106 protein-coding genes, 7 tRNA genes, 3 rRNA genes and 1 other annotated feature (2 of these 117 cut by a window edge) are annotated in these 115,343 nt (G+C 40.6%); of the genes, 91 read left to right on the forward strand and 25 right to left on the reverse strand.

All coding sequences use genetic code 11. The features are described from left to right. Positions 1-555: the 5' portion of a 16S rRNA (guanine(527)-N(7))-methyltransferase RsmG gene (rsmG, locus tag NSQ79_RS01545; RefSeq protein ID WP_013990060.1), read on the reverse strand. Its footprint begins 159 nt before the window's first position; 555 of the gene's 714 nt are visible here — the first part of the coding sequence; the start codon lies at positions 553-555; the stop codon falls past the left edge of the window. Between the two features lie 298 nt (positions 556-853). On the opposite strand from rsmG, the gene NSQ79_RS01550 reads away from it, so the two are divergent. From NSQ79_RS01550 to NSQ79_RS01585, 8 genes are all read left to right on the forward strand, one after another. Further along, positions 854-1,390 carry a YceD family protein gene (locus tag NSQ79_RS01550; protein ID WP_070579518.1) on the forward strand — a complete coding sequence of 179 codons (537 nt, stop codon included), beginning with the start codon at positions 854-856 and terminating at the stop codon, positions 1,388-1,390. Between the two features lie 155 nt (positions 1,391-1,545). Then, positions 1,546-2,235 carry a response regulator transcription factor gene (locus tag NSQ79_RS01555; protein ID WP_339313746.1) on the forward strand — a complete coding sequence of 230 codons (690 nt, stop codon included), beginning with the start codon at positions 1,546-1,548 and terminating at the stop codon, positions 2,233-2,235. Next, a complete protein-coding gene (locus NSQ79_RS01560; protein ID WP_002886591.1) occupies positions 2,232-3,761 on the forward strand; it encodes a HAMP domain-containing histidine kinase in 1,530 nt (509 codons plus the stop codon). The genes NSQ79_RS01555 and NSQ79_RS01560 overlap by 4 nt, the downstream gene beginning before the upstream one ends. A 121-nt stretch (positions 3,762-3,882) precedes the next feature. Then, a complete protein-coding gene (nrdR, locus tag NSQ79_RS01565; protein ID WP_002886592.1) occupies positions 3,883-4,362 on the forward strand; it encodes a transcriptional regulator NrdR in 480 nt (159 codons plus the stop codon). Beyond that, positions 4,359-5,534 carry a DnaD domain protein gene (locus NSQ79_RS01570; protein WP_013990063.1) on the forward strand — a complete coding sequence of 392 codons (1,176 nt, stop codon included), beginning with the start codon at positions 4,359-4,361 and terminating at the stop codon, positions 5,532-5,534. Before nrdR ends, NSQ79_RS01570 begins: the two co-directional genes overlap by 4 nt. Positions 5,535-5,537: 3 nt before the next feature. Further along, positions 5,538-6,440, forward strand: coding sequence for a primosomal protein DnaI (dnaI, locus tag NSQ79_RS01575; protein WP_013990064.1), 903 nt, complete (start codon positions 5,538-5,540; stop codon positions 6,438-6,440). Between the two features lie 104 nt (positions 6,441-6,544). Continuing rightward, positions 6,545-7,855, forward strand: a complete 1,311-nt coding sequence (gene der, locus NSQ79_RS01580; protein ID WP_002886596.1) for a ribosome biogenesis GTPase Der — start codon at positions 6,545-6,547, stop codon at positions 7,853-7,855. Positions 7,856-7,918: 63 nt separating this feature from the next. Then, on the forward strand, positions 7,919-8,548 hold the full coding sequence (locus tag NSQ79_RS01585; RefSeq protein WP_073686617.1) for a ribonuclease P: 630 nt from the start codon (positions 7,919-7,921) through the stop codon (positions 8,546-8,548). A gap of 34 nt (positions 8,549-8,582) precedes the next feature. Here the strand turns inward: NSQ79_RS01585 and serS are convergent, their stop codons facing one another. The 9 genes from serS to NSQ79_RS01630 form a co-directional block, all read right to left on the reverse strand. Further along, positions 8,583-9,860 carry a serine--tRNA ligase gene (gene serS / locus NSQ79_RS01590; RefSeq protein WP_073686616.1) on the reverse strand — a complete coding sequence of 426 codons (1,278 nt, stop codon included), beginning with the start codon at positions 9,858-9,860 and terminating at the stop codon, positions 8,583-8,585. 209 nt (positions 9,861-10,069) lie between these two features. Next, positions 10,070-10,444: a DUF956 family protein gene (locus NSQ79_RS01595; RefSeq protein WP_002883765.1), complete on the reverse strand. Its 375-nt coding sequence runs from the start codon at positions 10,442-10,444 to the stop codon at positions 10,070-10,072. 78 nt (positions 10,445-10,522) lie between these two features. Next, a complete protein-coding gene (locus NSQ79_RS01600) occupies positions 10,523-11,434 on the reverse strand; it encodes a PTS system mannose/fructose/sorbose family transporter subunit IID (RefSeq protein WP_002883717.1) in 912 nt (303 codons plus the stop codon). Between the two features lie 14 nt (positions 11,435-11,448). Further along, positions 11,449-12,264 carry a PTS mannose/fructose/sorbose transporter subunit IIC gene (locus tag NSQ79_RS01605; protein WP_013990068.1) on the reverse strand — a complete coding sequence of 272 codons (816 nt, stop codon included), beginning with the start codon at positions 12,262-12,264 and terminating at the stop codon, positions 11,449-11,451. Between the two features lie 67 nt (positions 12,265-12,331). Continuing rightward, positions 12,332-13,324, reverse strand: a complete 993-nt coding sequence (locus NSQ79_RS01610) for a PTS sugar transporter subunit IIB (RefSeq protein WP_002883770.1) — start codon at positions 13,322-13,324, stop codon at positions 12,332-12,334. Between the two features lie 265 nt (positions 13,325-13,589). After that, positions 13,590-13,976 (reverse strand): DUF956 family protein, encoded by a 387-nt coding sequence (locus NSQ79_RS01615; RefSeq protein ID WP_013990069.1) that lies wholly within the window; start codon positions 13,974-13,976, stop codon positions 13,590-13,592. Positions 13,977-13,988: 12 nt separating this feature from the next. Then, a complete protein-coding gene (locus NSQ79_RS01620; RefSeq protein WP_002886605.1) occupies positions 13,989-14,903 on the reverse strand; it encodes a PTS system mannose/fructose/sorbose family transporter subunit IID in 915 nt (304 codons plus the stop codon). 15 nt (positions 14,904-14,918) lie between these two features. Beyond that, positions 14,919-15,719, reverse strand: coding sequence for a PTS mannose/fructose/sorbose transporter subunit IIC (locus NSQ79_RS01625; protein WP_002886606.1), 801 nt, complete (start codon positions 15,717-15,719; stop codon positions 14,919-14,921). Between the two features lie 17 nt (positions 15,720-15,736). After that, positions 15,737-16,744 (reverse strand): PTS sugar transporter subunit IIB, encoded by a 1,008-nt coding sequence (locus NSQ79_RS01630; protein WP_002886607.1) that lies wholly within the window; start codon positions 16,742-16,744, stop codon positions 15,737-15,739. 379 nt (positions 16,745-17,123) lie between these two features. Between NSQ79_RS01630 and NSQ79_RS01635 the strand changes: the two genes are divergently transcribed. After that, positions 17,124-17,855 carry a cyclase family protein gene (locus NSQ79_RS01635; RefSeq protein ID WP_045001939.1) on the forward strand — a complete coding sequence of 244 codons (732 nt, stop codon included), beginning with the start codon at positions 17,124-17,126 and terminating at the stop codon, positions 17,853-17,855. Positions 17,856-17,899: 44 nt separating this feature from the next. Here the strand turns inward: NSQ79_RS01635 and NSQ79_RS01640 are convergent, their stop codons facing one another. Further along, positions 17,900-18,712: a Cof-type HAD-IIB family hydrolase gene (locus NSQ79_RS01640; RefSeq protein WP_014633589.1), complete on the reverse strand. Its 813-nt coding sequence runs from the start codon at positions 18,710-18,712 to the stop codon at positions 17,900-17,902. Between the two features lie 208 nt (positions 18,713-18,920). Between NSQ79_RS01640 and NSQ79_RS01645 the strand changes: the two genes are divergently transcribed. From NSQ79_RS01645 to NSQ79_RS01695, 11 genes are all read left to right on the forward strand, one after another. Continuing rightward, complete coding sequence (locus tag NSQ79_RS01645) at positions 18,921-20,342, forward strand: NCS2 family permease (protein WP_002889988.1); 1,422 nt, start codon at positions 18,921-18,923, stop codon at positions 20,340-20,342. Positions 20,343-20,618: 276 nt separating this feature from the next. Next, positions 20,619-21,062, forward strand: a complete 444-nt coding sequence (gene tsaE, locus NSQ79_RS01650) for a tRNA (adenosine(37)-N6)-threonylcarbamoyltransferase complex ATPase subunit type 1 TsaE (RefSeq protein ID WP_164332308.1) — start codon at positions 20,619-20,621, stop codon at positions 21,060-21,062. Then, positions 21,055-21,576, forward strand: coding sequence for a GNAT family N-acetyltransferase (locus NSQ79_RS01655; protein WP_014633587.1), 522 nt, complete (start codon positions 21,055-21,057; stop codon positions 21,574-21,576). Before tsaE ends, NSQ79_RS01655 begins: the two co-directional genes overlap by 8 nt. An 8-nt stretch (positions 21,577-21,584) precedes the next feature. Further along, entirely contained in the window at positions 21,585-22,838 is a 1,254-nt protein-coding gene (locus NSQ79_RS01660) for an LCP family protein (protein ID WP_014633586.1), read from the forward strand. A 146-nt stretch (positions 22,839-22,984) separates the two neighbouring features. Further along, positions 22,985-23,458 (forward strand): ribosome maturation factor RimP, encoded by a 474-nt coding sequence (gene rimP / locus NSQ79_RS01665; protein WP_002883745.1) that lies wholly within the window; start codon positions 22,985-22,987, stop codon positions 23,456-23,458. Positions 23,459-23,523: 65 nt separating this feature from the next. Further along, complete coding sequence (nusA, locus tag NSQ79_RS01670) at positions 23,524-24,723, forward strand: transcription termination factor NusA (RefSeq protein WP_002886615.1); 1,200 nt, start codon at positions 23,524-23,526, stop codon at positions 24,721-24,723. Between the two features lie 20 nt (positions 24,724-24,743). Further along, on the forward strand, positions 24,744-25,040 hold the full coding sequence (locus NSQ79_RS01675) for a YlxR family protein (protein ID WP_014633585.1): 297 nt from the start codon (positions 24,744-24,746) through the stop codon (positions 25,038-25,040). Then, the gene (locus NSQ79_RS01680; RefSeq protein ID WP_002883776.1) at positions 25,033-25,335 is read left to right on the forward strand and encodes a YlxQ-related RNA-binding protein; all 303 of its coding nucleotides are present in this window, start codon (positions 25,033-25,035) and stop codon (positions 25,333-25,335) included. Before NSQ79_RS01675 ends, NSQ79_RS01680 begins: the two co-directional genes overlap by 8 nt. Positions 25,336-25,353: 18 nt before the next feature. Continuing rightward, the gene (infB, locus tag NSQ79_RS01685; RefSeq protein WP_014633584.1) at positions 25,354-28,188 is read left to right on the forward strand and encodes a translation initiation factor IF-2; all 2,835 of its coding nucleotides are present in this window, start codon (positions 25,354-25,356) and stop codon (positions 28,186-28,188) included. A 95-nt stretch (positions 28,189-28,283) separates the two neighbouring features. After that, a complete protein-coding gene (gene rbfA, locus NSQ79_RS01690) occupies positions 28,284-28,637 on the forward strand; it encodes a 30S ribosome-binding factor RbfA (protein ID WP_002883798.1) in 354 nt (117 codons plus the stop codon). A 64-nt stretch (positions 28,638-28,701) separates the two neighbouring features. Continuing rightward, entirely contained in the window at positions 28,702-29,265 is a 564-nt protein-coding gene (locus NSQ79_RS01695; protein ID WP_014633582.1) for a TIGR00730 family Rossman fold protein, read from the forward strand. A gap of 75 nt (positions 29,266-29,340) precedes the next feature. Here the strand turns inward: NSQ79_RS01695 and NSQ79_RS01700 are convergent, their stop codons facing one another. Beyond that, on the reverse strand, positions 29,341-30,786 hold the full coding sequence (locus tag NSQ79_RS01700) for a UDP-N-acetylmuramoyl-L-alanyl-D-glutamate--L-lysine ligase (protein ID WP_164332307.1): 1,446 nt from the start codon (positions 30,784-30,786) through the stop codon (positions 29,341-29,343). Positions 30,787-30,880: 94 nt separating this feature from the next. On the opposite strand from NSQ79_RS01700, the gene NSQ79_RS01705 reads away from it, so the two are divergent. The 4 genes from NSQ79_RS01705 to NSQ79_RS01720 all read left to right on the forward strand — a co-directional run bounded on the left by NSQ79_RS01705 (position 30,881) and on the right by NSQ79_RS01720 (position 37,971). Next, a complete protein-coding gene (locus NSQ79_RS01705) occupies positions 30,881-32,512 on the forward strand; it encodes a polysaccharide biosynthesis protein (RefSeq protein WP_156209453.1) in 1,632 nt (543 codons plus the stop codon). Between the two features lie 116 nt (positions 32,513-32,628). Beyond that, the gene (locus NSQ79_RS01710; protein ID WP_049529038.1) at positions 32,629-35,409 is read left to right on the forward strand and encodes a cation-transporting P-type ATPase; all 2,781 of its coding nucleotides are present in this window, start codon (positions 32,629-32,631) and stop codon (positions 35,407-35,409) included. Between the two features lie 293 nt (positions 35,410-35,702). Beyond that, positions 35,703-36,797, forward strand: coding sequence for a cystathionine gamma-synthase (locus NSQ79_RS01715; RefSeq protein WP_164332306.1), 1,095 nt, complete (start codon positions 35,703-35,705; stop codon positions 36,795-36,797). A 10-nt stretch (positions 36,798-36,807) separates the two neighbouring features. Then, complete coding sequence (locus tag NSQ79_RS01720; RefSeq protein ID WP_164332305.1) at positions 36,808-37,971, forward strand: MalY/PatB family protein; 1,164 nt, start codon at positions 36,808-36,810, stop codon at positions 37,969-37,971. Here NSQ79_RS01720 and NSQ79_RS01725 read toward each other — a convergent pair. Together NSQ79_RS01725 and NSQ79_RS01730 are read right to left on the reverse strand one after the other, a co-directional pair. Beyond that, entirely contained in the window at positions 37,852-39,438 is a 1,587-nt protein-coding gene (locus tag NSQ79_RS01725) for an IS1182 family transposase (protein ID WP_262407701.1), read from the reverse strand. The two genes, NSQ79_RS01720 and NSQ79_RS01725, sit on opposite strands and share 120 nt — an antisense overlap. Before the next feature lie 130 nt (positions 39,439-39,568). Beyond that, positions 39,569-41,173, reverse strand: a complete 1,605-nt coding sequence (locus NSQ79_RS01730; RefSeq protein WP_228382832.1) for a glycoside hydrolase family 32 protein — start codon at positions 41,171-41,173, stop codon at positions 39,569-39,571. 277 nt (positions 41,174-41,450) lie between these two features. Between NSQ79_RS01730 and NSQ79_RS01735 the strand changes: the two genes are divergently transcribed. The 11 genes from NSQ79_RS01735 to NSQ79_RS01785 all read left to right on the forward strand — a co-directional run bounded on the left by NSQ79_RS01735 (position 41,451) and on the right by NSQ79_RS01785 (position 52,135). Then, positions 41,451-44,360 carry a glycoside hydrolase family 68 protein gene (locus NSQ79_RS01735; protein WP_339313755.1) on the forward strand — a complete coding sequence of 970 codons (2,910 nt, stop codon included), beginning with the start codon at positions 41,451-41,453 and terminating at the stop codon, positions 44,358-44,360. Positions 44,361-44,449: 89 nt separating this feature from the next. Next, the gene (upp, locus tag NSQ79_RS01740; protein ID WP_002883819.1) at positions 44,450-45,079 is read left to right on the forward strand and encodes a uracil phosphoribosyltransferase; all 630 of its coding nucleotides are present in this window, start codon (positions 44,450-44,452) and stop codon (positions 45,077-45,079) included. Between the two features lie 173 nt (positions 45,080-45,252). Continuing rightward, positions 45,253-45,843 (forward strand): ATP-dependent Clp protease proteolytic subunit ClpP, encoded by a 591-nt coding sequence (gene clpP / locus NSQ79_RS01745; RefSeq protein WP_045768756.1) that lies wholly within the window; start codon positions 45,253-45,255, stop codon positions 45,841-45,843. Between the two features lie 85 nt (positions 45,844-45,928). Next, a complete protein-coding gene (locus NSQ79_RS01750; protein ID WP_049529424.1) occupies positions 45,929-46,378 on the forward strand; it encodes a YlbF family regulator in 450 nt (149 codons plus the stop codon). Then, on the forward strand, positions 46,371-46,652 hold the full coding sequence (locus tag NSQ79_RS01755) for a YlbG family protein (protein ID WP_002890011.1): 282 nt from the start codon (positions 46,371-46,373) through the stop codon (positions 46,650-46,652). The genes NSQ79_RS01750 and NSQ79_RS01755 overlap by 8 nt, the downstream gene beginning before the upstream one ends. Positions 46,653-46,806: 154 nt before the next feature. Then, positions 46,807-47,982, forward strand: a complete 1,176-nt coding sequence (locus NSQ79_RS01760) for an ABC transporter substrate-binding protein (RefSeq protein WP_048790259.1) — start codon at positions 46,807-46,809, stop codon at positions 47,980-47,982. A gap of 43 nt (positions 47,983-48,025) precedes the next feature. Next, positions 48,026-48,910 (forward strand): branched-chain amino acid ABC transporter permease, encoded by an 885-nt coding sequence (locus tag NSQ79_RS01765; protein WP_002883743.1) that lies wholly within the window; start codon positions 48,026-48,028, stop codon positions 48,908-48,910. A 3-nt stretch (positions 48,911-48,913) separates the two neighbouring features. Further along, positions 48,914-49,864 carry a branched-chain amino acid ABC transporter permease gene (locus tag NSQ79_RS01770; RefSeq protein WP_002883720.1) on the forward strand — a complete coding sequence of 317 codons (951 nt, stop codon included), beginning with the start codon at positions 48,914-48,916 and terminating at the stop codon, positions 49,862-49,864. A gap of 2 nt (positions 49,865-49,866) precedes the next feature. After that, entirely contained in the window at positions 49,867-50,631 is a 765-nt protein-coding gene (locus NSQ79_RS01775; RefSeq protein ID WP_045771733.1) for an ABC transporter ATP-binding protein, read from the forward strand. Beyond that, positions 50,631-51,341, forward strand: coding sequence for an ABC transporter ATP-binding protein (locus NSQ79_RS01780; RefSeq protein WP_014633927.1), 711 nt, complete (start codon positions 50,631-50,633; stop codon positions 51,339-51,341). The genes NSQ79_RS01775 and NSQ79_RS01780 overlap by 1 nt, the downstream gene beginning before the upstream one ends. Positions 51,342-51,475: 134 nt before the next feature. After that, entirely contained in the window at positions 51,476-52,135 is a 660-nt protein-coding gene (locus tag NSQ79_RS01785) for a CBS and ACT domain-containing protein (RefSeq protein WP_045771734.1), read from the forward strand. 178 nt (positions 52,136-52,313) lie between these two features. Here NSQ79_RS01785 and cysK read toward each other — a convergent pair whose 3' ends face one another. Continuing rightward, positions 52,314-53,240 carry a cysteine synthase A gene (gene cysK / locus NSQ79_RS01790; protein WP_002883742.1) on the reverse strand — a complete coding sequence of 309 codons (927 nt, stop codon included), beginning with the start codon at positions 53,238-53,240 and terminating at the stop codon, positions 52,314-52,316. 101 nt (positions 53,241-53,341) lie between these two features. Beyond that, entirely contained in the window at positions 53,342-53,968 is a 627-nt protein-coding gene (locus tag NSQ79_RS01795) for a YigZ family protein (protein WP_045771735.1), read from the reverse strand. A gap of 54 nt (positions 53,969-54,022) precedes the next feature. On the opposite strand from NSQ79_RS01795, the gene NSQ79_RS01800 reads away from it, so the two are divergent. The 15 genes from NSQ79_RS01800 (at position 54,023) to NSQ79_RS01870 (ending at position 64,182) form a co-directional block, all read left to right on the forward strand. Then, a complete protein-coding gene (locus NSQ79_RS01800) occupies positions 54,023-55,342 on the forward strand; it encodes a DEAD/DEAH box helicase (protein WP_164332344.1) in 1,320 nt (439 codons plus the stop codon). Next, the gene (locus tag NSQ79_RS01805; RefSeq protein ID WP_013990091.1) at positions 55,323-55,985 is read left to right on the forward strand and encodes a ComF family protein; all 663 of its coding nucleotides are present in this window, start codon (positions 55,323-55,325) and stop codon (positions 55,983-55,985) included. The genes NSQ79_RS01800 and NSQ79_RS01805 overlap by 20 nt, the downstream gene beginning before the upstream one ends. Before the next feature lie 78 nt (positions 55,986-56,063). Next, positions 56,064-56,612: a ribosome-associated translation inhibitor RaiA gene (gene raiA / locus NSQ79_RS01810; protein ID WP_002883786.1), complete on the forward strand. Its 549-nt coding sequence runs from the start codon at positions 56,064-56,066 to the stop codon at positions 56,610-56,612. 419 nt (positions 56,613-57,031) lie between these two features. Continuing rightward, a 16S ribosomal RNA gene (locus NSQ79_RS01815) occupies positions 57,032-58,579 on the forward strand. Positions 58,580-58,633: 54 nt separating this feature from the next. Beyond that, a tRNA-Ala gene (locus NSQ79_RS01820) sits at positions 58,634-58,706 on the forward strand. A 146-nt stretch (positions 58,707-58,852) separates the two neighbouring features. Further along, positions 58,853-61,752, forward strand: a 23S ribosomal RNA gene (locus tag NSQ79_RS01825). Positions 61,753-61,835: 83 nt separating this feature from the next. Next, positions 61,836-61,951 (forward strand): 5S ribosomal RNA (gene rrf / locus NSQ79_RS01830). The 16S, 23S and 5S rRNA genes sit together here with 7 tRNA genes alongside, the layout of an rRNA operon. A gap of 5 nt (positions 61,952-61,956) precedes the next feature. Beyond that, positions 61,957-62,029, forward strand: a tRNA-Val gene (locus NSQ79_RS01835). A gap of 2 nt (positions 62,030-62,031) precedes the next feature. Then, positions 62,032-62,104 (forward strand) — tRNA-Asp (locus NSQ79_RS01840). 19 nt (positions 62,105-62,123) lie between these two features. After that, positions 62,124-62,196, forward strand: a tRNA-Lys gene (locus tag NSQ79_RS01845). A 5-nt stretch (positions 62,197-62,201) separates the two neighbouring features. Continuing rightward, positions 62,202-62,283 (forward strand) — tRNA-Leu (locus NSQ79_RS01850). Positions 62,284-62,295: 12 nt separating this feature from the next. Next, a tRNA-Thr gene (locus NSQ79_RS01855) sits at positions 62,296-62,368 on the forward strand. A 7-nt stretch (positions 62,369-62,375) separates the two neighbouring features. Beyond that, positions 62,376-62,447 (forward strand) — tRNA-Glu (locus NSQ79_RS01860). Positions 62,448-62,535: 88 nt separating this feature from the next. Beyond that, entirely contained in the window at positions 62,536-63,468 is a 933-nt protein-coding gene (locus tag NSQ79_RS01865; protein ID WP_002886641.1) for a manganese-dependent inorganic pyrophosphatase, read from the forward strand. 54 nt (positions 63,469-63,522) lie between these two features. Then, positions 63,523-64,182, forward strand: a complete 660-nt coding sequence (locus NSQ79_RS01870; RefSeq protein WP_002886642.1) for a DUF1803 domain-containing protein — start codon at positions 63,523-63,525, stop codon at positions 64,180-64,182. A gap of 29 nt (positions 64,183-64,211) precedes the next feature. Here the strand turns inward: NSQ79_RS01870 and NSQ79_RS01875 are convergent, their stop codons facing one another. Beyond that, positions 64,212-64,745 carry a DUF402 domain-containing protein gene (locus NSQ79_RS01875; RefSeq protein ID WP_002886644.1) on the reverse strand — a complete coding sequence of 178 codons (534 nt, stop codon included), beginning with the start codon at positions 64,743-64,745 and terminating at the stop codon, positions 64,212-64,214. 70 nt (positions 64,746-64,815) lie between these two features. Then, the gene (gene recX / locus NSQ79_RS01880) at positions 64,816-65,592 is read right to left on the reverse strand and encodes a recombination regulator RecX (protein ID WP_002886645.1); all 777 of its coding nucleotides are present in this window, start codon (positions 65,590-65,592) and stop codon (positions 64,816-64,818) included. Positions 65,593-65,626: 34 nt separating this feature from the next. On the opposite strand from recX, the gene rlmD reads away from it, so the two are divergent. Together rlmD and asnA are read left to right on the forward strand one after the other, a co-directional pair. Next, entirely contained in the window at positions 65,627-66,982 is a 1,356-nt protein-coding gene (gene rlmD / locus NSQ79_RS01885; RefSeq protein ID WP_164332298.1) for a 23S rRNA (uracil(1939)-C(5))-methyltransferase RlmD, read from the forward strand. A gap of 109 nt (positions 66,983-67,091) precedes the next feature. Continuing rightward, the gene (asnA, locus tag NSQ79_RS01890) at positions 67,092-68,084 is read left to right on the forward strand and encodes an aspartate--ammonia ligase (RefSeq protein ID WP_013990097.1); all 993 of its coding nucleotides are present in this window, start codon (positions 67,092-67,094) and stop codon (positions 68,082-68,084) included. A 152-nt stretch (positions 68,085-68,236) separates the two neighbouring features. On the opposite strand, the gene NSQ79_RS01895 is transcribed toward asnA, so the two are convergent. Further along, positions 68,237-69,595 (reverse strand): aspartate kinase, encoded by a 1,359-nt coding sequence (locus NSQ79_RS01895; RefSeq protein ID WP_037601415.1) that lies wholly within the window; start codon positions 69,593-69,595, stop codon positions 68,237-68,239. A 129-nt stretch (positions 69,596-69,724) separates the two neighbouring features. Here NSQ79_RS01895 and NSQ79_RS01900 point away from each other — a divergent pair, with 129 nt between their 5' ends. The 14 genes from NSQ79_RS01900 to NSQ79_RS01965 all read left to right on the forward strand — a co-directional run bounded on the left by NSQ79_RS01900 (position 69,725) and on the right by NSQ79_RS01965 (position 81,258). Continuing rightward, entirely contained in the window at positions 69,725-70,363 is a 639-nt protein-coding gene (locus tag NSQ79_RS01900; RefSeq protein ID WP_013990099.1) for an HAD family phosphatase, read from the forward strand. A 211-nt stretch (positions 70,364-70,574) separates the two neighbouring features. Continuing rightward, on the forward strand, positions 70,575-71,366 hold the full coding sequence (locus NSQ79_RS01905; RefSeq protein ID WP_013990100.1) for an enoyl-CoA hydratase: 792 nt from the start codon (positions 70,575-70,577) through the stop codon (positions 71,364-71,366). A 104-nt stretch (positions 71,367-71,470) separates the two neighbouring features. Next, the gene (locus tag NSQ79_RS01910; protein ID WP_002885562.1) at positions 71,471-71,905 is read left to right on the forward strand and encodes a MarR family transcriptional regulator; all 435 of its coding nucleotides are present in this window, start codon (positions 71,471-71,473) and stop codon (positions 71,903-71,905) included. Continuing rightward, positions 71,905-72,867: a beta-ketoacyl-ACP synthase III gene (locus tag NSQ79_RS01915; RefSeq protein ID WP_037612035.1), complete on the forward strand. Its 963-nt coding sequence runs from the start codon at positions 71,905-71,907 to the stop codon at positions 72,865-72,867. The genes NSQ79_RS01910 and NSQ79_RS01915 overlap by 1 nt, the downstream gene beginning before the upstream one ends. A 63-nt stretch (positions 72,868-72,930) precedes the next feature. Beyond that, complete coding sequence (locus tag NSQ79_RS01920) at positions 72,931-73,155, forward strand: acyl carrier protein (RefSeq protein ID WP_002885495.1); 225 nt, start codon at positions 72,931-72,933, stop codon at positions 73,153-73,155. A gap of 105 nt (positions 73,156-73,260) precedes the next feature. Continuing rightward, complete coding sequence (gene fabK, locus NSQ79_RS01925; protein WP_164332299.1) at positions 73,261-74,226, forward strand: enoyl-[acyl-carrier-protein] reductase FabK; 966 nt, start codon at positions 73,261-73,263, stop codon at positions 74,224-74,226. A 22-nt stretch (positions 74,227-74,248) separates the two neighbouring features. Further along, the gene (gene fabD, locus NSQ79_RS01930) at positions 74,249-75,169 is read left to right on the forward strand and encodes an ACP S-malonyltransferase (RefSeq protein ID WP_045772153.1); all 921 of its coding nucleotides are present in this window, start codon (positions 74,249-74,251) and stop codon (positions 75,167-75,169) included. 12 nt (positions 75,170-75,181) lie between these two features. Further along, a complete protein-coding gene (gene fabG, locus NSQ79_RS01935; protein WP_002885572.1) occupies positions 75,182-75,916 on the forward strand; it encodes a 3-oxoacyl-[acyl-carrier-protein] reductase in 735 nt (244 codons plus the stop codon). Between the two features lie 61 nt (positions 75,917-75,977). Next, entirely contained in the window at positions 75,978-77,210 is a 1,233-nt protein-coding gene (gene fabF / locus NSQ79_RS01940) for a beta-ketoacyl-ACP synthase II (protein ID WP_002885574.1), read from the forward strand. Between the two features lie 3 nt (positions 77,211-77,213). Next, positions 77,214-77,708: an acetyl-CoA carboxylase biotin carboxyl carrier protein gene (accB, locus tag NSQ79_RS01945; protein ID WP_002885548.1), complete on the forward strand. Its 495-nt coding sequence runs from the start codon at positions 77,214-77,216 to the stop codon at positions 77,706-77,708. Beyond that, positions 77,705-78,130 (forward strand): 3-hydroxyacyl-ACP dehydratase FabZ, encoded by a 426-nt coding sequence (fabZ, locus tag NSQ79_RS01950; protein ID WP_002885470.1) that lies wholly within the window; start codon positions 77,705-77,707, stop codon positions 78,128-78,130. Before accB ends, fabZ begins: the two co-directional genes overlap by 4 nt. Positions 78,131-78,248: 118 nt before the next feature. After that, positions 78,249-79,619 carry an acetyl-CoA carboxylase biotin carboxylase subunit gene (locus tag NSQ79_RS01955; RefSeq protein WP_002885488.1) on the forward strand — a complete coding sequence of 457 codons (1,371 nt, stop codon included), beginning with the start codon at positions 78,249-78,251 and terminating at the stop codon, positions 79,617-79,619. A 5-nt stretch (positions 79,620-79,624) separates the two neighbouring features. After that, entirely contained in the window at positions 79,625-80,491 is an 867-nt protein-coding gene (gene accD / locus NSQ79_RS01960; protein WP_045769285.1) for an acetyl-CoA carboxylase, carboxyltransferase subunit beta, read from the forward strand. Further along, the gene (locus NSQ79_RS01965; RefSeq protein ID WP_002886662.1) at positions 80,488-81,258 is read left to right on the forward strand and encodes an acetyl-CoA carboxylase carboxyl transferase subunit alpha; all 771 of its coding nucleotides are present in this window, start codon (positions 80,488-80,490) and stop codon (positions 81,256-81,258) included. Before accD ends, NSQ79_RS01965 begins: the two co-directional genes overlap by 4 nt. A gap of 28 nt (positions 81,259-81,286) precedes the next feature. Here the strand turns inward: NSQ79_RS01965 and NSQ79_RS01970 are convergent, their stop codons facing one another. Next, positions 81,287-81,769 (reverse strand): S-ribosylhomocysteine lyase, encoded by a 483-nt coding sequence (locus tag NSQ79_RS01970; RefSeq protein ID WP_002885585.1) that lies wholly within the window; start codon positions 81,767-81,769, stop codon positions 81,287-81,289. A 143-nt stretch (positions 81,770-81,912) separates the two neighbouring features. Here NSQ79_RS01970 and NSQ79_RS01975 point away from each other — a divergent pair, with 143 nt between their 5' ends. The 5 genes from NSQ79_RS01975 to gorA all read left to right on the forward strand — a co-directional run bounded on the left by NSQ79_RS01975 (position 81,913) and on the right by gorA (position 88,859). Further along, positions 81,913-83,520 carry a ribonuclease Y gene (locus NSQ79_RS01975; protein ID WP_002885478.1) on the forward strand — a complete coding sequence of 536 codons (1,608 nt, stop codon included), beginning with the start codon at positions 81,913-81,915 and terminating at the stop codon, positions 83,518-83,520. A 212-nt stretch (positions 83,521-83,732) separates the two neighbouring features. After that, positions 83,733-84,479 carry a DeoR/GlpR family DNA-binding transcription regulator gene (locus NSQ79_RS01980; RefSeq protein WP_014633945.1) on the forward strand — a complete coding sequence of 249 codons (747 nt, stop codon included), beginning with the start codon at positions 83,733-83,735 and terminating at the stop codon, positions 84,477-84,479. After that, positions 84,476-85,387, forward strand: coding sequence for a 1-phosphofructokinase (gene pfkB / locus NSQ79_RS01985; protein ID WP_002885581.1), 912 nt, complete (start codon positions 84,476-84,478; stop codon positions 85,385-85,387). Before NSQ79_RS01980 ends, pfkB begins: the two co-directional genes overlap by 4 nt. Next, entirely contained in the window at positions 85,384-87,360 is a 1,977-nt protein-coding gene (locus NSQ79_RS01990; protein WP_013990107.1) for a fructose-specific PTS transporter subunit EIIC, read from the forward strand. Before pfkB ends, NSQ79_RS01990 begins: the two co-directional genes overlap by 4 nt. A 146-nt stretch (positions 87,361-87,506) precedes the next feature. After that, the gene (gorA, locus tag NSQ79_RS01995) at positions 87,507-88,859 is read left to right on the forward strand and encodes a glutathione-disulfide reductase (protein WP_013990108.1); all 1,353 of its coding nucleotides are present in this window, start codon (positions 87,507-87,509) and stop codon (positions 88,857-88,859) included. Between the two features lie 277 nt (positions 88,860-89,136). Here the strand turns inward: gorA and NSQ79_RS02000 are convergent, their stop codons facing one another. After that, positions 89,137-90,381, reverse strand: coding sequence for a folylpolyglutamate synthase/dihydrofolate synthase family protein (locus NSQ79_RS02000; RefSeq protein ID WP_014633558.1), 1,245 nt, complete (start codon positions 90,379-90,381; stop codon positions 89,137-89,139). A gap of 44 nt (positions 90,382-90,425) precedes the next feature. After that, positions 90,426-90,887, reverse strand: a complete 462-nt coding sequence (locus tag NSQ79_RS02005; protein ID WP_073686703.1) for a DUF6556 family protein — start codon at positions 90,885-90,887, stop codon at positions 90,426-90,428. A gap of 108 nt (positions 90,888-90,995) precedes the next feature. Between NSQ79_RS02005 and NSQ79_RS02010 the strand changes: the two genes are divergently transcribed. The 13 genes from NSQ79_RS02010 (at position 90,996) to NSQ79_RS02070 (ending at position 103,918) form a co-directional block, all read left to right on the forward strand. Then, a complete protein-coding gene (locus NSQ79_RS02010; RefSeq protein WP_013990112.1) occupies positions 90,996-92,141 on the forward strand; it encodes a cysteine desulfurase family protein in 1,146 nt (381 codons plus the stop codon). Between the two features lie 54 nt (positions 92,142-92,195). Next, positions 92,196-93,419, forward strand: coding sequence for a tRNA uracil 4-sulfurtransferase ThiI (thiI, locus tag NSQ79_RS02015; protein WP_045001918.1), 1,224 nt, complete (start codon positions 92,196-92,198; stop codon positions 93,417-93,419). Between the two features lie 105 nt (positions 93,420-93,524). After that, positions 93,525-95,036 (forward strand): accessory Sec system glycosyltransferase GtfA, encoded by a 1,512-nt coding sequence (gene gtfA / locus NSQ79_RS02020; RefSeq protein ID WP_045769278.1) that lies wholly within the window; start codon positions 93,525-93,527, stop codon positions 95,034-95,036. Beyond that, positions 95,029-96,348, forward strand: a complete 1,320-nt coding sequence (gene gtfB, locus NSQ79_RS02025; protein WP_049529167.1) for an accessory Sec system glycosylation chaperone GtfB — start codon at positions 95,029-95,031, stop codon at positions 96,346-96,348. The genes gtfA and gtfB overlap by 8 nt, the downstream gene beginning before the upstream one ends. Before the next feature lie 4 nt (positions 96,349-96,352). After that, on the forward strand, positions 96,353-96,889 hold the full coding sequence (locus NSQ79_RS02030) for a GNAT family N-acetyltransferase (RefSeq protein ID WP_014633553.1): 537 nt from the start codon (positions 96,353-96,355) through the stop codon (positions 96,887-96,889). 112 nt (positions 96,890-97,001) lie between these two features. Further along, positions 97,002-97,076, forward strand: a sequence feature (ribosomal protein L21 leader region). Between the two features lie 40 nt (positions 97,077-97,116). Then, the gene (gene rplU, locus NSQ79_RS02035) at positions 97,117-97,431 is read left to right on the forward strand and encodes a 50S ribosomal protein L21 (RefSeq protein ID WP_014633552.1); all 315 of its coding nucleotides are present in this window, start codon (positions 97,117-97,119) and stop codon (positions 97,429-97,431) included. A gap of 35 nt (positions 97,432-97,466) precedes the next feature. Continuing rightward, on the forward strand, positions 97,467-97,757 hold the full coding sequence (rpmA, locus tag NSQ79_RS02040) for a 50S ribosomal protein L27 (protein WP_002885483.1): 291 nt from the start codon (positions 97,467-97,469) through the stop codon (positions 97,755-97,757). Positions 97,758-97,814: 57 nt separating this feature from the next. Next, on the forward strand, positions 97,815-98,510 hold the full coding sequence (locus NSQ79_RS02045; protein ID WP_014633551.1) for a GNAT family protein: 696 nt from the start codon (positions 97,815-97,817) through the stop codon (positions 98,508-98,510). Between the two features lie 199 nt (positions 98,511-98,709). Next, complete coding sequence (locus NSQ79_RS02050) at positions 98,710-99,084, forward strand: DUF1149 family protein (protein ID WP_002885550.1); 375 nt, start codon at positions 98,710-98,712, stop codon at positions 99,082-99,084. Position 99,085: 1 nt separating this feature from the next. After that, a complete protein-coding gene (locus NSQ79_RS02055; RefSeq protein WP_014633550.1) occupies positions 99,086-99,928 on the forward strand; it encodes a DegV family protein in 843 nt (280 codons plus the stop codon). A gap of 59 nt (positions 99,929-99,987) precedes the next feature. After that, positions 99,988-100,755: a 4-hydroxy-tetrahydrodipicolinate reductase gene (dapB, locus tag NSQ79_RS02060; RefSeq protein ID WP_014633549.1), complete on the forward strand. Its 768-nt coding sequence runs from the start codon at positions 99,988-99,990 to the stop codon at positions 100,753-100,755. Then, complete coding sequence (locus NSQ79_RS02065) at positions 100,752-101,954, forward strand: CCA tRNA nucleotidyltransferase (protein WP_045001916.1); 1,203 nt, start codon at positions 100,752-100,754, stop codon at positions 101,952-101,954. Before dapB ends, NSQ79_RS02065 begins: the two co-directional genes overlap by 4 nt. A gap of 83 nt (positions 101,955-102,037) precedes the next feature. Then, entirely contained in the window at positions 102,038-103,918 is a 1,881-nt protein-coding gene (locus NSQ79_RS02070) for an ABC-F family ATP-binding cassette domain-containing protein (RefSeq protein WP_022496253.1), read from the forward strand. Positions 103,919-103,996: 78 nt separating this feature from the next. On the opposite strand, the gene NSQ79_RS02075 is transcribed toward NSQ79_RS02070, so the two are convergent. The 3 genes from NSQ79_RS02075 to NSQ79_RS02085 all read right to left on the reverse strand — a co-directional run bounded on the left by NSQ79_RS02075 (position 103,997) and on the right by NSQ79_RS02085 (position 106,516). After that, complete coding sequence (locus NSQ79_RS02075) at positions 103,997-104,500, reverse strand: DUF308 domain-containing protein (RefSeq protein WP_049529166.1); 504 nt, start codon at positions 104,498-104,500, stop codon at positions 103,997-103,999. 91 nt (positions 104,501-104,591) lie between these two features. Continuing rightward, on the reverse strand, positions 104,592-105,353 hold the full coding sequence (locus NSQ79_RS02080; RefSeq protein WP_049529165.1) for an NUDIX hydrolase: 762 nt from the start codon (positions 105,351-105,353) through the stop codon (positions 104,592-104,594). Positions 105,354-105,409: 56 nt separating this feature from the next. Further along, the gene (locus NSQ79_RS02085) at positions 105,410-106,516 is read right to left on the reverse strand and encodes an AAA family ATPase (RefSeq protein WP_049529164.1); all 1,107 of its coding nucleotides are present in this window, start codon (positions 106,514-106,516) and stop codon (positions 105,410-105,412) included. 357 nt (positions 106,517-106,873) lie between these two features. Here NSQ79_RS02085 and gdhA point away from each other — a divergent pair, with 357 nt between their 5' ends. The 7 genes from gdhA to NSQ79_RS02120 all read left to right on the forward strand — a co-directional run. Further along, a complete protein-coding gene (gdhA, locus tag NSQ79_RS02090; protein ID WP_002885547.1) occupies positions 106,874-108,226 on the forward strand; it encodes an NADP-specific glutamate dehydrogenase in 1,353 nt (450 codons plus the stop codon). Positions 108,227-108,404: 178 nt separating this feature from the next. Beyond that, on the forward strand, positions 108,405-110,048 hold the full coding sequence (locus tag NSQ79_RS02095) for a membrane protein (protein ID WP_049529163.1): 1,644 nt from the start codon (positions 108,405-108,407) through the stop codon (positions 110,046-110,048). Positions 110,049-110,206: 158 nt separating this feature from the next. Further along, the gene (locus NSQ79_RS02100; RefSeq protein WP_339313770.1) at positions 110,207-110,617 is read left to right on the forward strand and encodes a peptide deformylase; all 411 of its coding nucleotides are present in this window, start codon (positions 110,207-110,209) and stop codon (positions 110,615-110,617) included. Between the two features lie 187 nt (positions 110,618-110,804). Then, positions 110,805-111,248 (forward strand): MarR family transcriptional regulator, encoded by a 444-nt coding sequence (locus NSQ79_RS02105; protein ID WP_164332300.1) that lies wholly within the window; start codon positions 110,805-110,807, stop codon positions 111,246-111,248. Between the two features lie 3 nt (positions 111,249-111,251). Next, on the forward strand, positions 111,252-113,066 hold the full coding sequence (locus NSQ79_RS02110) for an ABC transporter ATP-binding protein (RefSeq protein WP_061652402.1): 1,815 nt from the start codon (positions 111,252-111,254) through the stop codon (positions 113,064-113,066). Beyond that, on the forward strand, positions 113,056-114,834 hold the full coding sequence (locus tag NSQ79_RS02115; RefSeq protein ID WP_339313772.1) for an ABC transporter ATP-binding protein: 1,779 nt from the start codon (positions 113,056-113,058) through the stop codon (positions 114,832-114,834). The genes NSQ79_RS02110 and NSQ79_RS02115 overlap by 11 nt, the downstream gene beginning before the upstream one ends. A 107-nt stretch (positions 114,835-114,941) precedes the next feature. Next, positions 114,942-115,343 carry the 5' portion of a GNAT family N-acetyltransferase gene (locus NSQ79_RS02120; protein WP_002886697.1) on the forward strand. The gene runs 222 nt beyond the window's last position, so the window shows 402 of its 624 coding nt (coding positions 1-402); it begins with the start codon at positions 114,942-114,944; the stop codon falls past the right edge of the window.

Genomic DNA, 115,343 nt, shown 5'->3' on the forward strand with positions numbered 1-115,343 from the left:
AGCATCGGCAAGCTCTTCGTCAGCTGCTGCAGCTTTAAGTGCAATAAGTTGTCCACCCACCTTTAAGAAAGGAATGGTCAATTCTGAGAGAACCTGCATGCGTGCAACAGCACGGGCAGTTACAATATCAAACTGAGCACGGAAGGCCTTGTCTTGTCCAAAATCTTCTGCCCGTCCATGATAGAAGTGAACACCGCTGAGCTCAAGTTCATCGGCCAAGAGATTAAGGAAATTGATGCGTTTATTAAGAGAGTCAATGATAGTCACATCAAGTTCAGGACAAAGGATTTTCATAGGGAGACTTGGAAATCCAGCTCCAGCTCCGATATCGAGAAGTCGAATAGTCTGATTTTTAATATGTCCTTGGAGAACAGGAGCTAGGGAATCGTAGAAATGTTTGAGGTAGACCTCGTCTCTTTCTGTGATTGCAGTAAGATTGATCTTTTCGTTCCATTCTACCAAGAGCTCAAAGTAGCGTTGGAATTGGTCTTTTTGTTTTTGGCTGAGATCGAACCCTAGTTCTTTCAAAGCCTTGTAAAAATCTTCAGGTGTCATTTTATATTCCTTTTATCTAGTTTCAATGCTCTTATTTTACCATAATTAAGAGCTTTCATCTAACGCTATAAGACAGATGGAAACTAGGTCTGAATAAGTTTCTCATTAGCTGTGAAAAAAGTTCTAAGTTTAAGAAATATGTAATATTAAAGGTGTTATTTTTTCTTAAAAATTTGATATAATACTAATTAAGTCTAAAATCATAATCATGCTCTCTAATGAAAAGTGAATGTGGGGGATTATGGTCTTGTGGATTGAAAATAGATCCCTATGGGGAAATTTAATTTGAGGATTAAAAATGATTTATCTTTCAGAAGTTAGAAAGTCTCCAGAAGGGCTCGCCTTTAACGAAGCACCTTCTTTGTTGGAGTCTATTAAAGAACGCTATGATCAAGTTTTAAATCTTGAACAGATTCAAGCAAGTGGGCATGTAGCCTATGACAATGGTTTGTACCTTTTGGATTATCAACTTAGCTATGATATTACCTTGCCATCTAGCCGTTCACTTGAACCTGTGACCCTTAGTTTTAACTATCCGGTTTCAGAAACCTTTATACAAGAGGCAGATGCTGCTCTGCAAAAAGAATTAGTCGAAGAAAATCTAGTTCTTATCTTGGATGGGGATACTATTAATCTTGATGAGAGTATTCTAGATAATATTCTTCTTAATATTCCTTTGAGAGTACTAACACCTGAGGAAGAATCAGGACAAATTTCGCTCTCTGGGAATGACTGGGAAGTCTTGTCAGAAGAGGATTTTGCCGCTCTTCAACAGGAGAAAAAAGAGGCAAGTAATCCCTTTGCCCAATTGAACGGTCTCTTTGATGAAAATTAATTCAAAAAAACAAACTAAAAATGTTTGACAATTTTAAAAATCTGTATTATTATATCATTAGAAGTTAATTTTCGGATTTATTCATTGGGTAAATCTACAGACTTTTTAAGGGAAATGGAAGTCAAAAAATTTTAAGAAAGTGGTAAATACTTATTATGAGCAAACGCATTTTGATTGTTGAAGATGAGAAAAACCTTGCTCGTTTTGTCTCTCTTGAACTTCAACACGAAGGATACGACGTTGTGACAGCAGACAACGGACGCGAAGGACTTGAAATGGCACTCGAGAAAGATTTTGATCTTATTCTCTTGGACCTTATGTTGCCTGAGATGGACGGTTTTGAAGTAACACGTCGTCTCCAACAAGAAAAAGATACTTATATTATGATGATGACAGCTCGCGATTCAATCATGGACATTGTTGCTGGTTTGGACCGCGGTGCTGATGACTATATTGTAAAACCATTTGCGATTGAAGAATTGTTGGCACGTATCCGTGCAAACTTCCGTCGCCAAGATATCGAATCTGCTAAGAATGCACCAGCAAAAGCATCAACTTATCGTGATTTGAAATTGGATGTTCAAAACCGTACAGTTGTTCGTGGTGATGAAGCAATTCCATTGACAAAACGTGAGTTTGATTTGTTGAACACACTTTTGAGCAATATGAACCAAGTGATGACCCGTGAGGAACTCTTGCTTCAAGTTTGGAAATATGATGACGCCATCGAAACAAACGTGGTAGATGTTTATATTCGTTATTTGCGTGGAAAAATCGACGTTCCAGGTAAGGAATCATATATTCAAACAGTACGAGGAATGGGTTACGTTATCCGTGAAAAATGAGTAAATTACAAGATAAATTATTTGGTAAAGTAACCATTAGAAAAAAGTTGACCATGACAACTGCTGTGGTCTTCTTTCTTGTATTGTCGTTGTTCACTCTGGTTGTTATTTTTTCAGCTAATACGCTTCTTTTGCAACGTGAACGTCAAAATGTAAACACTACAATCGCAAAAGTTGTTACTTACATCGAAAAGGATTGGGATTCGGATGAAGAATTAAGTCCAGAACCGCTCTTAGCGGCTCTTTATTCGCCTAAAAATATCTATGCATCAATTATTAATGGCGTACTTTCTGAAAAGCACTCTTTGGATGGTCAAGTTGCAATTTCTAATAAATTATATTCAAATCAGTCAGTTTTTGTGTATGACAAAAAAGGAACCTTTATCTTTACTTCTGAGGAGAATACAGATTCGCCTCCCGGTATGTCCGAGGTAAACAAACTGAAGTCAGTATCCTATAAAGGAAAGCGTGGTTTCTTACTACAAGTTCCAATTTACGGTAAGGATAAAAAGACCATCGTTGGCTATGCCCAGATTTTCCATGATTTGGAATTCTACTATGCTCTTAAAGAGCGTTTGGTTTTCTTGTTGATTTTCCTAGAAGTGGGGATGACTGTCCTAGTTATCGCAGCAACTGTAGTTGTCTTGACATCTATTCTTCGTCCGATGAGACAGTTGCACGAAACGATGGGAGTTATTACCGATTCGCCAAGTGATTTGGAACTTCGTTCTAAGATTGAAAGTCACGATGAAATTGGTGATTTGGCGGTTAACTTTAACCGCATGATGGATAAAATTCAAGAAAATAATCAGATGCAGATGCGTTTCTTGAGTGACGTCAGTCATGAATTGCGTACGCCGATTGCGGTTATCAAGGGGCATATGGACCTCTTGCAACGTTGGGGTAAAAATGACCCTGAGATTCTTGAAGAAAGTCTTGAGGCTGCAAGTCACGAGGCCAACCGTATGACGATTATGATTAATGATATGTTGGATTCTATCCGTGTCAAAGGATCATTTGAAAATCATAGAAACGATACTTGTGATTTGAATTCTTCAATCCGTACGGTTATTGGGAACTTCCGTGTCTTGCATGAAGATTATCAATTTTATCTCAATGATTTCGAAAGTTCAGAGCGTCTAGCACAGATTTATAGTCAGCACTTTGAACAGGCGATCACCATTTTGATTGATAATGCGGTCAAGTATTCGCCTGTCAATAAGGAAATACAGGTTACTATTAAAGCATTGGAAGATGAAATGTTGGTACAAGTGCAAGATAACGGTGAGGGAATTTCAAAAGAAGATATCAATCATATTTTTGAACGTTTCTATCGTTCAGATAAGGCACGTAACCGTACAACAACTCAATCTGGTGTTGGTATTGGTTTGTCAATCCTTTATCAAATTGTGGAAGCTTATCGCTGCCGAATTGATGTTAGTTCTGAACTTGGTGTTGGAACACGTTTCGACCTTTACATTCCATTTGCAGATCGAGAAACGACGACACCTCAACTTGAGCTTTAAATCAATTTATAAGAGACTTAGAGTGATTCTTGGTCATGAGCACGCCTCGTTTAGGGCGTGCTTTTTATGTGTTTTTATGGTAAAATAGAGTACCGAATTTCAAAGATTGGTGGTGAAGTGCATGCGTTGTCCAAAATGTCAACATAATAAATCTAGTGTTATCGATAGCCGTCAGGCAGAGGATGGGAATACTATTCGTCGTCGTCGTGAGTGTGATTCTTGTCATGCTCGTTTTACAACATTTGAGCGTGTGGAAGAGGTTCCACTTTTGGTTGTCAAAAAAGACGGTACTCGTGAACAATTCTCTCGCGACAAGATTTTCAATGGTATCTTGATGAGTGCTCAGAAGCGTCCGGTTTCTAGTGAGGATATCGAAAATGCCATCACCCGTATTGAGCAAAACATTCGCCGTAACCATGATGGAGAGGTTGAGAGTGATGTCATTGGGAATTTAGTGATGAAAGAACTCGCTGACCTTGATGAAATTACTTATGTACGTTTTGCCAGTGTCTACCGTTCTTTCAAAGATGTTGATGAGATTGAAGAGTTGCTTCAAGAAATCACCAAGACTGTACGTGCGAAAAAAGAGTCTAAAAAATGAGACCTATTGAAGAATTTGTTTATGTTGGCAATCAGGTTATCGTTCCCGATCAGGCAAGTCTGATGCGTTGCTACTATCCCATTATTGGGGGTGAGGGATACGCTCTCTACCAGTATTTCGTGGCTTTTTATGACAATGGGAATCACCGCCATAAGTTTGCGGCTATTCTGAACCACCTTAACTTTGGAATGCAGCCCCTTCAGGAAGCACTGGCGGTTCTGACAGCAGTAGATCTTTTGGCCCTTTACCAGTCCCCTCAAGGGTTTTATGTTATAGAGCTTAAGTCTCCCTTATCAATTGAGCAGTTTTTAAAACATGCCGTTTATAGTTCACTTCTCGAGCAAAAGATTAGTGAACCAGCAGTAGATGCTTTGAAACCGGCAGGTCTACAAGGCTTGCAAGATTTATCTAAACGTTTTTCGGATGTCTTTACCGATGAGCGTTTGGCTCAAAAGTCTGTGTCTGAAATCAAGCCCAAAAATTCATTTGATTTAAGCAGTTTCAGGAATCGTATGCAGGCTGATGGTCTTGTATTTACAGATGAAAAGACAGATGTGCCAGAAATCTATAAATTGTCTGAAACTCATGGCATGAACTGGTATGATACCTATCTCTTAGCGAAAAAGACAGCCGTGAACCACCAGATTATTGTCAAGCGTATGCAGGTGCAATTAGAGCAGGCTCAAGCTCAAACATTGGGTGGTGATTCTGCTTTGACGGAGACGGAGAAAAAGATTCTTAAAGCGGTTAGGTCCGAAAAGCCTATAGATTACTTGCAAAGTGCTAAAGGCCCAAGCGGGACGGTGACTAATTCTGAGAAGCAGATTCTCACGGATTTGGCACAAAGAGGCTTTATGGATGAGGTCATTAACCTCATGGTTGCCTACAGTTTGGGACGGACACGTTCGACGAATGTGAATCGAGAGTATATCTCTAAACTTGCCAACGATTTTGCCTTTAAGAATATCGTCACTGCTGAACAGGGGCTTTTAGCTTTGCGTAGTGGTTACGATAAGAAATCACAGCAAGCAAAAGCTGATTCTAAGAAGAAAACAAATGTGCCGAGCTGGAGTAATCCAGATTATGATAATCAAACTAGTCAGGCTGATCAGGCCAAGTTGGATGAAATTAGACGTCGAGCTTTGGCAAAACTAGAAAAAGGAAAGGAGTAGCCTATGGAAAGAGTTGGACAAACCCTAAACCGAGCAGGGCATCATGGGTCTGGCAATGCAACAGATTTAACGAAGCAAATTTTGGCAGATCCAAGAGTGGCTAGCTTTATTCAAGAGCATAGCCTAAGCCAGGATGAAATCAAGCGTAGTCTTCCTAAGTTTAATCAATTCCTGGTGGAATGCCGTAAGGTCAAAGAAGGTGATGCCTCGTATATTGCCAAAGGGTATGAGCCGATTCTGACCATGAATGAAGGCTACGCTGATGTCACCTATAAGGAGACGCGTCAGCTCAAAGAGCAACAAGAACAGCAGGCTATTGCTAAACGGATTAATTTGGTGAGTCTGCCTCAGTCTTATCGTAAGATTACCTTTGCGGACATTGCTCTAGATGATGTGGCTCGTGTTGATACCTTTGAGAGTCTCGTGGATTTTGTGGCGAATTACCCTAGTCCAGACCAGAAAGGCCTTTATATCTACGGAGACATGGGGGTTGGAAAATCCTTCATGTTGGCTGCTATGGCTCATGAACTTTCCGAAACCAAGAAGGTTGCGACGACCATTATTCATTACCCATCATTTACTATTGATGTTAAAAATGGAATCAAGGATGGTTCTGTCAAGGAACAAATTGATGCTGTCAAACAGGCGGAAGTCTTGGTTCTAGATGATATCGGTGCAGAACAATTCTCTTCTTGGATTAGGGATGATGTTTTGCAAGTTATCCTCCAGCATCGCATGATTGAGGAGCTTCCTACCTTCTTTACGTCTAACTATAGTTTTGCGGATTTAGAAGCGAAGCTATCCAATGGACGTCAAGGAGATGAGACTTGGCAGGCCAAACGTGTGATGGAGCGTATCCGTTTTCTAGCCAAAGAGGTTCACTTGAAGGGTGTTAATCGCCGTTAGGGTGATCCTAATAATGATAAAGAATAAGAGAGTTTGCTTTCCTTGGTGGAAGTGAGACTGCTAAATGAAGAAAGGAATCCCTATTTAATCAGGGACTTAAACATATGACATTACCTACAGTTGCTATCGTGGGTCGCCCAAACGTTGGGAAATCGACCCTATTTAACCGAATTGCGGGTGAACGTATCTCTATCGTCGAAGACGTTGAAGGGGTAACACGTGACCGTATTTATACCTCTGCTGAATGGCTTAACCGTCAGTTTAGCTTAATTGATACAGGTGGTATCGATGATGTCGATGCACCATTTATGGAACAAATTAAGCACCAAGCTGACATTGCCATGACTGAAGCTGACGTTATTGTCTTTGTCGTTTCAGGTAAGGAAGGCGTGACAGATGCGGACGAGTACGTTGCTCGTATTCTCTATAAGACCAACAAGCCAGTTATCTTGGCGGTAAATAAAGTGGATAATCCTGAGATGCGTGCAGATATCTATGATTTTTATTCTCTTGGACTTGGTGATCCTTATCCAGTTTCGTCTGTTCACGGTATCGGTACAGGGGATGTTCTTGATGCTATCGTTGAAAACCTTCCAACAGAAGTTGAAGAAGAAAATCCAGATATCATTCGTTTTAGTTTGATTGGACGTCCAAACGTCGGAAAATCAAGCTTGATTAACGCCATTTTGGGCGAGGACCGAGTGATTGCTAGTCCGATTGCTGGTACGACTCGAGATGCCATTGATACAAACTTTGTGGACAGTGAAGGTCAAGAGTATACCATGATTGACACCGCTGGTATGCGTAAATCTGGTAAGGTTTATGAAAATACGGAGAAATACTCTGTCATGCGTTCAATGCGTGCCATTGACCGTTCTGATATCGTCCTTATGGTTATCAATGCCGAAGAAGGTATCCGTGAGTATGATAAGCGTATTGCTGGTTTTGCCCATGAAGCTGGTAAAGGGATTATCATCGTAGTTAACAAATGGGATACGATTAAGAAAGACAATCATACCGTTGCTAACTGGGAAGCAGATATCCGTGATCAGTTCCAATTCTTGAGCTATGCACCAATTATCTTTGTATCGGCTGAGACGAAACAACGTCTTAACAAGTTGCCAGAGATGATTAAACGCATTAGTGAGAGTCAAAATCGTCGTATTTCATCAGCTGTTTTGAATGATGTTATCATGGATGCCATTGCCATCAACCCAACACCGACTGACAAAGGAAAACGCCTTAAGATTTTCTACGGCACACAAGTTTCGGTTAAACCACCAACATTTGTTATCTTTGTCAATGAAGAAGAGCTTATGCACTTCTCATACATGCGTTTCTTGGAAAATCAAATTCGTCAAGCCTTTGGTTTTGAGGGAACACCAATTCATTTGATTGCTCGTAAACGTAAATAAAAAAGAGACCAACCAGAATAGAATTTTTATGGGTTGGTCTTTTATCATTGTAAGGAGAAAACGATGTTAGAAAATGTTCAAGCTTATTTGTCAAAACAGGGAGTTAAGTATATCAAACCTGAAAAAGCCGGTCCACATCAGGAAGAGATGGAAGACCTCAAGGCACTTGGTCAAGCAGCTCGTAAGGAGATGCAGACTTTAGCAAAACTTCTAGAGGAGCGTTTGGCACCCTTTAAGATGGATCGTGTCAGTAATTGGGCCAATCAGGCACAAATATGTCGTCCACACTTTTGGTGCTATTACAGGGCCCCTGAGGATAGTTTAGACGATGTTGCCATGGCGATTCGGCTCTATGGTCAGCCTAAAGATTGGGGAGTCTCAGTTGAAGTTAGCTTTATCGAACGGAAAAAATCAGATACTACTCTAGCTAAACAACATAAGGTCCTAGACTTACCGATTGCACCCTCTCTATACTATTTTGCCCAGGAAAATGGTGTCAGTCATCGTGTGGAAGGAACTGAAGACAATCGTCAGATGCTTAAAGAAGCAGTTAGAGATAATCGTGTTCGTAAGGTATTGGTTAAATATGATGTTCCTGTGACTACTAGTGAAACAATAGAAGAGTTAGTAGAAAAACTTGCTGATGGATTTGATAAGTTGAAACCCTATTACGAGAAAGCTAATAAAAACTAAAAAATCTCCAGGTTCTTTCTGGAGATTTTCCTTGTTATTTTGGTGCAATCACTTCAGCACCGCCCATGTAAGGACGAAGAACTTCAGGGATAGTTACTGAACCATCTTCGTTTTGATAGTTTTCAAGGATAGCGGCTACTGTACGTCCAACAGCAAGTCCTGAGCCGTTAAGAGTGTGAAGAAGTTTTACTTTACCATCGGCTTCGTCACGGTAACGGATTTGTGCACGACGGGCTTGGAAATCTTCTGTGTTTGAACATGAAGAAATTTCGCGGTAAGTGTTTTGTGCTGGAATCCAAACTTCCAAGTCGTAAGTTTTCGCAGCTGAGAATCCCATATCGCCAGTACACAAAGTGATGACACGGTATGGCAAGTTAAGTTTTTGAAGGATGTTTTCAGCGTTAACTACCATTTTTTCCAACTCATCATATGAGTCCTCAGGTTTTGAGAATTTGACCATTTCAACCTTGTGGAATTGGTGAAGACGAATCAAACCACGTGTATCACGACCAGCTGAACCAGCTTCTGAACGGAATGAAGGGCTCATAGCTGTGAAGTAGATTGGCAATTCTTTACCGTCAAGGATTTCACCACGGTAGTAGTTTGTCAAAGGAACTTCGGCTGTTGGGATAAGGACATAGTCAGTACCGTCAAGCTCGAAAGTATCTTCTTTGAATTTTGGATATTGACCAGTACCGAACATTGAGTCGTGGTTAACCATGTAAGGTGTGATCATCTCAGTGTAACCTTCTTTAGCGTGCTCATCCAACATGAAGTTGTAGATCGCACGTTCCAATTTTGCCCCAAGTCCTTTGTAGAAAAGGAAGCGAGAACCAGTGACTTTGGCACCACGTTCCCAATCTAGGATACCAAGGTCTTCCCCAAGATCCCAGTGAGCTTTAACTTCAAAATCAAAGTCACGAGGTGTTCCCCAACGACGAACTTCTACGTTTTCATCTTCATCAGCACCTACAGGAACAGAGTCATTTGGTGTGTTTGGAAGTGTCACAACGATGGCATTAAGCTTTTCATCGATAGCAGCAAGTTCTGCATCAATTTCCTTAATTTCTGCAGAGACTTTTTGCATTGCTGCGATTTGTTCGGAAGCATCTTCTTTGTTACGCTTAGCTTGAGCGATACCATCTGAAGCAATGTTACGTTGAGCTTTGAGTTCTTCAGATTTGATAAGAAGTTCACGACGTTTAACATCAAGCTCCTTAAGTTCATTTAAAGTTTCAGCAGCGACACCACGTGTAGCCAATTTTTCGGCAAGGGCATCGAAGTCGTTACGAATACGTTTTACATCTAACATAAGTTCCTCCAAAAAGTAAAACACTCCAGTGAAAGTGTTGGAGTGACATAGGCCACGGTTCCATCCAACTTCACAGGAGTGCACTTGTTTATGTTTTTAATTATTAGAAACGGTAGAATTTCGTAGGTTAACCCTACCTGCTCGCAGCAACCGCAGGCTTTCTGTAAGGGTCTAGCTAGTACTTATCCGTCTGTTATATTATACAAAAATTATGATTTTTTGGCAAATAAACCTTTGAGTCGAGCGCCAATAGTTTGAATGAGAGTTGGTAGTTTGACGACTTTTTCATTGCCAAGGTGTTCCCTAGCAATCTTTAGAATTTTCCCAGAATCTTTAGAAGCAAAGAGGAATTTGCTCTTATCTGTCAACACTTCAAAGTGGCGGCTAATTCTCTTTCCTGAGACATTTGCACCGATTTGTGTGATGCTAGTCCATGGAATTTGAATGTATTGCTCGACATTGACATCTGGGTAGAATTCAAGAGCCACATCTCCGATTAGAAATTTACCGACTTTCCCTCCGATAGCCATGTAGGAAACGCCTGTTGTATGCAGTTCAACTGTTTTGTTTAGTGATTGTGCCATATCTATCTCGCTTTTTGATTGTAGTACCTTTATTATAGCATAAGAAAAGAGTTCAGCTTTGCTAAACTCTTACTCTTTTTACATGATTCCGAAGAAGCTTGCAACAATACCAACTACAAAGAGTCCGATGATGATTGTGATTGGTGAAACTTTCTTCTTAAGCAACCACATACATGCAAAAGTAAGGAGAAGTCCCATCAAACCTGGAATCAATGAATCCAATTGCTTTTGAAGGGTATCAACTTGAATCTTATCGAAGCTAAGTTTGTCATTAACTTGGCCGAGGATAGTCTTAAGTTGGTCACCGCTAACATTGCCTTTAGGCCATTCGATATAGGCACCTTTAGACAAAACTTTACCTGGAAGGTTTACAGTGAAGACGATAGATACCCAACGTTCAACAAGGACAGCCAAGATGAACATACCAAGGATTGATGCCCCTTTAGTAATATCTTTCAAGATACCACCAGACATGTCTTTAGTGATTTCTGAACCTGCTTTGTAACCAAGTTCTTGAGTGTACCACAAGAAGGCCATACGGATAAGGTTCCAACCGATGAAGAAGATAAGTGGACCAGCGATGTTACCAGCTTGTGCCAATGATGCACCAAGGGCACCAAGGATAGGACGAACTGTGAACCAGAAAACAGGGTCACCGATACCGGCAAGAGGTCCCATCATACCGATTTTAACCCCTTGGATAGCAGCATCTTCGATGTCAGTACCGTTAGCTTTTTCTTCTTCAAGAGCCAAGGTAACACCCATGATAGGAGCAGCTACGTAAGGGTGGGTATTGAAGAATTCCAAGTGACGTTTAAGAGCTGCGGCTTGGTCTTCTTTGTTAGTGTAGAGTTTTTTGATAGCAGGAATGAGTGAGTAAGCCCAACCCAAGTTTTGCATACGTTCATAGTTCCATGAACCTTGCAAGAATTGTGAGCGCCACCAAACCTTTTTACGATCCGCTTGAGATAATTGAATTTTTTCAGCCATGAGAGCACCCCTTCCTAGTAGTCTTCCAAGATATCGCCGATTGGGTCGCCAGAACCAGTTGAAGTTCCGCCACCATTTCCGCCACCTTGTTTAGAAAGGTTGAGGTAGATGAAGGCAATAGCGACACCGATAGCACCAAGAGCGATAAGTGTCAATTGGCTAATAGCAGCAAAAGCAAAACCGATGGCGAAGAATGGCCAAACTTCACGAGTTGCCATCATGTTGATAACCATGGCGTAACCAACGGCTACGACCATACCACCACCGACAACCATACCGTGGTTGAGCCAGCTAGGCATCAAACCAAGGGCATGTTGAACAGATTCTGCTGGGATAGCAAGAAGAAGGGCAGCTGGCACAGCGATACGCAACCCTTGAAGAAGGAGGGCGAGGTAGTGTGCACGTTCAACACCAGCGATGTTTCCGCTTTCTGCAGCTTTATCTGCGGCATGAACAAGGGCAACAGATGCTGTACGAACAAGCATAGTTAGGAAGAGACCGGCAACCGCAAGTGGGATAGCTGTTGCAGTCGCAACACCGATACCTTCAGTTGTGAAGTTACCACCTTTAACCAAAATAATGGCAGCAGCAACAGAGGCAAGGGCAGCGTCAGGAGCGACAGCGGCACCGATATTAGCCCAAGCAAGGGCGATCATTTGAAGAGAACCACCAAGCATGATACCTGCAGTGAGGTTACCTGTAGCAGCACCGATGAGGGTACATGCAACAAGTGGTTGGTGGAATTGGAATTGGTCAAGGATACCTTCAAGACCAGCAAGGAAGGCAACAACTACGACCAAAATTGCAGAAATAATTGACATATCTGACATGGTAATAATTCCTTTTCTATTGAGTTGTGATTAGCTGAGATGATCAGCTAATTTATCCGAATGAAGGTTATTGAACGTTAGCTTTTTTGATAAGGTCGAACAAATCTTTCTTAGAATCATTTGGTACCTTACGGACGTCGAATTCAACGCCAAGGTCACGCAATTTTTCGAAGCAAGCAACATCGTCTTTGTCCATAGACAAAACGTTGTTAACCATTGTTTTACCAGTTGAGTGAGCCATAGAACCAACGTTAAGTTCTTTGATTGGCACGCCACCTTCGATAGCACGAAGTGCGTCTTGAACCGTTTCGAACAAGATAAGTGCGTGTGTGTTACCAAAGCGAGGGTCCTTAGAAGCATCAATCAATTTTTGAATTGGAACAACGTTTGCTTTAACCCCATTTGGTGCTGCTTGTTTGATCAATTCTTTACGAAGCTCATCTTTAGCAACGTCATCTGAAGCAACAATGATACGGTCTGCTTTAGATGCAGGTGTCCAGTTAGTTGCTACCTGACCATGCAAGAGACGTGTGTCCAAACGTGCCAAGTTAATCTTGAGCTTACCATCTCCGATAACTGTCCCTTCTGGGATAGCTCCTTGAGGTGCTGCAGCTTCTACAGGAGCTGCTGTTGTTTCCTCAGCTGGATTAAGCTCCTCTGGAAGTGCTTTGATACCACCCTTAGCTTCCTTGATGATATTAGCAGCAACTTGCTCTGCAGTAGCGTTAGCATCCATCATACGTTCAGTGTATGCTTGGATAAGCATTGGCAAGTTAAGTCCTGTGATGATAGCAATCTTGCGATCTGGATTTTCTCCAGCAATTCGACTGGCTTGGTTAAATGGTGAACCAGACCAAAGGTCAGCCAAAACAAGAATTTCATCATCAGCATCGAATTGTGCAATGGCGTCGTTGAAGTGAGCGTACAAGTCATCAGGACCTTCACTTGGCATGAAAGTTACGACTTGAACTTTCTCTTGGTCTCCAAAAATCATAGAGCCTGATTGGTGGATTCCTTCAGCGAACTTACCATGGCTGGCAATAATAATACCGATACCCATTCGTGTTCTCCTCCTTATAAATTATTTTTTCCTAGGCTTAAAAAGACTATCTCCGATTTTTATCAAGACGCTAAAAAAAGCGTCTCTCAATCTTTTTAAACATAAGAAATCAAGAACAATTATATTCTAAAACGCTTTCAAGAAAATGTCAATAGCTAGTGAGATAAAATTTCAAAAGAAGTCAAACTCTTTCAAAAATGAGCAAAATATTATAAAAAGATTGCCCAACCATTAGACTGGGCAATCTTTTTATAATATTCGGAGGTTATTTCTTCTTGACAATGAGTCGGAAAAGATTTTTAAAGCCTTGTTTGAGGACAGCGATAAAGCTAGGTGCTTTTCTTAAACTTTCTCGAGGAATTCTTTTTTGAATTTCTTTCAAAGTTATTCGACTTTTTCGACTGGCAAAACGGAAACGTCCATTTTGCTTAGTTCGGATTTCAAAGCGTGGGATGAATTTACCACCGAAGTAGACATCGGCAATCACATAAGTGATTTCATCCCAAGGAATTTGAACGTAGTCTTGCAACTTTGTATCATTGTAAAATTCGAAGGCCTTATCTCCGACCATGATATTTCCGTAAATAGGCCCTTCACGAAACCAAGTTCCCTTAGTTGTGTGAGCCATTTCCGTATTGAGCGATTTAACCATACCTTGCTCCGATTAGAGTACACCAATAATGTGGAGAACAATAGCTAGAACAAAGATACCCAAAATGATAACGATTGGAGAAACTTTTCTCTTAAGAAGGTACATACAGAGGAAAGTCAAACCAAGGGCAGCAAGACCAGGAATCAATTGGTTCAAGTTATCTTGCAATGTTGTCACCTTGTTGGCTTCGAGTGATTTACCAGCAGCTTGTTCTAGGAAGGCTGCTTTAACACCGGCAATACCTTTTGGAAGTTTATCCCAATCGATATAAGCACCTTCTTGTTGTTTAACAACAGAGACAACTGGTGTGAAGGTAATGCTTACCCAACGTTGGATAAGAGAACCGATAACGAACATCCCCATCATTGATGCGCCACGAGTCACTTGTTGAAGAAGGTTACCTGACAAGTCATCTGTGATCGCAGTACCAGCACGGTAACCGAATTCTTGAGTATACCATTTAACGGCAGCTACCATGACGTTCCAGAGAACGAAGAAGACGATTGGGCCTAGGACGTTACCTGAAACAGCCAAACCTGCTCCTAGTGAAAGGAAGATTGGACGAAGGGTAAACCAGAAGAGAGGGTCACCGGCACCTGCAAGAGGTCCCATCATACCGACCTTAACCCCTGAGATAGCAGCATCATCAATCTCAGCACCGTTGGCACGTTCTTCTTCCAAGGCAAGAGTAACCCCAAAGATTGGGTTGGCCATGAAAGGTTGTGTATTAAAGAATTCCAAGTGACGCTTAAGCGCAGCAGCACGGTCTTCTTTAGTTTGATAAAGTTTTTTGATTGCAGGAATAAAGGTGTAAGCCACACCACCATTTTGCATACGTTCATAGTTGAATGAAGCTAAAAGGAAGTATGAGCGCAAGAAAGCTTTGAAACGATCTGCTTTTGTTAATTTAATTTTTGAATCAGCCATTTTCTTTCCTCCTAATTAAAAGTCTTCCAGAATTTCACCGAGGGGATCACCTGATCCTCCATCATTTGAAGAACCATTTGAACCACTAGCTTCAAGTGCAAGGTACATAACGGCAAGACAGAGGCCGATGATACCCAAGCTAATCAAGGTCAATTCTTTGAGGGCAGCCAAAGCAAAACCAAGGAAGAAGAATGGCCAAACTTCACGACTAGACATCATGTTGATAACCATGGCATAACCAACGGCTACAACCATACCACCACCGATTGTCATACCTGATTTTAACCATTCAGGCATAGCTTCAAGACCAGATTGTACGAGGTGTGCAGGAATCAAGAGCAAGAGGAGGGCAGGGATAGCAACACGGAGACCTTGAAGGGCCATACCGATAAAGTGCCATCTTTCAACACCAGCGATATCAGCAGCTTCTGCACGGCTATCCATAATATGAGCGATGAAGACAGTTGCTGTACGGACAACCATTGTCAAGGCAAGACCGGCAACAGCCAAAGGCACCGCAAGGGCGATGGCAGGACCAATTCCTTTAGTTCCTTGACCACCCAAGATAAGGATAATTGTAGAAGCAACAGCGGCAAGTGAGGCATCTGGTGCCATGGCAGCACCAACGTTAGCCCATCCCATAGTAATCAACTGTAAGCTACCACCCAACATTACGCCGAGTTCGAGATGACCAGTAACAAGACCGATAAGGGAACAAGCCACAACTGGCTGGTATGTTTCGATTTGGTCGTTAACTGAGCTACAACCGATGATGAAAGCAACAATTACGACTAAAATAATTTGTACTAAACTCATTTATGCATCCTCCAAAATTATTTCTTCTCTGCTAATTTAGTTTCAGCTGACTTAATCAAGGCATCAACGTTTGCTGGGCTATCACTTGGTACCCCACGAACGTCAAATTTGACACCCAATGATTGCAACTCTTTGATAGCATCCACATCTGTTTGGTCAAATGAAAGAGCTTTAGTAACGTTGACTTTTCCTTCTTTATAAGCTGAAGAACCAAGGTTGATTTCTTTAACATCAACACCTGCTTTAACAGCAGCAAGAGCATCTTCAACAGATTCAAAGAGAAGCATAGCACGTGTATCTCCAAAACGTGGGTCATTGTTTGCTTTAACCATGTTTTTAATTGGGATAACGTGAACTTGAACACCAGATGGAGCGGCTTGTTTAATCATGTTTGTACGAAGTTTATCATGACAAACAGTGTCTGAAACAACGATGATACGGTCTGGGTGAGTTGAGTGAGTCCAACCAGTCGCAACCTGACCGTGGAGAAGACGTGTGTCAACACGAGCCAAAACGTATTTGATTTTTCCATCACCAAGTACTGTTCCTTCAGGAATGGTACCTTTAGGAATAGAAGGTTTAGCGTCGGCTGGTTTAGTGTCTTCTTCAGGAATAAGGCCTTCTGGAAGGACTTTAACGCCTTCTTTTGTTTCCTTATAAATGTTAGCGACAATCTCTTCAACCCCAGCATCAGGAGCTACCATACGTTCCGTATATGCTTGGATAAGCATTGGCAAGTTGAGTCCTGTCACGATAACCATCTTGCGATTAGGATTTTCTTCCTTAATTCGGCTTGCCTGGTTAAATGGTGATCCAGACCAAAGGTCTGCAAGGACTAGAATTTCGTCGTCAGCGTCAAATTGAGCAATGGCATCTTTGAAGTGAGCGTACAAGTCGTCAGGACCTTCATTTGGCATGAAAGTAACCACTTGAACTTTCTCTTGTTCACCAAAAATCATAGAACCTGATTGGTGAATACCTTCAGCGAATTTACCATGGCTAGCAATAATAATACCGATACCCATTAGTGTTCTTCCTCCTTTTATATATTGTTTCTTAGGAATAGAAAAATGATTATTGGTATTAGCATCGATCAGTATGAAATGACAACAATATTTTTTTAGTCCCTCGAAAATTAGAACACTCTAATTATAGGACGTTATCATGAATTTGTCAATGGTTTTCGTAACAAAAGTGTCATATAATTGAAAAAAAACATCAAATTATTGCAAATATACTTTTTTTTCAGACAATAAGTGTTAAATATAGTTTTAAGCTATATCTAACTAGAAGAAATAGGATTAAGAAAAAATGAGATAAATGCTTGTAATAGCTGGTATTGGCTGCTATAACTTCTTCAATCAACTATTTAATGTTAAATCTATAAGAAAAGAGGGCCTCCTTATGTCAGATTTACTAAGTATTTATAAAGAATTGCAAGCAAAAAAATGGGTGGACTTGAGTCACCAAATCAATGCAGAAAGTCCACACTTCCCTGCCCTTCCTGCCTTGCAACAAGAAGACCTCTTCACATTGAAAGATGGATTCCATGTCCAAAAATTTACAGTAGTTGGTCAATACGGAACGCATATTGATGCACCGATTCACTTTGTAGAAGGTGGTCGTTGGTTGGATGAGATTGCTCTCAAAGATCTTCTTTTACCACTCTATGTTATCGACAAGTCTAAAGAAGTTGCTGCGAATCCAAACTTTATCTTGAGCAAACAAGATATCTTAGACTTTGAAGCAGAACATGGACAAATTACTGAAGGGGCCTTTGTCGCTTTTCGTAGTGATTGGTCGAAGCGTTGGCCAGATCAAGATGCTATGCGCAACCTTGATGAAAATGGGGTTCAACAAAGTCCAGGGTGGAGCCGTGAAGCTCTAGAATTCTTGATTCATGAACGCCATGTTAAGGCTGTGGGTCATGAGACTTTTGATACAGATGCTGGTATTCCAGCAGCAGAACATGGCTTGGTTAACGAATACTACCTCTTGGAACAAAACATTTATCAGGTAGAAGTCTTGAATCAATTGGATCAAGTTCCAGCTGTTGGTGCTTTGATTTCGATTGCATTTCCTCACTGGGACAAGGCGACAGGCTCCCCAGTGCGTGCAGTGGCTATTTTACCTTAATCATAAGAAAAAACACCGAAGAAATTTTCGGTGTCTTTTCTTGTTTATAAGAAGAGTTCCTGGAGTTTGCGAGCAACGCCATCCTCTTCATTAGTCCACTCAATTTGTTCGTTAGCGTGGGGGAGAAGAACAGAGCTAGCATTCTTCATGGCATAACCAGTTTTAGCAAGTTCCAACATCTCTGTGTCGTTGTGTTCGTCTCCAAAAGCAATCAGATCATCCGTTGATTTGCGCATGGCCTTAAGTAAGTAGTTTAGGGCGTAGGCCTTGTTTATGCCTTTAGGCGAAAATTCCAAGATATTAAGCGGGCCACCCCAAGAATCAACTTCAATTTCTTCCTTGAAGTCCTTCTTGATGTCATCGGCAAGTTGGTACTTATCCTCATGACGAGTTTGCATAAGGAGAGCGTTAGGGTTGCGCGTGATTTTAGTTGGTTCTAAACGCATAGCCTCAATAATTTTATCAACACCAAAGAGTTGTGGTTGAATACGCTCTGGGTGATTCATAGTGATATAGAAGTGTTTTCGATATTCACTAGCCAGAAAATCCATCTCTAATTCATCATGGCGTTGTAAGAGGCTAATCAGATATTTCTTATCTAATTTAACCGAATGCTCATAAGCCCAGTCTTGGTCTGGAAGATTGGTCAAAGAGCCGTTGAAGGTGATGAGTGGTGTTTCTAACCCTAGTGTTTTGTAATGGTCAATAGCCATACGATAAGGACGACCTGTAGCAATAACAACTTGGTGTCCTTTATTTTGTACATCTTTAATCGTTTTTTGTGTGAATTCTGAAATAGTTCCATCTGGGCGCAAGAGCGTTCCATCAAGATCTAGTGCAATCAATTTTTTTGTCATGTTCCTATTATAGCAAAAATCTGTCCTTTGTTGGTGATTGAGAAAGAGCTTTCTAAGAACGTTCGGTTTTTCATAAGAAAAGTCTCAGGAAATAAACCTTGCACCGTCAAATAATTTCATGTAGAATAGTAATGTTGCATTCTACATGAGAATGTTCCGAAATTATTCGGATTTTGACAATATTTTTTATTAAGGAGTCTAAACTTTCATGGAAAAGTTTTTCAAATTGAAAGAACATGGTACTGACGTCCGTACAGAAGTGACTGCCGGATTGACAACTTTCTTTGCCATGTCTTACATCCTCTTTGTTAACCCAGCGATGTTGGCTCAGACAGGAATGCCTGCACAAGGTGTTTTCTTAGCAACAATTATTGGTGCGGTTGCAGGGACGTTGATGATGGCATTTTATGCTAACCTACCATACGCCCAAGCGCCTGGTATGGGGCTTAATGCCTTCTTCACCTACACAGTGGTTTTTTCTTTGGGTTACACTTGGCAAGAGGCCTTAGCAATGGTCTTTCTATGTGGTGTTATTTCATTGATCATCACAGTAACTAAAGTACGTAAGATGATTATTGAGTCTATTCCAACAGCCCTCAAATCTGCGATTTCAGCAGGTATCGGTGTTTTCCTTGCATATGTGGGAATTAAAAATGCTGGTTTCTTGAAATTCTCAATTAATCCTCATACCTACACTGTAGCAGGTAAAGGTGCTGACATGGCCAAGGCGTCAATTACAGCTTCATCGTCAGCTACACCAGGTTTGGTTGCTTTCAATAACCCAACTGTAATTGTAGGTTTGATTGGTCTTGCGATTGCGATTTTCTTTATTGTTAAAGGTATTCGTGGTGGTGTTCTTCTTTCAATCCTTGTAACGACTATCATTGCTATTTTTGCTGGTGTTGTTGATCTTGGAAGCATTGACTGGCACGCAGCTAGCTTGACATCATCTATTAAAGACCTTGGTCAGGTCTTTGGTGCAGCGCTTGGATCAAAGGGATTGGGATCACTCTTTTCAGACGTTTCTCGTTTGCCTGGTGTCTTTATGGCTATTCTTGCCTTTTCATTGACTGATATCTTCGATACTATCGGTACCTTGATCGGTACTGGTGAGAAGGTTGGTATCATTGCTTCAACAGGTGATAACAACGAATCAAAAGCTCTTGACCGTGCCCTTTACTCTGACCTTGTTGGTACAAGTATTGGTGCCATTGCAGGGACTTCAAACGTTACAACTTACGTTGAATCTGCAGCAGGTATTGGTGCTGGTGGACGTACTGGTTTGACAGCTCTTGTGGTTGCTGTACTCTTTGCCATTTCTAGTTTCTTTAGTCCAGTGGTATCAATCGTTCCTAATGCTGCCACAGCGCCTATTCTTATTATTGTAGGTGTTATGATGCTCTCTAACCTTAAGAGTGTCGATTGGGAAGACTTGTCTGAAGCTATTCCTGCCTTCTTCACTTCTATTTTCATGGGATTCTCATATAGCATTACCTATGGTATCGCAGCTGGTTTCCTTACTTATACTTTGGTCAAAATCGTCAAAGGTCAAGCTAAGGATGTCCACTTTATTATGTGGATTTTGGATATCTTGTTTATCCTTAACTTCATCAGTATGGCTGTGTTCTAAAGCTTGAAAGTTAAAAGTCTGTATATTTGTCAGGCTTTTTCTTTTGCGATTTTTATCTGGAGGAATGTGAGAGAGTTACTATTGGTTAACTTTTGAAACTATAGTAAGTTTTACAAAAACATTTCTAATCTATGAGTGTTTAGCGTGCCCAAAATAAATTAAAAATTAAAATACACATCTTAATTTCTTACTTAAATGATTCAATATTTATAAGTTTCTACTGTATTTTTACAGTGGATTCTAGTCCATATTTTTATTTTTTGATATAATGAGAACATGATTTACAGTCAAAATGAAGAAGAATTGATTAGTATCGGTCAAAAGCTAGGTCGACTGCTCGATTCTGGAGATATAATTGTTCTCTCAGGTGATCTGGGAGCTGGCAAAACAACCTTAACCAAGGGAATTGCCAAAGGTTTGGATATTTCACAGATGATAAAGAGTCCAACCTATACTATTGTAAGGGAGTATGAGGGGCGAGTGCCACTCTATCATTTAGATGTCTACCGCATTGGTGATGATCCAGATTCTATTGATTTGGATGATTTTCTGTATGGTGAAGGTGTGACAATCATCGAGTGGGGTGAGCTCCTAGATGAGAGTCTGTTAGGTGATTATCTCCTAATTTCGATGTCTCATCATGGAGATGGACGTCAGTTGCTTTTTGAATCTTTCGGTCCTAGAAGTAAGGAGATTCAGGAGGCAATGGTAAATGGCTGAGCAAGAATTAGTCATTGAGGAAGCCCAAAGAGAGGATGCTGCCTCTCTAGCTCGTTTACTAGAGACTGTAGCCTTAGAATCGGATTTTCTAGCACAAGATGATAGAAGTTCTATACTGAGTGCTGAACAGTTAGCCACTTATATTGAAGGTCATCAACATAGGCTTAATGAGATTTGTTTGGTGGCGAAATTGGGTCATGAGGTCATAGGTGTTTGTAATGTTACCTCGGATCAAGATACTAAGACCAGTCATATTGGTGACGTATTTATTGCGGTTTCTAAACCCTACTGGGGGAATGGTGTTGGCCAGTTTCTTATGGAAACAATGATTGACTGGGCAGATCATACCCCAGCTATCCGTCGCTTAGAGTTGACGGTTCAAGCACGTAATGAGCGTGCGGTTCATCTCTATCAAAAATTTGGCTTTGACATTGAAGGCACTAAGAAACGTGGTGCAAGAACTAAAAATGGAGAATTTCTAGATGTTTACCTTATGGCTAAACTCATAGATTAGGAAAAAACATGAAACTTGGACGAAAAATTTTATTGATGTTGTTGGCGATTTTTGCAACGACAGTAGTAGCTGCTGGTATTTACCTAACGACAACTTATAATTACGCCACAGGCGAATTGTCAAAAACGTTTAGGACTTCTAAAGCAATTTCTGGGAATAGTAAGGCTATTCAACAGACTAAGCCTATAACTATTCTCTTGATGGGGGTAGATACAGGATCCAAAGAACGTAAGGAAACCTGGGAAGGAAACTCTGATACCATGATTTTGGTAACAGTGAATCCTAAGACTAAGAAAACAACCATGACCAGTTTGGAACGTGACCTTTTGACAGATATTGAGGGGTCAGGTGAAGCAAAACTAAATTCAGCATATGCTGAGGGTGGTGCTGACTTGGCTATTTCAACCATTCAAAAGGTTTTAGATATTGATATTGACTATTATGCACTGATTAATATGCAGGGTATGATTGATTTGGTAGATGCTGTTGGTGGTATTGAGGTAACGAATCATTTTGATTTTCCAATTTCGATTGCAGAAAATGAACCAGAATTTCAAGCAAAAGTTGAGCCTGGAACCCATAAAATCAACGGTGAGCAAGCTTTAGTCTATTCACGTATGCGTTACGATGACCCTGATGGTGACTATGGTCGCCAAAAACGTCAACGTGAGGTTATTCAAAAAGTTGTAGCTAAGCTCTTGAAGATGGACTCTATTGGTTCTTACAAGAAAATTTTATCGGCTGTAAGTTCTAATGTTCAGACAAGTATTGATCTTGGTGATACCAATACTTTGCGTAGCTTGATGGGTTATAGTGATGCCCTTAAAAATATTAAATCATACCAATTGGCCGGTTCGGATGCCATGATCAATGGGGGAAGCTATCAAGTAGCCTCTACTGAGGATATTCTTAAGGTGCAAAATCGTATCAAGAAGGAAGTTGGTAAGAAAAAAGTCTCTGAATCTAATCTTAAGACTAGTTTGGTTCTCTATGGTTCTGGTAGCTCTAACTATGGCTCAGATGATTTTGTTAATTCCAAAGGAAGTGCGGCTTCGAGTGAAGTATCTTCAAATTATGAGGCCTGGCCATCTGAGGCAGCAGGTGGTGGATCGGTAAGTACCTACAATGGAGGCACTACCTATAGCAATAACTATAGTGAAAACACAGGTAATTATGTTCAGGAACAAGGTACGACAACCCCTACATACAATAATAATGGATCGGGTGTGACTACTTACAGCACTGTTCCAGCGGCGCAATAAATAAGGTTGGGTGATTCCCAACCTTTTTGCTTTGAAATGATATGGTTATTCCTTGCAATGGCTTTTGAGCTATGCTATAATATAGGAAAATAACGAAAGAGAGGCGGAGTAGAAACTTCGTCTCTTGTGTGTGTAAGGAGGTCATAATGTCGCAAAAAATTATTGATCTCGTGACGGCAGTCGTAGCTCCAGCTATTCCTGAGCCATACGAACTGGTCGATATCGAGTACGAAAAGCTTGGCGGTGACTATGTCTTGTCAGTTTTGATTGATAAGCCAGGAGGTATTACTGTAGAAGATACTGCAGACTTGACTGAAATTATCAGTCCCCTCTTGGATACTATTCAGCCTGATCCTTTCCCGGATCAATACATGCTGGAAGTTTCTAGTCCAGGGTTAGAGCGTCCCTTAAAAACCAAAGAAGCTTTGACAAATGCTGTTGGTCAATATATCAATGTTAGTCTTTACAAGGCTATTGATAAGATCAAGATTTTCCAAGGTGACTTGGTGGCCTTTGATGGGGAAACCCTAACAATTGATTACCTTGATAAGACTCGCCATAAAACTGTTGAGATTCCCTATCAAACAGTTGCTAAAGCTCGTTTGGCAGTCAAACTCTAAAACTCTTAGTGTAAATAAAGAAAGGATGCCAGTTTTAGCCTTTAGAGGCTAAAACAACAAAGAATATGAGCAAAGAAATGCTAGAAGCCTTCCGTGTCTTGGAAGAAGAAAAACACATTAACAAGGAAGATATCATCGATGCTGTGGTTGAATCGCTTAAGTCAGCCTACAAGCGTCGTTATGGTCAGTCAGAATCAGCTGTAGTTGAATTCAATGAAAAAACAGGTGATTTTCAAGTTTATACTGTTCGTGAAGTTGTAGATGAAGTCTTTGATAGTCGTTTGGAAATTAGCTTGAAAGATGCCCTTGCTATCAGCTCTGCCTACGAGCTTGGTGACAAGATTCGTTTTGAAGAGTCAGTCGATGAATTTGGCCGTGTCGCAGCGCAATCTGCCAAACAAACCATTATGGAAAAGATGCGCAAGCAGATGCGTGAAATTACTTATAATGACTATAAGCAACATGAAGGTGAAATCATGCAAGGAACAGTTGAACGTTTTGACCAACGTTTCATTTATGTGAATCTTGGAACGCTCGAAGCTCAATTGTCACGCCAAGACCAAATTCCTGGGGAAAGCTTTAAGTCACACGACGTCATCGATGTTTATGTTTATAAAGTTGAAAACAACCCTAAAGGTGTTAACGTCTTTGTAAGCCGTAGCCATCCAGAATTCATCAAACGTATCATGGAACAAGAAATTCCTGAAGTATTTGATGGAACTGTAGAGATCATGAGCGTGTCTCGTGAAGCTGGTGATCGTACCAAAGTTGCTGTTCGCAGTCATAACCCTAACGTTGATGCTATTGGTACTATCGTTGGTCGTGGTGGAAGCAACATCAAGAAAGTTGTCAGCCGTTTCCACCCAACACGTTTGGATGCTAAGACGGGAATTGAAGTTCCTGTTGAGGAAAATATTGACGTTATTCAATGGGTTGAAGATCCAGCTGAATTTATCTACAATGCTATTGCACCGGCTGAAGTGGACTATGTTCTCTTTGACGAAGATGATAGCAAACGTGCGACAGTAGTTGTACCAGATAACAAATTATCTCTTGCAATTGGTCGTCGTGGACAAAACGTTCGTTTGGCAGCTCATTTGACTGGTTACCGTATTGACATCAAGTCAGCTTCTGAATATGAAGCACTCGAAGCTGAAAAAGCTGAGGCTGCTACTGAGGAAGTTGTTGACGAGATTGTTGCAGAAGATGCTACACCTGTTGAAGTCACAACAGAAGAAGTAACTGAAACAACAGAAGCAGAATAAGAAGAACATAGAGGTGTTTGATGGCTAAAACACGAAAAATACCTTTACGCAAATCAGTTGTCTCAGGAGAAATCATTGATAAACGTGATTTGCTCCGCATTGTAAAAACTAAAGATGGTGAGATTTTCATTGATCCAACAGGAAAGAAAAATGGCCGAGGTGCTTACATTAAATTAGATAATGAAGAAGCTCTCCAAGCTAAAAAGAAATGTGCTTTTAACCATAGTTTCTCCATGGATGTTCCTGAAAGTTTTTATGATGAACTCATTGCTTATGTGGATCACAAGGTCAAAAGAAGAGAGTTAGGTCTTGAATAACACAGAAAAATTGTCAAATATGTTGGGACTAGCACAAAGAGCTGGAAAGCTTATTTCTGGCGAAGAACTTGTCATCAAGGCAGTTCAATCAGGACAGGCGAGACTAGTTTTTCTTGCCAATGATGCTGGTAGTAACGTGACTAAAAAGACGACTGATAAATGTAACTACTATAATATAGAAGTCTCCACAGTGTTTAACGCACTGGAATTAAGCATGGCTATTGGTAAACCAAGAAAAACGGTTGCTGTAGTTGATGCTGGATTTTCAAAGAAAATGAGGACTCTTATGGACTAAAGAATAGGAGGACATCACGTGTCAAAGAAACGATTATATGAAATCGCAAAAGAGGTTGGTGTAGAAAGTAAGGTTGTTGTTGCGAAAGCTCAAGAACTTGGTCTTTCTGTGAAGAGCCATTCCTCATCAGTTGAAGAAGCTGATGCTAATCGTATCACTTCAAGTTTAAAAGGGGGAACAGCTAAGGCTGAAAGCAAGCCAGCTCCTAAAGCGACACCAACTCCTAAAGAGGAAAAGGTAGCGCCTAAGGTTGATAAGGTACCTGTTGCCAAATCAGCTCCAGCTAAAGAAACATCAAAGGCTGAAGTCAAAGAAGCCCCTGCGACTCCGAAAAAACCACAAAGCCGTAATTTTAAGGCAGAACGTGAAGCACGTGCCAAGGCAGAAGCAGAGCGTCGTCAAAATGGCGGAGGACGTGACAACCGTAATCGTAACCGAAATCAACAAGGAAACGATCAAGGTAAACGTCAGAATAATGATCGTCGCAACCAAAATGGAAATGGTCAAGGAAACCGTAACAATGGAAAGCGCGATAACAATAGTAATCGTGACCGTAATTTCCAAGGTAAACAGCGCAATGATCAAGGTCGAAATAAACGCAACGATGCTGCCCGCAACAATCAGGCAGGTCCACGTATTGACTTTAAAGCGCGTGCAGCAGCCTTGAAAGCAGAGCAAAATGCAGAATATTCACGTCAAAGTGAAACACGCTTCCGTGAAGAAAAAGCTGCAGAGCAACGCCGTGCGAAAGAGCAGGAAAAGGCAAGAAAAGAAAAACAACAGGCTGAAGTCGCTGCTCAAAAAGCAGTTGCTGAAGCTAAGCCAGCTCCCAAACCAGCACCGGCTGCTCAACCAGCTCCAGCTGCGCAAGCACAAGATACACGTCGTAAAAAGGCACGTCCAGATAAATCACGTGATAATCGTCGCGAGAATGAAGATGGACCTAAGCAAACAAGAAATAATAAGTGGAATAATCAAAACCAAGTGAGAAATCAACGAAATAGTAACTGGAATAAAAACAAAAATAAAAAAGGTAAAAATAACCGTGGTAATTCAGCTCCAAAACCAGTAACAGAGCGTAAATTCCATGAATTACCAAAAGAATTTGAATACACTGAAGGTATGACGGTTGCAGAAATCGCAAAACGTATTAAACGTGAGCCAGCTGAAATCGTTAAGAAACTCTTCATGATGGGTGTTATGGCAACTCAAAACCAATCTCTTGATGGAGATACTATTGAGTTGTTGATGGTTGATTATGGCATTGAAGCAACCAAGAAAGAAGAAGTCGATAATGCTGATATCGAACGTTTCTTTGTTGACGAAGACTACCTCAATAAAGATGCTATGGTAGAACGTGCACCAGTTGTTACTATCATGGGACACGTTGACCATGGTAAAACAACCCTTCTTGATACCCTTCGTAACTCACGTGTTGCGACTGGAGAAGCTGGTGGAATCACACAGCATATTGGTGCCTACCAAATTGAAGAGGGTGGTAAGAAAATCACCTTCCTTGATACTCCAGGACACGCAGCCTTTACATCTATGCGTGCCCGTGGTGCTTCTGTTACAGATATTACTATCTTGATTGTCGCTGCGGATGACGGTGTTATGCCACAAACTATTGAAGCCATCAACCACTCTAAGGCTGCTGGTGTTCCAATCATTGTTGCGATTAACAAGATTGATAAACCAGGTGCTAACCCAGAGCGTGTAATCGGTGAATTGGCAGAGCATGGCGTTATCTCAACTGCATGGGGTGGGGATAGCGAATTCGTTGAAATTTCAGCGAAGTTTGGTCAAAATATTGAAGAATTGCTTGAAACAGTTCTTCTTGTGGCTGAAGTGGAAGAACTTAAAGCTGACCCAACAGTTCGTGCCATCGGTACCGTTATTGAAGCGCGTTTGGATAAAGGTAAAGGTGCGGTTGCAACCCTCCTTGTTCAACAAGGTACTTTGCATGTTCAAGACCCAATCGTTGTTGGTAATACCTTCGGACGTGTCCGTGCTATGACCAATGACCTTGGTCGTCGTATTAAGACTGCAGCACCGTCAACACCAGTTTCAATTACTGGTTTGAACGAAGCGCCTATGGCGGGTGACCATTTTGCCGTTTATGAAGATGAAAAAGCAGCTCGTGCAGCCGGTGAAGAACGTGCCAAACGTGCCCTTATGAAACAACGTCAACAAACACATCGTGTTAGTCTTGATAACCTCTTTGATACCCTTAAAGCTGGTGAATTGAAGACTGTTAATGTTATCATCAAGGCCGACGTACAAGGTTCTGTTGAAGCCTTGGCAGCATCACTTCTTAAGATTGATGTTGAGGGTGTTCGTGTTAATGTTGTTCACTCAGCAGTAGGTGCTATCAACGAATCTGATATTACTCTTGCGGAAGCTTCAGATGCTGTTGTTATCGGATTTAACGTTCGTCCTACACCACAAGCACGTCAACAAGCGGAAACTGATGAAGTTGAAATTCGTCTTCACAGCATCATCTACAAGGTTATCGAAGAAATCGAAGATGCCATGAAAGGGATGCTTGATCCTGAATTTGAAGAAAAAGTCATTGGTGAAGCTATTATCCGTGAAACCTTCAAAGTTTCTAAAGTCGGAACAATCGGTGGGTTCATGGTTACTAGTGGTAAAATCACTCGTGATTCAAGTGCCCGTGTGATTCGTGATGGTGTCGTTATTTTTGATGGTAAATTGGCAAGCTTGAAACACTTTAAAGATGACGTTAAAGAAGTCGGAAACGCTCAAGAGGGTGGTTTGATGATTGAAAACTATAACGATATTAAAGTTGATGACGTTATCGAAGCTTACATTATGGAAGAAATTAAACGTTAATTTTGTTAGCTTTTAAGAAAGCTTACTTAGGAGACAAAGCTAGGTCATCTGGCCTGGCTTTTGTTCCATCATAATAAGAGAGAAAGGATAAGACTATGGGAAATTCATTTCGTGTAGACCGTGTTGGTATGGAAATCAAACGTGAGGTCAATGAAATTCTTCAAAAGAAAGTTCGTGACCCACGTGTGCAAGATGTCACTATCACAGATGTACAGATGCTTGGTGATTTGTCAGCTGCTAAGATTTTTTACACCATTCATTCAACCTTGGCCTCAGATAACCAAAAAGCACAAACTGGTCTTGAAAAGGCTACTGGGACAATCAAGCGTGAACTTGGTAAAAAATTGACCATGTATAAGATTCCAGATTTGACCTTCATTAAGGATGAGTCTATCGAATACGGTAATAAAATTGATGAAATGCTTCGTAATTTGGAGCGTAAAGACTAAGAAAAAATTCCTGTCAGTTATGGCAGGAATTTTGCGTTATAATAGAATAAAAAGGAGGACTTCAATGAAAGTAACGGTCTATTTGGGAGCTAATATGGGTGATAATCCTAGCTTTAAGAAAGCAACGATTGCCTTGGGTCAGTGGATTGCTAAAAATGGGCATACCCTAGTCTATGGTGGCAGTAAGATGGGACTTATGGGAGTTCTTGGTGATACGGTTTTGGAAAATGGTGGACAGGCTCATGGCATTATGCCACAATTCCTCAAAGATAGGGAGATAGCTTATGAGGGGTTAACCTCAATGACAATAGTAGAAACTATGGCAGAACGAAAGACTGCTATGCTAGTGCAAGGAGATCTCTTTATCGCCCTTCCAGGAGGTCTAGGGACACTGGAAGAAATCTCTGAAGCTATTGCAGCTGCTCGAGTCGGTAAGTTGGACAAACCCTGTGTTTTCTTCAATCTCAATGGCTATTATGATGCTATGAAAATGATGTTAGATACCATGGTTGCTCATGATTTTTTGGAGGCTGAAACAGCAGCAAAATTCCTCTTTACAGATGATTTCTCAGAAATTGAAGCTTTTGTCCAGTCTTATGAACCACCCCAATTGAGACGTTATCGGTAGTGTTGCTTTAATTGTAAAATTGAGATGAATTAAAAAGGTTCAATGATACATCATTGAATCTTTTTAATTAAATCTTTACAAATATTTCTTAGCGACTTCAATATCGCCAGCATAGTTATCACGTTTACCATTTACGATCTGGAAGGCATCAGCACCTTTACCAGCGATAACCACAGCGTCTTTAGAGTCTGTAGTCTCAGACATTGCTGTTTTGATTGCTTCCTCTCGATCGACAATGATACGAACCTCGCGACTGATGTGGCTAGCAATTTCCTGACAGATAGCAAGAGGATCTTCCTTGTTAGGATCATCAGCTGTTAGGATGACATCAACATCAGGGTAGGTATTGAGGACATGTCCAAAGTCTTTACGACGACTTTCACCCTTATTTCCAGGAGCCCCTAGAATTAGGCTAATATGGCCATCTTGATGGCTAGTTACGACTTGTAAGAGCTTATCTAGGCTATCTCCATTGTGAGCATAGTCAACAAATATCTTAGCCCCATTAGTTTGGGTTAGAACCTCCATACGCCCTGGAACAGAAGTTTGAGCGATTCCTTTCTTGATGTCTTGAAGGCTAGCTCCGAGACGTAGGCAGGCCAGACCAGCAGCCATGGCATTGTCCTGGTTAAAGTCACCGATGAGTTGGATATCATAGTCACCGGCTAATTTCCCACTTGCCTTAAAGCTAAAACCTGAGCCATGTTTAACAGCATTGTCGGAGTTTTTACCATAGAAGTCATGCTCTTTATCCGCAACTTCCTCAGCGATAAAAGCAAAGTGATCCATACCGCTATTGACGATAACAACTCGACTGTTTTCCAAGAGGAGACGCTTATGGTAGAAGTAGTCTTCAAAGGTTGGGTGTTCAATAGGCCCAATATGGTCTGGGCTGATGTTAAGAAAGACACCTACATCAAAAGTCAATCCATAGACACGCTTAGTCAGATAGGCTTGACTTGAGACTTCCATAATCAGATGGGTCATGCCATTAGCAACAGCTTCAGCCATCATACGGAAAAGGTCCAAACTCTCAGGTGTTGTTAAGGTAGACTTGAAGAAGTTTTTTCCGTCTAATGTCGTGTTCATGGTTGAAAGCATAGCAGGTTTATGACTTTGCTTGAGAATATTGAAGGCAAAGTAGGCTGCTGTTGTTTTCCCTTTTGTCCCAGTAAAAGCCAGTAATTTAAGCTTGTCTTGAGGGTATTGGTAGAAGGCCTGAGCAACGAGGCTCATAGCCTGCTTAATATCTGATACGATAATGGCAGGAATCCCCACTTGATAATCTTTTTCAGCCACGTAGAAACTCAAGCCAGCTTTGACAGCATTCTCTAAAAATTCAGGCTTGAAGGCAGCCCCTTTGGCAAAGAAGAGGGACGATGGTGTGACATCACGACTATCATAAGAAAGATAATCAAAAGTCACCCCAGTCCATGAATAGTAGTAGTTGTCTTGGTCGATAATATCTCTAAAATTATGGTCCTTTTTAAGAACCTCTAGAACTTGTTCAATAGTAATCATAGTTCCTATTTTAGCCTTAATGTTCTTGTTTTACAAGTCACAGCCAAAAGTTTATAATAAACTAGATTATATTTTATTCTCTAGAAAGAAAGTTATGACTGAAACTAAAACTGATACACAGCAGCAGCAGATGTTAAGAGGGACGGCATGGATGACAGCATCCAATATTATCAGTCGTCTATTAGGGGCACTTTACATTATTCCTTGGTATGCTTGGATGGGTAAACAAGGTGACCAAGCCAATGCCCTCTTTGGTCAAGGGTATAATATTTATGCTCTTTTCCTCTTGATTTCAACAGCAGGTATTCCAGTCGCGATTGCCAAACAGGTGTCTAAATACAACACACTTGGAAAGATGGAGACGAGTTTCTTCTTGCTCAAGCGTATCTTGTATTACATGATTGGTCTCGGACTGATTTTTGGTGTTTTCATGTACTTTGCTTCGCCGTGGATGTCTTACCTTTCTGGGGGAGACGAAGATCTGGTTCGCGTCATGCGTAGCCTTTCTTGGGCGGTTGTTATTTTCCCATCTATGTCTGTCTTACGAGGCTTTTTCCAAGGCTTTAACAACATGAAGCCTTATGCCTTAAGTCAGATTGCGGAACAGATTATCCGTGTTATTTGGATGCTGTTGGCGACCTTCTTCATCATGAAAATTGGGACAGGCGATTATGTGACAGCAGTTGTCCAATCGACTTTTGCCGCTTTTATCGGTATGTTGGCTAGTTATGGAGTGCTTTTCTTCTACCTTTGGAAGGAGGGGAAACTCAAGAGTCTTTTTGGCAAGCAGGCTGTTCATCCGGATATCAATCCAACTGCAATTGTTATTGAAACCTTTAAGGAAGCTGTCCCTTTTATTATCACTGGATCTGCTATTCAGCTTTTCCAACTGATTGATCAATGGACCTTTATCCGTACTATGGAGAAGTTTACAAGCTATAGTAACAGTCAACTTCAGGTTCTCTATGCTTACTTGTCTTCAAACCCAAGTAAGATTACCATGATTTTGATTGCCGTTGCTCTTTCTATTGCCGGGGTTGGGATTCCACTCTTGACGGAAAATATGGTTAAGAAAGATCTTAAGGGAGCGGCTAAACTGATTATCAATAACTTACAGTTGCTTTTGCTCTTTATTGTTCCTGCCATTGTAGGATCAGTGATTTTAGCTAAACCACTTTATACAGTCTTTTATGGTGCGCCAGATAGTCAGGCCTACTTGCTCTTTGTAGCCAGTCTGATTCAAGTTATTTTCTTGGCCTTGTATAGCGTTTTAGCACCAATGCTTCAGGCAATCTTTGAAACCCGTAAAGCTATCAACTATTTTGCGATTGGGGTTTTAGTTAAGGCAATCCTACAGTTACCATTGATTATTTTCCTAGGAGCCCTTGGCCCGGTTATTTCAACAGCCATCGGTTTAGGTGTTCCGATTGCTCTCATGTATAATCACCTCCACACTGTTACGCACTTTAGTCGTAAGACAGTGTTTAGAAAAGCCTTGCTCATCTGCATCCTTACAGTGCTCATGGCTATTCCAGTTGCGGTCTTCTATTGGTTGTTCCAGTTTGTACTGTCACCAACAAGCCGTATGGGTAGTGTGATTTACTTGGTCGTTGGAGGAGGCCTTGGAATCGGTGTCTATGGCGTTCTTGCTCTTGTAACTCGTATGGCTGACCAATTGCTTGGTGCCCGAGCAGCTAGCCTACGTGCTAAATTACATATTAAATAAAATCTAAACCAAGTCATGTGGCTTGGTTTTTTTCTTTTCAACCTTTTCTGAAAAAGGAGTATAATAGGGGTGAAAAAATGAAATCGTTTTAATGATTTAGAATCGAGGAAAGGATTATGGTTGATTCTAGACAAGAACATATAAAATTAGGGACCTATCCTCCCGAACAAGTTTACCAAGTCTTGCAGACAAGCACTCAAGGTTTGAGCTTACAAGAGGTTAAGGAGAGGCAGGCGACGTATGGCCCTAACCAATTGAAGGAAAGTAAAAAGGAGCCTATTTGGTTGGTCTTTTTCAGGCATTTTACTAGTCTTATGGCGCTCTTATTGTGGGTTGGTGGCTTTATCGCTATGCTTTCTCATAGTTTAGAGTTGGGGATTGCAATCTGGTTGGTCAACATTATTAATGGTCTCTTTAGCTTTATTCAAGAATATAGGGCAAGTCAGGCTACGGCAGCTCTTAACAAGCTTCTTCCATCCTATGCGCGAGTTCTTCGTGATGGTAAGGAGGATAAGATTCTAGCTCAGGACTTGGTGCCAGGTGACTTGGTTTTCATTGAAGAAGGGGACCGTATTTCTGCAGATGGACGCTTGGTCGCTGTGACAGATTTGCAGGTTAACCAGTCTGCCCTCACTGGTGAGTCTAATCCTATATATAAGTCAGATCAAGCGGATTTGACTCCTGACAAGACTGAGTTAGAGTATGACAATATGGTGTTTGCAGGGACTACTGTCTCTTCTGGTTCTGGACATTTTATAGTATCTGCTATCGGGATGAAAACTGAGTTTGGACAGATTGCGGATTTGACACAGAATCTTGCTCAGGAAAAGAGTCCCCTTCAGAAGGAATTGGACCATTTGACTAAACAGATTTCAGTTATTGCGGTGTCTGTAGGTCTCTTCTTTATGGTCGCAGCGACTCTATTAGTCCATCAGCCTTTGTCTCAAGCCTTTATTTTTGCATTGGGGATGATTGTGGCCTTTATTCCTGAGGGGCTTCTTCCCACAGTTACTCTATCTTTAGCCATGGCCGTTCAGCGCATGGCTAAGGACCATGCTTTGGTTAAGAAGCTGTCTTCGGTTGAGACGTTGGGAGCAACTTCTGTTATTTGTTCAGATAAAACAGGAACTTTGACGCAAAATGCCATGACGGTTAACCATCTGTGGACCTTGTCAGACAGTTATGAGGTGACTGGGCTGGGTTATGCATCAGAAGGACAGATTGAGCAGGAAGGACGACCTATTTCTCTTGAAGAAAATGAGCTTCTTAATCGTTTGGTCCGCTTCTCTCATTTGGCTAGTAATGCTCAAGTTGTGGCTCCTAGTGCTGATAATCCCAATTTTACAATTTTAGGTGATCCAACTGAGGCTTGTCTTAATGTTCTCGCCGAAAAAGCAGGAATTAATTTAAATGACAATCATACTTGGGCCCCTCGCCTCAAGGAAATCCCCTTTGATTCTGATCGTAAACGGATGACAACAGTGCATAAGCTTGAGTCAGGATCGGATGGCAGTCAGCATATTTCTATCACCAAAGGTGCTCCCAAAGAAGTGATGGAGCTTTGCTCAGACTATTATGATAATCAAGGAATGATTAAATCATTGACAGCTACTGAGCGTCAGGCTATCCTTGCGGCCAACGACCAGTTTGCCCGAGACGGTTTACGTGTTTTAGCTGTGGCCTATAGACCTTTAGACAGTGAGCATATTGGAGAAGACAAATGGGGCATGCAGACCTTGGAGGACAATATGGTCTTTCTAGGCTTGGTTGCCATGAGTGATCCGCCACGTCAGGGTGTGCGTGAAGCCATTGAAAAATGCCATAGAGCTAGTATTCGTATTATTATGGTGACAGGTGATTATGGTTTGACAGCTCTTAGCATTGCTAAGAAAATCGGAATTGTACAAGGAGACGATGCGCGTGTTGTTTCAGGCCTTGAACTAGCTGATATGGATGATAATCAGCTCAAGGAAGCTCTTAAAGGCGAAATCGTTTTTGCTCGTGTAGCACCTGAACAAAAATACCGTGTGGTCAATGCCCTTCAAGAACTTGGCGAAGTTGTCGCTGTTACTGGTGATGGTGTTAATGATGCCCCTGCCCTTAAAAAAGCTGATATCGGTGTAGCTATGGGGGTATCAGGAACAGATGTTGCCAAGGAATCTGCCGATATGATTTTAACAGATGATCATTTTGCTTCTATTGTTCATGCTGTCGAAGAAGGTCGTGCAGTTTATAGAAATATTCAAAAATTCCTGACTTATATTTTTAATTCCAACACGCCAGAAGCCGTACCCTCTGCTTTCTTCTTGTTCTCTTTGGGACGCATACCTCTTCCCTTAACGGTTATGCAAATCCTAGCTATTGACTTGGGGACAGATATGGTACCTGCTTTGGGATTGGGGGTTGAACCACCTGAAGAGGGCGTTATGGATAGACCGCCAAGACGTCTTTCAGATCGCTTGCTCAATCGACAATTATTGATTAAAGCTTTTGTCTGGTATGGACTGATTGAAGCAGCCTTAGCTATGGGGGCTTTCTTCCTTAATTATTGGGTTAATCAAGGTAATTTAAACCATTTGGCCAGCTCAGGTCCTCTTTATCGAGAGGCAACCACTATGACCTTAGGTGCTATTATCTTTACCCAAATTGGTATGGCAATGAATAGCCGTAAAGGTAGAGGGTCTATATTCCAAGTTAAACCATTTGCTAATCGGATTATTAGCTTAGGGATTGTTTTAGAAATTGTTCTCTTTATCATCCTGTCTTACGTGCCTTTCTTCCACACGTTATTTAACACCGCGCCTATTGGACTTGATGATTGGCTCTATTTACTTGCTTGTCCGTTTGTTATTATGGCTTTGGAAGAAATCAGATATCGCTTATTTGATAAAAAGTAAGTCAGTGGCATACCTTAGATTGAAGCAAGACTTTAAAATCGTTTCTTAGTGCTTGAAACTATGATGTTTCAGGCACTTTTTGATGCTTGAAAATCTACTTTTGACAATCTCAAAAATTGGGCTTATTTTAAATTAGAGTCAGTATCTATCTGTCTTTTTAGGTTATAGAAATAAACTATAACTAACTATCAAGAATCCGTATGATGAACTTACCATTATTTTCAGAAAATAGTGATAAAATAGAGGTCATAGATATGGAGTATATCCACTTTACCATGTAGAAAGGGCACATTATGACACAAGAATATCAATTAGAAACCATTTTGGCACACGCAGGAATCAATTCGGATGAAGCAACAGGAGCCTTGGCTTCACCAATTCATTTTTCAACAACTTACCAACATCCAGAATTTGGCCATTCTACTGGTTTTGACTATACACGAACTAAAAATCCAACACGCGCAACAGTGGAAAAAACACTTGCAGCTATTGAAAAAGCAGATTATGCTATTGCGACAAGTTCAGGGATGAGCGCCATTGTTTTGGCCTTTGAAATTTTCCCAGTAGGCAGTAAGGTTGTAGCTGCGCGTGACCTTTACGGAGGTTCTTTCCGTTGGTTTAATGACAAGGAAAAAGAAGGTCGTTTCTTTTTTGAATACACAAATACAGAAGATGAGATGATTTCGGCTATTACAGAAGATACCGATATTGTCTACATCGAAACACCGACAAACCCACTTATGATTGAGTTTGATATTGAAAAAGTGGCCAAAATTGCTCATGACAAGGGTGCGGTGGTTATTGTTGATAATACTTTCTATAGCCCAATCTATCAAACCCCGATTACTCAAGGTGCTGATATCGTTGTCCATTCAGCTACTAAATACCTATCAGGTCATAATGATGTTTTGGCTGGTGTTGTTGTGACCAGTAATCAAGAATTCTACGATAAACTTTATTATAACCTCAATACGACTGGTCCTACCTTGTCACCATTTGATAGCTATATGCTTATGCGTGGTCTTAAGACTTTAAAACTTCGTATGGAGGCATCAACAGCCAATGCTCAAGAAGTTGTAGCTTTCTTAGAAAAGTCACCAGCTGTTAAGGAAGTCCTCTATCCAGGTAAGGGTGGTATGATTTCCTTCAAAGTGGCTAATCAAGACAAGATTCCTACCATTATCAATTCCCTAAAGGTCTTTACCTTTGCGGAGAGTCTAGGTGGTGTCGAAAGCTTGATTACCTACCCAACGACACAAACCCACGCAGATATTCCAAGTGATGTGCGTGCTTCCTATGGTTTGACAGACGACTTGCTTCGTCTTTCAATTGGTATTGAAGCAGCACAAGATTTGATTGCTGACTTGGAAAATGCCCTTAGTCTTTAAGGAGTTATCTATGACACGTTATGATTTTACAACACAACCAAATCGCTTGGATCAAAATACCATGAAATGGCACGAAGCCGAAAGTAATCCAGAACTACTTGAGCTTTGGGTTGCCGATATGGACTTCCTACCTGTTCCTGAGATTAGGGATGCAGTTATCAACTATGCTGAGACACATATTTTTGGTTATCCTTATCCAAGTGAAGAGCTTTATCAGTCCATCATTAATTGGGAAAAAAATCAACACGGTTACGTCGTTGATAAAGAGAGTATTGTTCTCATTGAAGGTGTTGTCCCAGCCATTTCAACAGCTATTCAAGCCTTTGCCAAAGAAGGCGATGCTGTTCTCATCAACACACCAGTTTATCCGCCTTTTGCTCGTTCTGTCCGTTTGAATAATCGTCAGTTGATTGAAAATAGTCTTGTTAAGGTTAATGGCCATTTCGAAATTGATTTTGAACAATTGGAACGTGATATCGTCGAGAATGATGTTAAACTTTATGTTTTCTGTAGCCCACATAACCCAGGTGGGCGTGTCTGGACTAAAGAAGAATTGACCAAGGTAGCAGATTTGTGTCAGAAACATGGTGTTCTCTTGGTATCTGATGAAATCCACCAAGACTTAGCCCTATATGGGAATAAGCACATCTCTATGAATACAATTTCAGATGCTTACAAGGACTTTACCTTGGTGCTTAGTTCGGCTACTAAAACCTTTAATATTGCTGGTACCAAAAACAGTTTTACTATCATTGAAAATGAAGACTTACGTAAAGCCTTTAAACAAAAGCAGTTGGCAAATAATCAACATGAAATTCCAACCATTGGTTTGATTACAACCCAAGCAGCTCTGACCTATGGGCAACCTTGGTTAGAGGAATTGAAAACTGTCTTTGAAACTAATATTGACCTTTTAACCAAAGAACTTAGTGAAAAGACTAATATCAAGGTCATGAAACCTGAGGGAACTTACTTGGTATGGCTTGATTTTTCAGCTTATGATCAAGACCATAATGAACTTGGACGTTTGCTTAAAGAAGAAGCCAAGGTAGTGCTAAATGACGGTATTACTTTTGGTTCCGAAGGAGAAAAACATTTCCGCTTTAACGTAGCTACGCCAACTACAGTTGTTGCCGAAGGAGTTAAACGTCTCGTTTCTGTCTTTGGAAAATAATAAAAGTGATGCAAACAGCATCACTTCAGAATGAAGACAAACATCGTTTTTGATGTTTGTCTTTTTTATATTCTTACCTAATTCTCCTATAATCCAATAATATTGAGATATTTGGGTAAAATTATAGGTCTTTCCTGTCATCATTTTTACCAATTTTTTGATATTTAGACACGCTAAAGTAAGCCCAACCTTAGCTTCCATTTTGGACTTTCCTTTTTCTCTGGTATAACGTAAGTTATGATATTCTTTAGCTGTTCCGAATAACCGTTCTATCGTTTCTTTCCGGTGTTGATACCGTTCTTTCATACCACTTTGATGGCGAATATCTTCACAGACTTCTAGGGCATCTTTCCAAATATGACGCACAACAACTTTTTGGTGCTGGCGACTTTCAGTACAAATCGCTAACAAGGGACAGGTCTTACAAATTTTAGGATTACTTTTATACTCTCGATAACCTTCACGTGTGGTTGTACGATAAGTTAATACATGGTTCTCTGGACAAAGATAACAATCAAAATGCTCGTCATAGACAAAGTCTTTTGGACGTAAAAAATCTTTCTTACCTCTTGGTCTAGTGTAAGGGAAAACTGGTGTAATCCCTTTTTCTAGAAGAAACTTGGCAATACTAGGTGTTTTATAGCCTGAATCCGCAATAATGAATTCAGGTGAGAATGGTTCTAGTTTGACAAAAAGAGCAGAGAAAGCCTGACTATCATGGATGTTTCCTGCTTCAACCGTATAAGCTAAGGCCCAGCCGTGTTTATCACAAGCTACTTGAGCATTGTAAGCGAAGACTTCCTTATGTTCCCCCTTATGAAACCAACCACTGTCTGGGTCTGTCGTTGATTGTTTCTTAGGTTTAGCCTCGCCTTTTTTGGCGGGCTTTAAGAACTTTTTTGCGTGTTTTTTCCTATCTAAATTAATCTCAATCTCCAGTTGTTCACTCATGAATTTAGCTTTTTGATCAATAACAACAGTTTTGTACTTATGATTATTAGCAGCTGCCTTGATATGGGTCCCATCAATGAAGATTTCTGAGGGATCAATGAGCCCTGCTTCCAAAACATGATGAAGCACATGACTAAAAATGTGTGCTAACACTTCCTTGTTTTCAAAGCGTCGGCTATAGTTCTTACCGTAAGTTGTAAAATGAGGCACCTTATCGTCCAGAGATAAGCCAAGAAACCAACGGTAAGCCGTATTCACCTCAATATCTTTAATGGTTTGGCGCATAGAACGAATGCCATAAAAACATTGAATCAACGGAATTTTAACTAATAAAACAGGGTCTAGACTAGGGCGACCATTATCCGAGGAATAACTATCTTCGACAAGATCATAAATAAAAGAGAAATCAATCGTTTCCTCGACTTTTCTTAGAAAATGGTCTTTAGGCACAAGTTCATCAAGCGTATAGAATCCTACTTGACGTCGATTGTATTCAGGATTTTCTTTGTGAAACATAGGAACACCTCATCAAATACCTTTTTCTTTTATTATACTCCTTCAAAGCAAGAAAAATCCCCAGAAGTATAACTTCTGAGGACTTTGTCTTCAATCTGAAGTGATGCAAACAGCATCACTTTTATTATTGTTATGAGTGTACATCGTAGATTTTCAAGTTTAATAGAAGATCTTCCTGAGTGGAGAAGACCTTGACATCCTGCTTGCCAGAGGTATTAAATCTGGCTAGAGTATAAGTTTGGCCATTGGGGAAGAAAATTTCCAAGCTACGATTGTCTGTAATAAGCGTTATAGTGATATTATCAGTTTCCTTATAGTGACTGTCAACTTTATAACCTTGACCGTTACCCAAGAGTCCATCGTAATAGTAAGAAGAGGCAGTTTGACTACCATCCATGCTGTTGTTCAGTTCAGCAGCATAGGCAGAGACCTGATAGGTACCACTTGTTATTTGGTAGGCGATTTTAACGTAATCAGAGCCTTGCCAGATATCAATGTAGATATAGCCTCCTTCTTTCTTAATATTTGAAAAATGCAGTTGGTAATACCCTGAACTATTTTTTCCAGCAAGATCAAGAAGGCCATTAGCATTATGATTGTGACTTTTATCAATCCAAGGTTTTCTATTGTCACCGATGAGTGGCCTTTGACTCGAAATGTTGCTGTTTTGATATTTGAGGGTTAATTGTTCATTTTTATATAGGGGAGCGGACTGAATAATACCGTCCTTATCCAGTTGTAGCTGTCTGGGTGTAGCGTAAAAACCGATAGTCTCTAGAAAATCACTCTTAGCTTCTTCGTCACTGTGAATGCCTGACGTGAAGTAGTTCCAATTACCAACCCAGCCAAGACTGATAAGGTTATGATTGCTTTCTTCAATTCGATCGTTTCCAGTGAAGTTAGCGCCATAATAGTCTGAGCCTTGATCTAAGCGTTTTGTTCCTGTATCTGCAATAAATAAGCCGTTACCATCTAAATGCCCTACAGTATAGTAGGTTCCAGTTGTTTCGCCTGAAGCTGTATCCTTAGCTCCAAAAAAGAGAACTTGCTTGTCCTGACCGTCAGTTGTTGTCATTGTTTTGAGAACGGGACACTCGATAGGAGCGTTGTCCTGCCAGTTACGACCCTTAAAAAATGTTTCGGGTAGGATTTTGGAGTCTCCCTTGCTATCTGCTTTGGTCCAGTTGATACCATCTTGAGATTGATAAACACCTAAGGCGTCACCTTCAGCGACATACATGAGTAGTTTGTCTTTGAAGTGGAAGACATAAGGATCGCGGAAGTCTTTAGCGTTATAGGATTGATCCTTTGTCAATAAAGGTTTACCATCTTTTAAGGCATTAGTAAAGCTAGCTCCCTTGTCATTTGATGCACTAGCATAGATTGCTTGGCTTCCATCATCCGTGAGTCCAGTAAAATAGGCGACAGGTTCTTCGTTTTGGATATCAGAAATCCCCTGACTATCTGTGACTACACTACCTGTCCAAGCAGAATGCCATCCTTCTTTAGAGTCGCCACCCTTTGATGGTATAGCAGTCTCTTGTTTACTATAGGTGATAAAATCTTTAGTCGTTGTATGTGTCCAATCTTGACCGTTGGGTCCAAAAGGATCAGTAGCCCCATCCACAGAGTGTAGAAAATAGATATCATAGTAATTTTTTTCTTGATTCCATACGATAGTCTGTAGGTCGTTAGACCATCCTTTATGAGATGCTAGATGAAAGGTTTGACTCACAGAAGCCTTATTTGTTTTTGGAGAAGGATTGTTAACGTTCTCATTTTTCATTATAAAAACAAAAAATAAGATTAAAAAAGCAATAATAAAAATTAGAGAAGGATATTTTGATTCCATATAGTAATATTTCCTGATTAAATTGCATGTTTTTATAGTTATTATTTTAACAAAAAAATAGTTTTTTACAAAAAATATCAATTTGTCATTAAAAAAAGATTGGAATTTAGATAAAAAAATGATAGAATGGAACATGTAAAAACCTAAAAGGAGAGTTTATATGGATATTACAGTTAATTCACAGTCAAATACAGTAGCACCAAAGCAAGCAGAGTGCAAAAAGATGCGTTATAGCATCCGTAAGGTAGCCACAGTAGGGGCAACATCGGCACTCGTTGGTACCTTGGCGTTTTTGGGTGCCACTCAGGTAAAAGCTGATCAAGTTACAGAAACAGCACCAGCGGTAGCTACTGCGACAGCAACACCAGAAACAAGCACAGCATCTCTAACGGTAGCCAGTGAAACAGCAACAAGTGTGGCAACTTCAGAAGCAGTTGAATCTTCAGTTGCACATTCAGAGGTTGCAACTAAACCAGTTACAGAGACACAACCAAGCAACACAACTCCATCAGTAGTTGAAGAAAAGGCGTCTAGCACAGTAGTGACATCTTCATCAGATGCAACAACACCTTCAGCGACTGTTGCTGCAGTTTCTGCTCCGGCTCATACATCAGAGGCTGCAGTAGAAGCACCAACTTCAACAGCAAGCTCAGAAGCAGCTGATACACACACTGAAGTAGACCTTAAAGTTTCTGAAAACAGCGCGGCTAATGCCAACCTTAGTAAACTTAATGGTCGTATCAAGTCTATTGTTGAAGAGAATATGACCTCAGATCAAATCGTTGCCTTGACTGAGGAAGAAATTAAAGCACTTAATAAAGTTGACTTTAGTGATGATGCTATCAAGGGTACAGGTACTAGCTTGACTTACCGTAACTTGAAAGATATCGTTGCTAGCTTCTTGAAGCAAGACAGCAAATTGGCAGTTCCTTACTTTAAAGCAGATACAATCATCAATATGCCTGCCTTCAACACTGTTGATGCCCAAACGATGAAAAAAGAAGAAATCGACGTTTGGGATTCTTGGCCAGTCCAAGATGCTAAGTCAGGTGTAGTTAGCAACTGGAATGGTTACCAGTTGGTTATCTCAATGGCCGGTGCACCAAATAAAAACTCAAACCACATTTACTTGCTCTATAGTAAATATGGAGATAATGACTTTACACATTGGAAAAATGCGGGTCCAATCTTTGGTTATAATGCCCTTGAAGATGACCAACAATGGTCAGGTTCAGCGACGGTAAACTCTGACGGTAGTATCCAACTTTACTACACTAAGAATGATACTAGTGGCGGTAAATTGAACTGGCAACAATTGGCTAGTGCTACACTTAACCTAGCTGTTGAAAACGATGAAGTTGTTATCAAGTCAGTTGAAAATGACCACATTCTCTTTGGTGGGGATAACTATCATTATCAAAGTTATCCAAAATTCATGAGTACTTTCAACGATGACCACAACCACGATGGAAATCCAGACCGTACAGATAACTACTGTCTTCGTGACCCACACATCATTGAAGATAACGGTAGCCGCTACCTTATTTTCGAATCAAATACAGGTGACGAAAACTACCAAGGCGAAAAACAAATTTACAAATGGTCAAACTATGGAGGAGATGACGCCTTTAACCTTAAGTCATTCCTCAATATTGTTAATAATAAACACCTTTACAACCTTGCATCATGGGCAAATGGTTCTATCGGTATCTTGAAACTTGATGATAATGAGAAAAATCCATCTGTAGCTGAACTTTACACACCGCTTGTCACTAGCCACATGGTTACTGATGAAGTAGAACGTCCAAGTGTTGTTAAGATGGGTGGCAAGTATTACCTCTTCACTGCTTCACGTATCAACAAATCTACGGATGCTGAAGGTACTGTAGCAGCGCGTGAAGCTGTCGGTGATGACGTTGTCATGCTTGGATTCGTATCAGACAGCCTCCGAGGAAAATATCGTCCACTTAATGGCTCAGGTGTGGTCTTGACAGCCTCTGTACCAGCTGACTGGCGTACATCTACCTATTCTTACTATGCGGTTCCTGTTGAAGGCTCATCAGATACTCTTTTGGTAACTTCTTACATGACTAACCGTGGTGGAATTGCCGGTGCTGAGAATAAATCAACATGGGCTCCAAGCTTCCTTATCAAGATGAATGCAGATGATACTACAGAAGTTCTTCCTAAGATGACGAATCAAGGTGACTGGATTTGGGATAAATCTAGTGAAAGCTTGGTACACGTAGGCGATCAAAACAGTGCTAAATTGCCAAACGAGGACTTTAATGTAGATTATTATGCGGTATCGGGTTATGGTCTTAAACCACATACTTATCCTACAGTTGATGGTTCAACAGGCGTTTCTGAAGCTCACGGTGTCTTGACTGTAACTGTTAAAGATGGTAAAGACAAGAAGGCAGATAAGCCAGAAACACCAGTAAGTCCAACAGAAGGTAACCATTCTGTTGATGATAAGACTAATAAACCAGGCACTTCTAAACCAGCGGACAATAATCAACCATCAGCTGATAAAGAAGATAAACCAACAAATCCTACGAATCCGGATTCTCCAGCTCGTACTCCTTTCCCAAATTATGGAGACCACTCTAATGATAACAATTCTTCAAATGATCATCATGTAGCGGTCCCTGTGAAACCTTCGACAGGAGATTCTGTGGGTGATCGTCGTCCAGTAGCTCAAGTCGCAGAGATTGCGACACCAGTACCAAAGACTATTGTAGCAACTGGACCAACTGTTCCAACGAATACTGTTAAAGAAGAGTCTGTGACTGAAACAGAAGCTCCAAAACCAGTTAAGTCTGAAGAAAAAGTTCAGTCTCACGGAGTTGATAAAGCTAATGAAGTAACTAAGTCTGATGAGTCAAGTAAAGGCAACAATACTAAAGTTGCTGCCAAACTTGCTACGACTCCTAAGACACCAAGTGATTCAGAAGGTTCAAACAGCAACATTCTTTCAATCTTGGCGACTATCTTTGCAGCAATTGCTAGTCTAGCTCTTCTTGGCTATGGTTTGGTCACAGGAAAGATTCATTTACCTAAAAAATAATCCTTTTCAAAAACGTTTGCAGAAAAGCAAGCGTTTTTTTTGCCTTTTTGATATAATGGAGTGAGTATAAAGCAAAGGAAGAAACTATTATGGGTAAATTTCAAGTTATTTCACATCCACTGATTCAACATAAACTTTCAATCCTCCGTCGTGAGGATACTTCTACTAAGGACTTCCGTGAGCTAGTTAATGAAATTGCTATGCTTATGGGTTACGAAGTATCTCGTGACCTTCCTCTCGAAGAGGTTGAAATTCAAACACCAATTACCAAAACAGTACAAAAACAACTTTCTGGTAAGAAATTAGCGATTGTTCCAATCCTTCGTGCGGGTATTGGTATGGTCGATGGTTTTCTTAGCCTTGTACCAGCAGCTAAAGTTGGTCATATTGGTATGTATCGTGATGAGGAAACTCTTGAGCCGGTTGAGTACTTGGTTAAATTACCAGAAGACATTGATCAACGTCAGATCTTTGTAGTAGACCCAATGCTTGCGACTGGTGGTTCAGCAATCTTGGCAGTAGACTCACTTAAAAAACGTGGCGCTGCTAATATCAAGTTTGTTTGCTTGGTTGCAGCACCAGAAGGTGTCAAAAAATTGCAAGATGCTCACCCAGATATCGATATCTACACAGCATCTTTGGATGAGAAACTTAATGAAAACGGTTATATTGTTCCAGGTCTTGGAGATGCAGGTGACCGTCTCTTTGGTACAAAATAAGTTGAAAAGGGAAAATTTCCCTTTTTTTACTAGATTAATAAGTTTAAAGTGAAATTATTTTAGGGGGGGTTAGCACTCTTTCCAAAAGAGTGCTAAGAATGATGTTTTTTATTTGACCTAATTTGACTAAAATCATATAATAGCATCAAGACAATATTAAAAGGAGGATTCATATGATTCCTGTAGTAATTGAACAAACATCACGCGGTGAGCGTTCTTATGATATTTACTCACGTTTGCTCAAGGATCGTATCATCATGTTAACAGGTCCTGTTGAAGATAATATGGCAAACTCAATTATTGCCCAACTCTTGTTTTTGGATGCTCAAGACAATACAAAAGATATCTATCTTTATGTTAATACACCAGGTGGATCCGTTTCGGCTGGTCTTGCCATTGTTGATACAATGAACTTCATCAAGTCTGATGTTCAGACTATCGTTATGGGGATGGCAGCATCTATGGGAACAGTTATCGCTTCCAGCGGTACCAAAGGTAAACGTTTCATGTTGCCAAATGCAGAGTACATGATTCACCAACCAATGGGCGGTACTGGTGGCGGTACGCAACAAACAGACATGGCTATCGCAGCTGAACACTTGCTCAAGACACGTAATAACTTGGAGCAAATCTTGGCAGATAATTCTGGACAACCAATTGAAAAAGTTCATGCAGACGCTGAACGTGACAATTGGATGAGTGCTCAAGAAACGCTTGAATATGGTTTCATCGATGAAATCATGGCTAATAACCAATTAAAATAAACTGAGCTTGTCTTAAACAAAAGTCAGATGCAAATCGGTTGTATAAGGACCGTTTCATCTGGCTTTTTGTGTTATAATAGAAAACATGTTAATAATCAATGAGGAGTTGCTTGCGATTGATCAAGCTATAGAGTGTCTTGTTTCGTATTTTCTAAAGCTACCTGAGGTAGAGAATTATCGTTTGAAACGCCAGAAATTCGAAAATGACAGAGAACTTCAAGAGCAACTCTTTGCATTTCAAGAATTAAAGGATAGCTATGATGCTGCTAAGGCGTATGAGGCTTTTAGACCAGATGTGAGAGAGTTGAAACGTCAGGTTTTGCGAATGAAGCGCCAAATTGATTTAAACGAGGTGGTTATTGCTTATCGTCACGCAGAGTTCGATTTACAGACTATTTTAGCCAATCTTGGTGAGGAGATTGCCCAAGCCGTTTCAGGTCAGATTTTTATTGATACTGGATTACCTCTTGCCCCCCATAAACCACATCATAAAAAGGGAGACACGAACATAAAGGAGAAGATGAGTCATGATTAAGCGTCAAGGCATTATTGTTTATTTATACTACAATAGAGACTTACGTAAAATTGCCAAGTTTGGGGATGTTGTCTACCATTCTTATAAGATGCGTTATGTGCACCTTTATGTAGATGAGGACAAGGTCGAGGATATTTTGAAAGAGCTCGATGGAATGAAAGCAGTGAAAAAAGTTCTGCCTTCCTACTATTCTGATATTGATATGGACTTTGTAGGTAGTCTGGAACGTTACGACACCTCAGTCCCTGAACCGTTTAAGAACTTTTCTCTTTAATAAGAGAAAAGTTTTTTTCTTTTTAAAGAGTTATTCTTAAAGTAATGGAAACGATTACTGCCGCTAAAGCTTAGTTATGTGTAGTTGACAATTGTCTGATAATTCTGTAAGCTATAAGATGGACTTTTTTAAGAAAATATTAAGGAGAAATCTTATGTCTAAAAAGATCACACTTATTGTGTTAGCCTTTTTTGCTTCCATTTTCTTAGTTGCCTGTGGCAAGTCACCAGATGTGACTGCTAATGCCAATGGTACTAAGATTGGCGATACAATCAAAATTGGTGTTAACATGGAGTTGACAGGTGCCGTTGCAGCCTATGGTAAGGCAGAGCAGAATGGTATTAAGTTGGCTGTTGACGAAATTAACAAAGCTGGTGGCGTCGATGGCAAAAAGCTTGAGCTTGTCACAAAAGATAATAAATCTGAAAATGCTGAAGCTTCAACATCTTCAACGAACTTGGCTATTCAGAATAATGTAAATGCTATCGTTGGTCCAGCGACATCAGGTGCTGTTGCTGCGGCTAGCCTTGTATCACAAAAAACAGGAGTTCCTTTGCTGACACCTTCAGGTACGCAGGACGACCTTACGGTAGATGCTAATGGTACGAAGAAATTCGTTTTCCGTACAACCTTCAAGGATAGTTACCAAGGTAAAGTTTTGGCAGCTTATTCTTACAATAATTTGAATGCTAAGAAAGTAGTTCTCTACTATGATAATGCTTCAGATTATGCCAAAGGTATTGCGGATGAATTCAAGCGTGAATATAAAGGTAAAATCGTTACTGAAGCTACCTTTGCTTCAGGGGACAAGGACTATCAGTCAGCATTGACTAAATTTAAAGACCTTGATTATGATGCTATTGTAATGCCTGGTTACTATACTGAGACTGGTATTATCACTAAACAAGCACGTGACCTTGGAATTGATAAACCAATCCTTGGACCTGACGGATTCAGTGATGCGAAATTTACTGAGCTTGCAGGTAAAAAGAATGCTTCAAACGTCTACTATGTATCAGGATATTCAACAAATGTTGCTCTTTCTGACAAGGCATCAGGATTCATCGAAGCATATAAGAAAGCTTACAACACTGACCCAAATATGTTTGCTGCTCTAGCTTACGATTCTGTTTATATGATTGCAGAAGCATCAAAAGATGCGAAAACATCAGTTGATATTGCTGATAACTTAGCACATTTGAAAAACTTTGTCGGGGTTACTGGTAAAATGACGATTGATAAGGATCATAACCCTATTAAAGCAGCTCTTATGGTTAAAAGAGATAATGGTGAAGAGGTTTCAGCGGAAGCCGTTGAAATTGAAAAATAATCTGTTATCTATACTAAAAATGAACTAGAAAGTTTGGTTAAATATGTTTTTTGAACAACTTCCCCAACAACTAGTCAATGGTATCATCTTGGGTAGTATCTATGCCTTACTTGCCCTTGGATATACCATGGTTTATGGGATTATCAAATTGATTAACTTTGCCCATGGAGACATCTATATGATGGGTGCCTTCGTTGGTTACTATGCGATTAATAGCCTTGGAATGAATTTCTGGGTTGCCCTTGTCTTTGCTATGCTTGTCTGTGCGATTTTAGGGGTTGTCATTGAGTTCTTGGCTTATCGCCCACTCCGTAATTCGACACGTATTTCTGCCTTGATTACGGCTATCGGTGTCTCATTCTTCCTTGAGTACATCATGGTTCTCTTTGTAGGTGCAGATACACGTTCATTCCCTCAAAAGATTGCAATTAAGACTTATCATCTTGGATCAATCTCTGTAACAAATGTGCAATTGCTTATCTTGGTAGTTGCCCTTGTCCTTATGGTTGCTCTTCAATTGATTGTTAAAAAGACTAAGATGGGTAAAGCTATGCGTGCCGTATCTGTAGACAGTGATGCAGCTGAATTGATGGGTATTAATGTTAATAACACTATCAGCTTCACTTTTGCTCTTGGATCATCACTAGCAGGGGCAGCGGGTGTCCTTATTGGTCTTTACTATAACTCTATCGAACCTCTTATGGGTATGACACCAGGTATTAAAGCCTTTGTTGCTGCCGTTCTTGGTGGTATCGGTATTATCCCTGGTGCAGCACTTGGTGGATTTGTTATCGGTATTTTGGAGACATTATCAACTGCAATTGGTTTGTCAAGTTACCGTGATGCCATCGTTTATGGTGTCTTGATCGTTATCCTTTTGGTTCGCCCAGCGGGTATCCTCGGTAAAAATGTGAAAGAGAAGGTGTAAGACATGAAGAAAAATCTAAAAGTAAACCTTATTTGGTTTGGTCTTATCATTGGGCTCTTCCTTATCTTGAAAGGTCTTGAACTTTCAGGTATCATGAACCTTTACTACATCCAAATCTTAATGGGAATTGGGATCTCAATCCTTATGGGACTTGGTACTAACCTGGTTCTTGGTTTCTCAGGACAATTTACACTGGGACAAGCTGGTTTCATGGCAATTGGTGCCTATTCATCAGCTATCATTACTGGTATGATGCCAACATATGACGGTTTCTACCTCTCAATGGTTGTCGGTGTCATCATCGCAGCTATTGTTGCCCTTATCTTTGGTCTACCTACCCTTCGTTTGAAAGGGGACTACCTTGCCATTGCAACTCTTGGTATGGCTGAAATCATCCGTATCATTATCGTTAATGGTGGTGAATTGACTAATGGTGCTGCTGGTTTGACAGGTATCCTTCCTTATACAAGTTGGCCTGTAATTTATTTCTTTGTGGTAATCATTACAATTTTGGTACTTAACTTCTTGCGTTCAGCAACTGGACGTCAAGCAATCACTCTTCGTGAAGATGAAATTGCTGCTGAGTCAATGGGTGTTAATGTCACAAAAATGAAGGTTCTTATCTTTGTTATTGGTGCCATGATTTCAGCGATTGCTGGTTCACTTTATGTCAGCTACATCGGTACAGTCGTGCCAAAAGATTTCACTATCATGAAATCAATTGATTACCTTATCATTGCCGTTCTTGGTGGTCTTGGATCTATCACAGGTACTATCATTGCCGCTGTTGTTCTTGGTATTATCAACATGTTCCTCCAAAACGTTTCAAACCTTCGTATGATTATTTACGCCTTGGCTTTGATTCTTGTAATGCTCTTCCGTCCAGGTGGACTTCTTGGAACAAAAGAACTCTATCTCTCAAAATTCTTCAATAAATCTAAGGAGGGCAAATAATAATGGCACTTCTTGAAGTTAAAAATCTAACTAAAAACTTCGGTGGTTTGACTGCCGTTGGTGATGTTTCAATGGAACTCAATGAAGGTGAGTTGGTTGGGCTTATCGGACCAAATGGTGCTGGTAAAACAACCTTGTTCAACCTTTTGACAGGTGTCTATGAGCCAAGTGAAGGAACGATTACACTTGATGGTACAGTCCTAAACGGTAAAGCACCTTATAAAATCGCTTCACTCGGTTTGTCACGTACATTCCAAAATATCCGTCTTTTCAAAGACATGACTGTGCTTGAAAATGTTCTTGTTGGTTTGTCAAATAAGCAACCTTCAAATTTCTTTGCATCTCTTTTGCGTTTGCCTAAGTACTACTCAAGTGAAGAAGAGTTAAAAGCAAAAGCTATGGAACTCTTGGCTATCTTCAACTTGGATGGTGAGGCAGATACGCTTGCGAAAAACTTAGCTTATGGGCAACAACGTCATTTGGAAATTGTTCGTGCACTTGCAACAGAACCAAAAATTCTTTTCCTTGATGAACCAGCTGCGGGTATGAATCCACAAGAAACAGCTGAATTGACTGCTCATATTCGTCAAATTCAAAAAGACTTTGGTATTACAATCATCTTGATTGAACATGATATGAGTTTGGTCATGGATGTTACTGAGCGTATCTATGTTTTGGAATACGGACGCTTGATTGCAGAAGGAACACCTGATGAAATTAAGAATAACAAACGCGTTATTGAAGCTTACTTGGGAGGTGAAGCATAATGGCTATGTTGAAAGTTGAAAATCTCTCAATTAAATATGGATCTATTGAAGCTGTTAAAAATGTTAGCTTTGAAGTTAATGAAGGTGAAGTTGTAACTCTTATCGGTGCTAACGGTGCAGGTAAAACATCAATTCTCCGTACAATCTCAGGTCTTGTTCGTCCAACTGAGGGAACCATTTCTTATCTCGGAAATGATATTCATAAAACACCTGCACGTAAGATTGTTGCTGAAGGTTTAGCTCAAGTACCTGAGGGACGTCATGTATTTGCAGGATTAACCGTAATGGAAAATCTTGAAATGGGAGCTTTCCTTCATACAAATAAAGAAGAGAACACAGCTCTCTTGAAAAAAGTCTTCCAACGTTTCCCACGCCTAGAAGAACGTAAGAATCAAGATGCAGCGACACTTTCTGGTGGTGAGCAACAAATGCTTGCAATGGGCCGTGCCCTTATGAGTCGTCCAAAACTTTTGCTTTTGGATGAGCCTTCAATGGGACTTGCTCCAATCTTTATTCAGGAAATTTTTGATATTATTGAAGATATTAAGGCACAAGGAACTACAGTTCTTTTGATTGAGCAAAATGCCAATAAGGCTTTGTCAATTGCAGACCGTGGTTACGTTCTTGAAACTGGTAAAGTGGTTCTTTCAGGTACTGGTGAAGAACTTCTTGCATCAGATGAAGTTCGTAAAGCCTATCTTGGAGGATAAGAAAAAGCGCCCGAGGGCGTTTTTCTATCGTCTCATACTGATTGGAAAATACTAATTTTTCAGTAAAATATTGCAATCGGTTACAATTAGTGTGGTATAATACAAGTAAGAAATCATTCGGAGGAAAATGAAATATGGCAGTAAAAGATTTTATGACGAAACGTGTGGTTTATGTCTCACCAGAAACAACAGTTGCAGCAGCTGCAGATATTATGCGTGATAAAGGGTTGCGCCGTTTGCCGGTAATTGAACACGATAAACTTGTTGGGCTTATTACAGAAGGTACAATGGCGGAGGCTTCACCATCAAAAGCAACAAGCTTGTCAATTTATGAAATGAACTATCTCCTTAATAAGACAAAGGTAGGAGATATCATGATTAAGAATGTCCTTACAGTTTCCAAATATGCTAGCCTTGAGGATGCAATCTATATCATGCTTCAAAATAAGGTTGGAGTCCTTCCAGTTGTGGACAATGACCAAATTTCAGGAATTATCACAGATAAAGATGTCTTTCGTGCTTTCTTGGAAATTTCTGGTTATGGTCAAGCGGGAATTCGTATTGGGTTGGAAGTTCCTGATACTCCACGTGTTTTGGAAAAAATTGCGAACCTTATCGCTAGTGAGAATCTCAACATCGAACGTACAATTGTTGCACCTAAAAATGACACCGTACTTCGTGTCGAACTCCAAGTTGAAGGAGAGGTTGGAATTGAACAACTCAAGGAAGTTTTTGTAGAAGCAGGATTCACAGTTACTGAAATTGCAAAGACAGAAGCAAAAGAGTTAGACTAATAAAGAAGATAAAACAAATTCTTTAGACTTCAGTTATCCTAAAAAATAGAAAGTTTGTAGGAACAGTTCAGTGGAAATGAGATTATAATCCTTGCTTTTTCTAGTAATTAATGAACTACAGGCTTGAACTTTATACAATAAAAAAAAGGCTAGAACATATGTTCCAGCTTCTTTTTTATTAGTCTTGAAAATCATAAAGTGTTGTAGAGAGGTAGCGTTCACCATTGTCAGGCAAGAGTGTCAAGACTTTCTTACCTTCACCAAGTTCAGCAGCAACCTTTAGGGCGGCAGCAATAGCAGCACCTGATGAGATACCAGCTAGGAAACCTTCTTGGCTCCCCAATGTACGTGATGTTGCGATAGCTTCATCAGAAGGAATACGCACAACACTGTCATATGATTTTGTATCCAATGTGTCAGGGATGAAACCAGTTGAGATACCTTGAATTTTGTGTGGTCCTGGTTTATCACCATTCAAGACGGCAGATTCGTCAGCTTCAATACCATAAACCTTGATATTTGGATTAGCAGCCTTAAGGGTTTTTGAAACACCTGAAATAGTACCACCAGTACCGATACCAGCAACAAAAGCATCCAAACCTTCTGCACCAAAATCTTCAAGGATTTCTTGACCAGTTGTAGCCGCGTGGACAGCTGGGTTTGATGGGTTGGCAAATTGAAGTGGTACCCAACCGTTGCGTTCAGCAGCAACTTCTTTAGCTTTAGCAATCGCACCTTTCATTCCTTCGCTACCAGGAGTCAATACAAGTTCAGCTCCATAAGCTTGGATGATTTTACGACGTTCAACACTCATTGTGTCAGGCATTACGATAACAACTTTATAGCCTTTAGCAGCACCAACCCAAGCGAGACCAATACCAGTGTTACCTGAAGTTGGTTCAACAATGGTATCACCAGGTTTAATAGTACCAGCTTTTTCAGCATCTTCAATCATACGAAGAGCAATACGGTCTTTTACTGAAGAACCAGGGTTAAAGGCTTCGAGTTTAACGTAAACATCTGCTGATCCTTCTGGAACAATAGAGTTAAGTTTAATAACAGGTGTTTTTCCAACAAGTTCAGTGATTGAGTTGTAAATTGTCATATTTAAAATCCTCTTAATCTTTGATTGATGGTTTTAAGTATACGACGGTAGGCTCAACTTGTAAAATACATCTTCTTTATCACTGTGATAACGTTTGACTATCAGATAGGAATTTCAACGATTTTCTTTCCAGATTTTTCATAAGTAACTTTCCCTTGATAGAACTCAGTCAGTTCCTGACCGAGTCTTTCAATCTCAGACTCTTCGACAAATAAAGTAGTAGAAACATCTGATAAGAAAGTTGTATCAAATTCTTGGAGTCTTTTTTTTTCAAGGAAGTTGGAGAAGACTTGGTACTGAGAGTAGGTTAACTCTACGGTTAGTCCTGTTAATTCCTTGACTTCCACTCGACCAATTTCTTCAATAGCATGGGCAACGCTACCAGAGTAAGCGCGGATAAGACCACCTGCCCCAAGTTTGATTCCTCCAAAATAACGAGTCACAACAGCTACGACATTAGTAAGTCCTTGTTTTTCTAGAACAGTAAGCATAGGCACACCAGCTGTTCCAGAAGGTTCGCCATCATCACTCGAACGCTTAATTTGACCATCATCTCCAACAATCATTGCAGAGCAAGAGTGATTGGCCTTGTGATGCTCTTTCTTAATCTGAGCGATACACTCTCTCCCTTCTTCTTCACTACTAATACGTTTCAAGTGACAAATAAAACGAGATTTTTTTATTTCTTCTTCAACGATTCCATCGTTGGCAATAGTTTTGTAATCCATAAAAAAATTTTATCATAAAAAGATGAATTCAAACATATTTTCGAATAGAAAGATATGGTACCTAAAGAATATTATGGACGACTATTTACGAAAGAACAGTTGCCAGTGGACTATCACTCAGAGGCTTTTACATTAGAAAGCATGATAAAGGTCGATAAACAACTTAGATGTAAAAGATGTTACAGTCAGATAGAGGAAGATTGGCAATTACCGGAAGGTCAGTATTATTGCAGAGCATGTATTGTCTTTGGCAGAAACCAAGAAGGAAAAGAACTTTATTATTTTCCTTCAAAAACATCTGAAATTGAATTTCCTGCTTTGAAGTGGTTGGGGGAACTGACTCCCTATCAAGCTGAGGTCTCAGAGAAGCTTTTAGAAACATATCAAAAACAGAAAGACAGCCTCGTACATGCTGTGACTGGTGCTGGGAAGACCGAGATGATTTATAAAATCGTTGCCTATGTTCTTGAAAGTAAAGGTAATGTAGCTATCGCAAGTCCTCGGGTTGATGTTTGTCGAGAGTTATTTCTTCGTATGCAGAGGGATTTTACTTGTAGTATTTCTCTGCTTCATGCTGAGAGTGAACCATATGATGGTAGTCCGCTTGTAATAGCTACCACCCATCAACTACTAAAGTTTTACCAGAACTTTGACCTAGTTATCGTTGATGAGGTTGATGCATTCCCTTTTGTAGGAAATGTCATGTTAAATCATGCTGTGGAGCAGGCAAAGAAGGAAACCGGTCGCTATATTTACTTAACAGCGACTTCTACAATATCTTTAGAAGAGCAAGTTCGACTTGGAGCTTTAGAAAAACATCACCTTGCCAGACGTTTCCATGGAAATCCTTTAGTACTTCCTAAATTCTTCTGGCAAGGAAGATTACAAAAATCTCTAATGAGAGGCAAGCTTCCAAGACCTCTTGTTTATCAGATTAAAAAGCAACGTAAATCAAAGATTCCTCTATTAATATTTTTCCCAAATATAGCGATAGGTGAAAAGTTTACTAGCATTCTGCAAAAATATCTTCCAGATGAAAAAATGGCCTTTGTTTCTTCAAAAAGCGAGGAGCGTTCAGCTACCGTAGAGCAGTTCCGGGAAAAAGAGTTATCCATCTTAGTGACAACAACTATCCTTGAACGTGGTGTAACCTTTCCACAAGTAGATGTTTTTGTTTGTATGGCAAATCATCACTTATACACTAGTTCGAGTCTTATTCAGATAGGAGGTCGAGTTGGAAGATCCCCAGATAGACCGACAGGAAAGCTTTATTTCTTTCATGAAGGACTATCCAAATCTATGCTTCGTTGTCGAGAAGAAATAAAGGTTATGAATAAAAAAGGAGGATTTAACAATGAAGTGTCTACTATGTAATGACTGGATTGAATCAGTGCCAAAATTAAGAGACCTGATTACGTTTAACCAGAGAGAAGAGTACTCCTGCGTATCTTGTAAAAATCAGTTTAAAAAACTTTCAAAAGAAAGATGTCAAAATTGTAATAAGGAGTTACATAGAGAGACCTGTATTGATTGTGAACTTTGGATGAAAAAAGGCTATATTCCTAAGCACCTTGCCATTTATCGCTATAAAGAAAACATGAAAGATTATTTTAGCCGATATAAATTTATGGGAGACTATTGTCTTAGAAAATTATTTCAACAAGATATAAAAAATAACTTAAAACCATTTTTGACGAAAGGTTTTACCATAGTGCCGGTCCCATTATCGGAAGAACGCTTGGCAGAAAGAGGATTTAACCAAGTTGAGGGATTGATAGAGGGAATTCCCTATCAGGATATCTTTGAGAAAAGAGATATTGAGAAGCAATCATCGAAAACACGCAAGGAGCGTTTAAGTCAAGATAATGCCTTCTGTCTCAAGAAAGGTATAGATGTACCAGATAAGATTATTATAGTGGATGATATCTATACAACAGGATCCACTTTATATCAGATGGTCCAACTATTAGAAGGTATAGGTATTAAAGAAGTTTTGACCTTTTCACTAGCTAGATAATAAAAATCCTTGCAAATTTTCATGAAAAGGATATAATAAAGATAAAGAAAACGCTAACAAGCGAGAAAGAGGTCTTTTATGATTAAATATAGTATCCGTGGCGAAAACATCGAAGTAACTGAAGCACTTCGTGACTATGTTGAAAGTAAACTTAGCAAAGTTGAAAAATACTTCAACGAAGACCAAGAATTGAATGCACGTGTAAATCTTAAGGTTTATCGCGAAAAGACAGCTAAAGTAGAGGTTACTATTCCAACAGGTTCTGTAACACTAAGAGCAGAAGATGTTTCGCAAGATATGTATGGTTCTATTGACCTAGTGGTTGATAAGATTGAAAGACAAATCCGTAAAAACAAAACAAAAATTGCACGTAAGCATCGTGAAAAAGTTCCAACAGGAGAAGTATTCTCAGCTGATTTTAATAACGAACAAGTTGAAGAAGCACCAGCTGTTGAAGTTGTAAGAACTAAAAACATTGAGTTGAAACCAATGGATGTTGAAGAAGCCATCCTTCAAATGGAGTTGTTGGGTCATGACTTCTTTATCTATACAGATAGTGAAGATCATACAACTAATGTTCTCTATAAACGAGAAGACGGAAACTACGGTTTGATTGAAGCTAAATAATTAAAAAATAAAGGAAGTAGGTTGAGAGACGTGCTTCCTTTATTTTTTTCAAAAACCCTATTGACAAGAATTTGTTTGGGTGATAAGATATAAAAGTTGTCTTAACTGCCTTGCCACAAACTTGAAAAGGTTCCAAAACTTTAAAAAAGTTATTGACAAGACAGGTCAGAGATGATATTATAAATAAGCTGTTTCGCGAGAGACAGCGGACACGAGAAGTGAAAAAACTTCAAAAAAAGTGTTGACAAGACATTCTAGATTTGCTAGAATATAGAACTTGTCTTAAGAGAGACAAAGACCTTTGAGAACTGAATAAGAAACCAAGTGCAGGGTTATAGAAGAAATTATAACCTGTCAATTTACAAGAATAAATCGTCAGACGACGGTAATGAGTTAACGCTCGAACAATTATTAAATTTTTTAATGAGAGTTTGATCCTGGCTCAGGACGAACGCTGGCGGCGTGCCTAATACATGCAAGTAGAACGCTGAAGAGAGGAGCTTGCTCTTCTTGGATGAGTTGCGAACGGGTGAGTAACGCGTAGGTAACCTGCCTTGTAGCGGGGGATAACTATTGGAAACGATAGCTAATACCGCATAACAATGGATGACCCATGTCATTTATTTGAAAGGGGCAAATGCTCCACTACAAGATGGACCTGCGTTGTATTAGCTAGTAGGTGAGGTAACGGCTCACCTAGGCGACGATACATAGCCGACCTGAGAGGGTGATCGGCCACACTGGGACTGAGACACGGCCCAGACTCCTACGGGAGGCAGCAGTAGGGAATCTTCGGCAATGGGGGCAACCCTGACCGAGCAACGCCGCGTGAGTGAAGAAGGTTTTCGGATCGTAAAGCTCTGTTGTAAGTCAAGAACGAGTGTGAGAGTGGAAAGTTCACACTGTGACGGTAGCTTACCAGAAAGGGACGGCTAACTACGTGCCAGCAGCCGCGGTAATACGTAGGTCCCGAGCGTTGTCCGGATTTATTGGGCGTAAAGCGAGCGCAGGCGGTTTGATAAGTCTGAAGTTAAAGGCTGTGGCTCAACCATAGTTCGCTTTGGAAACTGTCAAACTTGAGTGCAGAAGGGGAGAGTGGAATTCCATGTGTAGCGGTGAAATGCGTAGATATATGGAGGAACACCGGTGGCGAAAGCGGCTCTCTGGTCTGTAACTGACGCTGAGGCTCGAAAGCGTGGGGAGCGAACAGGATTAGATACCCTGGTAGTCCACGCCGTAAACGATGAGTGCTAGGTGTTGGATCCTTTCCGGGATTCAGTGCCGCAGCTAACGCATTAAGCACTCCGCCTGGGGAGTACGACCGCAAGGTTGAAACTCAAAGGAATTGACGGGGGCCCGCACAAGCGGTGGAGCATGTGGTTTAATTCGAAGCAACGCGAAGAACCTTACCAGGTCTTGACATCCCGATGCTATTTCTAGAGATAGAAAGTTACTTCGGTACATCGGTGACAGGTGGTGCATGGTTGTCGTCAGCTCGTGTCGTGAGATGTTGGGTTAAGTCCCGCAACGAGCGCAACCCCTATTGTTAGTTGCCATCATTCAGTTGGGCACTCTAGCGAGACTGCCGGTAATAAACCGGAGGAAGGTGGGGATGACGTCAAATCATCATGCCCCTTATGACCTGGGCTACACACGTGCTACAATGGTTGGTACAACGAGTTGCGAGTCGGTGACGGCAAGCTAATCTCTTAAAGCCAATCTCAGTTCGGATTGTAGGCTGCAACTCGCCTACATGAAGTCGGAATCGCTAGTAATCGCGGATCAGCACGCCGCGGTGAATACGTTCCCGGGCCTTGTACACACCGCCCGTCACACCACGAGAGTTTGTAACACCCGAAGTCGGTGAGGTAACCTTTTGGAGCCAGCCGCCTAAGGTGGGATAGATGATTGGGGTGAAGTCGTAACAAGGTAGCCGTATCGGAAGGTGCGGCTGGATCACCTCCTTTCTAAGGAAAAACGGAATGTACTTGAGTTTCTTATTTAGTTTTGAGAGGTCTTGTGGGGCCTTAGCTCAGCTGGGAGAGCGCCTGCTTTGCACGCAGGAGGTCAGCGGTTCGATCCCGCTAGGCTCCATTGAATCGCAAGATTCAAGTATTGTCCATTGAAAATTGAATATCTATATCAAATTCCATATGTAATTAATTACATATAGATAGTAACAAGAAAATAAACCGAAACGCTGTGAATATTTAATGAGTTAGGTCGAAAGACCAAAATAAGGTTAAGTTAATAAGGGCGCACGGTGGATGCCTTGGCACTAGAAGCCGATGAAGGACGTGACTAACGACGAAATGCTTTGGGGAGCTGTAAGTGAGCAATGATCCAGAGATGTCCGAATGGGGGAACCCGGCAGGTAATGCCTGTCACTCATTACTGTTAAGGTAATGTAGAGGAAGACGCAGTGAACTGAAACATCTAAGTAGCTGCAGGAAGAGAAAGCAAAAGCGATTGCCTTAGTAGCGGCGAGCGAAACGGCAAGAGGGCAAACCGAAGAGTTTACTCTTCGGGGTTGTAGGACTGCAACGTGGACTTAAAGATTATAGAAGAACTACCTGGGAAGGTAGGCCAAAGAGAGTAATAGCCTCGTATTCGAAATAGTCTTTATACCTAGCAGTATCCTGAGTACGGCGAGACACGAGAAATCTCGTCGGAATCTGGGAGGACCATCTCCCAACCCTAAATACTCTCTAGTGACCGATAGTGAACCAGTACCGTGAGGGAAAGGTGAAAAGCACCCCGGGAGGGGAGTGAAATAGAACCTGAAACCGTGTGCCTACAACAAGTTCGAGCCCGTTAATGGGTGAGAGCGTGCCTTTTGTAGAATGAACCGGCGAGTTACGATATGATGCGAGGTTAAGTTGAAGAGACGGAGCCGTAGGGAAACCGAGTCTTAATAGGGCGTATTAGTATCATGTCGTAGACCCGAAACCATGTGACCTACCCATGAGCAGGTTGAAGGTGAGGTAAAACTCACTGGAGGACCGAACCAGGGCACGTTGAAAAGTGCTTGGATGACTTGTGGGTAGCGGAGAAATTCCAAACGAACTTGGAGATAGCTGGTTCTCTCCGAAATAGCTTTAGGGCTAGCGTCGATGTTAAGTCTCTTGGAGGTAGAGCACTGTTTGGGTGAGGGGTCCATCCCGGATTACCAATCTCAGATAAACTCCGAATGCCAACGAGATATAATCGGCAGTCAGACTGCGAGTGCTAAGATCCGTAGTCGAAAGGGAAACAGCCCAGACCACCAGCTAAGGTCCCAAAATATATGTTAAGTGGAAAAGGATGTGGGGTTGCACAGACAACTAGGATGTTAGCTTAGAAGCAGCTATTCATTCAAAGAGTGCGTAATAGCTCACTAGTCGAGTGACCCTGCGCCGAAAATGTACCGGGGCTAAAACATATTACCGAAGCTGTGGATACCTTTATAGGTATGGTAGGAGAGCGTTCTATGTGCGAAGAAGGTGTACCGTGAGGAGTGCTGGAGCGCATAGAAGTGAGAATGCCGGTATGAGTAGCGAAAGACAGGTGAGAATCCTGTCCACCGTAAGACTAAGGTTTCCAGGGGAAGGCTCGTCCGCCCTGGGTTAGTCGGGACCTAAGGAGAGACCGAAAGGTGTATCCGATGGACAACAGGTTGATATTCCTGTACTAGAGTATATAGTGATGGAGGGACGCAGTAGGCTAACTAAACCAGACGATTGGAAGTGTCTGGCCAAGCAGTGAGGTGTGATATGAGTCAAATGCTTATATCTATAACATTGAGCTGTGATGGGGAGCGAAGTTTAGTAGCGAAGTTAGTGATGTCACACTGCCGAGAAAAGCTTCTAGCGTTAATTATACTCTACCCGTACCGCAAACCGACACAGGTAGTCGAGGCGAGTAGCCTCAGGTGAGCGAGAGAACTCTCGTTAAGGAACTCGGCAAAATGGCCCCGTAACTTCGGGAGAAGGGGCGCTGACTTATGGTCAGCCGCAGTGAATAGGCCCAAGCAACTGTTTATCAAAAACACAGCTCTCTGCTAAATCGTAAGATGATGTATAGGGGGTGACGCCTGCCCGGTGCTGGAAGGTTAAGAGGAGTGCTTAGCAATAGCGAAGGTATGAATTGAAGCCCCAGTAAACGGCGGCCGTAACTATAACGGTCCTAAGGTAGCGAAATTCCTTGTCGGGTAAGTTCCGACCCGCACGAAAGGCGTAATGATTTGGGCACTGTCTCAACGAGAGACTCGGTGAAATTTTAGTACCTGTGAAGATGCAGGTTACCCGCGACAGGACGGAAAGACCCCATGGAGCTTTACTGCAGTTTGATATTGAGTATCTGTACCACATGTACAGGATAGGTAGGAGCCTATGACCTCGGGACGCCAGTTTCGAGTGAGGCGTTGTTGGGATACTACCCTTGTGTTATGGCTACTCTAACCCAGATAGGTTATCCCTATCGGAGACAGTGTCTGACGGGCAGTTTGACTGGGGCGGTCGCCTCCTAAAAGGTAACGGAGGCGCCCAAAGGTTCCCTCAGAATGGTTGGAAATCATTCGCAGAGTGTAAAGGTATAAGGGAGCTTGACTGCGAGAGTTACAACTCGAGCAGGGACGAAAGTCGGGCTTAGTGATCCGGTGGTTCCGCATGGAAGGGCCATCGCTCAACGGATAAAAGCTACCCTGGGGATAACAGGCTTATCTCCCCCAAGAGTTCACATCGACGGGGAGGTTTGGCACCTCGATGTCGGCTCGTCGCATCCTGGGGCTGTAGTCGGTCCCAAGGGTTGGGCTGTTCGCCCATTAAAGCGGCACGCGAGCTGGGTTCAGAACGTCGTGAGACAGTTCGGTCCCTATCCGTCGCGGGCGTAGGAAATTTGAGAGGATCTGCTCCTAGTACGAGAGGACCAGAGTGGACTTACCGCTGGTGTACCAGTTGTTCTGCCAAGAGCATCGCTGGGTAGCTATGTAGGGAAGGGATAAACGCTGAAAGCATCTAAGTGTGAAGCCCACCTCAAGATGAGATTTCCCATGATTTTATATCAGTAAGAGCCCTGAGAGATGATCAGGTTGATAGGTTAGAAGTGGAAGTGTGGTGACACATGTAGCGGACTAATACTAATAGCTCGAGGACTTATCCAAAGAAAGTAACTGAGACATATTGACAACGATTTGGTTTCTTGATACAGTATAGATATTCAATTTTGAGTTGAGAATACTCAGAGTTAAGTGACGATAGCCTAGGAGATACACCTGTTCCCATGCCGAACACAGAAGTTAAGCCCTAGTACGCCTGATGTAGTTGGGGGTTGCCCCCTGTTAGATACGGTAGTCGCTTAGCGCAAAGGGAGTTTAGCTCAGCTGGGAGAGCATCTGCCTTACAAGCAGAGGGTCAGCGGTTCGATCCCGTTAACTCCCATAGGTCCCGTGGTGTAGCGGTTATCACGTCGCCCTGTCACGGCGAAGATCGCGGGTTCGATTCCCGTCGGGACCGTTCAAATAGAAATATTTGAGACTCGTTAGCTCAGTTGGTAGAGCAATTGACTTTTAATCAATGGGTCACTGGTTCGAGCCCAGTACGGGTCATATATGCGGGTGTGGCGGAATTGGCAGACGCACCAGATTTAGGATCTGGCGCTTAACGGCGTGGGGGTTCAAGTCCCTTCACCCGCATTAGAAAAGTTAGCCGGCTTAGCTCAGTTGGTAGAGCATCTGATTTGTAATCAGAGGGTCGCGTGTTCAAGTCATGTAGCCGGCATAAAGATGGTCCGTTGGTCAAGGGGTTAAGACACCGCCTTTTCACGGCGGTAACACGGGTTCGAATCCCGTACGGACTATATTTTGAGTAACTTAGGTTACTCTTTTTATTTTGTTTCTTTTTTTTATATGTTATAATAATTTATAATACTATTTTGAGGTGAATTTATGTCTAAAGTTTTTGTTTTTGGTCATCAAAACCCTGATTCTGATGCAATCGGGTCTTCTTATGGATACGCTTATTTGAAACGTCAACTTGGTGTTGATGCTGAAGCTGTTGCTTTGGGTACTCCTAACGAGGAAACTGCTTTTGTTCTTGATTATTTTGGTGTTGAAGCACCACGAGTGGTTGAATCAGCTCAGTCTGAGGGTGTTAATCAAGTTATTCTTACAGACCATAATGAGTTTCAACAATCTATTTCAGATATTAAGGACGTTGAAGTTATTGAGGTAGTCGACCATCACCGTGTAGCTAACTTTGAAACTGCTAATCCATTAATGATGCGATTAGAACCTGTTGGATCTGCATCTTCAATTGTTTATCGTATGTTTAAAGAAAACAATGTTGAGGTTCCTAAGGAAGTAGCTGGTTTGCTTCTTTCAGGTTTGATTTCAGATACTCTTCTTCTTAAATCTCCAACTACACATGCTTCAGATCCTGCAGTTGCAGCTGAACTTGCAGAAATTGCTGGTGTTAATCTTGAAGAATATGGTCTTGCTATGCTTAAAGCTGGTACTAATCTTTCTTCAAAATCTGCTGAAGAACTCATTGACATTGATGCAAAGACATTTGAATTGAATGGTAATCAAGTTCGTGTTGCACAAGTTAATACAGTTGATATTTCTGATGTTCTTTCTCGTCAAGCGGAAATTGAAGAAGCTATTAATAACTCAATTAAAAACAATGGTTACTCTGACTTTGTCTTAATGATTACTGATATTCTTAATTCTAATTCAGAAATTCTTGCACTTGGTTCAAATACTGATAAGGTTGAAGCTGCTTTCAATTTTGTTTTAGATAATAATCATGCTTTCCTTGAAGGAGCTGTTTCTCGTAAGAAACAGGTAGTTCCTCAGTTGACTGAAAGCTTTAATGCGTAAAATTAGGCCAGTAGGCCTTTTTTTAGTACTCTGATTAATGGTATAATAGTTTTTATGATAATACAATTTAACCCAACTAAACTATGTAAGCAACCTTTTTTTATGAAAATAGTGAATTATCTATATCTTAATCAGCCTGTGACCCTGAGAGCAATAAAAAGGCAGTTTCCTTTTCAAAAGAATATCGATAAATTAATTGAGGAGTTTGTAAAAGCAGGCTATATTGAACGATTCGAGAAACGTTATCGTTTATTAATTAGTCTTGTGTCAGATTCTTCTAAAATTGATTTAGAACAGCATTTTTTTATTGATGATGATTCTACTTGTTATTTTGAACTATTAAATCGTAGATTTGTTACTGAGATAAGTAATTCTACTAATGAAGTTGTTATTGTTGAACAAACGAGTATAACGAGAGACGATCTTACGATTTCAAATTATTTCTATAAATTAAGTGAAAATCTACCATTATCGGAAGAGCAGAATAGATTATATGACATATTAGGGGATGTTAATCCTGAATATTTTTTGAAACATGTTACGACTTTTCTTTTAAAATACGTTAGGAAGGAATATGCACTTCAAAAAAGGAGGAATATTTTTGTTGATGCTTTAGAATTATTAGGGTACCTTGTTCAAGTAGAAGAAGGGCGTTATCTTTTGAATATGGATTTAGATTCCGAAGCATTAGTTTTTAGTGCAAAAAAAGACTAGTTTTATTACTAGTCTTTTTTATGACAACTTTAACGATTCCTTAGTTCAAGATAACGTTTGTACCAGATGTTAACATAAGATTGTGAAAATGGCCCCTTACCATTGTTAATCCAATCTACCAAGATTTTAACATGTTCCTTTAAGATATAGTCAATATCAGGAGAGTAATGCATTTCTTTTTTATGTGTTTCATACTCATCTACATCTAGCAATTTTTTTTCACCATCAGCGAAGACTTTGACATCTAGGTCATAGTCTATATATTTTAGTGCTTCTTGGTCCAAAATATATGGACTAGCTAAATTGCAGTAGTAGGAAATGCCGTTATCCCTAATCATGGCTATAATATTAAACCAGTATTTTTTGTGGAAATAAACAATAGCAGGTTCACGTGTTACCCATCGTCTTCCGTCTGCTTCAGTAACGAGGGTGTGGTCGTTAACGCCAATAACAGCATTCTCAGTTGTCTTTAGTACCATAGTATCGCGCCAAGTACGGTGCAAACTACCATCATGCTTATAACTTTGAATTGTGATAAAGTCGCCTTCTTTTGGTAATTTCATGGCGTCCTCTTTCTACAATAAGGGTTATCCTCTTTATTGTATCATAATTTTGTGAAAAGAGGGGGAATACCTATAAATATTCTCTTAGAGCGGATGCTATCGCATCAAAGTCATAACCTTTTCGGGCTAAAGATTGTGTCAAGCGTTGTTTAAGCTCATAACCATCGTATTTTTTACTAAATTTTTGATATTGCTTATCAATTTCTTTATAAAGGAGGGCTTGTTCATTTTCTTCATCTGCTTCAAGTTCTAGATAATCGATTGCTAGTTTACTTTCTTGGAATGAAAAACCTTTATTGATAAGGCTTTGAGTTAATTTGTCTTTTAGGGCTTTAGATGGTAGTTTTCCCTGATATTTTCGTAACAGTTTTGAAGCTACTCTAATGGCTATTTCTGAGAAATCAAATTGGCTTAAAACATCGTCAATGATTTGTTTGTTACAACCTTTTTGAAGCCATTTTTGCTTCAGCACATAGGCCCCTTTATCACCTGAATTCAGATTTTGTTGAGCTAGACTCTCTAGGAGTTTGTAATCATCAATCCAATGATCTTTTTTTAGATTATCAATAATTTTGGGAATTATATGAGGGTTTATTTCATGTTTAAAAAGGTAATCTTTTACTTCTTTCTCACTACGTTGTTTAAATGAAATAAAATAGAGAGCTAAGTTTTTACCATGCGAGAACTGAGCAAAGGATTTAATATCCTCTAGTTGATCTTTGTCCAGTATCATTTCTTTAGTCAACATGTATTTAACGATGGTATCTTCTGTAACGTAGAGACTCTCTTTTTTGTCTATCTCAAGGAGATAAAGTCTCTTTTTCTTTTCGATTTTTGTGATTTTCATAGTTATTATTATATCAAAATGTTAGAATGGTAGTATGAATTTACAAGTGAAACAGCGTATCCCGCTTAAGATAAAACGCATGGGAATCAATGGCGAAGGCATTGGTTTTTATAAGAAAACTCTAGTTTTTGTACCAGGGGCTTTGAAGGGTGAAGAGGTGTTCTGTCAGATTGTTTCTGTTAAGAGAAACTTTGTTCAGGCGAAATTATTAAAGATCAATAAACCTTCTAAGTTTCGTGTCGAACCTGCATGTAGTATTTATGAAGATTGTGGTGGTTGCCAGTTAATGCATCTTCGTTATGATAAGCAATTAGAGTTTAAAACTGACTTGTTAGGACAAGCCTTGAAGAAGTTTAAACCGGCTAATTTTGAGTCATATGACATTCGTCCAACAATAGGGATGGAGCAACCACAACATTACCGAGCTAAACTACAATTTCAAACCCGTTTTTTTGGTGGCTCAGTTAAATCTGGCTTATTTGCGGAAGGGAGTCATCGCCTCATTAATATTGATGATTGCCTAGTTCAGGATGAGCTAACTCAAGCCATTATGAATAAGGTGACAAATTTGTTAGATAAATACAAGTTACCAATTTATAATGAGCGCAAAATTGCTGGAATTCGTACAGTTATGATACGACGTGCTTTGGGTTCAAATCAGGTCCAGTTAATTTTTGTAACCTCTAAATCAGTTTCTTTCACAAAATTAGTTAAGGAATTGACGGAAAGTTTTCCAGAAATCGTAACAATTGCTGTCAATTATAATTATTCGAAATCCAGTGAGATTTATGGTCAAGAGACGGAAATTCTTTGGGGGCAAGACACTATTCAAGAAGAGGTACTGGACTATAACTTCGCTCTCTCTCCTCGTGCATTTTACCAGTTGAATCCTCAACAAACAGAGGTACTCTATGGTCAGGCTGTTGAAGCTTTAGATGTGGATAAGGCTGAACATCTTATTGATGCTTACTGTGGGGTTGGTACTATTGGACTTGCTTTTGCAAATAAAGTAAAGAGTATTCGAGGTATGGATATTATTCCTGAGGCTATTGAGGATGCTAGGAAGAATGCCAAATCACTTGGACTGGAAAATGCTCACTTTGAGGTGGGTAAAGCAGAAGATATCATTCCACGTTGGTACAAGGAAGGTTATCGAGCAGATGCTCTTATTGTGGATCCACCTAGAACTGGTTTAGATGATAAGCTACTTAAAACGATACTGGACTACACTCCTGAAAAAATGGTATATGTTTCATGTAATGTGTCTACTTTGGCTAGAGACCTAGTTTCTTTGGCTAAAGTTTATGATGTTAATTATATCCAGTCAGTAGATATGTTTCCTCATACGGCTCGAACAGAAGCAGTTGTGAAGCTAACTAAGAAAATGTGATAAAACCTAACATAAAAAACAAGAAATTTTCAAAATTGTTGGAAAATTTCTTTATTTTTCTGAAAAATAGGAGTATAATAGGCTTATCGATTTTTTAAAGGAGGAGCGTATGAAAAAGAGCTTCATTCATCAACAAGAGGAAATTTCTTTTGTGAAGAATACTTTTACACAGTATTTGATTGATAAACTTGACGTCGTTGAAGTGCAAGGGCCTATTTTGAGTAAGGTCGGGGATGGTATGCAGGATAATTTGAGCGGTATTGAGAATCCTGTAACTGTTAATGTGCTTCAGATTCCTGACGCAACATACGAAGTTGTTCACTCATTAGCAAAATGGAAACGCCATACTTTGGCTCGTTTTGGTTTCAATGAAGGTGAAGGGCTCGTGGTTAATATGAAGGCTCTTCGTCCAGATGAAGATTCATTGGATGCAACGCACTCTGTTTACGTTGACCAATGGGACTGGGAAAAAGTTATTCCTGACGGACATCGTAATATCGCTTATTTGAAAGAAACTGTTGAAACCATTTATAAGGTTATTCGTTTGACTGAGCTAGCAGTTGAAGCACGTTACGATATTGAAGCAATTTTACCTAAGAAAATTACCTTCATCCATTCAGAAGAGCTTGTTGAGAAGTACCCTGATTTGACACCAAAAGAGCGTGAAGATGCTATTACCAAGGAATATGGTGCTGTATTCTTGATTGGTATCGGTGGTGTTCTTCCCGATGGAAAACCACATGATGGTCGTGCACCTGACTATGATGACTGGACAACTGAGTCTGAGAATGGTTACCATGGTTTGAATGGAGATATCTTGGTTTGGAATGAGCAATTAGGACATGCTTTTGAATTGTCATCAATGGGTATTCGTGTTGATGAAGATGCCCTTAAACGTCAGGTTGAAATTACTGGCGACCAAGATCGTTTGAAATTGGATTGGCACCAAGCCTTGTTACATGGCCTTTTCCCACTAACAATTGGTGGAGGTATTGGTCAATCACGTATGGCTATGTTCTTGCTTCGTAAGAAACATATTGGTGAGGTTCAAACTTCAGTTTGGCCAGATGCCGTTCGTGAAACTTACGAAAACATCTTGTAAAAAAAAGCACTAACGAAAGTTAGTGTTTTTTGGTTTGCAATAGCTATGCATAATTGATCTATGAATTGGCTATTGGAGTAGATATCATAAGAGCTGGCTTAGTTTTTCTCATAAAGAAAAAACCTTTCCCTTGAAAGGGAGAGGTTTTTAGATTAGTCGCCACTACGGAAAAAGGCATCGTAAAGAGCTCTGACGGCTGCTTTTTCTTGCTCAGTTTCAATTACGAACATAACAGAAACCTCACTAGAACCTTGAGAAATCATTTCTAGGTTAATATGTTTTTCAGAGAGAGCTTTAGCTGCTGTCGCTGTAACACCGATGTGGTCTTTCATATTTTCACCAACAATCATGAGAATTGAAAGGCCATGTTCAATTTCGACTTCATCAACACCGAGTTCACGAGTCAAGTAAGAAAGGATTTCTTGTTCTTTGATTGGGGTAAGTTCACGTTCTCGAATAATAATTGAAAGATCATCGATTCCAGAAGGCATGTGTTCCCAACGGATGTTTAAATCTTCCAAGATTTGGAGGACCTTACGTCCGAAACCAACTTCACGGTTCATGAGGTATTTGGTCATATTGATGCTGACGAATTTATCATCGCTCGCGATACCAACGACAGGAACAGTTGCACCCTTATGTTCAAGAATAATACGTGTGCCTGGATGGTCTGGATTATTAGTGTTTTTAATAACCAACGGAATTTTACCACGATAGGCAGGCAGTAGAGCTTCATCATGAAGCACTGAGAATCCAGCATAAGCCAATTCACGCATTTCTTTATAAGTTAACTCAGGAATAGAATGTGGTTCATGAACGACACCAGGGTGGGCTGCGAAAATACCATCTACATCTGTGAAGTTTTCATATAAGTCTGCCTTAACTCCAGCTGCAACGATAGAACCTGTGATATCAGAGCCTCCACGTGAGAAAGTACAAATTTGATTATCAGGGGTAACACCAAAGAAACCAGGGATAACAAGAACCTCATCTGATTCACGAAGCTCTTCCAATTTGTCATAGGCTCCTGGAAGGATACGAGCATTTCCAGGTTCGCTTGAGACAAAAATACCAGCTTGGCGAGGGTGAACGTAACGTGCTTCAATACCGTTATTACGGAAATATTCAGCGATTAATTTTGCGTTATTATCTTCCCCTGCAGCTAGGAAAGTATCATAAAGGAAATCATTGTCTTCAATCGGAAGAGTGGCAAGATCGTTGATAGATTTAGCAATCTTCGCCATTTCTGTTGATTTGAAGCCTAGCTCATCTACCATAGCTTGGTAGCGGTTAATGATCCATTCTTGGTCAGCTTTGACATCAACACCCTTTGTGTAGTGTTTATAGTATTTAATCAAGGCATCTGTGACCTTGGTATCTTCATCGTTACGTTTACCTGGGGCTGATACAACGACAAAGCGACGCTCGGGGTCAGATTTTACAATGTTTAAGACTTTTTCTAATTGTGTGGCTGAAGCAAGTGAGCTTCCACCGAATTTGATGACTTTCATAGTTACTCCAAAAATTTTAAATTACTCTACAATTATAGCAAAATTCTGACAATTTGTCACATTGTTTTTAAAAGCGAGTAAGATTTAGTCTGAATATGGTACAATAAGGGAAGAAAAGGAGGATATCCCGTGGTAGAGGCAATTATTTTTGATATGGATGGTGTCCTTTTTGACACTGAAAAATATTATTATGATCGACGTGCAAGTTTCTTAGCTCAAAAGGGAATTTCAATCGACCATTTACCCCCGTCTTTCTTTATAGGTGGAAATACCAAGCAAGTTTGGGAAAATATTCTCAGAGATGACTATGATAACTGGGATGTGCCAACTTTACAAGAAGAGTATAATGCCTATAAACAAGACAACCCCTTACCCTACAAAGAATTAATCTTTCCTGATGTTTTGAAAGTCCTGAATGAAGTGAAATCTCGAGGGTTGAAAATAGGTTTGGCTTCTAGCTCAGTGAAGGCAGATATCCTTAGAGCTTTAGAGGAAAATCATTTGGATGGTTTCTTTGATGTGGTTCTCTCAGGAGAAGAATTTAAAGAGAGTAAACCCAATCCAGAGATTTATCTGACAGCATTGAAGCATTTGAACGTGGAAGCAAATCAGGCTTTGATTATCGAAGATAGCGAAAAGGGGATTGCTGCTGGAGTCGCTGCAGGTGTTGAGGTTTGGGCTATTAAAGATAATCGTTTTGGTATGGATCAAGGTGCAGCTAAAGGCTTGTTGGATAACCTTATAGATGTTTTAGATTTATTAAAATAGAAGTGACACCGAGTTGTAGAACTCGGTGTTTTGATGTATCAAATTAAAAAACTCTAAGTTTCTGTTGACCTTTAGATGGACTATGGTATACTAGAAAATAACGATGAATGATTTGATAATCAAATTATCTATTCATCAAATAAAATTGTGATAAAAATATAAAGAACATACGGTTTTCATATAGGAACTAGTTATCGGAGGAATGCAAAAAATGGCTTACGAAACAATTCTTTATAGTGTTGAAGATGGAGTAGCAACTTTAACACTTAATCGTCCAGAAGTGCAAAATGGGTTTAATATTCCAGTTTGTGATGAGATTATGGCTGCAATTGAGGAAGCTAAACAAGATGCGTCAGTAAAATTCTTGGTAATCAATGCTAATGGGAAAGTCTTTTCTGTTGGTGGTGACCTTGATCAAATGCAAAAAGCGGTTGCTGTAGATGATGTACAGTCTTTGGTTCGTATTGCTGAGCAGGTAAATGAAATTTCTTTTGCTCTTAAAAAATTGCCTAAGCCAGTCATCATGGTAGTTGATGGCCCATGTGCAGGTGCTGCGGCTAACTTAGCTGTTGCAGCTGACTTTACGATTGCATCTGATAAAGCTAAATTCATCCAAGCTTTTGTAGGTGTTGGTTTGGCACCTGACGCTGGAGGTCTCTACCTTTTGACACGTTCAATCGGTATTAACCGTGCGACTCAAATTACCATGACAGGAGAGCCAGTATCAGCTGAAAAAGCTTTGGACTGGGGAATTGCCTACAAAGTTGTTGAATCAGAAAAACTTGAAAAAACTGTGAGTCAATTGATTAAAAAATTGAACCGCTCTTCAGTGAATTCCTTTAAAGCCATTAAAGAAATGGTTTGGGAATCTGAATTTGCAGGATGGGAAAATTACGCTAAGTTGGAACTTGATTTGCAAAAATCTCTTGCCTTCACTGAGGACTTTAAAGAAGGGGTACGTGCTTATAGTGAGCGTCGTCGACCTAAATTCCAAGGGAAATAACCACATTTTCTAAAAGAAAAACTAAAGTTTTTTAATCGGGCTTGCGAATTTAGTTTGAGTCTGATATAATTTGAAAGTCAAAGTTTTATTGAAAGGAGTCTGGTGTGAATTACGACAAAATTGATGGCTATCTTGTTGATATTTTTAATAACGTAGTTATTATCGAAGAAGCAAGTTTAAAGAATTCAAAATTTAACGATGTTTCCCTCAAGGAAATGCATACCATTGATGTGATCGGTACACATCCAGATACGACACCAAGTGCAGTAGCTAAAGAACTCATGCTAACTCTTGGTACTGTAACAACTTCTCTCAATAAACTTGAAAAGAAAGGTTATATTGTCCGTACGCGTTCATCAGTTGACCGTCGTGTGGTCCATCTATCGCTTTCTAAAAAGGGTCGTTTGGTATATCGTCTTCACCGTCGTTTCCATAAATCAATGGTGATGAGGATTACAGAAGGCTTTAACGACGAGGAATTGAAGGTTATGAGCAAGGGATTGGAAAATCTCCACGCCTTTCTTGAGGAGTTGAAATAATGGCATTTGCAAAAATTAGTCAGGTTGCCCATTATGCACCTGCTCAGGTCGTGACCAATGATGACCTATCAAAAATCATGGATACTAGCGATGAGTGGATTCGCTCGCGTACAGGTATTCAGGAACGTCGCATCTCATTGAATGAGAACACGAGTGATTTAGCTACCAATGTTGCTCATCAGCTATTAGAAAAATCAGGATTATCGCCTGAGGAGTTAGACTTTGTTTTAGTTGCAACGATTTCTCCGGATAGCTCTATGCCGTCAGTAGCGGCTCGAGTTCAAGGAGCAATCGGTGCAGTCAATGCTTTTGCTTTTGATATTACTGCAGCATGTAGTGGTTTCGTCTTTGCTCTGGCAACAGCAGAAAAATTGATTAAGTCAGGTGTCTACAAAAAAGGTTTAGTTATTGGTGCTGAAGTCCTTTCTAAAACTTTAGACTGGTCTGACCGTACAACAGCTGTCCTCTTTGGAGATGGTGCTGGCGGAGTCCTTTTGGAAGAAACTGAAGAAGAACATTTCTTCGGAGAATCTTTAAATACCGATGGTAGCAAGGGTGGTCTTGAGTCAGGAGCCTCTGCAGTTATCTCGCCTTATTCAGATGAGTCTGATCAGCCTAATCCTTATATGCAAATGGATGGGAAAGCGATCTTTGATTTTGCCGTTAAGACAGTTTCAAAGAGCATTAAGGCCTTGGTTGAAGAAAAAGGTGAACCTGATTACTTCCTTCTTCATCAAGCTAACATTCGTATTTTGGATATTATGGCTAAGAAAATCGATGTTAGTCGTGATAAATTCTTGGCAAACATGATGTCTTACGGTAATACCAGTGCGGCAAGTATCCCAATTTTGCTTTCTGAAAACGTGGCAAATGGGACCTTAAAATTAGACAGCGGTCAAACAATTCTTTTATCAGGTTTTGGTGGGGGTTTGACATGGGGCAGTCTTATTGTTAAAATCTAGTTATATAAATTATGCACCAGCATAGATTATAAGAAATATATTTATCTTAAAGGAGAAATTAAAATGGCAGTATTTGAAAAAGTACAAGAAATCATCGTTGAAGAACTTGGGAAAGACGCAGAAGAAGTAAAAGTAGAAACTACTTTTGACGAACTTGACGCTGACTCACTTGACGTGTTCCAAGTTATCTCAGAAATCGAAGATGAATTCGATATCCAAATCGAAACTGAAGAAGGTCTTAACACTGTTGGTGACCTTGTTGCTTACGTAGAAGAAAAAACTAAATAAGCAGGGCATAGAGAATATTCTTATTGGGGATATTCTCCTTTGTTTATACAATTACTTTGATTATTAAACTATTTATTTGATTAGAAAATCGAAAAAAGGTGAAAAATGAAATCTCGTATTACAGAACTGTTAGGAATTAAATATCCAATCTTCCAAGGTGGTATGGCTTGGGTTGCTGATGGTGACTTAGCTGGAGCCGTTTCAAATGCTGGTGGACTCGGAATTATTGGTGGTGGTAATGCCCCTAAAGAAGTGGTAAAAGCTAATATTGATAGAGTAAAACAAATCACTGACAAACCATTCGGTGTTAATATCATGCTTTTGTCACCATTTGCAGATGACATCGTCGACCTCGTTATCGAAGAGGGCGTTAAGGTTGTTACAACAGGTGCCGGAAATCCAGGTAAATATATGGAGCGTTTCCACGAAGCTGGAATCACAGTAATCCCAGTTATTCCATCGGTAGCACTTGCTAAACGTATGGAAAAACTTGGAGCGGATGCTGTTGTCGCAGAAGGTATGGAAGCTGGTGGTCACATCGGTAAATTGACAACTATGGCTCTTGTTCGCCAGGTTGCGGATGCGGTATCTATCCCAGTTATTGGTGCTGGTGGTGTTGCTGATGGACGTGGTATGGCTGCTGTTCTTATGCTTGGAGCAGAAGCTGTTCAGGTTGGTACGCGTTTCGCTGTTGCTAAGGAATCTAATGCACACCAAAACTTCAAAGATAAGATTTTGAATGCTAAAGATATTGATACTGTTATTTCAGCCTCAGTTGTTGGACACCCAGTTCGTGCGATTAAGAATAAATTGGCTACAGAATATAACCAAGCTGAAAAAGATTTCTTGGCTGGTAAGAAGACTCAAGAGGAAATTGAAGAGCTTGGTGCAGGTGCCCTTCGTAACGCTGTTGTTGATGGAGATGTGGAATATGGTTCAGTTATGGCTGGACAAATTGCAGGTCTTGTTCGTAAAGAAGAAACATGTGCAGAAATCTTGGAAGACCTTTACACAGGTGCTGCCAAGGTGATTAAAGAAGAAGCTGCTCGTTGGGCAGATGTAAACGTCTAAAAACGTCGAAAGGATTAGGATAGTGACAAAACGTGCGTTCTTATTTGCTGGTCAAGGGGCTCAGAAATTGGGCATGGCGAGCGATTTGTATGCGACTTATCCCGTTGTCAAAGAGACATTTGATACGGCTAGTCGTATTCTAGGTTATGATTTGCGTGAATTGATTGATTCTAACGAAGAAAAACTTAATCAGACACGCTACACTCAACCAGCTATTTTGACAACGTCAGTAGCCATTTATCGCCTTTTGGCAGAAAATGGTATCACTCCTGATATTGTTGCCGGTCTCTCTTTGGGTGAATATTCTGCCCTAGTTGCGGCTGGAGCACTCTCATTTGAGGATGCGGTAGCCTTGGTTGCTAAACGTGGAGAATTCATGGAAACAGCGGCTCCTGCTGGAAGTGGGAAAATGGTTGCAGTCATGAATATAGATCCAAGTTTGATTGAAGAAATCTGTCAAAAAGCATCTGAAAAGGGTGTGGTAACGCCTGCTAACTACAATACACCAGCACAAATTGTTATTGGTGGTGAAGTTGAGGCTGTTGATTATGCTGTGGAATTGCTAAAAGAAGCTGGTGCTAAACGTCTGATTCCTCTTAATGTTTCAGGGCCCTTCCATACAGCTTTACTTGAATCAGCTAGTCAAAAATTGGCAGCAGAACTTGAGAAAGTGTCATTCAATGACTTTACGCTTCCTTTAGTAGGTAATACTGAGGCTCAAATCATGAAGTCAGAAGACGTCAAAGCACTTTTGGCTCGTCAGGTGATGGAACCTGTACGTTTTTATGATTCGATTGCCACTATCCAAGAATTTGGTGTAGATGAAGTGATTGAGATTGGTCCAGGAAAAGTCTTGTCAGGTTTCTTGAAGAAAATTGATAAAACCCTACCAACTCAAAATGTTGAAAATCAAGCTAGTCTTGCTGCCCTTCTTAATGCTTAAAACGAGGTAAACATGGAACTTAAGAATAAAAATGTTTTTGTAACAGGTTCAACACGTGGAATTGGATTAGCTGTGGCACACAAATTTGCTAGTCTTGGTGCCAACGTTGTCCTTAATGGACGTTCTGAGATCTCTGAGGACTTGCTTGCACAGTTTGCAGATTATGGTGTAACTGTTGTTGGTATCTCAGGTGATATTTCTAATGGCGAAGATGCTAAACGTATGGTAGCTGAAGCTATTGAAAAGCTTGGTAGTGTTGACGTGTTAGTTAATAATGCTGGTATTACTAACGATAAGTTGATGTTGAAGATGACTGAAGAAGATTTTGAACGTGTCTTGAAAATCAACTTGACTGGTGCCTTCAATATGACACAAGCTGTCTTGAAACCAATGTCTAAGGCGCGTCAAGGTGCCATCATCAATATGTCATCTGTTGTAGGTCTTATGGGGAATATTGGTCAAGCTAACTATGCGGCTTCAAAAGCTGGTTTGATTGGCTTCACTAAATCAGTAGCGCGTGAAGTTGCGGCCCGTGGTGTCCGTGTCAATGCTATCGCTCCTGGTTTCATTGAATCAGATATGACTGACGCTATTCCTGAGAAAATGAAAGATGCTATGATTGCTCAAGTACCAATGAAACGTATTGGACAAGCAGAAGAAGTGGCTGAAGTTGCAGCATTCTTGGCTAGTCAAGAATATCTCACAGGTCAAACCATCGCTATTGATGGTGGTATGACCATGCAATAATTGATTTTCAATATCAAAAAAACATTTACTAGAATATCCATCCGACAAAAGGAGAATATATATGTCTACAAATCGTGTTGTTGTTACAGGTTACGGCGTAACCTCACCAATCGGTAATACACCAGAAGAATTTTGGAACAGTCTTCATGACGGTAAAATTGGTATCAAGCCAATTACTAAGTTTGATGCTTCTGAAATTCCAGTCTTTAACGCTGGTGAAATCCAAGATTTCCCGTTCGATAAATACTTTGTGAAAAAAGATACTAACCGTATGGACACTTACTCACTTTATGCGATTTATGCTGCTATGGAAGCTCTTGAAAATTCAGGACTTAACATGGAAGAAGAAGATCGTGATCGTGTTGGTGTTATCGTGTCATCTGGTATCGGTGGTCTCCAAGAACTTGAAGATCAAATCATTCGTATGCACGAACGTGGTATGAAACGTATCAAACCAATGTTTATCCCTAAAGCACTCTCAAACATGGGTGCTGGTAACATTGCTCTTAAAATTGGTGCTCAAGGGGTATGTAAATCAGTGACGACTGCTTGTGCCTCTGCCAATGATGCAATCGGTGAGGCCTTCCGTGAAATTAAATTCGGTTTGCATGATGTTGTCTTGGCTGGTGGTGCTGAAGCTTCAATCACTAAGATTGGTATCGGTGGTTTCAATGCTCTTACAGCACTTTCAACAACAGAGGATCCAGAACGTTCATCAATTCCATTTGATAAAGACCGTAATGGTTTTGTTATGGGTGAAGGTGCAGGGGTTCTCGTTATCGAAAGCTTGGAACATGCTCAAAAACGTGGTGCTAACATCTTGGCTGAGATTGTTGGTTACGGATCAAACTGTGATGCCTACCACATGACAACACCAACTCCAGACGGTTCTGGTGCTGCTAAAGCAATTAAATTGGCTATCAATGAAGCTGGTATCAAACCTGAAGATGTTGATTATGTTAATGCTCACGGGACATCAACACCTGCCAATGAAAAAGGTGAAAGTGGTGCCATTGTTTCTGTACTTGGTAAAGATGTTCCAGTTTCATCTACTAAATCATTTACAGGTCACTTGCTAGGTGCTGCTGGTGCGGTTGAGGCTATTGCAACAATCGAAGCTATTCGTCATAGCTATGTACCGAAAACTGCTGGTACAAAAGAATTGTCTGACTACATCGAAGCTAATGTTGTTTATGGTGAAGGTCAAGAAGCTGATATTGAGTACGCAATTTCAAATACTTTCGGTTTTGGTGGACACAATGCTGTTCTTGCCTTTAAACGTTGGGAGGCTTAATTCATGAATATTTCTGAAATCAAAGATTTGTTGGCTCAATTTGATGCATCAACTTTGCGTGAATTTTCATACAAAAACAATGGTGAAGAATTGAACTTGAGCAAAAATCAAACAAGTTCAGTAACAGCTGCCCCAGTAGCTCCTACAGTTGAAGTAGTTGCGCCAGCTCCTCAGGCTCCGGTTGCTCCAGTAGCAGCACCTGCTGCTGTTGAAACTCCAGCAACACCAGTTGAAGAAGCTTCTGCACCAGCTCAAGCTGCTGAAGGAGAAGTGGTTGAAAGTCCACTTGTCGGTGTGGCTTACTTGTCTCCATCACCTGAAAAACCAGCCTTTGTTTCTGTTGGAGACACTGTTAAGAAAGGTCAAACTCTTCTTATCGTTGAAGCGATGAAGGTTATGAATGAAGTGCCAGCACCTAAAGATGGTGTTATTACTGAAATCTTGGTAGCAAATGAAGAAGTTGTTGACTACGGAAAAGGATTGGTACGCATCAAATGACAATTGATATTAATGCTATTCGTGAAGCTTTACCACACCGTTATCCAATGCTTTTGGTTGACCGTGTGCTAGAAGTTTCAGAAGACGAAATCACAGCTATTAAAAATGTAACGATCAATGAACCTTTCTTTAATGGACATTTTCCTCAATACCCAGTTATGCCTGGCGTTCTTATCATGGAAGCTCTTGCGCAAACAGCTGGTGTTCTTGAATTGTCTAAACCTGAAAACAAAGGCAAATTAGTCTTTTACGCAGGTATGGATAAGGTTAAATTTAAAAAACAAGTGGTTCCAGGTGACCAACTTGTTATGACAGCTAAGTTTGTTAAACGTCGTGGAACAATTGCTGTTGTTGAAGCTAAGGCTGAAGTCGATGGTAAACTTGCTGCATCAGGTACTTTGACTTTTGCTATTGGAAGCTAATGTTTTGTGAAAATCCTTCTGGCGACAGTCGGAAAGGATTTTTCTTTAGACATTGGTCTATCACATAGAAAGGAAATCAACACAGACTATCAAAAAATGTCTGATGTTATCTTGTTTTATGTTTAAAAAATTATTGATTGCCAATCGTGGTGAAATTGCAGTGCGTATTATCCGTGCAGCGCGTGAATTGGGTATCCAAACGGTTGCTATTTATTCTGAAGCAGATAAGGATTCTCTCCATACTATGCTTGCTGATGAAGCTATTTGTATCGGGCCTGCAAAATCAACGGATTCTTATTTGAATATGAATCGTGTCCTATCAGCTGCTATTGTGACTGAGGCTCAAGCTATTCATCCAGGGTTTGGTTTCTTGAGTGAAAACTCTAAATTTGCCACTCTCTGTGAAGAAATGAACATCAAGTTTATTGGTCCTTCAGGCGAAGTCATGGACAAGATGGGTGACAAAATCAATGCCCGTGCTGAAATGATTAAGGCTAATGTCCCTGTAATTCCTGGTTCAGATGGTGAAGTCTTTACAGCTGAGGAGGCTTTGGAAGTTGCCAACCGTCTTGGTTACCCAGTGATGCTTAAGGCTTCTGCTGGTGGTGGCGGTAAGGGGATTCGTAAGGTTAACACTGAAGAAGAGTTAGCTCCCGCTTTCGAATCTGCGTCACAAGAAGCTAAAGCAGCCTTTGGTAATGGGGCGATGTATATTGAAAAAGTTATTTACCCAGCTCGTCATATCGAGGTTCAAATTTTGGGAGATAGCTACGGTAACATTGTTCACCTAGGTGAGCGTGATTGCTCTCTTCAACGTAATAACCAAAAGGTCTTGGAAGAATCACCTTCAGTTGCTATTGGTAAGACTCTTCGTCACGAAATTGGTTCAGCGGCCGTCCGTGCTGCTAAGGCTGTTAATTATGAAAATGCGGGTACTATTGAGTTTCTTCTTGATGAAAAAACAGGTCAGTTCTATTTCATGGAAATGAATACCCGTGTTCAGGTTGAGCACCCAGTTACAGAATTTGTAAGTGGTGTGGATATTGTTAAAGAACAAATCCGTATTGCCGCAGGTGAAAAACTCTCTGTGACCCAAGATGATATTGAAATCAAGGGACATGCTATTGAGTGTCGTATCAATGCAGAAAATCCTAAGTTCAACTTTGCACCTAGTCCAGGGAAAATTAGCAACCTCTACCTACCTAGTGGTGGCGTTGGTCTCCGTGTAGACAGTGCAGTTTATCCTGGCTATACTATTCCACCTTACTATGATTCAATGATTGCCAAAATCATTGTTCATGGAGAGAATCGATTTGAGGCACTCATGAAGATGCAACGTGCTCTTTATGAGCTAGAAATCGATGGTGTTGTGACTAATGCTGACTTCCAGTTGGATTTGATTTCAGATCGTAGCGTTATCGCTGGGGATTATGATACTTCCTTCTTGATGGAGACTTTCCTACCAGATTATCAGAATCGTGAGGAATAAAGTTTATGGGATTATTTGATCGAAAAGAAAAGTATATCCGTATCAATCCTAACCGTTCTGTACGTAATGGGATTGATCACCAAGTGCCAGAAGTTCCAGATGAACTTTTTGCCAAATGTCCTGGTTGTAAACAAGCTATTTATCAAAAGGACTTGGGACAAGCTAAAATTTGTCCAAATTGTTCTTATACCTTCCGTATTTCAGCTAAAGAACGTCTCGATTTAACGGTTGATGAGGGGTCATTCCAAGAACTTTTTACTGGTATTAAAACTGAAAATCCATTGAATTTCCCAGGTTATATGGAGAAATTAGCAGCGACTAAGGAAAAAACGGGTCTTGATGAAGCTGTTGTAACTGGTGTTGCAAGTATCAAGGGGCAAAAAACAGCCTTGGCCATTATGGATTCTAACTTTATCATGGCTTCAATGGGAACTGTTGTTGGTGAGAAAATCACCAAACTCTTTGAACATGCGATTGAGGAAAAACTTCCAGTTGTTATTTTTACAGCATCTGGTGGTGCCCGTATGCAAGAAGGAATCATGAGTTTGATGCAGATGGCCAAGATTTCAGCCGCTGTAAAACGTCATTCGAATGCTGGCTTGTTGTATTTGACTGTATTGACAGATCCAACAACTGGCGGAGTTACAGCAAGTTTCGCCATGGAAGGCGATATCATCTTAGCTGAGCCACAAACCTTGATTGGTTTCGCAGGTCGTCGTGTTATTGAAAACACAGTTCGCGAAACTTTGCCAGATGATTTCCAAAAGGCTGAGTTCCTTCAAGAACATGGTTTTGTTGATGCCATTGTTAAACGTACAGAGTTGGCTGATACCATTGCCACACTCTTATCATTCCATGGAGGTGTTCAATGAGCGACGTAGCACGTATTTTAAAAGAAGCGCGTGACCAAGGCCGTTTAACTGCTTTGGACTTTGCCCAAGGAATCTTCGATGACTTTATCGAACTTCATGGCGACCGTAATTTCCGTGACGATGGTGCCATTATTGGTGGTATTGGTCGTTTAAATGGCCAAGCGGTTACTGTAGTGGGTATCCAAAAAGGTAGAAACCTACAAGATAACCTTAACCGTAACTTTGGGCAACCTCATCCAGAGGGCTATCGTAAGGCTCTTCGCCTCATGAAACAGGCTGAAAAGTTTGGACGTCCAGTTGTTACCTTTATCAATACTGCAGGTGCTTATCCTGGTGTTGGAGCAGAGGAACGTGGACAAGGTGAGGCAATTGCGCGTAACCTTATGGAAATGAGTGATCTTAAGGTGCCAATTATTGCCATCATCATTGGTGAAGGTGGTTCGGGAGGAGCTCTTGCCTTGGCGGTAGCCGATAAGGTTTGGATGCTTGAAAATACCATCTACTCTATCTTGAGTCCGGAAGGGTTTGCGACTATTCTCTGGAAAGATGGCTCACGTTCAGAAGAGGCAGCAGAGTTGATGAAGATTACATCAGGCGAGTTGCTTAATATGGGAATCGTTGATAAGGTGATTCCAGAACGTGGTTACTTTACAAGTGAAATTATTGAAGCAATTAAGACAGCAATTGTAGATGAGTTGGCAGAATTAAGCCAATTATCAACAGAGGACTTGCTTGAAGCGCGTTATCAACGTTTTAGAAAATACTAAAAAACATTGGGATATATCCCAATGTTTTTTAAACGGTATGACGTTCGAAGGCTTGGTCTGAGATACCTTGTTCGAGGATAAGTTTAGCCCATTCCTTAGCTGAATGAAGACTGTGATCCTTGTAGTTACCACAAGATTCAATGGTAGTTCCTGGAACATCTTCCCATGTAATCTCGTTAGCAATAGCTTCAAGACTAGATTTGATAACTTTAGCAATTTCTGTAGGATCTTGTTTACCCCACATAATCATATGGAAGCCTGTACGGCAACCAAATGGTGAGCAATCAATAAGTCCATCGATACGTTGACGGATCAGTTTAGCGAGTAGGTGTTCGATAGTGTGAAGACCACCTGTGTCAATACTATTTTCATTAGGTTGAATCAAACGGATATCAAAGTTTGTAATGATATCTCCTTTAGGTCCAACTTCCTCTGAAATAAGACGCACATAAGGTGCTTTTACAATGGTGTGATCAAGTTCAAAACTTTCAACAGTAACGTCTTTTGGCATGGTAATACCTCCCTATTCTAATAGAGTTATGATACCATAAAATCAGTTTAAAGTTCTAGTATATATTTGAGAAATCGCTATAAATATGATACACTAGAAGACGGTTTTCTTTAGGGAAACCTTAGAAAAGTTGAGGTAAAGACATGATAAACATGATAATTTTAGTTGTCTTTGCACTCATTGGTTTAGTCGTTGGATATTTAGCAATTTCTATTAAACTTAGCAAAGCTAAGGAACAAGCAGAAACTACCTTGCTAAAGGCAGAACAAGACGCTGTGAACCTTCGTAGTCAGGCAGAGCATGATGCAGATCATCTGCGTGTGACTGCTGAACGCGAGAGTAAGGCTCAACGTAAAGAGTTCTTGTTAGAAGCAAAAGAGGAAGCTAGAAAATATCGAGAAGATATTGAAAAAGAATTCAAATCTGAACGTCAAGAGCTTAAACAGATGGAAAATCGTTTGACAGAACGTGCCACTAGCCTTGATCGTAAGGATGAAAATCTATCAAGTAAAGAACTTGCCCTCGAGAAGAAAGAGCAGAGTCTTGCTGACAAATCTAAACATCTTAATGAGCGTGAAGAGAATGTGACTCAGTTGGAGGCTGAGAAGCAGGCTGAACTTGAACGTGTTGGTCAAATGACCATTGCAGAAGCGCGTGAGGTAATCTTAACGGAGACTGAGAATAATCTGACTCATGAGATTGCAACACGTATCAAAGATGCAGAAGCACAGGTTAAAGATACTGTTGATAAGAAAGCCAAAAACGTGTTGGCGCAAGCTATGCAACGCTTGGCTGGAGATTATGTTACTGAACAAACAGTAACTACTGTTCACCTTCCAGATGACAATATGAAAGGTCGTATCATTGGACGTGAGGGGCGTAACATCCGTACGCTTGAAAGTCTAACAGGTATTGACGTTATTATTGACGATACTCCAGAAGTGGTTGTCCTTTCTGGTTTCGATCCCGTTCGTCGTGAAATTGCACGTATGACTCTCGAAGCCTTGATTAAGGATGGACGCATCCATCCAGCTCGTATTGAAGAGTTGGTTGAGAAGAGCCGTCAGGAAATGGATAACCGTATCCGTGAATATGGTGAAGAGGCAGCCTACGAAATTGGCGCTATGAATCTTCACCCTGATTTGATCAAGATTATGGGACGCTTGCAGTTCCGTACGTCGTATGGTCAAAACGTACTTCGTCACTCAGTTGAAGTTGGTAAACTAGCAGGTATCATGGCTGGTGAATTGGGTGAGAATGTTGCCCTCGCTCGTCGTGCTGGTTTCCTTCACGATATGGGGAAAGCCATTGACAAAGAAGTCGAAGGTAGTCACGTAGAGATTGGTGCTGAGTTTGCACGTAAGTACAAAGAACATCCAGTTGTGGTTAACGCTATTGCCAGCCACCATGGCGATGTAGAACCTGAGAGCGTCATTGCAGTTATTGTAGCTGCAGCAGATGCTTTGAGTTCGGCTCGTCCAGGGGCTCGTAATGAATCTGTTGAGAATTACGTCAAACGCCTTCGTGATTTGGAAGAAATTGCATCAAGCTTTGACGGTGTTCAAACAAGCTTCGCCCTTCAAGCTGGTCGTGAGATTCGTATTATGGTTCATCCAAACAAAATCTCAGATGATGAAGTTACAATCTTGTCTCACAAGGTACGTGAACAAATCGAGAAGAACTTGGATTACCCAGGAAATATTAAGGTTACAGTCATTCGTGAATTCCGTGCAGTTGACTATGCCAAATAAGATAAGAGAGCCGCAAGGCTTTTTTATTTTGCACTTGATACTGAAAGGTTGTATTCTTTTTGAAAATGTAAGAACTTTCTTATCAAATTGCGTCATTTTGGTAGATTAGTATTTTATAATGAAATATTTTGATTTTTTTTGACTGATTTTAGTTGACAGTTATTAAAAATTGAGTATAATAGATTCTGTAAACGATTACAGAAGGAGAGATTATGCTAAAGTCTGAACGTAAGCAGATTATCTTGTCTCAGTTGAAACAAGATGGTTTTGTCACTTTGGAAAACCTAACTGTTTTGTTAAGTGATACTTCCGAGTCGACGATTCGTCGTGACTTGGACGAGTTAGCGGCAGATGGCCAACTTAAACGTGTTCATGGTGGTGCTGAAAGCATTCATGGTCTAAAGGAAGAAATTGCCAATAGTCAAAAAGCTATTAGAAACGTTCAAGAAAAGGCTCAGTTAGCTGGTTATGCTGCCGATTTGATTAAGGAAGGTGATGTCGTCTTTCTTGAGGCTAGTACAACAAATGAACTTTTGATTCCACATTTGGCCAATCGTCAGGTAACGGTTGTGACTAATTCTATCCATCATGCGGTTAAGCTGGTAGATCTTGGTGTTAGCACTAGGATTGTTGGAGGAAAGGTTAAACATTCAACGGATGCGTCTATTGGAAGTACTGCTCAAGAGCAAATCAGACAACTGAATTTTGATTGTGCTTTCATTGGTGCTAATGGCGTTGATGCTCATTATTTCACCACACCAGACATGGAAGAGGCAGTTATCAAACGGACGGTTATAGCTAATGCGCAAAAAGCCTATGTTCTAGCTGATGCCTCTAAACTTGGTCAGATTACCTATGCTAAGGTAGCTGAGGTTGAAAAAGTAACCATAATTACAAATGCTTCGGAAGAAGAGCTCCTAAAAGAATTAAAAGAGAAAACGAGGGTTATTGAAGTATGATTTATACTGTAACGCTGAATCCATCAATCGACTTCATTGTTCGTATCGATAAAGTAGAGATTGGTGAAGTTAACCGTATGGAGAGTGATGATAAGTTCGCTGGCGGTAAGGGTATTAATGTTAGTCGTATTTTGCAACGCTTAGGTGTTGATAATACTGCAACGGGCTTCATCGGTGGTTTTACAGGACGTTTTGTGACAGATGGTTTGGATGCAGAGGGCATTAAAACCAAGTTTGTAGCAGTGGATCAAGACACACGTATTAATGTTAAAATCAAGGCTGACCAAGAAACTGAAATTAATGGTGCAGGACCTGTCATTAATGAGTATCAATTGGCTGAATTGGAAGCAGTTCTTTCAAGTGTAAGTGCCGATGATGTGGTTGTTTTTGCTGGATCAGCACCAAGCAATCTTGGAAATAAGGTCTATAACAAATTGATTCCACTAGTGCGTGAAACGGGTGCACAGGTTGTCTGTGACTTTGAAGGACAAACCTTGCTTGATTCCTTGGCTTACCAACCACTCTTGGTTAAACCAAATAACCATGAGTTAGAAGCTATTTTCAATGTCAAACTTAATGGTTTGGCTGATGTTGAAAAATATGCGCGTGAAATCCTTGCTAAGGGGGCACAGAACGTTATCATCTCAATGGCAGGTGATGGAGCGCTGCTTGTCACACCAGAGGCTGCTTATTTTGCCAAACCAATCAAGGGAACAGTTAAAAACTCTGTTGGTGCGGGTGACTCTATGGTTGCTGGTTTCACTGGTGAGTTTGTTAAATCTGGTGATCCGATTGAGGCTCTCAAGTGGGGAGTAGCGTGTGGAACATCTACAGCTTTCTCAGATGACTTAGCGACAATTGAATTTATTAAAGAAACATACAATAAAGTAGAGGTAGAAAAACTATGAAAATTCAGGATTTACTGAACAAAAAAGTAATGTTGCTTGACCTTCAAGCAACTACAAAAGAAGCTGCTATCGATGAAATGATTAACAGCTTGGTTGACAATGGTGTTGTGACTGACTTTGATGTTTTCAAAGCAGGTATTATGGCTCGTGAAGCACAAACATCAACTGGTTTGGGTGATGGAATCGCTATGCCACACAGCAAAAATGCTGCAGTAAAAGAAGCAACAGTACTTTTTGCTAAATCTAATAAAGGTGTAGATTACGAATCACTTGATGGTCAACCTACAGACCTCTTCTTTATGATTGCTGCTCCAGAGGGAGCAAATGACACTCACTTGGCAGCCCTTGCTGAGTTGTCAAAATACCTTATGCAAGATGGTTTTGCAGATCGTTTGCGTAAGGTGACTTCTCCAGATGAAGTGATTGCTGCTTTCAATACGGGTGAAGAAGAAGCACAAGCTGAGGAAGCTAAGAAAGCACAAGCTGTTAAAGAAGCAGCTTCAAGCGATAAACCACTTATCGTAGCCGTAACAGCTTGTACAACTGGTATTGCTCACACTTACATGGCTGAAGAATCACTAATTAAAACAGGTGAAGAAATGGGTGTCAATGTTCGTGTTGAAACTAACGGTGCTTCAGGTGTCGGAACACCTTTGACTGCCGAAGAAATCAGTAAGGCTGTAGGTGTTATCGTAGCAGCAGACAAGGCAGTTGAAACAGCACGTTTCGATGGTAAAAAATTGCTTTCTAAACCAGTCGCTGCAGGTATTCGTCAACCTCAAGAATTAATCCAAAATATCTTGGATGGTAAGGCTGAAGTCTTCCATGCCGAAAATGCTGGAGCTGCTCAAGAATCAAGTGAGAAATTGAGCCTCGGTGGTGCCTTCTATAAACACTTGATGAGTGGGGTATCACAAATGCTTCCATTCGTTATCGGTGGTGGTATCATGATTGCGCTTGCCTTCTTACTTGACCAAATCATGGGTGTTCCTAAAGATCAATTGTCACAACTTGGTTCTTACCATGAAATTGCTGCTCAATTCAAGGCAATTGGTGGCGCTGCCTTTGGCTTCATGCTTCCAGTACTTGCAGGTTACATTGCTTACTCTATCGCTGAAAAACCAGGTTTGGTATCAGGTTTCGTAGCTGGTGCTATTGCTTCAAGTGGTGCAGCCTTTGGTGGTGTTCCATTTGCTTCAGGTGGTAAAGCAACCCTTGCCCTTGCTGGCGTATCTTCAGGTTTCCTTGGAGCTCTTGTTGGTGGTTTCCTTGCAGGTGGTGTTATCCTTGTTCTTCGTAAACTCTTGGCAGGTATTCCACGTGCCCTTGAAGGAATCCGTTCTATCTTGCTCTTGCCACTTCTTGGTGTATTTGCTACTGGTTTCTTGATGTTGGCAGTAAATATCCCAATGGCAGCAATTAATACTGGTCTTAATAACTTCTTGTCAAGCTTGTCAGGAAGCTCAGCCGTACTACTTGGTCTCCTTGTTGGTGGTATGATGGCAGTGGATATGGGTGGACCAGTCAACAAAGCAGCTTATGTCTTTGGTACAGGTACTCTCGCAGCAACAGTAACTTCAGGTGGTTCAGTTGTTATGGCAGCAGTTATGGCGGCTGGTATGGTTCCTCCGTTGGCAGTATTTGTAGCAACACTCTTGTTTAAAGATAAATTTTCTGAAGAAGAACGCAACTCTGGTTTGACAAACATCGTTATGGGACTCTCATTCATCACTGAAGGTGCGATCCCATTTGGTGCAGCTGACCCAGCACGCGCTATCCCAAGCTTTATCGTCGGTTCAGCTCTTACAGGTGCTCTTGTAGGTATGGCAGGAATCAAATTGATGGCACCACACGGAGGTATCTTCGTAATTGCCCTCACATCAAATGCCCTTCTCTACCTTCTCTTCATCTTGATTGGTGCTGTGGTATCAGGTATCCTCTTCGGATTCCTCCGCAAGCCACTTGATAAATAAGATATGACAAAACAATCTCGTCGTGACGGGATTGTTTTTTGTGTCGTAGCAGATTTTTGTCAGGGTACCTATTTTATGATAAAGTATAGGCAGAAATGGCTATCTAGTAGCTAATACGCTGTATAAAGCAACATAAGAGGTAAAATATGGTAAAAGAATACGATTATATTGTCATTGGTGGTGGTTCTGGTGGTATTGCCAGTGCCAATCGTGCTGCCATGCATGGTGCTAAGGTTATTCTCTTTGAAGGAAAAGAGGTCGGAGGTACCTGTGTCAATGTAGGTTGTGTGCCTAAAAAGGTCATGTGGTATGGTGCTCAGGTTGCTGAAACCCTTCACCGTTATGCAGGTGAGTACGGTTTTGATGTGACGATTAATAAGTTTGATTTTGCAACGCTTAAGGCCAATCGTCAGGCTTATATCGACCGTATCCATGGTTCTTATGAGCGTGGTTTTGATAGCAATGGCGTTGAACGTGTATACGAGTATGCAAGATTTGTTGACCCTCATACGGTTGAAGTAGCGGGTGAGCGTTATACAGCACCCCATATCCTTATTGCGACTGGTGGTCACGCCCTTTATCCAAACATTCCAGGTAGTGAATATGGGATTACCTCCGATGGTTTCTTTGAACTAGATGAGGTGCCAAAACGTACAGCTGTTATTGGTGCTGGCTACATCGCCGTTGAGGTTGCTGGTGTTCTCAATGCTCTTGGAAGTGATACACACCTCTTTGTGCGTAAAGATCGTCCATTGCGTACCTTTGATAAGGATATCGTTGATGTTTTAGTTGATGAAATGGCTAAATCTGGTCCGACCCTCCATACGCATGCTAATGTGACAGAGGTAGTGAAGAATGCAGATGATTCCTTGACCATTAGTTTTGATAATGGAGAAACGATTACTGTTGATTGCCTCATCTGGGCTATTGGACGCGCAGCCAACACCTCTGGTTTTGGACTTGAAAAGACAGGTGTTAAACTGACTGAAAAAGGAACAATCTATTCGGATGAGTTTGAAAATACATCTGTTCCTGGAATCTATGCCCTTGGCGATGTAACTGGTAAACTTGATTTGACACCAGTTGCAGTCAAGGCTGGACGTCAATTGTCAGAGAGACTCTTCAACAATAAAGCTGATGCTAAGCTTGATTACACTGATGTAGCCACCGTGGTCTTTAGCCATCCAGTTATTGGTTCTGTTGGCTTGACTGAAGAAAAAGCAATCGCTAAGTATGGTGCGGAGAATATTAAGGTTTATAAATCTAGTTTCACACCAATGTATACGGCCCTTGGAGACAATCGTCAGCCTTCAACTATGAAATTAGTAACGCTTGGTGAGGATGAAAAAATCATTGGCCTTCACGGTATTGGCTATGGTGTTGATGAGATGATTCAAGGTTTCTCTGTGGCCATTAAGATGGGAGCAACTAAGGCTGATTTTGATAATACGGTTGCCATTCACCCAACAGGTTCAGAAGAATTTGTGACGATGAGATAGAAAAGTGAAGTCTGTTAACCGAGAGTTTCAGACCTTTCTTTGTGTCTGAATGGCTTCAATTGAAAGTAATCGCAAGGGAATTCCCTTGCGAATTTCCATAGCCTTTTTGGCTATGGAAACCATCCATCCAACAGGTTCAGAAGAATTTGTAACGATGCGATAGACAAGTGAAGTCTGTTAACTGAGAGTTTCAGACTTTTCTTTGTGTTCAAATAGCAGCCTACACTTTGTGTAAAGCTATAGACTGTCTAAATAAAAAAGGCCTTCAGGCCTTATTTTATTTAATTAAGTAGTTTCTTACTTCTGAGATAAAGTAAAGAGATCCAGTGACAACAAATAAGTCATCAGGATTTGCTGATTCAGCTTGTGCTAGCCAGTCTCTATAGTCGGCTACACGTTTGAAGTCTTTGGGATAGTCATTCAAGGGCAGTGCCTCAAAAAGGTCAAAGCTGGTTACCGTTATATCATAATCTTTCAATTCCTCTAGTAAGTCTGCCAAAGGCTTTCGTCTAAGTCCTGCAAAGAGGATGTGTACCCTACGATTAGCGAAGTTATCTTTTAGTACCTGTTTTAAGCTAGCAATTCCTTGAGGATTATGAGCACCATCTAGGTAAATGTTATTTCCTATCCACTCACTACGACCAGGCCAATGCGTCTCTTCGATTCCCTCTTGGGTGCTCTTATCGGTAATCTTAGGAAATGTTTGAGCTAGGAGATGGGCAGCAGTGACAGCTAGCCCAGCATTGTTTTCTTGATGCTGTCCTAACATTGGTAGCTTAAGATTTGGACTTTCCCAATGGTCATAAGAAATTTGGATCGTTTGATTGTCCTTCGGAAGCAGCTGAATTTCCCTATCAATGATGGCTAAAGGAGCTTGTAGGTCATGTGATTTTTGGTTGAAGAAATGTTCAACTTCTGCAGAGACACGACCAAGTAAGATAGGTGTGTTTTTTCGCATGACGCCTGCCTTATGATTGGCAATGTCCAAAAGGCTATCGCCCAAGGTCTCAGTGTGATCAAAGCCAATCGAAGTACAGATGACAAGCTCTGGCGAAAGAACATTGGTCGAATCAAGGCGTCCACCAATTCCAGCCTCAATGATAGCCATATCAACCTGTTTAAGGTCAAAGTAGAGGAACATGAGTAAGGTGACCAATTCAAATTCCGTTGGTCGCTCAAAAGCAGTGTGCTCTTCTAAATCATCGAGTAGAACCTGAGCTTTCGCAACAAGGCTAATCAAATCTTTATCAGGGATTTCTGTGCCGTTAATGCTAATACGTTCGTTGAAGCGAGTAATATAAGGGGAGGTGAAAGTCCCGACCTGATAGCCTGACTTTGTTAGGATATTTTGTAGGTAGCTAGTTGTTGATCCCTTACCGTTGGTCCCGACTATATGCACCGTTGGAAAGTGAGTCTGAGGATTTCCGGCTTGTTTCAAGAGCCAACGCATACGTTCGAGTTGAGGGCGACGGCCATTGCCCTTGAAAGAATGGATAAAATTTAGAGTTTCTGTATAGTTCATAGGATTATAGAAAAAAGGCAGGGTTTCCTAGCCTTTTATATGTTTTAGTTAGAAGCGGCATCACCAGTTGTTGCGCCACCAGTAGTCGCATTGCCAGATGTTGTATCTGCAGTAGCTACTGATGAAGAGGTAGTCGTATTGCCACCCGTTGTTGTATCTGCAGATGACGAATAGGTGTTAGTTCCTGCTTGGCTACTTGTTTCTGTTTCTGAATCAGTCGCATTGCCATAACTAGATGAGGTAGCACTTGATTCTTGAGTCTTATTATTGCCTTCTTTGATGACTACAGTTGATTGATTGGCTGATGAATCAGAAGTGTCCTTATTTTTAGAGGCTGTGAAATTCATGATGGTGATTGAAGCCACGATGATTGACAAAATTGTCCCGACGGCAGTAAGGACTTTTTGGAAGGCAGTGAAGCCTTTTGTAACGTGTTCAGTCACATTTGGGGCAGATTTTTTTTCTTCTTTTGATGAATGATTACGGCGTGAGTAATTTTCAGACATGATGCTCTCCTTAAAAATATTTCGTACTTTCTATTATATGATTTTCTCGCAAAAATTGCTAAAAAAATTATGCTATAATAAATAGTAAATAAAAATCGAGGAAAAATCATGATTTATTTTGATAATTCAGCCACGACGGTGCCTTATCCAGAGGCACTTAGAACCTATCAAGAAGTGGCTACTAAAATTTTTGGGAACCCATCCAGCCTACACCAATTAGGAACATCTGCGACACGTATTTTGGAGGCTTCTCGTAAGCAAGTTGCGGAACTCATTGGAAAATCAGCCGATGAGATTTTCTTTACGTCTGGAGGAACCGAAGGTGATAACTGGGTCATCAAAGGTGTAGCTTTCGAAAAAGAGCCTTACGGCAAACACATCATTGTTTCTGATATTGAACACCCTGCGGTAAAAGAATCTGCCAAATGGCTTTCAGAGCATGGTTTCGAGGTGTCTTATGCACCAGTAAATGAGCAAGGGTTTGTGGATGTTGAAGCTCTTGCTGAATTATTACGCCCTGACACGATCTTGGTTTCGGTTATGGCTGTTAATAATGAAATCGGATCAATCCAACCTATTCAAGCCATCTCAGATCTCTTGGCTAATGAGCCTACCATATCTTTCCATGTGGATGCTGTTCAGGCTATTGGGAAGATTCCAGTATCGTCCTATTTAACTGACCGTGTAGATTTTGCGACATTTTCTGGTCACAAGTTTCATGCTGTTCGTGGTGTCGGTTTTGTCTACAAAAAAGCAGGGAAAAAGATTACTCCGCTCTTAACCGGTGGTGGTCAAGAAAAAGATTTCCGTTCAACGACTGAAAATGTTGCCGGCATTGCGAGTATGGCCAAGGCCTTGCGCTTGGTAACTGACAAAGAGGAATTTTCTCTTCCTAAAATTGCCAAGATGAAAAAGATTATCTTTGACGAATTGGCTAAGTACGAGGATATTACTATTTTCTCAGGTGAGGGTGAAGACTTTGCTCCCAATATTTTGACCTTTGGAATCAAGGGTGTTCGTGGTGAAGTTATTGTCCATGCTTTTGAAGAGCATCAAATCTATATTTCAACGACATCAGCATGTTCATCTAAGGCGGGTAAACCAGCGGGAACCCTTATTTCTATGGGTGTACCGACTAAGTTAGCTCAAACAGCTGTTCGTATCAGTCTTGATGATGACAATGATATGGGACAGGTGGAACAGTTCCTCACGATTTTCAAGCAGGTCTACGCCAAGACACAAAAAGTGAGATAGCAAGATTTAATCGATTAAACAATAAAACTAAATTCACATTTAAAAGGAAAAGGAATGACACTAACATATTCAGAAATTATGGTTCGCTATGGTGAATTGTCTACTAAGGGCAAGAACCGTATGCGATTTATCAATAAACTTAGAAATAATATTAAGGATGTCCTATCCATCTATCCAGATGTTAAAGTGACTTTTGATCGAGATCGTGGACATATCTACCTCAATGGTACAGACTACGAGCCAGTAGCAGAGTCTTTGAAGCAAATTTTTGGTATTCAAGCCTTTAGTCCTGTTTACAAGTTTGAAAAAGATGTCGAAGTTTTGAAAAAAGCTGTTCAAGACATTATGACTGGACTCTATCGTGATGGTCTCACTTTTAAAGTAACTGCCAAACGTAGTGACCATGACTTTGTTCTCGACAGTCGCGAGCTCAATCTTACTTTAGGAAATGCAGTCTTTGATGTATTGCCTGACATTAAGGCTCAGATGAAGGGACCAGATGTCAATCTTAAGGTAGAAATTCGTGCCGAGGCGGCTTATATTTCTCACGAGGAAATCAAAGGAGCAGGCGGTCTACCTGTAGGTACTGCTGGTAAAGGAATGCTCATGCTTTCAGGTGGGATTGATTCGCCAGTGGCAGGTTATCTTGCCCTTAAACGTGGTGTGGATATTGAAGCTGTCCACTTTGCAAGTCCTCCTTACACTAGCCCTGGAGCTCTTAAAAAGGCTCAAGATTTGACCCGTAAGTTGACTAAATTTGGTGGTAATATTCAGTTCATCGAAGTACCATTTACTGAAATTCAAGAGGAAATCAAAGAAAAAGCACCAGAAGCTTATTTGATGACCTTGACACGTCGCTTTATGATGCGTATTACGGATCGTATCCGTGAAGAACGCCGAGGTCTTGTGATTATCAATGGTGAAAGTCTTGGTCAGGTTGCTAGTCAGACTATGGAGTCTATGCAGGCGATTAATGCTGTTACATGTACGCCAGTGATTCGCCCGGTTGTCACTATGGACAAGTTGGAAATCATTGATTTGGCACAAAAAATTGATACCTTTGACATTTCCATCCAACCTTTTGAGGATTGCTGTACCATCTTTGCACCTGACCGTCCAAAGACTAATCCAAAAATCAAAAACGTTGAACAATATGAACGTCGTATGGATGTTGACGCCTTGGTTGAACGTGCGGTTGCAGGAATCATGGTGACTGAAATCACACCTATTGAAGAGGCGCAAGACGAAGTGGATACACTTATCGAAGACTTGCTCTAGTCTAGGAGGCTATAGTACTAACATAGTAGTGCTTAGCTGCTACTAGACTTAGGTATGTCGAAAAAGAAATGTCGATGTTGAACTTTTACCCAGAAAGGAAAATACATGACTGTTTATAACATCAATTTAGGAATCGGTTGGGCATCAAGTGGTGTTGAGTACGCCCAGGCCTATCGTTCTACAATTTTCAAAAACACAGGTATTAAGGCCAAATTTGTCTTTATGGATATGTTCTTGCAGGACAATCTTTCTGATTTGACCCGTAACATGGGGTTTGAGGATGAAGACATCATCTGGCTCTACAGCTATTTTACAGACCTAAAAATTGCTCCAACGACCTATACTGTCAAGGATTTGGAAAAGGAAATTCCTTATGACATCACGCGTCGTGAGATTAATGGTAAAGTGGTTAAGCTCTTTTGTGCCAAGGAAGATATCTTCTATGCAGCCTACTTGCGTAAAGAGGGTGAAGATATCGTTCACCGTGTGGAAAAAGTATCGCGTGGTTGCTTAATCCGTAAAGATTTTTACTCTTACACTAAGATGTTCACAGAGTACTACACACCGGTAGACAATAAGGCTCACCTCTATCAACGTCGTTTCTTCAATGAGGATGGTAGTGTTGCCTATGATGAAATTGTTGATGGAAAGGATAGTGTCTTCCGTTTCCCAGATAAGATTTTGTCTTCTAAGCATGAGTTTATTGCCTACTTTATGTCGCAACTTGGCCTAACTGACCAGGATATCGTCATCTTGGACCGTGCAACTGGTACCGGACAGGCTGTTTTCCGTAACACCAAACCTGCTAAGCTTGGGGTTGTGGTTCATGCAGAGCACTTTAGTGAAAATGCTGTGACAGACAAGACTATTTTATGGAATAACTTCTACGAGTACCAATTCAGCAATGCAGATAAGGTTGATTTCTTTATCACAGCGACAGAACGTCAACGTAGCATTATGCTAGATCAGTTCAATAAATACACACCGTTTACGCCTCATATCGTAACCATCCCTGTGGGAAGTGTGGATAAACTGAGAAAGCCTGAAGGAGAGCGTAAACCATTCTCTATCATCACAGCCTCACGTTTGGCCAATGAAAAACACGTGGACTGGTTGGCCAAGGCTGTCGTTAAGGCTAAAGAAAGTCTGCCACAAGTAAACTTTGATATCTATGGAACAGGTGCTGAAGAAACCAAACTTAAGGCCATTATCGAGGAAAATCAAGCTCAGGATTATATCCACCTTAAAGGTCACCAAGACTTGACAGAAGTCTACAAGGACTACGAACTTTACCTATCAGGTTCTAAGAGTGAAGGGTTTGGCTTGACACTTCTAGAAGCTGTGGGATCTGGTCTAGGTATGATTGGTTTTGATGTTCGTTATGGGAACCAAACCTTTATCAAGGATAATGAGAATGGGTACCTCATTCCTCGTTTTGAAAAAGATGATGAGCCTGCTATCGTAGCTGCCTTGGCAGAGAAAATTGTAGCCTTCTTCAATCGCTCAGATTTGGAGCATGTTCATCAAGTTTCTTATGATATCGCCAAAGGCTTTTTGACAGAGGAAATCGAGCAGAAGTGGCTTAACTTAGTAAAGGAGATGACTAGTCATGATTAATTTATTTGAAAACTATAGTCAGGGTAGTTGGGATCTCCATTACTCACTGATTGTCGCTGGCTATGTAAATACAACAGTTTGTCTTTCAGATGATGGCTTTCTGCCTAGTGATGTGACCTCACCCTACCTTTATTTCACTGGTTTTGACAAGGTTCAAGGTTCTGCGCTTTACTTTAATCAGGTACCTGCGCCTGACTACTGGGAAATTATAGGAACGAATAGCAATGCGGAAATCTTCCGTTTTGATAAGAAACGTGGTCATATTCATTATGCGCATCCTGCTCACCAACGTCTGGTTAAAGCCGTGGACTGGTATGATGAGTCAGGACGCTTGCGCGTGACTGATCGCTACAATAACAAGGGTTACCGTTTCTCACAAACAACCTATAACGTTAAGCAAGAAGCGACCATTACCAGCTATTTCACTCCAGACAACAAGGAAGTTATCGTCATCAACCATTTGACTAAAGACGTTATCTTGAATTGGAAAGACAAGGTCTACATTTTCAAAAACAAATCTGAATTTGTCGTCTTCTATCTTAAAGAAGCTGGTTATGATTTGAGTCGTATTCTATACAACTCATTGGCGACACCTTTCTTGACAACTATGAATCTTCCAAATTCTGGTCAAGACGTTCTCTTCTGGCAAGAACCTATCACTGATTCAGTTCCTGGGAATATGCGTCTGCTTCTTGAGAGCAACCATCGTCAGACTAAGATTGTTGTACAAGATTACACAGCTTATACGAATCTTCTAAAGTTGGTTAGTCCAGAGCAGGCTTCTCGCGTGGCCTTCCTTGGATTCATGTATCCATTTGCCCGTCAGAACAACTTCCAAAATCAAGCGCTTATCTTGACCAACTCAGACCAGATTGAACATTTGGAAAGCATTGTCAGTGAAGTGCCTACCATGCATTATCATGTTGGGGCCATTACAGAAATGTCAAGTCGCTTGATGGATTTGGCTAAATATAGTAATGTTAGCCTTTACCCTAATATTACGACAGAGCAGGTTAAGCGCCTTTATAAGGAAGCTGATTTCTACTTGGATATTAACCATCAAAATGAAATCTTGTCAGCGACACGTGCTGCCTTTGAAAATAACTTGCTTATCCTTGCCTTTACGAACACTAGCCATGGTCCTGAGTATACCGCGTCAAGTAATATCTTCTCACCAATGAATGCTGGTCAATTTAAGCAAACGCTTAAAGAAGCCTTGGGTAACCGTGACTTCCTTAATCACTTGCTTGATCGCCAACGTGAGCATGCTCATGTAGCAACACCAGAAGATTATAAGAAGATTATTGGTTAGGGAAATGACATTAGAGGTTCGTAACATTTATCCTCTGACACCAACATTTAAGAAGGTCGCTTCGCTTTATGAAGTGGCTTTTCCTGTGGAAGAGCGTCTCCCACTCTGGCAATTGTCTTGGAACGGCTTGAAAAGAGGACAATCTTTCTTGGCCTACTTTGATCAGGAAGTCTTCGTTGGCTTGACCTATACCATTTATACTGACAACCTGGTCTACCTACTTTTTCTTGCAGTTGAGGAAAGTAAACAATCTCAGGGATATGGCAGTCAGATTTTGGCACAAGTTAAGAAAGAAGCAGGGGTACGACCGTGTGTGCTTACGATTGAACCCATGGATGAGGAGGATGCTTCTAACCGTAATCAGCGCTTAAAACGTTTAGCATTTTATGAGCGAAATGGCTATCAGCTATTGAATCACTTCTATTTCGAAGGGACTGAACGCTATCAAATTTTGACAACGGATAGGAGCCTTTGTTTAGCTGATTTAGAGCAGGATCTAGCTAAGACCTTCTTAGGAAAATATGGTATAAGGGTTGAGTAGGGGAATCATTACTTGGCTAAATATCAATGAGCAGAATAAGAATAATCAAAATAACTTTTTCTCTTGTCATTAGAGGGAAAAAATGATAGAATTGTAACGTTGACTAAATGCACGTCCTGTGCAACCGCACGACTACTGTTTGCAAGTGGGTTCGTCCCCGCAGTACTAGGCGAGTCTTCACAGAGGGAAACCTCAGACACATTAAAAATCTTAATAGGAGGTGCATCATGAGCACATACGCAATCATCAAAACTGGTGGAAAACAAGTTAAAGTTGAAGTAGGTCAAGCAATCTACGTTGAAAAAATCAACGCTGAAGCAGGATCAGAAGTAACTTTTAACGAAGTTGTTCTTGTCGGTGGTGATAAAACTGTAGTAGGTACTCCAGTTGTTGAGGGAGCTACTGTTATCGGAACTATCGAAAAACAAGGTAAACAAAAGAAAGTTGTTACTTTCAAATACAAACCTAAAAAGGGTAGCCACCGTAAACAAGGTCACCGTCAACCTTATACAAAAGTTGTTATCAACGCTATCAACGCGTAAGTTAGCGACTAATCACTAAGAAAGGACACAATCTTATGTTGAAAACTCTTGAAAACTTGCAACTTTTCGCCCACAAAAAAGGTGGGGGTTCTACTTCCAATGGTCGTGATTCACAAGCTAAACGTCTTGGTGCTAAAGCAGCTGATGGACAAACTGTATCAGGTGGATCAATCCTTTACCGTCAACGCGGCACACACATCTACCCAGGTGTAAACGTAGGCCGTGGTGGTGACGATACACTCTTCGCTAAAGTTGAAGGTGTTGTACGTTTCGAACGTAAAGGTCGCGACAAAAAACAAGTATCTGTATACCCAGTTGCTAAATAATTAAGCTAAAGTCTGCACTTTTGTGTAGGCTTTTCTTTATGAAAAAAGGAGAATTCTATGCCTTTAAATCACTACCAACAAGAAGTGGGGCCAAGTCTAGCGGATGCTAGTCCAGGTAAGATGCCAGATGTTGCCCTATTAGAAGGTCGTTATTGTAGCGTTGAACATTTGACGGTTGCAGAGCATTATAAGGACATTTTAGACTTTTACTTTACTAATCAGATTCTTTCTGATTGGACCTATATGTATGCGGATCCATTTGAATCTGAAGAAGCTGTACGTCAGTGTTTGGAGGATTATGAGCAATCCCAGAATCCTTATTTCTTTGCTATCAGGGATAAGGCTTCAGGTAAGGTTCTAGGAACCTTTTCACTTATGGCTATTACGCCGAAAAATCGTAGTGTTGAGATGGGTCGAGTGATTTTGGCACCTGCTTTACAAAAGACTAGAGCAGCCACAGAAGCTCAATACCTGCTTATGAAATATGTCTTTGAAGATCTTAACTATCGTCGTTATGAGTGGAAATGTGATAGTCTTAACCGTCCTTCTGCCAATGCTGCCATGCGTTTAGGGTTCACCTATGAGGGGCGTTTTCGTAACCATGCTATCTATAAGGGACGTAGCCGTGATACGGACTGGTTCTCGATTATTGAGAGTGAGTGGCCAGCACTTAAGAAACGATTTGAGAATTGGCTAGCTCCTGAGAATTTTGATGAAAAGGGACAGCAGAAACATTCTTTAAGAGACTGTTAGCTGGCAATAAAAGGGCTCTCTTCTGGTGAAGGAGCCTTATTTTAGTAGTCTTAGTCCTAAATCAAAGCTCCTACTTTTCTAGTGATTATTGTTGCTGTCAAAATCAGTCTAAATACTCATTTTTCTGTCAATAATATTCCCATAATAAAGCATATTTATGCTATAATAAAGAGTAATTGTATCAAGGAGAATATGACTAATGGATTTAATTCGCGAAAAAGTATTTGTTAACCGTTACCACTATGATGTTCGTAACCATGAGTGGGAAAAAGAGAATGGTGTTCCTAAAACAAATGTTGAAGTAACTTTCCAGTTGCACAATAAAGATGAAGAAGCTAACAATACGTCTGTTGTAGCTGTTTTGCAATTTATGATTGTCCGTGATGAGTTTGTTATCTCAGGGATTGTTTCTCAAATGGACCACATTCAAAACCGTATCGTCAATGAACCAAAAGACTTCTCACAAGAAGAAGCAGAAGCCTTGGCTGCACCGCTCTTGGATACGCTTCAACGTTTGACTTATGAAGTAACTGAAATTGCCTTGGATCGTCCAGGTATCAATTTGGAGTTCTAAGATGTCTCTTGCAGTTATTACGGATTCATCGGTTAATCTCCCTGCTGAAATTCAGGGCCATGCTGATGTTTATGTTTTAGATATTCCGGTCATCATTGAGGGGCAGCCTTTTGTTGAAGGAAAAAACTTGGATGTCAATCAGTTTTATGCGCAAATGGCAAACTCTGAGGAACTGCTCAAGACGTCGCAACCTAATCTAGCTGACTTGGATAACTTGCTTACGGAGTTGGAGGAGAAAGGTTATACCCATGTCATTGGGCTTTTCCTTTCTTCAGGAATCTCTGGTTTTTGGGCCAATAGTCAGATTTTGATTGAGGACCATGCCAAGTTGAAGATTACTTTTCCTGATACAAAAATCACAGCAGCTCCTATGGGAGCCATGGTGAGAAACGTTTTGCATTGGTCAGCCCAAGGGATGTCTTTTGAGAGCATTTTGAAGAAGCTTGAGGAACAAGTTGATCAAACGACGGCTTATATTCTTGTGGATGATCTTAATCATCTGGTTAAGGGTGGCCGTTTGTCGAATGGTTCGGCGATTTTAGGAAATCTTTTGTCTATCAAACCTATTTTGAATTTTAATGACGAAGGAAAAATCGTTGTTTTTGAAAAGGTGCGTACAGAGAAGAAAGCTGTGAAACGTTTGGTTGCTCTAGCTGAGGAAAATCGTGAAATGGAACTTAGTATTCTTCACACGAATGCTCCTGAAAAAGCTGAAGATTTTAAAAGGCAGCTAGAAGCAGAGGGAATTAGCGTTTCAACAGTGGTATCCTTATGTGCTGTAATTGCGACACACTTGGGTGAAGGAGCGCTAGTACTAGGTCTAACACCTAAATTTACCAAATAAGTACTATCCATCTGGGATGGGCTTGTCTATGATTAAGATCAATAGAGAGGGAAAATAACATGTCTATTAAAGTTATTGTTGCTGGATTTAAAGGAAGAATGGGTTCAACTGCGGTTGAAATGGTCAAGGGAGATGACGAATTGACTTTGGCTGCCTTGCTTGACCCATTTGCGACAGAAAAAGAAGTGGACGGTGTTCCTGTCTTCACAGATAAAGCGGATTTGGTTGGCTTTGACGCAGATGTCTGGGTGGATTTCACTATGCCAGCTGTTGCCTATGAAAATACTCGTTTTGCTTTGGAGAATGGTTTTGCACCAGTTGTGGGTACCACAGGATTTACTGAAGCACAAATTCAGGAATTGACAGACCTTTCTAAAGACAAGTCTATTGGTGGTTTGATTGCACCTAACTTTGCTATTGGTGCTATCCTTCTTATGAAGTTTGCGGTAGAAGCTAGTAAATATTTCCCAGATCTTGAAATCATTGAGCTTCACCATGACAAGAAAAAAGATGCGCCTTCAGGTACAGCGGTGAAAACAGCTGAACTTATCCGTGAGGTTCGCGAAACAAAACGTCAAGGTGCTGAGGATGAGGTGGAAACACTTGCTGGAGCACGTGGTGCTGAGTTTGATGGTTTCCGTATTCACAGTGTGCGTTTGCCAGGACTTGTGGCTCACCAAGAGGTTATCTTTGGTGCTCAAGGAGAAGGTTTGACCTTGCGTCATGATTCTTATGACCGTATTTCCTTTATGGGTGGGGTTAACCTCGGTATTAAAGAAGTGGTTAAACGTGATCAGCTTGTTTATGGTTTGGAACATTTACTATGAGATTAAGTTATTTGCCTTCTGAGTTTCAGAAGGCTTTACCAATATTAGAGAAGATTAAAGCAGCGGGTTTTGAGGCTTACTTTGTTGGTGGTTCGGTACGAGATGCCCTTCTTAACCGTCCCATTCATGATGTAGACATTGCTTCGTCTTCATATCCTGAGGAGACCAAGCAGATCTTCGAGCGTACGGTGGATATCGGTATTGAGCATGGGACCATTTTGGTCTTGGAAAATGGCGGTGAGTATGAGGTGACGACCTTCCGAACAGAGGACGTCTATGTAGATTATCGTCGTCCGTCTAGCGTGTCCTTTGTGCGTTCATTGGAAGAAGATCTTAAGCGTCGTGATTTTACAGTCAATGCTTTTGCTCTTAATGAAAATGCTGAGATTATCGACAAGTTTGATGGTCTTACTGATTTGGACAATCATGTTTTGAGGGCTGTTGGTAAGGCTGAGGAACGCTTTAACGAGGATGCCCTTCGTATCATGCGAGGACTACGTTTTGCAGCGAGTTTAGACTTTGATATCGAAGAAAAGACTTTTCAGGCTATGACCAGCCATGCCCCACTTCTGGAAAAGATTTCGATTGAGCGAAGTTTCATCGAGTTCGATAAGTTGCTTTTGGCCCCACATTGGAAAAAGGGAATCAAGGCACTTCTAGCGACTAAGGCTTATCAGTACCTTCCGGATTTTCAAGAAACTGCTGAAGAATGGCAGTCTTTTGTGGCAGACTATGTGGAGGACTTTAGATTTACAAGTTCTGAACAGGCTTGGGCGGCAACTCTTTTGGCTCTCAAGCATGATAATCCACGCTCTTTCCTTAAAAAATGGAAGACGTCTGTTAATTTCCAAAAGACAGTTCAGTCCTTGATTGAGATTTTCAATTTCCGTTTGGAGAGAGCCGTGACTAAACAAGATGTTTATCAGTATGGTAAGGAGCTCTTAGAGGCGGCTGAAACTTTGAGACAGGCTCAGGGCTTGGACGTCGATTATGAGCGTATTGCCGATTTGGATGGTCAGTTGCTCATCCATGATAAGCACGAAATCGTTGTGAATGGTGGCACACTGATGAAGGAGCTAGGATTCAAACCTGGTCCGGACCTTGGACGTACACTTAAAGCCATTGAAAATGCCATCGTTGATGGGAAACTAGCTAATGACAAGGAAGCTATTATGGCCTTTGTTCAAGCGATGAAATAAGTCTACGGACGTTATAAAAATGACACACCGCTACAGAGCATGCGTAGGATCCGTAGCGGTGTTATTTGTAAGAAGGAAGTAAGATGTCAGATTTTATTGTTGAAAAATTAACCAAGTCCGTTGGAGACAAGACGGTTTTTAAAGAGATTTCATTTATTATCCATGATTTGGATCGTATTGGGATTATTGGTGTCAATGGGACAGGTAAGACAACCTTGTTAGATGTTGTCTCTGAGCGTATTGGTTTTGATGGTGATGTGTCACCTTTCACTAAGGCTAATGGCTATAAGATTGCTTATTTGACTCAGGAGCCAGAATTTGATGATAGCAAGACAGTGCTTGATACGGTCTTGTCATCAGACCTTCGTGAGATGGCTTTGATTCGTGAATATGAAACCCTTATGGCAGATTATTCTGAGGAGAATCAGGCTCGCTTGGAGAAGGTTATGGCTGAGATGGATAGTCTAGATGCTTGGTCCATTGAGAGTGAGGTTAAGACAGTCTTGTCTAAGTTGGGATTGTCAGACCTCTCGCAAAAGGTCGGGGACCTCTCAGGTGGTCTTCGTCGTCGTGTGCAGTTGGCTCAGGTTCTCTTAAATGATGCAGATCTCCTGCTCTTGGATGAGCCAACCAACCATTTGGATATTGATACTATTGCTTGGTTGACGAATTTTCTCAAGTCTTCTAAAAAGACGGTACTCTTTATTACCCACGACCGTTATTTCTTGGACAATGTAGCCACACGTATCTTTGAGTTAGACCAGGCTAATCTGATTGAATACCAGGGGAATTACCAAGACTATGTGCGTCTAAAGGCCGAACAAGATGAACGAGATGCAGCAGCCCTTCACAAGAAAAAGCAACTCTATAAGCAGGAGTTGGCATGGATGCGAACGCAACCACAGGCACGTGCGACTAAACAACAAGCTCGTATCAATCGCTTTAAGGATCTTAAGGGTGAGGTTCACCAAACGGTCAATAATGAGGATCTTGAAATTAACTTTGAGACCAGCCGTATTGGTAAGAAGGTAGTGAACTTCGAGCATGTCGATTTCGCTTATGAAGATGGCAAGCAAATTCTCAGTGATTTCAATCTTATCATGCAAAATCGTGATCGTATCGGTATTGTTGGGGATAATGGTGTCGGGAAATCGACCTTGCTCAATCTGATTAATGGTGACCTTGTGCCTACAGCTGGTGTCCTAGATATTGGTGAGACGGTACGTATTGGTTATTTCTCACAGCAAATTAAAGATATGGATGAGAGCAAGCGTGTCATTAACTACTTGCAAGAAGTTGCAGATGAAGTTAAGACAACGGTTGGAACAACCAGTATCACAGAGCTCTTGGAGCAATTCCTTTTCCCTCGTTCTACCCATGGGACACAGATTGCCAAGCTCTCTGGTGGGGAAAAGAAACGTCTTTATCTACTTAAGATTCTGATTGAAAAGCCCAACGTTCTGCTCTTGGATGAGCCGACAAATGATTTGGACATTGCAACTTTGACGGTTTTGGAAAACTTCCTTAATGGTTTTGGCGGCCCTGTCGTTACCGTTAGTCACGACCGCTATTTCTTGGACAAGGTAGCTAACAAGATTCTAGCCTTTGAAGAGGGTGGTGTTCGAGAGTTCTTTGGTAACTACACAGACTACCTTGATGAAAAAGCCTTCTTACAAGAGCAATCAGCCCTCCTCGAGAAGGAAAAAGAGCAAGCTAGCGTTAAAGTTGAGAAAGTTAAAGAAGACAAAAAACGCATGAGCTACTTTGAAAAACAAGAGTGGGCGACCATCGAAGACGAGATTGCTGACCTTGAAGCCAAAATCGAAGAGATTGAAGCAGCTATGCTTGAAAATGCTAGCGATTATGGACAGTTAGCTACCCTTCAACGTGATTTGGATGCTGCTAACGAAACCTTACTTGAAAAGTATGAACGCTATGAGTATTTGAGTGAGCTAGAGGGATAAGCTCTTTAGTAATCAAAGTATGACAAAAGCCTTGCATATGCAAGGCTTTTTTATGTTTATGTAGTGTCTAGTTTCTTCCTACCACAAGCGGAATGAAAAGGAGAGGATTGAGACACCCGCAAAGATAATTAAGGAAGCTACCAAGCGCCCAATAAGAAAGGCTGAGAAAAACGGAGCACTAAAGAGCAAGAGCCCAAATACCAGACAAATCAAGGCGATTGACAGGGCAGGTTGTCCTGAGAAGCCGAATTGACGTTGACGATAAGCTTGAAAGCCTTGTGTAAAGGCTGAGACAAGGAGCCACCAAGCGATAATAGTTACAGCTACACCTGAGAGCACCCATGCTGATGTTGATAGCAAAATAATTCCAAAAACAATGGAAATGATACTCTGAAGCAGTTGGAAGAAGGAGCGGTTTTCGTTATCTCGTTTAAAATAAACCATAAGACTTGAAACACCAGATACCAGCATTACTAGGGCAAATAGCCAACCAACGATGGCAAGAAGATTTGTAGGATTAGCGAAGAAAAAGACACCCAAGAGTGTAATGAGAATTCCACTAATCAATATAAAACTTTTCATAGGATACCTCTTATTAATTTTTCTTAATACTACTATGTAAGTATCAAATTGTCAAACAAAGAACTAGTTTAGAGTGGCTTAAAGACCTAGTTTAGAGTGGCTTGATGAGATAAGTGTAGGTGGCAGCTTTTCTGGTTCTCGTAGCTACCTGACGACCTGTTTTTTGGAAGAGGTGTTTAAAGCGGCGCAAGAAATTTGTGGAATCCATCTTGAGGTAGTCTTCATTAAAGGTACCAAAAAGTTGACGGTAGGTAGTCAAAGTGTTTTCCTCGGGCATAATGGAAAGGATAGTTGGATAGTATTCGAGTCGTCCCTTGATACGTTCCATAGCTGTTAAGAGGATTTCCCAGTGGTCAAAGGCGAGGTCATCATGTGACAGTGTCTTATCGCCATCAACAAGTTGCAGTCGACCGTCTACCATGGCGATGTCTAACCAATGCGTAGACGCCGCATCGTCGGCAGCCTTTTCCACTTGAATGTCATTAAAGGTCATAAAGCAGAGATAAGCCACTGTAATGGTCCACATTCGAGGATCACGATAAGGTGTTCCCACTGTAATGAGTTGCTCAATGTGGTCAGGGTTGAGTTTAACGGATGTTTCCTCCTGTACCTCACGACAGACAGCTAGATTGAGATCTTCTTGCTCCTGAACGAAGCCACCACTGAGGGCGTATTTCCCCATGAAGGGATGGTTTTTTCGCTTGATAAGTAAGGTTTGGACTCTTCCTTCATAATAGCGGAAGATGACCGAGTCAACGGTCACTGAGGGCTTAACGTACTTATCCACTTCCTCTCGCCGATAGATGTCCAAAAATTCCTTTTCACTACCAGAGTTTTCGAAGGTTTTAGTCATAGGTTTCCTCCTCTATTTATTGTAAGTTCAAATGATGATTGCTTTACATCAGTCTTCTAAATCTCGATGTGTAAACGTTCCTTGATTGCTTTTTTGGCATTGTGGTAGTTGTCCGCAAAGAAGCTGTCGCTATTGCTATTTTCCCCTAAAATAACGATTTTATCCTTGAATGGTGATAGGAGGTCTAGGAGGTGCTGGGTAAACCAGTCACGTGTTTGATTATCAGCCATAGTCATGTCACGGAAACCATCATCTACATAGTTTGATTTTGGCAGGATCACAAAAATCAAATCCCACTTTTCACGGGCTTGAGTTACCTGATAGAGACGATCCAACATGTCGAACTCTTCTTGGGAGATATTTTCTTTCAAATAGTAGTCAATATAGACCTTAGTGACTGTTGAATTGGTATCGGCAAAGATAAGTCCTGAGTGTTGCCCTTTGTCAATGATATCAGAGGTCTGGGCGTATTGATCTGTTAGGAGATGAATATAGTCGTTGGTATCTAATTCATCATCTCGTACATTGTACTTTTCTTGATATTCCCTAGCATATTCCAGAGAGCAGGGAGCATTGTAAGTGCGGGCCAAATCCTTAACAAGAGTAGTCTTTCCACCGCTAGCAGAGCCCACAACAAGGACCTTGCGCGTAAAGTGGCGACGGAAAGGCTTGGTGATAAAACGCCAATTTTCCATCGGATTGTCTCGAATCTCAGTAGCAGAGATATTGATAATAGACCGTTCGATGAGTTCTACCTGAGCTTGAGGGTAATAGCGATTGAGCTCAGTTACATACTCTGGCTCTCCAACATAGAAGGTAATCTTTTCAGGATCATCCGTATTCTTAGCGATAAGCTCTTTGACACGATTAACCCAAGGCACCCAGCCCTCTGGATAGGCTGGCATCCCAGCTTCGTCTAGTTTATCCACAACGACTAATTCATCATCATAGAAGACTTCTCGAACATAACGGAAACGTCGATTGAGTGATAGGCCTGCGCGTGTCCCACGATCTTCTTGTGTGTTGCTGCCACTTACGATGACGAGCACATTGTCATTAGCACGTTTTGCCTTGGTAATGAGGTCAACGTGTCCAACGTGCATTGGAGCGAAAGTTCCAAAAACAATGCCGATGCGCTTTCCTGATAAATGTTTTCTTTTCATAAAAAATGATCCTTTTTGAGATTTAGTAAAATTACTAAATTTATGATAGCATAGTTGGTAATCTTTGTAAATGTAAAAATAGTAAATTTACTAAATTATTTTCAACACATTTTAGCCTTAAAGTTCAAAAAAAGTTTAAAAAATTTTGGAGAAAAACCAGAAAAATAGAATCCGCTTACATTGTTGAATTGATAACATTTTAGGATTAACTTAAAAAAGAGAGGTCACTTGCTATGTCATAAAACCTAACATAAAAATCAAAAAAATAGCAGAAAATACTTGACAAGAAGATTCTGAAAATTTATACTATTCATGTAATTAAATTACTAAGGTAATTATTTGAAAGGAAACATTGATATGACAACAGGTAAAGAGTACGTTGCTAGCGTTTTTGAAAAAGTGAAAGCTCAAAATGGCCATGAGGCTGAGTTCCTTCAAGCAGTTGAAGAAGTTTTCGATTCACTTGTTCCTGTCTTCGATAAATATCCTAAATATATTGAAGAAAACCTTTTGGAACGTTTGGTTGAACCAGAACGTATCGTTTCATTCCGTGTGCCATGGGTTGACGATAAAGGACAAGTACAAGTAAACCGTGGTTTCCGTGTACAATTCTCATCAGCTATTGGTCCTTACAAAGGTGGTCTTCGTTTCCACCCATCAGTAAACCAATCAATCATCAAATTCCTTGGTTTCGAACAAATCTTTAAAAACTCATTGACTGGTCAACCAATCGGTGGTGGTAAAGGTGGATCAAACTTCGATCCTAAAGGTAAATCAGATAACGAAATCATGCGTTTCTGCCAAAGCTTCATGACTGAATTGAGCAAACACATTGGTGCAGATACAGACGTACCTGCAGGTGATATCGGTGTTGGTGGACGTGAAATTGGTTACCTCTACGGCCAATACAAACGTCTTCGTAACGAGTACACAGGTGTTCTTACTGGTAAAGGTTTGAACTGGGGTGGATCACTTGCTCGTACAGAAGCAACTGGTTACGGTGCTGTTTACTTTGCAGAACAAATGCTTAATGCACGTGGTGAAAACTTTAACGGTAAAACAGCAGTTGTTTCAGGTGCTGGTAACGTTGCCATCTACGCTATCGAAAAATTGCAAAGTCTCGGTGCTAAAGCGGTAACATGTTCTGACTCATCTGGTTTTGTTTATGATCCAGACGGAATCGACGTTGACTTGTTGAAAGAAATCAAAGAAGTTAAACGTGAACGTATCGTTAAATATGCAGAAGCACGTCCAAACGCAACCTTCACACCTGCTGGTGGTGAAAAGACAGTTTGGTCAGTTAAAGCTGACTTGGCATTCCCATGTGCAACTCAAAATGAATTGGATGAAACAGATGCAGAAACACTTGTAGCAAATGGTGTATTGGCTGTTTCAGAAGGTGCTAACATGCCTTCAACTTTGGGAGCTATTGATGTCTTCCTTAAAGCTGGTGTATCATTTGGTCCTGCCAAAGCTGCTAACGCTGGTGGTGTTGCTGTATCAGCTCTTGAAATGGCACAAAACAGCGGACGTACACAATGGACATTCGAAGAAGTTGATGCTAAACTCTACGATATCATGAAAGGTATCTACGAAAATGCTGCAGCAGCTGCTAAAGAATTTGGTCATGAAGGTAACCTTGTTGTAGGTGCCAACATCGCTGGATTCCTTAAAGTTGCAGATGCTATGTCAGCACAAGGTATCGTTTAATTAATAGACTATTACCAATAGCCTCTCGATAAAATAAGAAAAGAAGCCTGCGGGTTTCTTTTTTTGTTTAGACAGATTTAGGAGGAAGAGGAGATTTGTCCTTTTTTGGTATAATGAGCTAGTAAGAAATCTCTTTCTAGAGTAGATTTTTATGAATTAGAATATGAGAGGAATAATCGTGAGTCTTGGAAAGGATCCCTGTGGGGCAAAAGAAAAGAAGTATACTAATCAGACAGTCATTCTAATAAGTTTTTTGATCAGCATAGTGTCGATACTGCCTATGTTCTTTTTTAGGGACAAGCTTTATGGTGATGATATTGTCTTTCACATTAACCGACTGTTATCCTTGGATACTGTCTGGAAGAGTCCTATCAATTTTACAACTAACGGAGGGACTGGACAATTAATCAATACCTTTTATCCCTGGTTAACCTATTATCCTATTTTTATAATCTATAAGCTGACTCAGTCAGTCTTTGTAGCCTGGATGAGTTTTCAATTTCTTGTTCGCTTTGTAACTTGTTTGCTTAGTTTTTACGGATTACGTTTATTGAACTATTCTGATAAACAGGTGATGATATTTGTTACCTTTTATCTCTTTTCGGGTTATTTCTTGCACAATTCTTATTATCGGGCAGCCGTTGGCGAAATGCTGGCTATGATTTTTTTACCTCTAGTTTTCGTTGGCGTTCGTTTGATAACATTTGGAGATTATAAGAAATGGTGGGTTTTGACTCTTGGCATGCTTGGTTTAGTCTATTCCCATGTCTTATCTGTCCTTTTGGCTTCTCTTATGATTTTCATAGCAGTGGTAGCTAGTTTTGGGATTTGGGATAATAAAAAAGAACGTATTCTAGGATTTCTTAAGGCCACTCTTGTCACTCTTAGTATGTCTCTAGCTTTCTTTGTTCCTATGATAGAGCAATTCAAGTATGTCACCCTACGAACGACTTTTAAACCGCTCCTATCCAAGACTGCCTTAAGTCTGGCAGACAACTGGGAGTTGATTCTAAAAAGTGATGTAAGGACTCCATCAGTTAATCTTCTCTATCTCCTGGGTCTAGTGCTAAGCCTGATCTTTGCTAAGCGTTTTGTGAAGGATAAGGAAGCTAGAATTTACCTTTTTATTTCTCTTGTTTTGGCTTTTTTAACTTTGAATAGTTTTCCTTGGCAGTTATTACAGGAGAGTCCAGTATCCAACCTTCAATTTCCTTGGAGATTATGGAGTTTTGCCTTGCTTTTCTTCAGTTTAGCCTTGGCTAATATCTTGGAAAATATGTCTATGAAGGCAACGACGATACTTGTCTTGTTTGGTCTTTGCCTGAATATGTTTCAGATTGTTACTGTCCAAGATAAGATGACTAAAGCCAAGAATATATTGCCAAGCAATACAAAAGTCACGAGAGAGATGCTAGCTAAGGGAACTTATAAAAATATAAATGGCGATTACACCAATAAAGAAGTGCCCTTTGGCTTTGTCTTTGATAAACATCTTTTCTTGGATAATCAGGAAATTAAGTCAACCATCAACCGTTCTCCAAAGGAGCTAGCACTTACAGTAAACAACGAGTCAAAAGAAGCTAAAGTCTTGTCGCTACCAGTTTTCTACTACAAAGGACAAGAAGCAAGAATTGATGGAAAGCGCATCACTACTTACTTAGATAAGAAAAAGAATCCGACTAATCTAGTCCTACCCCCAGGTAAGCATGGTGTCGTTTTGACCTATAGCTATACCCCAGTTGCCAAATTGGCAATGGGTGTTTCAACTATTAGTCTTTTGGCGTTTATTGGTTATTTGTATAGAGTGAAGAAAGATGACTAAAAAGAAGCCTGCGGGTTTCTTTTTTTTGTCTGTTTTACTAGAGGGTAGGCCTTTTGATATAATAGGTCAAGGTGATTAATATGAAATTGAAAACCTTCGTCTCTGATAAAAGAAGGAGATATGATTTCATAGTTTAGATAAGAAAAGGGAGTAAATAGATGATAAAAACTATCGTAAAGGATGTCTTTTTCCTTGGACAAAAATCGATAGAAGCGACTAAAGAAGACCTCTATTTGGCTAAAGATTTACGTGATACACTGGAGTTTCATAAGGATGCCTGTGTGGGTATGGCTGCCAATATGATTGGCGTTAAAAAGCGTGTTATTATCGTCAATATCGGTTTTGTTAATCTAGTTATGTTTAATCCTGTTTTAGTCAGCAAGTCCTCACCTTTTCAAACAGAGGAGTCTTGTTTGTCATTAGAGGGAAGTCGTCCAACAAAACGTTATGAGTCGATTGAGGTTGCTTATTTAGATGAACAATGGATGCCTAAACAGTTAAGTTTTTCTGGCATGCCAGCCCAAATTATTCAACATGAATTGGATCATTTGGAGGGGATTATTATTTAGATAGCCTAGCCCAAGCGTTGTTAGATTTTAGATTTCAAAGTCTTAATAATCACAGTTCCGGGAGTGAGAGTGGAAAGCAATTTTCTTTCTCACTCTTTTTTAGTTCTCATAAGAACTTTTTTCTTGACATTAGTTCTCATAAGAACTAAAATAGTTTCCATGAGAATTATTCAAGGAGGGACTTGCGATGCATGGAAAAGATACTTTTAGTGAATTCAGAGAATTCATCAATACTATGGAATCTCGCGTGCAAGAGTTAGGAAAGGTCCATGGGGTTGAGCATTTAGCTGGCCCGCAAGGATTTGCCGTCAAGTATTTGTCTGACAATCAAGATAAAGAAATCTTTATCAAAGACATTGAAAAAAGACTATGTATTTCTAAATCAGTGGCTAGTAATTTGGTCAAACGAATGGAAAAAAATGGTTTTGTTGAGTTGGTGACATCGGACAAGGATAAACGCTACAAGTATGTTCATCTGACAGACTTAGGTAAAAAGAAAGCTCGAGATGTCAAACATTTTCGAGAGGCCATCCATGAACAGCTGTTAGAAGGTATTTCCAAAGAAGATGCTGAAATAGCTTTCCGTGTCTTTCACCAAATTCGTATGAATTTAGAAAAAAATAAGGAGTAACTTATGTTTAAAATTTTTAAACGTTTGACGACAAAAGAGTTAATCATGATTGTCTTAGTGGTGATTTTTGTTTGCTTGAACGTCTATCTAAACTTGAAAATTCCAGACTATATGTCTGATATTACGACACTCTTATCAACTAAGGGAACTAAAGCGTCGGATATTTTTTCCTGGAATACAGATGCCCCAGGGATGCGAATGCTTTTAATGTCATTTGCAGGCTTTATGGCCTCTGTAGTTGTTGGTTTCTTAGCTGCCAGAACAGCGGCAAGTTTTACCACCCGTCTTCGTGATGATATCTTCCATCAGGTTCTAGATTTTTCGGATGCTGAGATTAAGAAATTCTCAATTCCTAGTCTTTTGACCCGTACGACAAATGATATTACCCAATTGCAGCTGGTACTTACCATGGGGTTACAGGTTATTACACAGGGGCCTATCATGGCCATTTGGGCGATTACAAAGATTGCCGATAAAAATGGGAACTGGCTCCTTGCCTTGCTTGTCGCTGTGGCAGTGATTGCCATTCTCATGCTCTTCCTCTTGATTATGGTTATGCCTAAGCAACGCTTGATTCAAACTCTGACCGATAAACTGAATAGCGTAACGCGTGAATCTCTTACTGGAATTCGTGTGGTGCGTGCCTATAACGCCGAAAGTTATCAAGAGGATAAATTTGAAAAGGCCAATACTGATTTGACCCAAAACAATCTCTTTATCGGTCGTTCTTTGGCCTTACTGACACCGGTAATGACTGCTGTATCAAGTGGTTTGACACTGGCTATTTATTGGATTGGTGCGCATTTGATTGAAGATGTTAAGATTCCAACAGATCCAACTAAGATTGCTGGTGCCATGGAAAATAAGGTCCATCTCTTCTCAGACATGGTGGTTTATTCATCTTATGCCATGCAGGTTGTTATGGGATTCATGATGATGATTGTTGTTTTCTTCCTTCTTCCACGTGCAGTTGTAGCAGCTGGTCGTATCAATGAAGTTCTAGATACCCAATCTTCAGTCTCTTATCCTGAAAATAGTTCTGAAAAACCTAAAGAAGTGGGTACTGTCGAATTTGATGATGTTTCCTTCCGTTATTCTGAAACTTCAGAGCCTGTTTTAGAGCATGTTAGTTTCAAAGCTAAAAAAGGTGACACGGTTGCCTTTATTGGTTCGACTGGATCTGGTAAATCAACGCTTGTCAACCTTATCCCACGTTTTTATGATGCCACGCAAGGAACAATCAAGGTTGACGGAGTAGATGTGCGACATTACGACCATGAAACCTTGCACAATATAGTCGGTTATATTCCACAGAAGGCTGTGCTTTTCTCAGGTGATATCACGTCAAATATGACGATGGGAACGAGCAATAACAGTCCCCTTGATGATGCTAAGATTTGGGAAGCCCTTGAATTGGCTCAAGGAAAAGACTTTGTTGAAAATAAAGAAGGTCAACTTAAAGCAGAAGTTGCCCAAGCTGGGTCTAACTTCTCAGGTGGACAGAAGCAACGTTTGGCTATTGCGCGTGCCTTGGCACGTAAGCCTGAAATCTTGATTTTCGATGATTCCTTCTCAGCCTTGGACTATAAGACCGATCGTAAGTTACGTCAAGAATTGGCTGAAAAAACACAAGATATGACCAAGTTGATTGTTGCCCAACGTATCTCTACTATTATGGATGCGGACCAAATCTTGGTACTTGACCAAGGTAAGGTCGTTGGTCAAGGGACTCACAAGGAACTCTTGGCAAATAATGAGGTTTACCAAGAAATTGCCTATTCACAATTGTCTAAGGAGGAGTTAGAAAATGGAAAATAAGCCAAAAACATCATCCTATAAACGCTTAAAACCCTATATTAAAGGTTTCCAAATTCCGTTTGTCCTTGCGATTTTTGGAGCAATTATTTCAGCGGTCATTACAGTTATTGGATCAGATAAGCTTAAAGAAATTACCAATACTATTACTGAAGGGATTACACCTACTAAAATGGGGACAATTCCAGGTATTGATTTGGACAAGGTAGCAAGTATTGCTATGACCTTGGCTGTTCTCTATGCCATTTCAGCGATTGTTGGTTACTTACAAAGCTTTACGGTTGCGACAGTTACACAACGCTTTTCACAACGTTTCCGTACAGCTATCCAAAAGAAAATCAATAGTGTTCCTCTTAATTATTTTGATAGTCACTCTCAAGGGGATACCCTCTCTCGTGTGACCAATGACGTTGACCTTTTGGGACAATCGCTTAGTCAAGGTTTAGGTACCTTGATTACTTCAAGTGTTCTCTTGGTGGCAGCCATTATTATGATGTTCTACTCAAATGTCACTATGGCTTTCACTGCGATTGGTTCTGTCTTGATAGGTTTTGTTCTGGTAGCCTTCATCATGGGCTTCTCGCAACCCCTTTTCAAACGCCAACAAGAAAATTTGGCTAATATTAATGGTTATATTGAAGAAATCTACACGGGTCAAGCAGTCGTAACGAGTTACAATGCTGCTCAAGAAAGCAGTCAAGCTTTCAAGGGACTTAATGATAAACTCTATAAATCGATGTGGCAATCACAGTTTATCTCAGGTATTATGATGCCACTTATGATTTTCATTGGGAACTTTGGTTATGTTATGGTCTGTCTTGTGGGTGCCATCAAAGTTATTGATGGTATCTTGACGATTGGTGATGTGGTAGCCTTCATGACCTATGTTCGTATCTTCTCCCAACCTCTTTCTCAAATTGCACAAGGGATTACACAACTCCAATCAGCTACTGCAGCCATTGGTCGTATCTTTGAATTTTTGGAAGAAAAAGATATGGACGACGAGTCAGCTAAGACAGCTGAGTTGACAGATACTAAAGGTCAAGTAGTCTTTGATCATGTTTCCTTTGGTTATACTCCTGAAAAGACTATTATTCATGACTTTTCAGCCCTTGCTAAGCCAGGTCAAAAGATTGCGATCGTTGGTCCAACAGGTGCTGGTAAGACGACTATTGTTAACCTGCTTATGAAGTTCTATAACATCGACCAAGGTCGTATTACCATTGACGGTGTGGATACTAATGACATGAAACGTGAAACCGTTCATGATCAATTCTCTATGGTGCTTCAAGACACTTGGCTCTTTGAAGGTACTATTCGTGATAATTTGATTTACAACCAAGAGAATATTTCTGATGAGCAAGTTATTGCTGCAGCTAAGGCTGTCGGTGTTCACCACTTCATCACCACACTTCCAAAGGGGTATGATACTTATTTGGATGATTCTGTGACCTTATCAGTTGGTCAGAAACAGCTCTTGACCATTGCGCGTGCGCTTCTTAAGGACGCCCCTCTTCTTATCTTGGATGAAGCGACATCATCAGTTGACACCCGAACAGAAGAATTGATTCAAAAAGCCATGGACAAGCTTATGGAAGGTCGGACTTCCTTTGTCATTGCCCACCGCTTATCAACCATTCGAAATGCTGACCTTATTCTTGTGATGAAAGATGGTAACATTATTGAACAGGGCAATCATGATGAGCTCATGGCAGCAGATGGTTTCTATGCTGATCTTTATAATAGTCAATTTACAGAAGAAGTTGCCTAAACTTTTCTTATAAAATTATAAGATTTTACAAAAATCTATAGCACGTATGACTGTCAGTCATGCGTTTTGTGTTATACTGAAAAAAACAGACAGATTAGGAGATTATGATGCAATATCGCAAAGCAAGACTAGACGAAGTTCAGGAAGTTGCACAAGTATGTGCAGATGCCTTTGAAGATTACCCCTATCTTTCAATGATTGCCAGTAATTTAAAGAATCCTGAACAGTATAAGGAATTTGTCTTAGCCTTGCAGGAAGTGTTGGTGCGTTTGGCGATTAAACAGGACTCATGTTTGGTGGCTGAAAAGGACGGTCGCATTGTTGCGGCAGCTATTTTACAGCATCAGACGATTTCTATGCTTAATTATCTTCAAAATGGGGCGACCAAGCTTTTCAGTTTTATAAGCATCACTAAGTTGTTCAAGTATTTTAACTTTGTTGAAGAGTCCGAAAGACATCTGGAAGATTCTGCAGAATACGACTGGTACCTGATGATGTTGGCGGTGACT

Source organism: Streptococcus sp. FSL W7-1342 (genome assembly GCF_037966635.1).
Lineage (GTDB): Bacteria > Bacillota > Bacilli > Lactobacillales > Streptococcaceae > Streptococcus > Streptococcus salivarius_D.

Bases quoted from the DNA above. Each gene is read 5' to 3' on its own strand.
- NSQ79_RS01755 (WP_002890011.1), top strand. From the start codon at position 46,371: ATGATTAAGCGTCAAGGCATTATTGTTTATTTATACTACAATAGAGAC.
- NSQ79_RS01675 (WP_014633585.1), top strand. From the start codon at position 24,744: ATGGCTAAAACACGAAAAATACCTTTACGCAAATCAGTTGTCTCAGGA.
- accD (WP_045769285.1), top strand. From the start codon at position 79,625: ATGGGATTATTTGATCGAAAAGAAAAGTATATCCGTATCAATCCTAAC.
- NSQ79_RS01905 (WP_013990100.1), top strand. From the start codon at position 70,575: ATGGCTTACGAAACAATTCTTTATAGTGTTGAAGATGGAGTAGCAACT.
- NSQ79_RS01980 (WP_014633945.1), top strand. From the start codon at position 83,733: ATGCTAAAGTCTGAACGTAAGCAGATTATCTTGTCTCAGTTGAAACAA.
- tsaE (WP_164332308.1), top strand. From the start codon at position 20,619: ATGATTTACAGTCAAAATGAAGAAGAATTGATTAGTATCGGTCAAAAG.
- der (WP_002886596.1), top strand. From the start codon at position 6,545: ATGACATTACCTACAGTTGCTATCGTGGGTCGCCCAAACGTTGGGAAA.
- fabZ (WP_002885470.1), top strand. From the start codon at position 77,705: ATGACAATTGATATTAATGCTATTCGTGAAGCTTTACCACACCGTTAT.
- NSQ79_RS01640 (WP_014633589.1), bottom strand. From the start codon at position 18,712: ATGACAAAAAAATTGATTGCACTAGATCTTGATGGAACGCTCTTGCGC.
- NSQ79_RS02070 (WP_022496253.1), top strand. From the start codon at position 102,038: ATGTCAGATTTTATTGTTGAAAAATTAACCAAGTCCGTTGGAGACAAG.
- NSQ79_RS02075 (WP_049529166.1), bottom strand. From the start codon at position 104,500: ATGAAAAGTTTTATATTGATTAGTGGAATTCTCATTACACTCTTGGGT.
- accB (WP_002885548.1), top strand. From the start codon at position 77,214: ATGAATATTTCTGAAATCAAAGATTTGTTGGCTCAATTTGATGCATCA.
- NSQ79_RS01795 (WP_045771735.1), bottom strand. From the start codon at position 53,968: ATGGATTACAAAACTATTGCCAACGATGGAATCGTTGAAGAAGAAATA.
- NSQ79_RS01645 (WP_002889988.1), top strand. From the start codon at position 18,921: ATGGAAAAGTTTTTCAAATTGAAAGAACATGGTACTGACGTCCGTACA.
- thiI (WP_045001918.1), top strand. From the start codon at position 92,196: ATGACACTAACATATTCAGAAATTATGGTTCGCTATGGTGAATTGTCT.
- NSQ79_RS01875 (WP_002886644.1), bottom strand. From the start codon at position 64,745: ATGAAATTACCAAAAGAAGGCGACTTTATCACAATTCAAAGTTATAAG.
- NSQ79_RS01700 (WP_164332307.1), bottom strand. From the start codon at position 30,786: ATGATTACTATTGAACAAGTTCTAGAGGTTCTTAAAAAGGACCATAAT.
- NSQ79_RS02000 (WP_014633558.1), bottom strand. From the start codon at position 90,381: ATGAACTATACAGAAACTCTAAATTTTATCCATTCTTTCAAGGGCAAT.
- NSQ79_RS01760 (WP_048790259.1), top strand. From the start codon at position 46,807: ATGTCTAAAAAGATCACACTTATTGTGTTAGCCTTTTTTGCTTCCATT.
- NSQ79_RS01655 (WP_014633587.1), top strand. From the start codon at position 21,055: ATGGCTGAGCAAGAATTAGTCATTGAGGAAGCCCAAAGAGAGGATGCT.
- NSQ79_RS01780 (WP_014633927.1), top strand. From the start codon at position 50,631: ATGGCTATGTTGAAAGTTGAAAATCTCTCAATTAAATATGGATCTATT.
- NSQ79_RS01550 (WP_070579518.1), top strand. From the start codon at position 854: ATGATTTATCTTTCAGAAGTTAGAAAGTCTCCAGAAGGGCTCGCCTTT.
- rbfA (WP_002883798.1), top strand. From the start codon at position 28,284: ATGGGAAATTCATTTCGTGTAGACCGTGTTGGTATGGAAATCAAACGT.
- NSQ79_RS01805 (WP_013990091.1), top strand. From the start codon at position 55,323: ATGAAGTGTCTACTATGTAATGACTGGATTGAATCAGTGCCAAAATTA.
- NSQ79_RS01695 (WP_014633582.1), top strand. From the start codon at position 28,702: ATGAAAGTAACGGTCTATTTGGGAGCTAATATGGGTGATAATCCTAGC.
- NSQ79_RS01560 (WP_002886591.1), top strand. From the start codon at position 2,232: ATGAGTAAATTACAAGATAAATTATTTGGTAAAGTAACCATTAGAAAA.
- NSQ79_RS01705 (WP_156209453.1), top strand. From the start codon at position 30,881: ATGACTGAAACTAAAACTGATACACAGCAGCAGCAGATGTTAAGAGGG.
- cysK (WP_002883742.1), bottom strand. From the start codon at position 53,240: ATGACAATTTACAACTCAATCACTGAACTTGTTGGAAAAACACCTGTT.
- NSQ79_RS01955 (WP_002885488.1), top strand. From the start codon at position 78,249: ATGTTTAAAAAATTATTGATTGCCAATCGTGGTGAAATTGCAGTGCGT.
- NSQ79_RS01720 (WP_164332305.1), top strand. From the start codon at position 36,808: ATGACACGTTATGATTTTACAACACAACCAAATCGCTTGGATCAAAAT.
- rplU (WP_014633552.1), top strand. From the start codon at position 97,117: ATGAGCACATACGCAATCATCAAAACTGGTGGAAAACAAGTTAAAGTT.
- asnA (WP_013990097.1), top strand. From the start codon at position 67,092: ATGAAAAAGAGCTTCATTCATCAACAAGAGGAAATTTCTTTTGTGAAG.
- rpmA (WP_002885483.1), top strand. From the start codon at position 97,467: ATGTTGAAAACTCTTGAAAACTTGCAACTTTTCGCCCACAAAAAAGGT.
- NSQ79_RS02055 (WP_014633550.1), top strand. From the start codon at position 99,086: ATGTCTCTTGCAGTTATTACGGATTCATCGGTTAATCTCCCTGCTGAA.
- NSQ79_RS01605 (WP_013990068.1), bottom strand. From the start codon at position 12,264: ATGTCAGATATGTCAATTATTTCTGCAATTTTGGTCGTAGTTGTTGCC.
- gorA (WP_013990108.1), top strand. From the start codon at position 87,507: ATGGTAAAAGAATACGATTATATTGTCATTGGTGGTGGTTCTGGTGGT.
- NSQ79_RS01975 (WP_002885478.1), top strand. From the start codon at position 81,913: ATGATAAACATGATAATTTTAGTTGTCTTTGCACTCATTGGTTTAGTC.
- NSQ79_RS01600 (WP_002883717.1), bottom strand. From the start codon at position 11,434: ATGGCTGAAAAAATTCAATTATCTCAAGCGGATCGTAAAAAGGTTTGG.
- nrdR (WP_002886592.1), top strand. From the start codon at position 3,883: ATGCGTTGTCCAAAATGTCAACATAATAAATCTAGTGTTATCGATAGC.
- NSQ79_RS02045 (WP_014633551.1), top strand. From the start codon at position 97,815: ATGCCTTTAAATCACTACCAACAAGAAGTGGGGCCAAGTCTAGCGGAT.
- fabF (WP_002885574.1), top strand. From the start codon at position 75,978: ATGTCTACAAATCGTGTTGTTGTTACAGGTTACGGCGTAACCTCACCA.
- NSQ79_RS01725 (WP_262407701.1), bottom strand. From the start codon at position 39,438: ATGTTTCACAAAGAAAATCCTGAATACAATCGACGTCAAGTAGGATTC.
- dapB (WP_014633549.1), top strand. From the start codon at position 99,988: ATGTCTATTAAAGTTATTGTTGCTGGATTTAAAGGAAGAATGGGTTCA.
- NSQ79_RS01965 (WP_002886662.1), top strand. From the start codon at position 80,488: ATGAGCGACGTAGCACGTATTTTAAAAGAAGCGCGTGACCAAGGCCGT.
- recX (WP_002886645.1), bottom strand. From the start codon at position 65,592: ATGAAAATCACAAAAATCGAAAAGAAAAAGAGACTTTATCTCCTTGAG.
- NSQ79_RS01970 (WP_002885585.1), bottom strand. From the start codon at position 81,769: ATGCCAAAAGACGTTACTGTTGAAAGTTTTGAACTTGATCACACCATT.
- gdhA (WP_002885547.1), top strand. From the start codon at position 106,874: ATGACAACAGGTAAAGAGTACGTTGCTAGCGTTTTTGAAAAAGTGAAA.
- NSQ79_RS01555 (WP_339313746.1), top strand. From the start codon at position 1,546: ATGAGCAAACGCATTTTGATTGTTGAAGATGAGAAAAACCTTGCTCGT.
- fabG (WP_002885572.1), top strand. From the start codon at position 75,182: ATGGAACTTAAGAATAAAAATGTTTTTGTAACAGGTTCAACACGTGGA.
- rlmD (WP_164332298.1), top strand. From the start codon at position 65,627: ATGAATTTACAAGTGAAACAGCGTATCCCGCTTAAGATAAAACGCATG.
- gtfA (WP_045769278.1), top strand. From the start codon at position 93,525: ATGACTGTTTATAACATCAATTTAGGAATCGGTTGGGCATCAAGTGGT.
- NSQ79_RS01595 (WP_002883765.1), bottom strand. From the start codon at position 10,444: ATGGCACAATCACTAAACAAAACAGTTGAACTGCATACAACAGGCGTT.
- NSQ79_RS01865 (WP_002886641.1), top strand. From the start codon at position 62,536: ATGTCTAAAGTTTTTGTTTTTGGTCATCAAAACCCTGATTCTGATGCA.
- raiA (WP_002883786.1), top strand. From the start codon at position 56,064: ATGATTAAATATAGTATCCGTGGCGAAAACATCGAAGTAACTGAAGCA.
- fabK (WP_164332299.1), top strand. From the start codon at position 73,261: ATGAAATCTCGTATTACAGAACTGTTAGGAATTAAATATCCAATCTTC.
- NSQ79_RS01785 (WP_045771734.1), top strand. From the start codon at position 51,476: ATGGCAGTAAAAGATTTTATGACGAAACGTGTGGTTTATGTCTCACCA.
- NSQ79_RS02050 (WP_002885550.1), top strand. From the start codon at position 98,710: ATGGATTTAATTCGCGAAAAAGTATTTGTTAACCGTTACCACTATGAT.
- serS (WP_073686616.1), bottom strand. From the start codon at position 9,860: ATGTTAGATGTAAAACGTATTCGTAACGACTTCGATGCCCTTGCCGAA.
- NSQ79_RS01775 (WP_045771733.1), top strand. From the start codon at position 49,867: ATGGCACTTCTTGAAGTTAAAAATCTAACTAAAAACTTCGGTGGTTTG.
- clpP (WP_045768756.1), top strand. From the start codon at position 45,253: ATGATTCCTGTAGTAATTGAACAAACATCACGCGGTGAGCGTTCTTAT.
- NSQ79_RS01570 (WP_013990063.1), top strand. From the start codon at position 4,359: ATGAGACCTATTGAAGAATTTGTTTATGTTGGCAATCAGGTTATCGTT.
- NSQ79_RS02085 (WP_049529164.1), bottom strand. From the start codon at position 106,516: ATGAAAAGAAAACATTTATCAGGAAAGCGCATCGGCATTGTTTTTGGA.
- NSQ79_RS01750 (WP_049529424.1), top strand. From the start codon at position 45,929: ATGTTAATAATCAATGAGGAGTTGCTTGCGATTGATCAAGCTATAGAG.
- NSQ79_RS01895 (WP_037601415.1), bottom strand. From the start codon at position 69,595: ATGAAAGTCATCAAATTCGGTGGAAGCTCACTTGCTTCAGCCACACAA.
- NSQ79_RS01585 (WP_073686617.1), top strand. From the start codon at position 7,919: ATGTTAGAAAATGTTCAAGCTTATTTGTCAAAACAGGGAGTTAAGTAT.
- NSQ79_RS01800 (WP_164332344.1), top strand. From the start codon at position 54,023: ATGGTACCTAAAGAATATTATGGACGACTATTTACGAAAGAACAGTTG.
- NSQ79_RS02115 (WP_339313772.1), top strand. From the start codon at position 113,056: ATGGAAAATAAGCCAAAAACATCATCCTATAAACGCTTAAAACCCTAT.
- NSQ79_RS02080 (WP_049529165.1), bottom strand. From the start codon at position 105,353: ATGACTAAAACCTTCGAAAACTCTGGTAGTGAAAAGGAATTTTTGGAC.
- NSQ79_RS01620 (WP_002886605.1), bottom strand. From the start codon at position 14,903: ATGGCTGATTCAAAAATTAAATTAACAAAAGCAGATCGTTTCAAAGCT.
- NSQ79_RS01610 (WP_002883770.1), bottom strand. From the start codon at position 13,324: ATGGGTATCGGTATTATTATTGCCAGCCATGGTAAGTTCGCTGAAGGA.
- NSQ79_RS01765 (WP_002883743.1), top strand. From the start codon at position 48,026: ATGTTTTTTGAACAACTTCCCCAACAACTAGTCAATGGTATCATCTTG.
- NSQ79_RS01770 (WP_002883720.1), top strand. From the start codon at position 48,914: ATGAAGAAAAATCTAAAAGTAAACCTTATTTGGTTTGGTCTTATCATT.
- NSQ79_RS02005 (WP_073686703.1), bottom strand. From the start codon at position 90,887: ATGTCTGAAAATTACTCACGCCGTAATCATTCATCAAAAGAAGAAAAA.
- NSQ79_RS01660 (WP_014633586.1), top strand. From the start codon at position 21,585: ATGAAACTTGGACGAAAAATTTTATTGATGTTGTTGGCGATTTTTGCA.
- NSQ79_RS01715 (WP_164332306.1), top strand. From the start codon at position 35,703: ATGACACAAGAATATCAATTAGAAACCATTTTGGCACACGCAGGAATC.
- nusA (WP_002886615.1), top strand. From the start codon at position 23,524: ATGAGCAAAGAAATGCTAGAAGCCTTCCGTGTCTTGGAAGAAGAAAAA.
- dnaI (WP_013990064.1), top strand. From the start codon at position 5,538: ATGGAAAGAGTTGGACAAACCCTAAACCGAGCAGGGCATCATGGGTCT.
- NSQ79_RS02105 (WP_164332300.1), top strand. From the start codon at position 110,805: ATGCATGGAAAAGATACTTTTAGTGAATTCAGAGAATTCATCAATACT.
- NSQ79_RS01635 (WP_045001939.1), top strand. From the start codon at position 17,124: ATGTCAGATTTACTAAGTATTTATAAAGAATTGCAAGCAAAAAAATGG.
- NSQ79_RS02065 (WP_045001916.1), top strand. From the start codon at position 100,752: ATGAGATTAAGTTATTTGCCTTCTGAGTTTCAGAAGGCTTTACCAATA.
- NSQ79_RS01920 (WP_002885495.1), top strand. From the start codon at position 72,931: ATGGCAGTATTTGAAAAAGTACAAGAAATCATCGTTGAAGAACTTGGG.
- NSQ79_RS01870 (WP_002886642.1), top strand. From the start codon at position 63,523: ATGATAATACAATTTAACCCAACTAAACTATGTAAGCAACCTTTTTTT.
- NSQ79_RS02030 (WP_014633553.1), top strand. From the start codon at position 96,353: ATGACATTAGAGGTTCGTAACATTTATCCTCTGACACCAACATTTAAG.
- rimP (WP_002883745.1), top strand. From the start codon at position 22,985: ATGTCGCAAAAAATTATTGATCTCGTGACGGCAGTCGTAGCTCCAGCT.
- upp (WP_002883819.1), top strand. From the start codon at position 44,450: ATGGGTAAATTTCAAGTTATTTCACATCCACTGATTCAACATAAACTT.
- NSQ79_RS01915 (WP_037612035.1), top strand. From the start codon at position 71,905: ATGGCATTTGCAAAAATTAGTCAGGTTGCCCATTATGCACCTGCTCAG.
- NSQ79_RS01710 (WP_049529038.1), top strand. From the start codon at position 32,629: ATGGTTGATTCTAGACAAGAACATATAAAATTAGGGACCTATCCTCCC.
- gtfB (WP_049529167.1), top strand. From the start codon at position 95,029: ATGATTAATTTATTTGAAAACTATAGTCAGGGTAGTTGGGATCTCCAT.
- NSQ79_RS02100 (WP_339313770.1), top strand. From the start codon at position 110,207: ATGATAAAAACTATCGTAAAGGATGTCTTTTTCCTTGGACAAAAATCG.
- NSQ79_RS02010 (WP_013990112.1), top strand. From the start codon at position 90,996: ATGATTTATTTTGATAATTCAGCCACGACGGTGCCTTATCCAGAGGCA.
- NSQ79_RS01615 (WP_013990069.1), bottom strand. From the start codon at position 13,976: ATGGTTAAATCGCTCAATACGGAAATGGCTCACACAACTAAGGGAACT.
- NSQ79_RS01735 (WP_339313755.1), top strand. From the start codon at position 41,451: ATGGATATTACAGTTAATTCACAGTCAAATACAGTAGCACCAAAGCAA.
- pfkB (WP_002885581.1), top strand. From the start codon at position 84,476: ATGATTTATACTGTAACGCTGAATCCATCAATCGACTTCATTGTTCGT.
- NSQ79_RS02110 (WP_061652402.1), top strand. From the start codon at position 111,252: ATGTTTAAAATTTTTAAACGTTTGACGACAAAAGAGTTAATCATGATT.
- NSQ79_RS01630 (WP_002886607.1), bottom strand. From the start codon at position 16,744: ATGGGTATCGGTATTATTATTGCTAGCCATGGTAAATTCGCTGAAGGT.
- NSQ79_RS01990 (WP_013990107.1), top strand. From the start codon at position 85,384: ATGAAAATTCAGGATTTACTGAACAAAAAAGTAATGTTGCTTGACCTT.
- NSQ79_RS01625 (WP_002886606.1), bottom strand. From the start codon at position 15,719: ATGAGTTTAGTACAAATTATTTTAGTCGTAATTGTTGCTTTCATCATC.